Here is a 115,343-nt window from a genome sequence, read left to right as displayed (position 1 = left end):
GACCTCCGCAGCTGCCACAGCGGCTCCCGCATTCGCTCAGGAACGTCCGAGCGCCGCCCCCGCAGCCAGGTGGACGTGGACCGGAAACATCTATGGCGACAAAAGCGGATGCGTGGACGCCGGCCAGCAATACCAGCGCGAGGGATACCAGTACCAGTGCCGGTACGAGTATTTTTCGTACACCAAGCAGTGGCTGTGGTTCCTCTACATCTATAACTGACCCCGTGTGTCGGAAAAGCCGACCGGGTCAAGCGTGACCGTGGCTGCCCACCCAGCGAAGACACCTCCGCAGGGTGGGCAGCCCTCGCCATGACGCACGACCCCGTTCGATCGTCTGTGAGGCGAGCGGGGCAACCGCTCTTGCCCCGCTTCGTGTTCGATCGCGAACACCCCGAGATCAGGTGCGTGTCCGCGGGACCGACCGAACGCATGGCCAGCCGACTCGCCGAGTGCCGCGTGTGTCTGGCGAGAAATCATATGGCGGGCCCACCCGCGCTCTGACCAACCTTTCTCCATGAGTCTGTTACCACCGAACCGGGCGGCGTTCGGATTCCGCATGTCGGGAGCGGCAGCGGCCGTCGCGTTGCTGCTCGCGGGCTGCTCCGACGCAAAGGCCGAACGGCCGCCGAACGGATCCCCGCTGTACCCGTGCGACCTGCTGACCGACAAGGAACAAGCCGACCTGGAACTGCAGGTGCTCGATAGGGGCGCGGACGGTCCGAACGCACCCTGGTGCCTGTTCGGCACGAGGAACATCCTGGGTCCGACAGGAAGAACCATCGCACAGGTGCGCCTCGCGGTCTGGGACAGCACCGATCCGAACGACCCCGCAAACGCGAAGTCCCAAGCCGATGCAGCCCAACGGGACAAGAACGCGGACGTGACGGTGACGACGGTCAACAGCAGAGAGATCTACCAGGTCCGTACACCGCGGTCCGCCGACACCATCCTGTACTTCCCCGTGAACCCGACCTCGTCGGTATCGGCCGCGGTGTCGGCCCCGGAGGGGTATTCCCTCTCCCAACTGACACGGTGGATCGAAGCGAAGCTGCCCGCACCCGCACGCAGTACCGCCGCCGACAGGTAACCCCGTTATATTCTCCGCAGTCCTGTAAGAGGGCGGCATGACTGCGGTTCCGTGGCTCGGTCGGAAATGCCGGATGTATCGCGGGAATCCCTATGGGTTCTTTTGTGTCTGGGCGGAGGACCGGCCCGTGCGCCGCAGCGACGCGGCTCGGTGTTCCGGGGGCCTCGGCACCGGCCTGCCCGGCAGTGCGAGAGCCCCCGGTCCGAAGGCACCTCACGCCAGGGCCGATATTCGAAAGCCGGCGGACGCCGGCTTGAACGGCCGCCGGGCTGGCCCGGTGCCGCGTGAGCGAGCCCTGACCCGCCCGAGGTGTCGGCCGGTCACCGATCGACACCTCGAAACCCACATAAACCCCACTCCGGATCTCACACCCGCCTTCACGTCCAGCGCATCCCCAACGCGTCCAACTCCGTGATCCGCTCGGCCGACAGCTTCGCCCGCCTGCTCCTGGTCGTGGTCACCCACACCCCCAGCCGTACGTCCTCCGGCCACCGGTCGAACGCCACCACCGTCTCCACGTGGGCGCGGCACCTCCACATGCCCCACCCGGGCCCGGCGCCGCGGCCACCGCGATCGCCCACGCGTGCTCGCGCGTGCGCTTCGGCCGAGGCCCGTCCGGTACCGGCACCGCCGCCGCCCCGGCCTCGGCCGCCGCCGCGTCGACCGACGCGGGCGGGGGCAACCCGAGCGCCACCAGCTGCTCGCGCTGCGCCGCGTTCAGCCCGTCCCACCCGGACCCAGGAGGATGCCAGCGGCGGCCTGGCGCGCGTCCTCGCAGATCTGGGCGACGCGGCTGGTGTCGATCAGTCGGCACGTGTCGGCGGGCCAGGCGGCGCCGGACTCGACGAACAGCCATGCCTGGCCGCGTACTTCGGTGCGGCTCGTGACGATGTGGGTGGTGCCGTCCCTGCACAGGATGCGGTCGCCGACCAGTGCGGGCCGCGGCTGGTGCTGCGCCTCGGGCTTGGGGGTGTGCAGGGCGTCGAGGTGGACGCCGAGGGCTTCCGCCTGCTCCCGGGCGACCCGGACGCTGTCGGCGTATCGCCCGTTGTCGATCTCGTAGGCGTCCTCCGCCATGCATTGCGCCCGCCATGCCCACACGTCGAGGAATTGGCGGGCCGACGCCGATGATTCGGCCCATATCCGGAAGGAAGCCCCGGCTCGCAAGGCCAGAGCAGCCCGGCCGGCGGCATCGGTCCCATGTCGTTCGAGGGCGGCAATCAGGTCATCGCGATCCACGACGTGCAGTATGGCCTGCGCGGGTGCCGGCACCGACCTCGATGCGATGCGGTGATCACGTGCTGCGTGTCGCGATCGAGAATCCCACCTACACCACACGAACGAGGAAGAAGGCCCTGACCACAGGCACGAGAGCTCAGCAACCCTCGAAGGAACTCACGGGATATCCCACGGACGTCACCCCGGCCCGCCGCTGGCAGCGATCCCGCCCGACGGCAACGCGCCTTCGGTATCTCGCCGTTGCGGCGCCTGGAAACCGCCACCGCGCGCATCCGCCGCTCGGAGGCGGGGAACCGGGAACTCCGCATGGCGCCGGCTCCGGGCGAACGCGGGGCCGCCGAAGCGCCCGGACAGCCGCTGCCTCCTGGCATCATGCCCTCATGGACGTCTGGGCTCACGAGGGCCTCCTCTATGAGGTGGATTCGGGCTACAGCCTGCCGGACGACGCCTGGCGGTACGAGTTGGCAGGCATCTCCGGCGCGCCCGGGACAGGACCGTACCTCGTCGTGATCATTCCCGACGCCACGCCGGACGACGGTCCCTTCACCCCGAAGCAGGCCGAGCACGTCCGGACGGTGATCCACGATGGACGGACCCCATGGCCGGTCCTCCTCCGCTTCGTGGATCTGATCGAGGGCTCCGGCGACCTTGCCCACGGGCACGAGGCAACCTCGGACATCGGCACCCTGACCTCGTCCAACAACGAATGGCGGTTCGCCGACCGGCGATTCGAGGTGAACTCGTTCCACATCGGGGACCGGGACTCCTGGTGTTGCGAGCTGTATGAGTTCGCCCCCGAGACATCCGAGAACAACTGCATCAAGGTACAAATTCCCGGCACTCGGCCGGCGGAGAGCCCGTTCGTTGCCGCGGCGGCCGATCGGGCGACGTTCACGGCCCACGGTGCGTGGACGCTGCCATGGCCGGTCTTGCGACACTTCCTCGACGTCATCGAGACATCGGGCGACATTGTCGCAAACACAACGGCAGCCGCCCATCCCAAACCTTCGCCGACACCGTGATCGAAAAAGGTCGGGACGCGTCGTCGTCGACACGCCGAAGCGGAGCTCTGAGCACACCGCACGGTGACCCCTTGAAAGTGCCGGGCCGTCGAGCACGCCCTTGGTTCGGGGCACCGAGGAGCTGTTGATGCGCCACCCCGACGCCACGTACGCAGCGCGGCTTGCCGCCTACGGGACCGTGAGCACTCGGCTCTCGTTGCTGAGCGACCACCGGCTCGGGGAGGCCGTGGCAGTCGCCACCCCGCTCGGGTCGGGCATCGGCGGCAGGTCGGCGGAGCTGGACATCAATGGAACGCGCGTCTTCGTCAAGCGGATCCCTTTGACGGACATCGAATTGCGCCCGGAGAACGCGCGATCGACCGCGAACGTCTTCGACCTGCCGATGTTCTACCAGTACGGGGTGGGCTCGGCCGGGTTCGGTGCCTGGCGGGAGCTTGCCGTGCACACCATGACCACGAACTGGGTTCTGGGCGACGAGTACGCGGGATTCCCCCTGATGTACCACTGGCGGGTTCTGCCCGACTCCCCTCCCGAAGGATTCACCGACGACTTCGGGGGCCTGGAGGGGGCCGTCGCCCACTGGGAGGGATCACCCGCCGTTCGTCACCGGCTGGAGGCCATCGGCCGGTCCTCGTGCAGCCTGGTGGTCTTCCTGGAGCACGTGCCGCACACACTCGCCGAATGGCTGGCCGACCACCGCAAAGCCGCCGTGCCGGGAGACGGGGACGGGTCGCCCTTCCGCCGGGTGGAGGAAGCTCTGATGAGCGGAGCCGCCTTCATGAGTTCTCGCGGACTCGTCCACTTCGATGCTCACTTCGACAACATCCTGACGGACGGCCGCCGGCTCTACTTCGCCGACTTCGGACTTGCCCTGAGCTCCCGCTTCGACCTTTCGGCGGACGAGTCCAACTTCCTCTCGGACCACCTCGCGTACGACCGCTGCTACACCGCGAGCCACCTGCTCCAGTACCACTTGCTCGACGGCGTGCGCGGTGACACGGAACGGAAAGCCTTCCTGCACGACTGGATCTCGGGCCGGCGCCCTGGCGACGTCCCACCCGCGATCACGGCCATCATCGACCGGCACGCACGCCCTACCGTCATCGTGGACTCCTTCTTCCACCGTCTTTTCACCGAGAGCAAGCAGACGCCGTTCCCGACCGCGGAGATCGAGCGGCAACCGGGCGCCGGCATGACAACCCCGAGTTGAAACACGCCCCCGACACCGTCACCGGCGAGTCGGCCCTGCCCCACCCGCTCCAAGTGCTCGCCCTCCGCCTGATCTCAGCCCTCCGCATTGCCGAACCCCAGCCGAAACCGGCGCGCAAGCACTGCCGGCCAAGCCCATGATCACTCAGGCGCACCCCGCTCCCGCGCCGTGGTGGACGGGCCACATGTGTCGGCCTGCGCCACCCACCCGCCGGTGCCGTCTCCCCGCCGTCCCGGCAGGCGTCGTGGACACTCGTCCGCCGTACGCGGTGGAGGAGACCACCTCGACCCCGTCGGCGGGCCGGAACGCGTCCAGGGGCCGCCGTTGGCCCCGATGACAACCTCGCTGCGGCGACGCTCCGGCTTCCGGGAGTGATTCGGGCGGTCGGGTCAGAACGGAAAGGCGTACGGGGCGGTTCGGACGCGGTCGTGGACCTCGCGCAACCATGGCAGGCGGACGGCGGGCAGGCCGACGAGGGTGCGCAGAAACAGGGGGCCGGAGGGGCGGAATCGACTCCACGGGTGGCGCGGCAGCGGGTCGTCGCGGAGCACGCCCTCGGGCATGCCGCCGCTCGCCGGAATCGGCGGGCGGTCGCACTGGTGGCGGCGGTCGTGGCGGTCCTGGTGGAAGGCCAGGTACATCCACACCTCGGCGGCCAGGGGCACAGCGGCGACGGGGGCGGGCGACCGCCATGCCTCACCCGTCTGCGGGTGGATCGGGACCAGGAGGATGTCGGCATCGTCGTCGTGGTCGGGCAGGCCCGGGCCGGCCAGGACCAGGCGTTTCGCCGGCGGCCCCGGCGGCAGCAGGATGTCGAGCGAGCGGCCGAAGGTCTCGGTGAGCAGACCGTCGGGCACGGTCACGGGAGCGCCGGCCGATGCCGCCAGCGTGTGGGCCAGGGCCACTCCGACCGCCGCCTCCCATCGGGGGTTCCACCAACCCTGCGGCTCGATCGGCTCGGTGGCCGAGCGCTCGTTCGCCAACGTGGCCCAGTCGAGCGGCGGGGGTTCGCGGTCGTTGCCGGTGAGGAGGCGTACGGCCTGCGGGTCGAATCGCACCTCCTGCCAGGCCCCACAGTCGTCGATCCGGGTGGCCACCGGCCGGCCGCAGCCGGTGCAGGCCAGGTTCGGTCCGGCCCTGCCGTCCACTCCGTAGCAGGAGCCCTCGCATCGGTCCGGAATCAGGGCGGTGTTGCGGGCGTCACCGGGTCTGACGACCAGGGTTCCGGGCGTGCCGAAGCACACGGCATGCGTGGGCGCGAACAGGCCCCGGGTCGCCGCTTGTGTCGGCCCCACCTCGTCCCACGGTCGCCAAGGCGGCCCGAAGGGCGCGGGGTCGATGGCGTAGGTCCCGGATTCCATGAGCGGGGGGAGCAGTTCGTGGCCGACATCGTGGCCGGCGTGGACGGGAAGTGCCACCCGCGACACGGGGGCTGACAACATCGTGCCGCACTCGGCGCACGCGAACCGGGCCATGCATCCCCTTACTTCGGTCACGGGGATTGTCCCGGCTCGGTCGTCGACGGCCAACGGGTTTTTCGGTGACGGTCGCGTTGTTGGCAGTCAAAGCGTTCCCGGCGCATCCCGCGCCGTCGGCGGCGGCTTCACGGCCAGGGTGATCTGCGGCGGCCCCGGGAGGCGGCCCGCCGGGATGGTCACGAAGCTCCGGCGCGGAAGCGCCCGAGCGGGCGGGCGCGGGGAGAGGCCGTCGCGGGTCACGGGCGGTTGCCGCCTGCGCGGGTCGCGGGTGGTTGGGGGAGCATCGGGGTGTGCGGCGGGGTGGGCTTCGGCCTGGTGCGTTCGGTCCGGTAGTGGATCGTCACGGATGCGCGGACGACGAACGGGTGTTCGGTGTAGGCGTGTTGCCAACGCACGGGCCTGGCGTCCGGGCCGCTTCCGCTCCCTCCGAGTGGGCCGTATTGCTCGTCCGCCCCCGGCGGGGGCGTCGGGTCCGGTGGGCGCAGGTCCGGAACCGGTTGTGGCCGCGCCCAGGTCGCCGTGTCCGGCGTCAGCCCGAGCCTGCGTGCCTCGCGCTCGAACGCGGTCGTCGACGTCGTGGGATCGTCCGTACCGTAGAAGTACACGACCGTGGACGTGCATGTCACGCCCGTCATGCCCGCCTGCGGCTTCATCCGGGGCGTGGTGTCGCGCCAACACCGGTCGAAGACGAAACGCTCGAACTCCGCACCCGTAGGACGGCCGAAGACCCGGAAAGGCGCCTCCACCTCGACCCGGGCACGCCGCTCCTCCGCGCGATGCCTCTCGTGCTCCTTCCTCTCGTCCGCCGCGAACTGCCGCTGACACGCGTACAGCCCGCCGAGGACGGTCACGACGGCCAGGGTGATCACGGCCAGGACGAACCGGCCGAGCCGCAACAGGCAACCACCCATCGGCCGCGTATCGGGACGCGAAGACATGCCCCCATCGTGGCCCGCAACCGCGCCCGCATCGGCGGCCGTTGCGCACTCGCAACCCACCCCGCCGCGCACATCCCCTCGGTACGCCACGACGCGGCACGCCCCGCCCCGGCACGTGGTGCCCGGCCCCGCCCGGTGTCCACTGTCGAGGCCGTGACCGACGACAACTCCGCTGCAGACCACCGGCGTTGACACGGAGCCGATCGGGGCGATCCTCCGCCCCGGCGCGCTCGGTGTCGAGCCGGTGGGCACTGCGGTGCCCGTCGTTCGGGTCGAAGTCATCCGGATCGACAACGGTGCCCGGTTCCGGTCCGTCTTTTACCGGCCCCTTCGACACAGGCATCGTCCACACCCACGTCAATCCCCGCCCCCGCGCCTCGAGGGTAGGGGCGAGCGCTGCCACGGCATCGACGCCGAGGAGTTCCACCGCCTGCTCGATGGTGTCGTCATCGACGACGCCCGGGTGCTCGACGACGAGTTGCGCGAGTGGGAGGCCTACTGCGACCACCCTTGGCCTCACGGCGGCCGAACCCCCTATGAGCGCCTCGAGCGGAAGACCGCATCCCGGACGTGAGCGCTCATCGGCGGTTGCATGTGTCGTGTGGTGCGGTGGATCGGCTGTGCGGACGCGGGGTCGGTGCCGGATGTCATGCTCGCGCGGTGGTCTGTGACGTATGCGGGACGCCGATGGTGTCGGAGCGGGTGGGGTCCGGTCCCGGGGAGGAGGTGTGGTGTTGCCCGTGGTGTTTCGCGTTCACCTACGTGGGTGGTGAGTACTTCGCGGTGTGTCGGCCTCCGTACCTGCCGGTGCGCATGCGGTGGGAGCGGGCGGTTGCGGACGGTCTCGCCGACCGGCCCGTGCACGCCTACGGCGCGTTCCGGGCGACACTGTGCGGAATCACCCGGATGGATCTGTCGGCGTCCGCGTATCCGTGGCCCCATCGGTGGGAGTCGGCCTGCGTGACCTGTCGGGAAGCGGCCGAGGCCGTCGACGCCCGCTGGCCGGCGGGCATGCGTCACGGGGAGGCACGGGCAAGCGTCCGCAACAGCGCGTGACGATAGGTTCGCCGGGTGACGGTCGAACGCCTGCGCCTGTTGTCCGGCCCCGAATACTCCGATGTCTGGGACCGTTTCGATGCCCGCTTCGCTTTCAGACCCAGCGTGTGCGAGTTTCCCGGGATCACGGAGCCCTCGCCGTCGATCACGTGGAGCCTGGACGCCTTGCGCGACGACCCCGGCGACCGCAACCTCGACCGTCTGGTCGACCTCGTCCAGGACGGGCTCGCCGACCGCTGCGCGCCGGGGAGTCGCTGTGGCTCCTGGACTGGCAACACACCTGCCACCGGCTCCGCCCGGACGTCCCGGAGACCGACATGTTCCTGCCGCGCGTACTCGAAGGACGCTCGCGCGAGGGCCAGCCGTTCGGCCCATACCCGGCCGGGGACTACCACGTCTTCCTCGCGCAGGACCTGCGATTCGGCACCTTCGGGCACCCCTGGGAACACACCTTCCGCGTGTTCGGCGCGGAACTCCTGGACGAGATCGAACAGGACATGCACCACATCCTGGGACGACCTCTGCGCCGGGACGGGGTACCCGTCGATCGACCCGCCCCGCGGCGGTGACGAAGACCGCGACGGTCCCGGGGTAGGGCGGCAGGACGGCGAGCATCCGCCAATCGGCCGCGTCGAGTTCGGCGTATCGGGCGCTGCGGTCGTCGGCCGCGCCGAGCACGGCCGGGGCCACTGCGGCGCTCGTGGCGAGTACGAGCACACCTGGCAGCAGGCCGCGTCGGGCGGAGCGCAGGTCGGCGTCGCGTCGGCGGAAGCAGTGGTTGCGGCCGGGCCGCGTTTGTCTCCGGACGGCACACTGCCGGCGACCGGCGCCATCCACGACGGCGTGCGCCGCTCCGACGCCGCCCCGGGGGGATCACGGGGTGTCGGTGGGGGCCGGCTACGCTGCGCATGCGCCGGTGTCCGGCGCGGCGACGTGGCCGTCCCGGGGCGGGTGGGGTGCGCGCCGGCGCGTCGTGGGTGGACGTGTTGTCACCCGGTGTCGGGGACAGGGGAGGGGCGGGGATGGGCGAGGGCGGGGACGTCGAGGCGTCACACGGGACTTCGAGCGCGTCGTCGCGGGACGTGTGGAGCGCTGCGGAGCCGTCGGGGGAGGAGTACCGGTCGCAGCGTTGGGAGGGGACCGACGGGGACGTGTGGATGGTGGTGGCGGGGATGTCGTTCGACGTTCGGGAGGGTTTCCGCTATGAGCGGGTGCCGTTCGCCCGGTTCGCCGACGAGCCCGACGTACCGCGGGAGTTGGAGCGGATGCGCTCCGCCGATCCCGTCACGGCACGCGAGGCGAGGCAGGCGTTGGGGTGCGCCATGTACTGCGAGGGGTGTCGTTTCCCGGTGGGGGCGTTGGCGGTGCCGTTCCTGCTGCGCATCGCGGCCGACGCGTCCACACACGATCGATCCTCGGGGTTGAGGATGTGTGCGTTGGTGGCACGCCGGAACTTCTGGGACGACGGGTCCCGGGCCGGTCTGCTGCGGGTGGCGTACGCGGACGACGACGTGCGTTACGGCGTGGACGGCTCCGTGCAGAACTGGGTGATCCGCGCGGCGCGGGACGCGATCGCCGCGGACGCGCACATCCCGATCGCACTGCTGGACGACCCCGACCCGCAGGTGCGCGAGATGGCCGCGTACGTCCTGGCCGCCGCCTCCGACCGGGCCCGGGAGATCTCCACCGCCCTGCACACCCGCCTCGACGTCGAGCAGCACGCCCGCGTGGGCGCGGGCCTGGTCCTGGCGATCGCGCAACTGGCCCGGGAACACCGGCACGAGGACGCCGCCGCGTTCACCCGCGCCCTGTGGTCGGACGCGACCCGCACCCCGGAGGTGCGGGTGTGCGCCGCGCTGGGGTGGCTGTGCCTGGTCGACGACCCCGTCCCCGACACCCTGCGCACGATGATCGAGGAGACCGTCACCCCCGAACTCCACCGACTCCTGTCCCCGACGCCGTGGCTGACGCAGGTCGACTACATGGGCGCCGACGGCTTGTCGCACACCCTGTGGCAGATGCTCGACCCCGACACCTGGCCCGACCCCCCGACAGAACCCTGCTTCTGACATCACGTGCCCGCGCTTGCGGTGTCGAGGCCCGACGGGGTCGTGCCGCAGGCGCAGTTCGCGCGGCTTCGGTCGCCGCGCCGGCTCACGAGTCGCCCAGGCCCGGTAGGTGTCGGTGTCCGGCGGCAGGCAGGGCCTTCGCTCGGTGACATCCGTGGAACGAGGTCGAGATGTCCGGGGAACTCGTGCGCGACAAGGCCTACGACAGCGACCCCCATCGCCGAATGCTGCGCGGACGCGGGATCCTGCAGGTGTGTCCACCGGTCCGATGCGAAGTCGTCGATGGTGTCGGTTCGGTGTCGGGGGCGGGCGTTATGGTGCCCGGTCGTGGACGCCACCGATCTCGACTTCCGGGCCCGGACGCGATCCGGCTGTATTCCGCCGGAGCTGGTTTCGCGGCTGCTCGAACGCGGCCGTGCCGACGTGGTGGAGGCGCAGGCCGGGCGCGGCCAGTGGTTCTGCGCATTGGCGTGGGCGCGGGTGCTGGCCGATCGGGGCCGGGAGGCCGAGGCGTGGGAGGTCCTGGCCCCGTATGTGGCAACGGGCTGGTGGACGGCCGTCGTTGGCGCGGCCGGGGTGCTGGAGGGCTGGGGCCGCGTCGACGAGGCGATCGACATCACCCGAAGGCGCATGGAAGCCGGGCACCCCAAAGCCCTGGACACCTACACGAGGCTGCTCGCCCGGCACGGCCGCGCCGAGGAGGCGTTCGACCTGCTCGTGCCGCATGTCGACGACCGGGAGATCGCCACCGCCCTGGTCGACATCGCCCACGTCGCGGACCGCGACGAGGAGGCCGCCGCGCTGCTTGCCGGCCTGATACGGGCCGACCACCGCTGCGACAGCCCGTGGTGCTGCCGCGGCCTCGATTCGGACACGGCGCTGAGCCTGCTTGCGACGATCCGCGAACGCCGGGGCCACATCGACGAGGCCATCACCCTGCTCCGCTGGCGGTCGATCGTCTCGGTCAACGGCCGAGACCAACTCGCCGACCTGTTGGCCCGGCACGGCCGGGTCGAGGAACTACGCGCCTACGCCGCGTCGGACGGGCATCGGGAGGCCGTGGGGCGGTTGGCGGAGCTGCTGGAGGAGGGTGGCGACGTGGAGGGCGCGATCGCCGTGTACGGGCCGACCGACGGCCTCGCGGCCCGGGACCCGAACTCGGCCTACGATCTCGCGCGGCTCTTGACCCGGCACGGACGGGAAGAGGAGGCGATCGCCGTGATGCGCGCCCTGGCCGACGCCCGCCCGGGCGCCGACTGGATTCTCCACGCCTTGTCCGAGCTGTGCCTCGATCGGGGCCGCCCCGCCGACCGCTTGGCGCACCTCGACGCCCTCCACGCCCGACGCGGGGGCGAGGACGAGTGGGAGCTGTACCGGATCCGGTTGCCGCTGATCGCCGCCCGCGGCGGCATCGACGAGGCGGTCGCACACGCCCGCGCCCACCCCGAAGGCGACACCCGGTACGCGGCGGAGGACATCGCACACCTGCTCGCCAGCGCCGGGCGCACCGAGGAGGCCGTCACCGTCCTCCGGGAGCACGACCGCGGGAACAGCCACGACCTCGCCTGTCACCTCGTCGACCTCGGCCGCGCCGAGGAGGCCCTGGCCGTCGTGTTGCCCACGAGCCCCCCGACACCGCTCGTGCCGACGACGCACCTGTGGTCCGACGAGCCACCACGCTGAAGCCCCGACCGAGCGCCGGCGATGACCACGGCCGTACACGAAACCCCCTGCGCCGTGCCGCACTGCCGACACCCGCGGCTCGCGATCGGATCGCCCCGGTCGACCTCGTCCCGCCGGGTCCCGGTGGCGAGGCGAGGTGGTCCTGGTGTGCAAGGGATCCGGCGATCGATCCCCTCACGGGCCTGTGCCACGGGTCGGATGTCGAAGGGGCCCTGCCCGGTGTGTGGTGCGGCGTATGCCGGGGCCGTCGTCACGTTCCCGACGCCGCGTACGGACGCGTGGTTCGCGTGGCTTCAGATGCCTCTGATGGCACCGCTCGAATGTCCGCAGGGACATACGGTGCGCAGGCTGATGACCCGCTCGTCGTCGCGATAGATGCCCGCGTACCGGATCGGGCTTTCGCACACCCTGCAGGTCACCTCGGGCAGTTCCCCGCGGGTCATGCCGATCCCCGCCACGAGTGTCCCGTTCCTCGTGGGCGGGTGTCAGTTCCAGGGATCGGCTTGGGGATCTTCTCCGAACATTTCGGCTGCGGTGATGTACAGGTCCATGCCGTAGTGCTGGTTGCTGTCCCATGTGGAGCCCCACAGGTCGGTCGCGGCCCGGGCCACGGCGCGGAAGGTGTACTCCTCGTCGACGCGCCACACACGCACCTGAGCGGCCATCTCGTGCGTCAACGTCGTCGGTTGCCCGGGTTCGTGAGTCGTGCCGCCGACGATGGGCACGCCGTGCGGAAGGCGGCCATCGGGTTTCGTACCGACCTTCCCGAGTACCGCGGGTGGGGCTCGTGCCGATGTCGCTTTCGCAGTCCATGCGGTGGAGCGTCGGACGTGGGGTGTGGGGGGCGGACGGACCGGGAGCAACCCACGGATCGGGAGGCGTGATGACGCGGAACGGTGGGCCGGGGACGATCGCGAAGCCTCGTGAGCGGCCGGGCCCGCAAGAGCGTGCGGAGTTCGAGGAGCAGCTCGCGAACCCCGCGGTGGCGCAGGTTCCGAAAAGGCCGCGCTCTGCGGCGCACCCATGCGAACTCCACCCTTGGGGCCGTCGAGGACCGGGAGATCGGAATCAGGGGATCGGAGCGTGTGTCCCTGCACGGCGCTGCCTCGAGTTGTCGGTGGCCGAATCCCTCGCGGCCGTGGCCGACCGGCTCGGTGCCACCCCCGGCGGCCGACTCGACGTAAGGCGGCAACTCGCGATCAGGCCTGCGCCTGCGACGCGGTGCGTGCCGGTGCCGTGGCCGGAAGAAGGACCTCTCCACCTGGGCACCCTCGCCGGCGCCGAGGCTGCCGCGCCGATCCGCGACGACCTCCTGGAAGCCGCGACCGGTTCGACCGATCACACCGTCCCGGGCGTGCGGTGGGCCGTCGCCCGCCGCGAGGCCGGTGCCGCCGGTGGACCCACGTTCGGCGATGTGCCGCAGTGTGGCGCCAGCCCGAGTGACGCGTCAGCCGCCGCCGGTACCCTTCCCGGGCCAGTGTGTGCAACCGGCTCGACAGCCCCAGGTGTCATCGTGAAGAGTTCGCACACCCGCCGGCATTCCGAGAGAGTGAGGAATCGGTCGTGACCAACCGCGCGGCGGACCCGAACGAGCAAGCCCGCGAATCGTGGGAGCGCGGACTGCGGCTCCTCGACTCCTCCGAGGAGGAGGAGTGCTTCCAGGGCGTCATGAACATCGTCCACGCCAGGGAGATGGATCCCGCGTTTCGACCGGATGCCGATGAGGTGCTTCGCGACTTCGCCGCGGGCCGTCGGCGGCGCCGGTTGCCCGATCGGCTCGCCTCGCAGTACGTGGCAAGGACCCCTTGGACGCCGACCGCGGCAACCCGGCGGTCGGGTTTTGGCGGACGTGCACCCTGCAGGAGAAGGCGATGGCCGGGGCAATGGCGTTCCTGGGCCTGATGATGATCGTGATCGGCGTCCAAGCCCTCCTGTGAAGCCCGCCTGCGCGTCGGTGAGGGTCGGATCCCGCTTCGCATGTCCCTTGGGTCGGCCTGGACCGCCTGCGGCCGACTTCCGGTCCGTTCCGACCTCGTCTTCGTCCGGTCCGGGCAGCGCGCTCGCGCGCCGCCCGAACCGGTACGGAGATTCTGCACGCGTGCTGTGTCAGGGCAGGGCCCAGGAACCGGTGTCGGGGTTGTCGAGCCATGCGCGTTGTTGTTCGGGGCCGATGGTCAGTCCCATCCGTGCGGGCTCCGGCCGTTCGTTGTCGACCCACCATTCCCGTGCTCGTTCCACTTCGTCCCAGAGGGAGCGTGGGCCGGCCTGCACGATGTCCGGGGCGGTCTCCTCGCCGAACGACGCAACGGCGACGGACCGGTCACGGGTCGAGTAGAGCCAGATCGATACCGAACCGTCCTCGCCGGGGGCGGTGTTCTGGACACAGTCCGGTACTCGCAGGCTGACGGCGAATGCTCCGTCTCCTGTGATCACCTCCTTGGCCTGGGTCAGTTGCAAGTCGCTCTCGGTCTCGTGTGCTGCTTCGTCCCAACCCGGCGGGGCGTACGCGGCGTGGCCGGGGAAGTCGAGTCGCTGGGCGCGCATCTTCATGAACGACAACCCGACGCCGAACCGGCCGAGAGCCGTTCCGTCCTCGTTCACCTCGAGTGTCAGGAGTCGGTCGTGCGGTGTGTAGTCCGTTCCCCACGGCATGACGATGCGGCCCCCCGGAGTGGTCTGGCGGATCCACTCGTGGGAGATCTGGCGGATGCCGCACGTGACGTGGACACCGTTGTACGGGGCCTTGTCGGGCCAGCCCTCGAAGCCGTCCGCACGGATGACCTCGACGTTGCGAACACCCGCGTTTTCCAGGTTCTCCCGTGGGGTCTCCGCGAGTTGCTCGTCCACTTCGATCGTGATCACGAAGCCCGACGGTCCGACGGCTTCGGCGATGCGGGCGGCCGTGTAGCCGGTGCCGGTCCCGACGTCCAGGTAGGTGGAGCTCGCGCGGGTGTCCGGCAGAAGAGCCGTGAGCATCGTTGCCACGGGCTTGGGCATGGAAGCCGAGGACGACGCCACGGCACCCGGCTCCGGCCCCGTGTGGGCCCCGTTGTCCCATTGCGTGACCACTGGCACGTCCGCGGAAACGGCCGCCTTCCACCCGTCCGGGTCCGTGGTCCGGTCGACGGCCGAGCCGTAGGTCTCCCGCGCGAACGGCCAGATCACATCGGGGATGAAATCCCGCCGATCGACGCCGGTCACGGCTTCTTGTGCTTCGGGTCGTTCGCGGGCGGCTGCTGCTGGTCCGGGTTCGGCGCGGGGGTGGGCGGCGGGTCCGTCTTCGGCGTCTTGTCCTTGTGCTCCTGCTCGGCCACGTCGTCCTCCTCGTAGGTGTCGCACCGGATGTTCCGGACGAAAACCTTCGGGCTCGATCCGATATTTTCGGGCGCGCGCCGGGAAGCCCGGCCGGCCGCCGACCCCGGAATTCAGTGTTCCGGATTCGTCAAATACTTTGCGAGATGGTGTCGATGATCGTTCCGTAGGTGACCTCGGAAAGCCGCTGACCGGCTTTGGAGGTGTGGAGGGTGCTTTCCCAGTTGTCGCCGATATCTGTCCACGGATAGGCGTCGGGCGCGTAGACGATCAAGCGCTTGGCGTTCATGTCCATGCACTCCTGGCCCTCCCAGAGGTCCGTCAGCGCGTCGAAGTCGGCGGGCATGCCCGCCGGGTAGACCGCGGGCTTGGCGTCGGCGTTCTTCTCCAGCGAATGCGCGCCGGCGTCGGTCCACAGCGCGATGACGTGCCGTCGTTTGCTCCCCGCCATGGTCCAACTCGAACGCATCGCCAGAACCAGGGCCTCGAGGCCGTTCTCGGGCGCGTCCCCGCCGCCGGTGGCCCCGCAGCCCGCCGACCAAGTCGATGTAGGCGCTCTCCTCGGCGGGCAGCTCCAGGAGCACGGACGCCTCCAGCGAGTCGACCCCGTCGGCACAGTAGTCCCGGAACGCCAGCACCCGGACCCGCAGGGTGTCGATTTCCTTGTTCTTCTCCCGCGTCGCCGCCGCCAGGTCGTCGTGGAAGTGCAGCGCATTTCCCTTGACCTCGTCAATAATGCTCTTCGTGCTCCCGGTCACATCGATGACAAGGGCGATGTCGACGGCATACGTGAAACCCTGCAGGTGCCCCCTGGGTTCCGACCTTCGCGAACAAGGGTTCATGATAGGACGATTCGCTATCCCCGGGAGTCGTTCGACGAATATCCCGGATCGGGCCCGACCGACGCGACGAATACGTATAGTTTGGCTGCGGCCGGGGACCGTGATGAATCCGACCGGTCATTTTCGATCGGGGGACGAGGTGCAACGGGATCCAACCGATGGTTCGGCTCGCGGACACCCGGCGGACGCCGCGACCGAAACCACCGGCGCGCCCTCGACGTCCCCGGACGGGTCGTGCGTTCCCGACCCCTACGCGAAGCGACCGGACTCCCACGGCGCGCCCGACCACGAACCGCACGTACCCGCCTGGCTGCGCGAGACCGGCACCGCACTGCTGACCAATCCGCAACTCCTGCTCTACGGGAACATCCGAGACAGCTACCTCGTCCCCGCCGGTTCGACCTGGCGGACACCCGATATCCGGGAAGCGGTCTGGTGGTTGCTCCGCCCACTCGGCTACGACTGTCTGCTGATTGTGGACCCGATCGACGGCCTCACCGCGCTGCCGAACGAGGACACGCCGCGCGAGTCGGTCGCCCGCCTTGCCGGCGGCTCGCTCGGCACCGGGCGCCCGCTCGGCCTGGAGACCCTGCTGCGCGTCCTGCGCGCGGTGGCGGGCAGTACGGACGCCCGGGTCGCGGTGATGGTCGACTACGCCTCCCGTCTCATCCGCGACGTACACCAACTCGGCCCGGAAGAGCACTACTTCTTCGCCGCGTGCGAGAAGCTCTCGCACACCGCCCGGGTGCTGCGCCTGCCCGCCGGGAACGACGCGACGCCGTTGTACAATCCGGTGATCTGGGTGACCAACCACGACCGCGACCTGCCGTCCTGGTTCACCGCCGACACCGCGGCGATCCGCCGGATCGCCATCCCCCTCCCGGATCTCGGCGATCGCAAGGTGGCCGCCGAACTGCTCGCCTCCGGGCTGGTGGACCCGGCGTCCTCCGGCGCGCAACGCGAGGAGGCCGCCTACCGGTTCGCCGAACAGACCCAGACCCTCACGCTGCGCAGCATGATGGAGATCGTCCGGCTGGCCCGCACGCAGAGCACGATCGTGCAGAGCATCGAGGACGCCACGCGGTGCTATCGCGTCGGCATCCTGGACAACCCGTGGAGCAAGCCCTTCCTGCGGGACCGGCTCGCCACCGCGACCCGGCGCCTGGAGACCCGGGTACGCGGGCAGGAGGAGGCCATCGGCCGGTCCCTGGACATCATCGTGCGATCCGTGATGGGCCTGTCCGGCGCCCAGACCTCCTCGGTGGCCGCCCGCCCGCGCGGCACCCTGTTCTTCGCCGGTCCCACCGGGGTCGGCAAGACGGAGCTGGCCAAGGCCCTGACCGAACTCATCTTCGGCGACGAGAGCGCCTACATCCGGTTCGACATGAGCGAGTTCGCCGCGGAGCACGCGGCCGAGCGGCTGATCGGCGCACCTCCGGGATACGTCGGACACGACGCGGGCGGGGAACTCACCAACGCCGTCCGGGAACGACCGTTCAGCCTGATCCTGTTCGACGAGATCGAGAAGGCGCATCCCAGGATCCTGGACAAGTTCCTGCAAATCCTCGACGACGGCCGGCTCACCGACGGAACCGGCTCCACGGTGTACTTCTCCGAGGCTGTCCTCGTCTTCACCTCCAACCTGGGCATGACCCGGCAGGACGAGCGGGGCAGGAGCGTGATCGTCGCCACGCCCGAGACCAGCCGCGACGAACTGGTGAGCGTGGTCACCTCGGGCATCCGACAACACATCACCGAGGTGCTGAACCGGCCGGAACTGCTGAACCGACTGGGTGACAACATCGTCGTCTTCAACTTCGTCGGCCGGGCCGCGGCGGAGGAGATCTTCGACCTCCAGGTGCGCCGCATCACCGACCTGGTCGAAAAGGAACTGCACGTCAGGGTGGAGATCGCCGCGGACGTCCGCGAGGTGCTGCGGGCCGTGGCCACGGCCGATCTGTCCCTGGGCGGGCGGGGGATCGGGTCGCTGCTCGAGACGGCCCTGGTCAATCCGCTGGCCCGGACGCTGTTCACACAGGGGGCGAACCCGGCCCCTCGGCAGACCGTCGTCGCCATCGCGTGCGACGACTCGAGATGGCGGGTGACACTGCGATGACCTCCGCGGACGACGAGGCCGCCGGCGCCGGCCGGGGCCCCTTCCGGGCGCGGCCGACCCGTGACGCCGCCGGACCCGGGTCGGCGGAGACCCGACGGGAGGGTCCGGCGCGGACGCGACGCGAGGCGCCGCCCCCGCCGCCCGACGTCGACGAGGACGAGGTACTGACGGTTCTGCCCAGGGTGTTGGCCGACCGGTTCACCCTCGTACGCGAACTGCCCCAGTTCGGCGGCGAGGCGCACCTCCTGGTCGTCCGGGCCGGGAACGGCGCCGAGTTCGTGCTGAAGATCTACCGCCGCCACGGCGAACAGGCATCCCGGGCCGTGTGGCGGGCGCTCGAAACGATCGACGCGGCGCACGTCGTGCGGATCCTGGAAACCGGACAGGCCGGCCGGCGCGACTTCGAACTGATGGAGTACGTGCGCGGCGGGAACCTGGCCGAACTCGTTGGCCGAGACGGCACCGGCGCGGATCCGCGCCTGGTGACCGAGGTCGTCGCCCAGATCGCCTCGGTGCTGACCCGACTGCACGCGGCGGGCATCGTGCACCAGGACTTGAAACCGGAAAACGTCCTGGTGCGCTCGGAACACCCCCTGGACCTGGCGCTGACCGACTTCGGGATCAGCCGGCTGCTCGAACACACCAGGGCCGCCGCCACCGGTTCGGGCACCCTCGCCTACCTGGCCCCCGAACTGCTCCTGCGCACCGGCGGCCACACCTCGCCGGGCCGCGACTGGTGGGCCCTGGGCATGATCGCCCGCGAACTCCTGATCGGACAGCGGCCCTTCGAGGACATGTTGGAGCCGGCACTCGACGCGGCGATCATGTTGCGCGGCATCGACCTGTCCGCCATCGGCTCGAACCGGATGCGCCTGCTGTGCACCGGCCTGCTGACCCGTGACCCGGACTCCCGCTGGGGCGCGGACGAGGTCGGGCGCTGGCTGGCGGGCGAGAGCCCCGCCGCGACCGATGCCCCACTCCACTCGCCGGCGCGGGCCCCCGGCGGTGTCGACGAGCCCCGCCGATCCCTGCTCTTCCGCTCGCGCCGATACACCGAAAGGCAGCCCTTCGCCGCCGCCCTGGCCGAGCAGGACGCCTGGGCCGCCGCTGCGAAGCGCTTCTTCACCTCGATGGGCACCGGCGAACATCCCTCGGCCGGCTGGCACAAACTGCGCCAATGGTTGTCCGGCTTCGACGAGCCGGGCACCGACGACGCGGAGGCACTCGAAGACCTGATGGACCATCAACTGGTGGACCCGGCGGCGAGCCCCGACGCCAGGATGATCCGACTCCTCCGCTGGCTCGCCCCCGACGGGCCGCCGATGTGCCGGGGCGTCCTGCTGGACACCGCCCGCCTCCTGCCGGTCGCCGAGCGGGCCCGGGGAGCCACCGACGCATCCGACCCGGACCTGTCGCTCGTCGACGCCCTGTGGCGCGAGCGTCTGCTGCCCGAACTCGCCCTGCTGCCCGCCGGCCGGGGACTGGAACGAGTCGACGCGGCCTGGCGGGCCTGCTGGGCGAGATACCGCGCGGCGGGACAGCGGTTCCGGGCCACGATGCCGGCGTCCTCGTTCGCCGTGGTGGACGCGGACGACGGCCCGCCCCAGGTCCTCGCCTCGCTGCTGTGCCTGGTGCTCGACCCCGACCGGGAGGGCGACGCGCTGCGCACCCGACTGCGACTCACCGAGCAGCAGGTCCGGGGCGTCGAGTGGTTCGGCCGGGCGAGCGCGTCCGCGGGCGGCGATCCGGCCGCCGTGGCCGCGCTGCTGCGCCAGGCCCCGGCGGCCGTGGCGGAGTCGGAGCGCACGCGGCGCGACGTCGCCGCGGCCCGGCGAGTCCGGGAGGGGCGACAGGAACGCTGGGACGAGCTGGAACGACAACGCACCTCGCCCCCGGCGGTCAACCGCGCCATGGGCAGCGCGGTGTGGCCGTTCGCCGGCTATGCGGCCGTGATGGCCTTCACCGCCGTGCTGAGCTCCGACGTCTTCCCGGAGTACTCCGGTGCGGCCATCGGCTATTGCGCCCTGGGGCTGCTGCTGCTGGTGGCGCAGCTCGCCGTCGAGTTGGGCCTCGCCCGCGAGATCGGCGCCGAATACGCGCGCGGCTACGGCTTGTTCAGCCGGGCCGGGGTCGGCCTGGCGGACCGCGGCCGGTCCATGGGCCGACCGGGCTGTCTGGGCACCATCGCCGGCATCTTCGCCTTCCTGTTCCTGTTGGCGATCCCGATCATCGTCTACGTCGCGCTGGCCGTACGGCACTTCCGCTCGGTCGCGGAACGGCGCCGGGAGTGGCGCGGGGACCACGAGGCGGCCCGCGCCCGAACGTTGGGATCCCCGTGAGCGGCGGCGCGGTCGTCTTCCTGGCGGCCCCGCTCGCCGTCGGTGCCGTCCTGGGGTCGGCCGCCGGCGCCGCGGTGTCGCTGGCCCTCGGTGCCGGCATGCAGGCGGTGGGAGCGTCCCTGGCGGCCCGACACGAGCGTTGGCGTGCGGAGCAGTGCACCGAGGCGGTGTGGGAGGAGGCTGCCGTCCGGGTCATCGCCTGCAACGTGCGTATCGAGATGACCCGATCAGCCCTGGCGGCCGGTGGGTCGCACGCCGACCCGGACCGCGTCGAGGACGCGGCGACCGGACCCCGGCTGCCCGACCCGCTCACCCTCGGCCGTCAGCCGGTCGCCGAACTGCACGCGTGGTGCGCCCGATCCGAGACGGTGCTCCGGGCGGCTGACGCACACCTGTCGTACGCGGCCCTGCGCCGCGCGGCGACGCCGACGACCGGCGAGCGAGCGGCCCGCGACACCGGCGAGGCCGCCCGTGTCTGGGCGGCGCGCCTCGCGAGCGGTACGGACGCCCACGAACCGGCCCGGGAGGTTCCGGCAGCCGTGCCGGAACCGGACACGGCGCGCGAGATCGCCGCGGCGGAACGGGTGTTCGCGCGCCTGGAGGCGGCCACCAGGGCCCCTGAACGGGTCGACCTGGCCACCGCGGCGGCCCGCGTCGCCGCGGCCCGTTCCACCATCGAGGCCCGCAATCGACTCGCCGACCTTCGGGCACGCGCGGACCGGGTGCGAGCGCTGAACCGACGACGCCTGGACGAGGCGCGCGAGGCCGCCACGTACCTCCAGGTGTTCGCACATCTGGACGACGAGACGTCGGCCCCGACGCGTGCCGCGCTGCGGGCCGTGGTGTCCGGCTCGGGTCCGCTCGACGCCGAGCTTCGCGCCGAGGCGCTCCGCTGGTGCGGGATCGTCCGCGAGGCCGTGGAACAGCGCTACGTCCGCGAGGTGCTCGTGGGCTCGCTCCACGACCTCGGCTACCGGGTGAGCGACGACCTGTCGACGCGGACCTCGAACGGGGGCCTGCTGACCGTATCCCGCCCCGATTGGCGCGAGCACGAGGTGCGGCTGATGCTGGACGACGCGGGGGAGGAGATGCGCGCCGTCGTCGTGCGCACCTCCGGTGACCGGAGCATGCAGGCACGACGTCAGGACGTGGACCGGGAAGAGGAATGGTGCGCGTCGCTGCGTGGCCTGGAGGGCCGACTCGCCGACCGGGGCGTGACGGTGAGCGTGTCGTCGCTGACCGAACCCGGCGCCCGGCCGACCCCCGTGTCGTCCCTGCGCGAACCGGATCGGGAAGCGCCTCGGCACGGCGACCGCCGCAGGTCCTCGCCGTGAGCGGGCCCGTGGCGGAAGACGAATCGGTGGGCCGGTTGAAACTGAACCGGGTGCACCATCCCGTGACGGTGCTCGGCCACGGGACCCGCGCCGGGATCTGGGTCCAGGGATGCGCGCTGGCCTGCGCCGGGTGCATGTCCCGGGACACCTGGGACGAGCGCCCGGAGTCGAGCGTCGCCGTCGCCGACGTGCTCTCCTGGGTCCGCGGACTTCCCGAACCGCTGCACGGCGTGACCGTCTCCGGCGGTGAGCCTCTCCAACAGCCGTCCGCCCTGGCCGAGTTGCTGGAGGGACTGCGGGAGATGTCGGCGGCGCGACAGGAGGAGTTCGACCTCCTGGTCTATTCCGGCCACCCGTGGTCCAAGCTGGCCGCCCGCGCCGCGTACCGGGCGGCACTGGCCGCCGCCGACGCGGTGGTGGCCGGACCGTACGTCGACCGGCGCAACACGGGGGTCGCCCTGCGCGGATCCGACAACCAGCGGGTCGTGCCGCTGACCCCCCTGGGCCGACGCCGATACGGCACCGATGCGTTGGCCTCGCACACCGGCCCCCGACTGCAAACCGGTGTCGACGGCGACGGCTCCGTGTGGATCGTCGGCATCCCGCGGCGGGCGGATCTGCGTCGCTGGGAGCAGTCGTTGCGGCGCGCGGGCGTGCGCTGGAGGGGAGCCTCATGGAACGACTGATCTGTGCCGGCTGCGAGAGCTTCGTGGGCGTGGACGAGGTGACCTGCCCGAAGTGCTCGACCATCCTCTTCGGTTCGGGAGCCACCCGCACCGTCGAGTGGACCGCCGACGAAGCCGCGCAGACCCCGCCGCGGCCCGACATGGTCGACTCCTCGGTCCCCGCTCCCGACGCCGGCCCGGAGTGCTCGCGCTGCCCGGATTGTTCGGCCCCCGTCTCGGTCGGCGATCTCGTCTGCCTCGCGTGTGTCCGAGAACTCCCGCCTCTCGAGCCGAACCGACCCGCGCGAGTCGCCCCGACCCCGAAGGTCACCGTGCGGGAGTACACGTCGACGGAACTGCGGCTGAGCTTCGACACCGGAGACGTCCTCCTCGGGGACGGCGAAGAGGTCGTGCTGGGCCGCGACCCCGCGTCCTCTCCTGTAGCGGAGCGATTCACGGCCTACGACAACGTCTCCCGCAAACACGCCACCGTGGGTCTGCCCAGAGACGGTGCACCGTGGATTCGCGACGAGGGCTCCACGAATGGGACGTACGTCGACGAGTCACGGCTCGCGGTCGGTGAGAAGCGCAGGTTGCGCGACGGCTGCGCGGTGCGACTTGCCTCCGATGTGATCGCCCGGGTGCGTTACTTCGGGGGATCGGCCGAGCGTGTTGTCCTGTAGCACCGCGACGGGGGCGGAGAACGTCCTGCGGCCGCGCGGTGCCTGACCCATGTACGTGCTCGGATACCACAGTGAAGGCGCGGGCCCGAGCGCGAGCGTCAAGACTGTAGGGGATCCCGACGCGCGAAGTCCCCTCCCGTAGAAGGGAACTTCGCAGTGGGCGTGGCCGTTGGATACGGCGGCAGCGGGGCGTGTGGTCAGGCGTCCGGCCGTTGATCGGGCGGAAGCCCATCCGATACCGGCGGCGGCGAGCAGGGACCATGCCGGCGCGGAGTTCGGCATGCCATTTCAGGCTTCGGGGCCTTTCTGGAGGTGGTCAGCGATGGCGAGAGCGATCGAGTCGGTGATCGAGTCGGGTTGCCATGCCCACTGTCCGTTGGGGTTACACTCAAGGAAATACCAGTCACCAGCGCCTGTGACGGCGAAATCGAACGCACCGAAGGTGAGTCGGTAGGTAGCGAGATAGGCGGAGACTGAGCGCGCGATTCGGGCAGGGACGTCGATCGGGGTGCACTCCATGAGGGATTGGCGCCGGCGCCAGTCGAGGTCGGGGCTGTCGATTCGGACCGCGAACAGGCGGTTTCCAACTGCCGTGACCCGGACGTCGAATGCCTTCTCGACCTCGACTTGGAACAGGTGGGGGCAGGCGGCCACCGCAGAAGTGATCTCGTGCGCACGCACCTCTCGCACCCACACCTGTTGCGCTCGGCCGTCAACCTTGTACGGGGTGTTCCATAACGGCTTGTAGACCACTTTGCCGGTCTGATGGGCAACGAACTCCCGTGCGTTGTCCGGGTCATTGGTGATCAACGTATTGGGGACCGGGAAGCCGCTGCGCTGTGCGGTGGCGAGTTGGGCCGGCTTGTATTCCGCTGCCCGGTTGTTCCACGGGTGGTTCACGTAGTGGGCTCCCGGGAGCGATGCCAGGATGCCGCCGACGCCCCACAGGGCTTGTGATCCGGCGAACCGGCGGTCTTGTTCATTCAGTTCGCTTGGGCCCTGGAAGGGCGAGGGACGGCGGGTCCAGACGGAGCGCACTCCGGTGAGGTCGAGTTCTCGGCTCGGGGTGCGCAACGTGCCGCGCTGATCGCCTGTGCAATACGTGGCGGTCAGCGCGGCACCCGCATGCAGGTCGACGCCGGGGTCCAGACGGACCACCGGGACCCGGCGTTCCGCGAGGATGCGCAGGACCAGGTCGGCGGTCACGTCATGACGGCTGGTCAGTACCAGCGCCGACCCACTCGGGTCTGTCATCACCAGGCGCTGGGGTCCTGATCCGAGTCCGAGTCCGAGTCCGAGTTGTTGTCGGAATCGTAGCTGTCGGGACCACTGGTGCTCGTGGAGTTCTGAGTGCTGCTGTTGGTGCTCGTGGAGTTCGAGGGACTGCTGATGGTCAGGTGGTTGCCCAGCTCGACCGTACGGCCGTACTCGTCGATGATCACGGCGATCTGGGTCTCGGGGTCGACCACCGGGGTGAGCAGGGGAACCCGGTCGGTCTCGGCGTACGGCGCCATGCGGGTGGTGCCCCAGGGGGCGCCGTGGTCTCGCGTTTCCATCGTTCGACTCCTTTGTTTCTACTTCCGACCGTTCGTATAGGTGACACGTATTGCTACTTTTGGGTAGTTCCTAGCTCGCGCCGCTGCACTGGTAGACGATCCATCGGCCGCCGCCCGCACGGGAGATGGCGTTGTTCGTGGCTTCGATCGGTGTGTCGCCACGGCCGCCCCAGTACTTGTTGGTGACGGGGTTGTACGCGACGGCGCCGCAGGCGTTGACGAAGACGATGAGGACTTGGCAGTCGGAGCGGGGGCACGCGGACAACGCTGCCCGGGAGGCGGCGTTCGCCGAGGCGGAGTTCCAGGCTCTGCCGGTGCTGCCGTCTCGGCCCGTTGCCAGGGCTCCGTAGTACATCGGAGGCGGTGGCGGAGGCGGGGGTGGCGGAGGTGGGGGTGAGGGTGGTGGTGGCAGGAGCGGTTCCGGTTCGATGGTGGTCCGGACCGGTTCCGGTTCCGGTTCGATGACGGTCCGAGCCGGGGCGGGGTCGTCGTGGGATGGAGGGACGGCGGGTGCGACGGGTGCGGGGGCGGTGTAGGTGGGAGCGGCGGGTCGAGGGGTGAAGTAGGGGGAGGCGTACGAGTCGTTCGCGGGAGTGCTCTTCGTGTCGTCCGAGTGCTCGTTGGCGACGGCGACGGCGAGCCCGATGGCTGCCACGAGCACGACGACCCCGGCGAGAGTGCCACGGCCGCGGTGGTTGTGCGGGGGCTCGGGCCGGGGGTCCGGCCCGGGGGGCTCGGGACCGACGTTTCGGTTGATGGGGATTGGGTCAGGCATCCGAACGCTTCCGGGTCTCGGCGTAGCGGGCGGCAGGTGGCGCGGGCACGGCGCCCGCACTGTGGAGGGGCGAGAGGTCGGCCAGCGCGGTGACCCCGTCGACCCCGCATGTCGGGCAGGTCTCGGTGGGTTCGACGCCGACGGGGGCGAGGGACGGAGAGAGGAGGTCGTACAGGGTGATCGCGGGGACCGAGCCGCCGCTCGGAGCCGGGAGGGCACCGGAGAGCAGTTGCACCGCCTGTGCCACCAGCAGCGAGGCGACGACTCCGTTCAGGAATACAACCGAAGGCGCCGGATCCCGGGTGCCGTATCCGTGTGCGATCTCCCGGGACCGGACGTGTGGCGGCGCGAGATCGAAGGCCGCCCGGCGGGCGTCGATGAACCCCCGGCACTCCAGGCAGCCGATGCCGGGCAGGACCGCTTGCACCTGCCCCCCGACATGGGTGACCCGGTTTGTGTCGTCGATGCGGGCTCCGGTTCCGGCGTCCAGGTAGGGGATGACGTACTGCACGGCAAGCTGGTTCAGGACCAGTCGGGCGCCGTGGTTGTCGACGCAGCCCAGGAGGAGGTCGGCCGCGCGGACCCGATCCAGTGCCTGGCCGCCCAGGATCGGGCCGCGCACCGCGTCCACGGTGGTCGTCGGGGCGACGGCCCGTGCCAGATCGGCGTACACGTCGACCTTGGCTCGGCCCGTGTCCGCCTCGGTTGCCCCCAACAGCCGGTTGAGGTTGGACCGTTCGACGGTGTCCGGGTCGACCAGGACCAGTCCGCCGATCCCGAGGTGCGCGCACTCCAGGGCGGTGAACGAGCCCAGTCCGCCGAGTCCGACGATCGCGACGGTCGCCTCCGCCAGCGCCGCCTGGGTCTCCCGTCCGAGCAGCGGGAGTTGGCGGTCGTGGCGGTCGTCGGTGGCGGCGCCGGCGGTGTCGTCCGTGCGGCGTCGGGGCCGCGGGAACCTACGGACCGCGGTCCGCCCGACATCCGCCATGCCCGTCGGTTCGATCCGCGTCAGCCGCGGGGCGCCTCCTCGAACGCCGAGGATGGACACCCGGTGGACGGGCCGGATGCTCGCCGAGTCCCGGTCGTAGTAGTGGGCGTCCAGACTGGACCGGCCGAAGACCATCGTCGCGTGCAGGGCGTGCTCCGGCAACAACCGCGCCACGCGGGGCATCTTCGCCCGGTCGCAGGTCAGGTCGACGGCGCTGAAGGTGGTCCCGGGACCCCGGCTGAAGGGGTGGGAGTGCGCCTCGATCAGGCTCCATCCCTCCTGCCGGCAGCGGGTGAGAGCCGCCGCGACGAACTCCGCGTTCGGGGCGATCGCCGCCGGCGAACGGTGTTCCAGATCCTGCGGCCGGGCCGGGATCGTCTCGCGGACGGTCAACCGCACACCCTCGGGCGAACGGGCGGGCGCGGCCAGGACGAAGGCGAGTTGTTCGTCGGCGCCAAGGGCCCCCGGATTCGGCGGGGCCTCGAGCAGATGCCCGTGGAGCAGTTCCCACTGCGGGCTCGGGAAGACGATTTCCACGTTCACCGGTCACCTCCGGCAAGCCGCTCGCGGTCGCGGAAGACGGCCGTGATCAGGTCGAGGTAGGAAAGGAGGTTGTGGCCCTCGCGCAGACGCAGACCGCTCGAGGGATGCCACGACCTGGCGTGGATACAGAAGTGGCCCCACCCCTTGTCGAGATGACTGCGGTCGACCAGGCCGGAGGCGGCGCCCGAGGTGAAGAAGTGCCGTACCGATCGGCCGTCCGCCGTCCGGAGATCGCGATCGGTCCAGAACCACTGTGGGGCCACCGACGGATAGCCGGGGTTGCCGTGCGGGATGTCGATGAGGATCTCGACCCGCGGCCGGTTCCAGCCGGCCGGCACCGGGAAGTTGCCGATGTGCACCCAACTGGCGTCCTGGCGGTCGAAACCGACCTCCCGGTAGCGCTGGGCAAGCAGTTGTACCTCGGCCTGGAGCCGGCTCCGGCGCCGGCCGGCCGCACTCGGGTCAGCGGCCATACTCGTAGCGGGGCACGACGGTTACGTCGGTCACCCCGGTCGGCAAGGGCTCCCGGTCGGGCAGTCGCTTGACCCGGCCGTCCGGCATGGTCACCATCACCCAGTCGTCACCCGGGTTGCCGGTGGCCCGCTTGACGTCCGCCGCGACCGGACGTTCCTCGGCCAGATCGACCACCTCACCGTTGATCACGTACCTTCCCATCCCTGCCTCCTCGCTCTCGCTCGTCGAAAACCACCTCCTCCAGTGCAGCAGAGGGGCCGGGCGCGGACGGGGCGCGATCGGGGCGACTTCCGGGCGAGACCGGTTCGTTGCCCTGGGTCAGGGTCCGTACCAGCAGGCCGGCCGGTACCGGATGACGCACGATCAGATGCACCGCGAGATCGGTACCGCGGCACAATGCCGCGTCGACCGCCGCCCAGACCGCGTGGATGCTCTGCCGGTACGTCAGCCCGCCCCGGCCCGAGCCGAGGAGCGGCAGGCAGACCGAACGCAGCGGCGGATCGAAGGCGCCTCCCTCCTCGGCCAGCAGCGCCAGCGATCCGGCCACGGCCCGGGTGACGTCGGCCGGCAACACGTCGTAGTCGTTGGTCCCGGCCCGGGGGACGGCCACCGCGGCGTGGTAGAGCCGGCGTACGCCCTGCCCCGCCAGCGCGCCGGAGCCGGTGGCCGCCACTGTCCCCGGCAGCACGGGCCGGCCCGACGTGCGGTGCCGCACGGTCCAGTCGCACAGTTCCCGGTGGACCGGGTCGGCGAGCAATTCCCCGGTCAGGCTCCGGAACGCCGCCGCCCGCCGCAACGACGCGGAGACCGACGACTTGTACGCCTCAGGCAGCGCAAGGTGGGTATTGGACGGAACGACGATCACGTCCACATCGCGAAGCAGATCCGCGGGGTGGATGTGCAGGGTGACGGAGACGGTGCGGTCGCCCACCGGGACGGCGAGGACGCGGTGGGTCCGCGTCGAGCCCTCGATCGGCGGTGCCTCGCCCACCAGTCGGCCGATCTGCTCGGCGATCTGGCCCAGCACCACCACCTCCTGGTGCTTGCGGAACCGCTCCACGCTGACGCCGTACACGCCCGCGGCGCGCCCGCGGCGATCGGCGCCGGGCCAGTCCCGGGTGCCCTGGGTGAACCCCAACGTGTACTCGGCCGCCTCCCGCAGGCTGCCGGCGTCCAGTCGGGACACCGCCAGGCGCAGCAGTCGCTCGATCGCGAGGACCGGCGGCTCGTTCGTGGCCGATCCCTCGCCGACGACGGCCGCCGCCGCGGTGAGCGCGGGCAGGCGAAGTCCGCGCAGGCGCACCATCCCGGCCCGGCGCACCTCCCGCAGATCATGGATGACTGACGTGTGGTCGAACGCATCGGACGCCATGCTTCAAAGGGTGCATCGTCGAAGAGGCCGTCACAAGAACCTCGGAGTGCCCCGTCAGGCGTCATCCACCACTGCGGCCCGCAACGGGGCAAGCAATCGGTTGGCCTCGGCGATCCCGGCGGGGGACCCGAGGCCGCCGATCGTCTGCGCGGGATCCGGCTTCAGCGGTTCGTCGCCGCAGCGGTCGCCGAACAGAACCACCGCGTGTCGCGGTCGGTGCCGCCTGGACTGCCACAACAATCCCTGCGCCCCGGGTACTTGGCGACGCAGTTCGCTGGCCCAGCGTCGGGTCTGCGCGTACCCGGCGCCCTCCGCCTCGAGGAGCCAGGAGTCCTGGCAGGCCGCCGCCAAATCCTCCTCGGAGACCAGTCGGATGAGCGTCAACTCGACCCCGGTGCGCAGCCGGCTCAACGAACGGCCCGCCACCCAGGCACGCGGCACCAGTCGGCAGCCCGACCCGGTGTCGAAGTCCAGCGAGCGCAGCAGGACCTCGGCGAGCGCCGTGGCCGGTTCCGCGCCCGCGTACAGGAAGGGATAGGGGTCCTCGGGCGTGCCGTCGAAGCGGTTGCCGCCGAAGTGCGAGTCGGCGGCGACCGGGTTGAACTCCTCGGCCGGCCGGCTGCCCTTGTGGCATCGCCAGAGTTCGGAACCGACGGGCAGGATGCAGAGATTGGGTGCCATCCGGTACGCGGCCGGTGGGAAGCGGTCGGGCATCAGTCGCCCTCCAGCATCGCCGACGCGGCGCCGACCAGCAGATCGTCGGGCAGGTGTCCGAGCAGTGCCGCCGGCCGGCCGCCGAGCCAGAGGTTGCCGCTCAGCCACCAGTCGGCCGCGCCCCAGGGGTCCTCGTCCGCGAGCAGCAGGTGGTTGACCGTGCGCACCACCGGGATCGGCCCGCCGTGCTCGCCGGTGAACTGGAACGCGGGATAGCGGGGTCCGCGTACCGGATCGTCGAGGTGGATCAGCCCGTCGGCGTCGCCCACGCCGCGCTCCCGTACCTCCTCGGGCGAGAACGACGGTTCCGCCAACAGCCGTTCGCGTACCGCCGCGAGGATGTCCGCGGGCTCCGCAGTGTCTGCGGGCGGGTCGGGATCGGTGAGTCGGGCGTGGAGTCGCCGCGCCTGTTCGGTCAGGCCCGATGCCACCCACACGGGCCCGGCCAGGCGTGTTCCGTCCACCGCGGAACGCACGGGGTGGCCCGGCGGCAGGGCCAGCAGAGCAAGCCGCACACCCTGCACGGCCCGGCGGATCGCCCGGTCCTCCGCGGGGGTGGCGGCCAGCGCTTCGAGTCGGGCGAGGAGCAGTTCCCGCTCCTCGTCGTCGAGCATGGCACGGATGTCCGGCCAGTGTGATGCGATCAGGGTGAGGAGTTCCTCGGGATTCATCGGGTTGCGCCCTCCAGAGGTGTGTCGTCGGGTGCGGGGCCGGGATGTCCCTGGTGGATGAAGGCGGCCCAGAGTGCCGGGCGGTGCAGACCGGGCAGTTCGGCATCGCGTGCCAGTGCTCCGCGCACGCTGCTCGGTACTCGGCGTCCCGGGTCCAACATCCACAACTGCGCCGCACAGAGGGCGTGTGCTGGATCGAGGCCCTCGACGGCCACGAAGTGGTGGAAGACCGCCATCATCAACGCCGAGGCCCCGTCGGCCGTCGTCCGCCGCGAGCCCACCACGTTCCGCGCGCCCCGCGCCACGAAAGCCGTCGCCAACGTCAGCGCCTCGTCGTGATCGCGGGTGCTCAGGTCCGTTTCACACGCGCTCAGTACGACCAGCGGGCCGTTGTCGCACTGAGCGATGTCTTCGCCCGAGCGGTCGAGCAGGTGCATCACGGTCAGCATGCCCGCGCCCGGAAGAGCCCCGGGGCCACCCGACTCGGCGGGCCACGACTCGGAGTCGTCGGGGAAGGCCAGGCTGAGCGCCGAGGCGGTCGGACGCGGCCCCGCCGATCCGTGCGAGGCCACATGCAGCAGCGACAGCGGCCGATCGTTCGCGGTCGACAGGAGCGCCAGCAGATCGGCCGGCGTTCCGAGGGACTCGGGTGGTTCCGGCGGCTGGTAGAACTCGCCGAACATCCGCGCCTGCGGATAGAAACCGGCGCGCAGCGCACCGATCTCCCGTTCCGCATGGGTCAGTTCCATGCGCGGATCCGCCACCAGCACCGGCGCAGAGTCGACCGGGAGCGGGTCGCGCGCCACGGTCAGGAGCAGTTGACCGCCGGAGGCCGCGTAGCTCACCACCATGTCCCGGCAGACGTAGTGGTAGGCGTCGCCTTCGCGCACTCGCGCCGCGTGCCAGGGCACGACGCCAAGATTTCCGCAGGGCACCAGCACGACACGGGGCGGGTCGGCCGGGTGGTCGGTACGGGCGGCGCGGAGTTCCCCGACCAAGTCCCGAATGTGGACCATCACTCCCGACCCGGCCCAGTCGCAGAGGTCTTCGAGGGCTGATTCCCAGGTGCGTTCGGCTGTTTCACCTCCGTCCCGCGAACGAGTCGAGGCCGCGTTCAGGTACCGGGTCAGCGGTCCGCTCTCTTTCCCGGAGAATGCAGGCACCAGCAACGCCACTGGCTCGATCTCCGGTGCCAGCACCACGCCTGTCCCCGGATTGTCCGCATCTCCGGGCACCAGATAGACCAGCACGTCGATGTCGCCCTCCGCTGCCGCGTCGTACAGGTCGTCGATGGTGGGGATGTCGAACAACTCCTGTCGCTCGCCGTACCGCCGGTAGCCCAGCGCTTCGAGGGCATGACGGCGCAGACTGCTGGGGAGTTGCGGCTGTTCCCGTCCGACGTCGAGGGGGACGCCTCGAGCCAGGCGTCGGCGAGTTCCCGATGCCCCCGTGCCCTGAGCTGCTCCGCGACTCCCGCGGAGGTCGAGGCGGCCTGGAGTACCAGTGCCCGGCCCCACTCCAACGCCGCGACCGCCTCCACCGGCCGCCCATATGCGACGGCCAAGCGGGCCACCAGAATCCCGCATTCGTTTCCCTCGCGGGCCACCAGCAGACCGTGCTCGGCACCGGCCTGCAGCAGGACATCGGCGGCGATGGGGTGCAGGGACTCCAACGCGGCGGCGATCGCCGCGTCCAGGTCGTCCGGGTTCCGTGTGGTGTCCGACCGGCGGTCGTAGGCCTCGGCGAGGCGGAACAGCACGCGGTGGGCGAGATGTGTCTCCTTGCCCTGCCGGACACGTTCGCGCAGCCGCTCCAGCTTCGTGATGGCCTCGTCGAGTTCGGCCGGGTCCTTGGTGTGGTCGCACAGGGAGAGCAGACGTTCCGCGGTTCGGAACTCCCAATCGCTCTTCGAACCTACCCTCGGCGGCGGCGTGGAGAGGGCCTCCCGGATCAGCTCGGGATCGTTCCGCTCCTGCCCACGCAGGACGTGGATCGAGCCCTGGAGTTGCGCTGCGAGCTCCCTTGCCCAGGGTGACACCGGCCCCGTCCGCGCGGCCTCTTCGAGGCATTCCATCCCGCGCAGGCGATCCGAGGCGTCGCCACCCCAGGTGCTCCGCATTGCATACGCCTGGGCCAGCGTCACCAGGACGACCGCAGGAAACGACTCGACCATCGGTGTGCACTCCCGGAGGGTCAGCAGCTCGTCGATGATCGTGTCCAACTCGGTCGGGTCCTCGTTTCGTTCGGCCCGGTCGAGCCGGGCACTCACGGAAAGGAAGCGGACCGTGGTGGTGAGGAACGAGGGAAGCGGGGCTCCGGAGAACCGGCCACGCATCGCCTCCAGGAGTCGGTGAGCATGTTCGGCGTCGTTGAGGTTCCCGCCGAATCGCCGCGCGCTGTCCAGGCACACGGACCGAAGGATCTCCATCAGCAAGCCGAGCTCATCGGCCTCGGGGAGTCGGTCGAAGGCATCGGCCATCCGGTCGAGCGCCGCGTCGACCACATCCTGGTCCTCGTCACGGAGAGCTGCCAGCGTCTCGTGCTGGAGACGGGAGAAAGCATCCTTCGCCCGATCCTCCGGGCGGATCGGCGAGTGCACCGGGTCGCGGTCCAGTTCCTCTTTCAGTTCGCGGATCATGTCCGGGCCGATGAAGCCTGGTGACGTGGCGTCCAGAGCCAATGCCATCCGTGCCCTGTGCCGCGACTCCTCCTCCGCCCGGCCCGCGTCCGTCCGTTCGGCTCGAGGTCCCTCCTCGGTGGTGCGCGGCTGATTTTCGGTGGCCATCCGAAACAGGTGCAGCATGCGGGACCGGTCGATGGAAAAGTCGTCGGGGAGCACACTCTCCAATTGCTCGTCCGTGAGGGGCATACCGCCGGACTTCGACATCTCCTCCAGCAAGGCGAGCCCCGGCATCGCCTGGTCGAGGTACTGCCGCAATTCCGGCGGCAGCGGCAGGGCCCGGACGTTGGCGATGAGCCGGGGCAGCTCCGCCACGTCGACACCGCGACCGTCCTTAATGTACCAATCCATGAAGGCCGAGAGCTCGGGAGCCCGCCCGTCGAGTACCCCGAGCTCCGCGAGGGGGAACATCACCAGCAGCAGCCCGAACGCCGCGCACCGTCGCTCCCAGACGGGAGCCTCCGGCTCGGCCGCGCGGACCTGGCGTAGATACGACAGGGCCCGCTTGCGATCCTCGGTCGTAGCGCCGTCCGGGGCGACGCATCGCATCGCGAGCAGTGCGCCCAGGCGGGCGACCACCGCATGGCGTGCGGTCTCGGAAGGCGGCAACAACGCTTCCAATTGCGACAGTTCATCGATCGTCCGGTCCGGCAGACCCGGCTCCGAGAGGGCTCGGAACCGGGTCGTCCACGGGACCTCCGTGAAGGGAATCAGCAGATCGGCTCGGGCCGCCGCGTCCCGCGCCCACATGCGCAGCGCCCGTGTCCCGCCGCTGTCGTCACCCATCACTCCCCCGATCGGCGAGATGCCCGTCCCGGTTCTCACATCATGACCAGTCGAGCGGCGTCCGCGAGCGATTGCCGAGGAAAGGACGGAAATCGCCCCGGAATCGACCGCACACCGACCGGGGCCGGTCGCCCTGCTCCGGACATGGTCGATGGTGGGCCGAATCCTGGGCGATTCTCGGGTGGTGGTTCCTGCGATGCGGGGCTCACTGCTTCGCTGGCAGCGTGGCGAGATGGATGGAGGCCCCATGGATGTCGGTTGGGCGGCCGGCGCCCTGGCCGCGGTTGCCGGAGTCGTCGGGACGCTGCTTTCCGCGCTGTTGACCCAGCGCGCGGCGGACCGCAGGCGGCAGCGTGAGCAGGAGTGGGCCGAACGGGTGCTCGATCGGCGCAGCGAGGCCCGGGAGCTTCGGTCGTGCTACGTGGCGCTCAACACCGCGGTCCGGCACTATCTGGCCGCGCTCACCGACCAGTTGCACGCACTGGGCCATGAAGAGGATCTGCGGTCGGCGCGACTGCGGCTGACGGCGGCGCGGGACCGGCACCGGGACGTGTACGCGCAGGCGCAGATCTGGGCGCCGGAGCAGGTGCTCGACATCGCGAGCGACCTCGGCCGGGACTTGGGCACGGTGTACGGCATGGTCCGCCGCCTGGACGACGGGGTTCCGCGACCGGGGGACTCGCCGACGGCCGCGCGGGAGAGCATCGACGCGCTGTGGGACCGGCTGCGGGAGATGCGGCGGCGGATCCGGGCGGAACCTGGCATGTCCCGGGCGAATTCCGGGCGTTGAACGCCAGAAACACCGGAACGGTCCGCATGGGTCCGATGAATCGGCATAGTGGCGGCAATCGCAGGGGCCGTCGAACGACCCGGAAGGGCAGGACGCCGATGAGTGACGAGGAGAGTGGCGGCGTACGGGCGTTGCGCGCCTGGGTGGCGGACGCCGTGGAGCGGGTCAAGCGGTTGCTTCCCGCGATGGGCGCGGAGGATGTCCGGCCTCGGCAGTACGACCCGTGTATCACCGAACTCGACCGGTTGGCAGGGCTGCTCGACCACGACCCCGCACTGCGGAGCAGGGCGAAGGTATGGCTCGGTGGGGCACTGGCCATGCGGCTGTCCTTCGGGGGTGGCGAGCCGGCGGACGAGGAGCGCGCGGAGCGGCTGCTGCGGGAGGCGCGGGACGGCGGGACCGTGCCGGGAGCGGCGGTGACCGAGGAGGACCGGCGGTGGGCCGCGTTGTTCCTGATGGCGGTCATCACGCCGATTCGGTCGCAGCGGGGTGGCTACGGGGCGGTACCCGATCTCTCGGCGATGGTCGACTGGACCGGCCGGGTGGGACACGCGGGCATGATGGCCTTTGCCGCGGAGGCCGAGGCGCTGTCCGCGGAGGTGTTGGAGCTGCCCTTGCCGCCGGAGTTCCTGGAGGAGGCGCGGCGGAGGCACAAGATCTTCTCGACTACGCCGGGACGCGAGTACGTCGACCTGATGATGAGCATGATGCCCGCGGAGGATCACCACGCGGAGATGCTGCGGCAGATACTGAACGGGTTGTTCGGCGTGGCCGATGGCTCGACGGGCGGGCCGACCGGGACCTCCGGATCGGACGCCGCGGGACCTCGCAAGCGCCCGGATACCGGGTCGCCCCCGGATCCGGAAGCGGATCCCGTGCTCACCCCCGACGCCGCCCGTCGGCTCGCCGCCGGTTTGGACGCCATGAATGCCGCCACGCATGGGCTCAACGATGTGCTCACCAGCGGGGATCCGGAGGCGCTCAACGAAGTTCTTCGCCGCTTGAGCTCCGTCCAGAAGGAGCCGCCTCCCGGGCCGGACCCGACCGGCGCGCTGGAGGCGGTGAGGGCACTTCTGCTCACCGTGAGTCCCAGCGTCGGCGGCACGATCGAGGACGAGGCGGTGGGCCGCGCCAACATGGGGAAGATCGTCGAAAACTTCGAGACACTCCAACGCCAATGGTCGCTGCCTCCGGGAATGTCGGATCCCGCCGTCATGGGGCCAGCGATGGCCTTGTACGCCAGGGTTCTCGACGCGGGCGAGTCGGTGGATGTCCAAGTGTTCCGGGACCTGGTGAACGAGGCGGAAGCGCTGGAGAAGACCGTTCCCGAGGGCCATCAGTTCCGATGCTTCGTTCATTTGACGCTGGGTGCGGCCCGGGCCAGGCTCGGTATCGCCGCCGGGGACAACGAGTTGCTCCTGTGCGCCCTGTCGTATATGGAGAAGGGGATGTCCGGTGTAAAGGAGATCGCTCTCCCGTTTGCCGACGACATGTCACTTCCACACGTCCCGGACCTCGACCCGCTACGCGCCTACCTCACCGGCGGCCCCGCGCCGGCGCCCGACCACGCGCCCCTGCCGCCGGGGGCCTCGACCGAGGACGTCCACATCTCGACGGCCTCTCTTGCCATGCACTACTCCCTCACCCGTGACCGGTCCACCCTCGACACACTGATCGACGAACTGCAGCGCGTCCGTGCTGGCATCCGGGAGGGGAAGGCGCCACGGATCGCCGCCGAGGCGTTGTGGACTCTGGCGAAGGCATATCGCGAACGCGGAGTCCTCGACCAGGACGTACAGGACATCACCGCTTTGGAGGCTGCCGAGGAGGCGCTGACGGCGCTCGCCGCCGACGTCCTCCTCCAAGCCGGTGCGGAGCACGGACTGTCGGCCGCCCGTTCCGGGGCGAGCAGGGGTGTGCAGGCCGCTCTGTGGGCGGGCTCGCAGGCAAGGCTGCACGAGGCCGTGGCCGCTTTGGAGCTGGGCCGGGCCCTGGTACTGCACGCGGCGTCCACCTCCTCCGCCGTACCCGAACTCCTCGACGCGGGCAGGCACCACGATCTCGCCGAGGCATGGCGGGCGTCCGCCGCAGGCCGGGGCTCCGAGGCCGCGAAGGAGGGCGGCGTCCCCGACGAGTTGCCGAGTACGTTGCGCCGCCGGGCCCTCGAAGCCCTCGGTTTCCGGCGAGCGGGCGGTCTGCTCAGCATTCCCACGCTGAGCGAACTGGCCGATGGGGTCGCGGAGAGCGGCGCCGATGCCCTCGTCTACCTGGTCCCCGGCGAGGACGCGGACGCCGGGGTGGTGATCGTGGTGGGCCCGGGGGACGAGGCGGGGTTCGCCGCCCTGTCGTTGCTGTCCGACGCCGAGAGCGGCCCGCTGGAGAGCTACCTCGACGCCAGTACCGCACGCGATGCCGCAGTGCGTGACGGCGACCGGAACGACTCGTCCGCCGAACGGGACTGGGAGCAGGCCCTCGCAGCGCTCTGCGACTGGGCCTTCCAGGTACTCGGCCCCCTCCTCGTCGACGTCAAGGCGCGGGTCGTTGCCCACGGGGGGCGGGACGACCGGCCGCTGAGAGTTGTCCTGGTGCCCTGCGGGCGACTGGGCATCGTCCCCTGGCACGCCGCCCGCCTTCCGGGGGCCGCACCCCACGACTACCTCTGCCGAACAGTGGTGGTCAGCTATGCCGCGTCCGGTAGTCAGTTCCTGCGTACGGTGAAACGCGCGCCTCGGGATCCGGCGGCGGCGCCCGTCCTGCTGGCCGACCCGACGCTGGACCTGACCCATGCCGAGGTCGAGGTGATGGCCCTGAGGAACGCGTTCTATCCCCGGGCCCGGATGTGCGGGGGGATCTTCGAGTTACCCGAGGAGGACTTGATTCCCGGTACGCCCGACGACGTCCTCGCCTTCCTCGCCGACGGGGTTTCGCTGCTGCACGTGGCCTCGCACGGATCGGTGGGTACCCGTCCCACCGTCTCGGCCCTCCACCTCGCCGCCGCCGAGCGCGACGGGAGCATCCCCGCCGCGGCGGGCGGGTCGGAGACGGATCCGGGGTCGGCCCCGGGCCTGCTGACGGTGGCCCGGCTGCTCGGCCGCCTGGAGGCTCAACAGCCGGCCGAGGACGGGCCGTTGGTCGTACTGAGTGCCTGTCGGACCGATCTGAGCACCCGCGATCACGACGAGGCGCTGACTCTTACCACGGCATTCGTCGCGGGTGGGGCGCGGGACGTGGTCGGATCGCGTTGGACGACCGTCGACAGCGCGTCGGCGTTGCTGATGGCGGTGTTCCACCACCGACTGACCGTCGACGGGCTCAGTCCCGTCGACGCGCTCAGGGCCGCGCAATTGTGGATGCTCGACCCACACCGAGAGAACCCGGGCTCGCTTCGTGGCGAGTTGTCGCGGCAGATTCGGCGACCGGATCTGGACCGGATCTCGATCTGGGCCGCGTTCATTCACCAGGGGTATCCGGGGCCGAGGTGATGCACCGGACCACTCCTGCGCGGACGACGTCGGGTGCTTCCGCTTGGGGATCGCGATCCTTGGGGCGACGGGCCGGACGTGGGGTGCGCGGGGCGGGCAGAGTGGGAGGACCGACGGATGCGGGAGGCGTGGTGGCGGTGGAGGGCAGGCCGGGGACGATCGCGGAGATTCGTGAGCGGTTGGGGCCGGAGGAGCGCGTGGAGTTCGAGGAGCAGCTCGCGAACACTCCGTTCGATCAGCTCTACGCGAAGATCGTGTTGGAGTGGGCGTTGACTCCGGAGGAGCGCGCGGAGGATCGTGCCGTGTCAGAGCGGGTGCGTGCGCGGGACTTCTCCGGGTTGCGCAATCTCGACGGCACGCCGTTCGCGTCGTGAGTTACGTGGTGGCGTACGCGCCGGCTGCGGAGGTCGACAAGATCACCGCACTGGTCCTTTACGGGAGGCGTCGTCATTGCGCTCGCCTTGCCGACGGGCGGCGCTCAGGCAGCGCCTGGCGCCGTCAAGGCCGAATTTGGCGATTGGAGCGACGTCAATACTTACGGTGCCGGTGCCTGCTGGGGAGTCTCCTCGGGGAGCCGCGTGCAGGCCTCGGCACAGTGCCGCAACAACAAATGGGCGCATACGGCAAGATCGTTTCGGTCAAAAGTTGGTCCTACGCCTACTGCGCGGGAAAGGGCGGATACAAGCCCGGCAAAGGCGGATACATCGTCTTGTCCTGACGCGTGGCCGGGCGTCGAGTACGGGTCGAGAGTTCGTGAGTATGTGTCTGGATGGCGGTGTGTCAAGGGACAGTAGGAGTTCCCCGCTCGCGGACAGTTGATCTCCCCACTGGCGGACGTTGAAAGTCCCCGGCGAACAGTTGATCGCCCCGCTCGTTGGTTCAGCCGAGCGGGACGACGCCTCGTCCGGTGGTGGCCTCGGCAAGGCGGTGGCTGTCGCCCTGCGTGACGACGACGTGGGCGTGGTGCAGGAGGCGGTCGACGGTCGCGGTGGCGAGGGTCTTGGGCATGATCTCGTCGAATCCAGACGGATGAAGGTTGCTGCTCACGGCCAGACTTCGCCGTTCGTAAGCGGCATCGACCAGGCGGTAGAAGCCCTCGGCGGCGTCCGGTGAGACGGGCAGGAGCCCGATGTCGTCAACGACGATCAGATCGGTTCGGGTGATCCGCGTGATGGCCTTCGAGACGGAGTCGTCGACGCGGTGACGGCGGATCAGGGCCCCAAGGTCTTCGATGGTGAACCAGGCAACAGTCATCCCGGCGTCGACCGCCGACTGGCCGAGCGCCTCGCTGAAGTGCGACTTCCCGGTCCCCGAGGGGCCGACGACGCAGAGGTTCTCGCGCCGGCCGACCCATTCCAGGGTCCGCAGTGCGGACTGCGTCGGGATGGGGATCGAAGACGCTTCCTCGTTCCAGATGTGGAAGGTCTTGCCGGTCGGGAAGGCCGCGCGGGTGCGGCGGGTGCGGAGGTTGGCAGCGTCGCGGCCAGCCGCCTCTTCGGCCAGCAGAGCCCGGACGATCTCTGCCGGGTCCCAGCGCTGGGCCTTCGCGGTGGGGATGATCTCGGCCATCGCCCGGCGGATGTGCGGCAGCTTCAACCTGCGGGTCAGTGCGATCGCCTCGTCGAACGCGGCGCCGGACGTCGCGGCGACCGCCGAGGCCGGCGCTTGGATGCGGGGCCGCGTCGCAGCCGGTTGGGCGGAATTGTCGTTCATGAAACAGGTGCTCTTTCCAGGTCGGGGCCGACGCGGGATGCCCGTCGACCGAGGTGGTGGGGTTGCTGTCGTGGGGGCCGGATAGGTTGCCCGGATGACTGACACGGACCCGCTGGTGCCCGTCCTCGCCGGACTCGTCGTCGACGTCGTCTGGTTCCTCGACAGCTGCGAGGACGACGAGGTCGACCCCGACTCCGCGGTGAAGATGACGGAGAGCGTCGCCTGGGTACTGGGGCGACTGCCGCTGGACCAGCGCGACCGGTTCCTGAAGGTCCTCGCGGACCTGGCCGAGGCCGAGGAGAACCCGGGGCGGCGGGAGTTTCTGGAGTCCTTCCCGTTCTCCTGCGGCCTGGTCGAAGAGGGGCCCGAGGGCTCAGGTCGAGCCGAAGCCTGACCAGGCGGAGGTGCCCGGCTGCAGGCTGTGGGTCTCGCTTCGGCGGATCGGCTCCGTGCGGTCGTCTTCGCCTTGGTGGTCCAGGATCGACAGCAGGTCGCCCTCGGCGAAGCGTCCCACTGTCGCCGCAGTGCCGAGCGCGCGGTCGACGTCGGCGGTCCCGTAGAGCTTGGCGAGCGCGACTGCGTCGGCCATCTTCGCCCTGATCCGGCGAACGCCGGTCGCCGCAGCCTCAACCAGCCAGGCCGCCGCCCCCGGTCCGATCGCCAGGAACTGGGCCTCGGCCGGGTTCGTCGGCTTCGGGGTGCGCTCGCCGCGCGGGGCGTCGGGGTAGTGCTCGTCGGCGATCCGCGGACTGCCCGGCCTCGAGCGCGGGTGGCGGGCGACCTCGACCGCGCTGCCCGCGGCCATCGCGGTCACGATCAGCTCGTCGCCGTGGAAGCGGACCCAGACCCGCTCGTCGACGAGCTGGTGCGGGACCGAGTAGCGGACCGACTCGACCGAGATCGTGCAGTCCTTGCCGACCCGGCGGGTCTCGCCGAACGCGGCGGTGAACGGCTGCTCGGGCACCGGGTGCAGCCGCATCCTTTCCTCGGCCAGCAGCTCGGCCGGGACCTGTCGGGTCTCGCGGTGGATCCGGCCGTTCACCCCCGCCATGAAGTCCTCGCAGGCCTGCTGGAGTTCGGCGAAGTCGCCGTAGTCAGGTCGGAGGTTGACCGCGGTGGGGACCAGGTCCCGCTTCGCGATCCTCACCGTCGCTTCCGTCCCGCCCTTCGAGGCCGGGTCGGCCGGCATGCAGGACCTGACGACCGTGCCGTAGTAGCGGGCGATCGGCACCAGTTCGGGGTTGCGGACCGCGATCCGGGCCACGTGCTCGACCGTGACGGTCTTCTCGTTGTCGGTCAGGCAGTAGGTCGGGACCCCGCCCAGCGTGCGGAACGTCGTGTCCAGGCAGGCCGCGACCGTCGGGAGGGTCTTGTCGAGGACCGGGATGACTACCCGGAACCGGGACCAGGCCAGCCATGCGCACCACAAGCTGGTGCGTCTGCCGTCGATCCGCGGGCCTTCGCCCCAGTCCCACTGTAGCCACATCGCCGGCTCGGGTATCCACGGCCGGAAGACCCTGCGGTTCCCAGCCCGATAGGACTCCTTCGCCGCCGCGACGGCCCGGCGGGTCGTGCGGTCGGTGCCGGTGAAGCCCATCGCGGCGATCTTCTTGTGAACAGCGTCGGCTCCGACCCTGCCACGGGACCGTTCGACCAGTTCCTCGACCTTCGGCAGGAAGTCGTCGATCAGCTTCGACCTCACAGCCCGCTCGGTCGGATCGACCCCCTGCCCGCGCAACTGCACATACCGGCGCACGGTGTGGTGGTCGCAACCGGCCAGCTCGGCCGCCTTCCGGTAACTCCCGGTGAGGTCATAGGCCTCAAGAATCTCCATGATCTCCTCATCGCTCTTCACCCCGCCCACTGTGCGTGATGGGCTGGGTGGGTCCGCGGGGAGATCAGCTGTCCGTCACCGGGGAGATTTCATGTCCACCTGTCGGCGTACTCGTCGAAGTGCTCAGCCGGGTACGGATGAACGTGCTCGGCAGCGCAGGCGTGAACCGGCAGTGCATCAGCTCTTGTCGAACCCGAACCCGGTGAGCGCACACGGCAGAATGAGGGGGTGACTTTGCCTCCCGTCCGCTACCGGAACCTCGACCTCCTTGCCGATGCGGGGCGTTGGTCCGAGTTGCTGGTCCTCTGCCGGACTCCCGGTGCCGTCGGCGACAGTCAACGGCGCGAGATAGCCCACGTTATCGCATGCGAGGCTCCGGTCGAGATCGCCGCGGCGGCGGTCGACTTCCTCGCCGAAGAGCGACAGGCGTACATCGGGCCGCTGTGGGAGGTGATCGCCGACCGGCCGTGGGCACAGTTGTCCCCTCACCTTCGCGACCCACGCGCCCGGCACTTGGCCGCGCACTCACGGGTCCTGCATGGCGAAGACCTGTCCTGTGACGCGACCCTGGATCCCCGACTGCTCGGCGTGCCGTTCTCGCTGGAGCCGTGGGAATGCACGGACTGGAACGCCGAACTGGACGTGACCTCGTACGGTCGCAGGGGTTGCGGCGGCATGACGATGGCGGACTTCCCGCCGAGCCTCCGCCACCCCCGACCATTGCCTCCATCCCACGTACAGAAGGTGCAGCACGACGCGGTGGCGCTCTTGGACGCGATGTCCCCATGGATTACGGCGTGCGCGTTTCGCGGCACGGCCTGGGAGGCGGCGTCGGCCGTTGCATCCGACAGGGCAAGCCGCCAGGGTGAGGAGTTCACCCTCGAACAGGCCTATCGAGCTCTCGTCCATCTGGGGGCGGCGCATCGGCCTACGGGCAGACCGTCGGGCAGGCTCTGGGCAGGGTGTCCCTCTGGTACGCGCTGACGGCCATGGCGGGGCTGCCGCATGGAGCCCCGCCGCAGCACGTCACCGCGATGGTCGACCGCCTGCGCTGCGTCGGCTGGGGGGAACCCGACGACGAACTGTGGTTCGTGCACATCGCCATGGAGGACCCCGAGCAGGGCATCACCTGGGTGTTGAACGGCCAGGACTTCGACTGAAGCTCCCACCCCGGCGTCGTGCGCACTGGTCGTCGCGACTGGCCGGGTGATCGATGCACCGGGCATGTTCACGTGTACCCGGCTGGGCACTTCGACCTGTACGCGGACACCACCAGCGGGGAGGCCAACTGACCGCCAGCGGGGAGTCTTCCGTGTCCTCTGACAGCGGTGGCCGGCCGTCGGTCCGGTTCATGCGTGCTGTGGGTGTTCATGTGCCCGGTCGAGGGATGAATGACCGTGATCGTTACGACTGTCACAGGCGTGACCGTCGACTGGTGTCGGGTGCCTGACACAAGTGCGATGCTCTATCGTGGGTGTTGCCCGTTCCTGCGGTGCTTCAGGGATTGAAACGTCGGGCAACGCGGTCGGGATTCGCCTTAGCTTGAGATTTATCCCTTGTCTTCGACCCCATTGCTATCCGTTTTGCCTTCTTTCGGGCGTTCCGATCCGATGAGATGACGTGGAGCAGGGGTGTTTCTTCTGCCGGGCGGCCGGCCGGGACCGGGTCGCGTGAATTTCGGCCCACGGGCCGGGGTGCCCACCCGATCGCGCATGTGTCGAAATGCGCGACGCACCCGGACCGGCGTCAACACACGTCCGGGACGGGCCCGACGTTCCCAGGGTCGCCGCAGATCCTTCGGCAGGCCACGGACCAACCACAGTTGGACATACGCGGCGACCAACAGCCAGGTCCAGCGCACCGCCTGTTCCGGATGCCGCACCCGTGCCGCCGTCCAGCCCAGGTACGACTTCAGCAGCCGGAAGGTGTGTTCCATGTCGAATCGGCGCTGGTAGGCCCGCCAACACACGTCGAGATCGGGCTCCTCGGGCCCGGAGTGCCACAACCACATCGTGCGATGCGGCGCCCTCCCGTCGGGCAATCGCTCGACCCGGACCTCGATCACGGTTCCCTCGACGATCGGCAGCCTGCCGAACAATGGCGCCCCCAATCGGGCGAAGTAGCCCACACGATGCACCTTCCGGTGCATCCCGGACCAGGCACGGATCTCCACACGACCATGGCGGCGAGTGTCCGCCACGACGTGCAGACGGTCGGGACGACGCAGGTTCACCGCGGCGTCGAGCTCGAAGCGACGCCCGTGCACGCCGTTGCGGCCCGGTCCGGGCCAGCCGTCGTAGAACACGCCGTCACCACCGATCCGCACCAGCAGCTGGACGTCCAGATCGGCCAGGGCGTGAGAGAGACCGGCGCCGCAGTATCCCTGGTCCAGGACGAACAAGGGAGCCGGCCACCGGGAACCGTCGGGACGTTCGCGGGCGATGAGCCGCCCCACCAACTGGCGGATCTGACGGGCCGTTTCGGCCACCGGGCACGTGTTCTCCGGCAGACGACGGACGTCGACGGGCAGAGTCCACGACGACGTGCCCCACTCCAGACCCGTGATCCATTGGAACTGCCATCCCACGACGGTCTTACGAGCGCCGTCACAACGGCACGGCGCGTAGTGATGCCCCCGATCGGGCGAGCATTCGGCGTTCGGCCGAGGGAAGGCCGTGGCGTCGACTCCGAACATCAACGGCCCGTCGGTGGGCAACCGGTCGGCGAGCAGATCCCGCATCCGCTCCTCGTCGACGCGACCGTTCGCCAGAGCGTCGTAGAGAGCGCCGCGCCCGCGGCGGAACACCGACGCCAGGGACAGCTCGACCAGGGAGGTGACCGGCCGATCGGTGCAGATCACAGCATCGGCGAGCTCGAACAACGCGTCCGCACGAGTCTCCAGGCAGTCGTGGAACCGTGCACGGAAGCTGGATAGTTCGGACAGTTCCTCGCTGTCGGCGAGCAGACTCATCTCCACAACCTTCGGGCGATCGGGTGTCGACTCCGTCGAGACGACGATCCCGCGAAGACCGCCTGACTGTCCGAGGATGCCCCGAACCGATCCGAGTTGATCGGTCATGGGTTAAATCTCAAGCCAAGATGTGGCGGAGCGTTGTAGTGGGGGGTGTGGTTGATGGCTCGTCTGGGGTTTCGTGTGTTGATTGGGAATCCAGCGGGTTGTTTGGTGGTTTCGGGGTGTGGTGGTGAGGGTTTCTTGGGGCCGGCTCGGTGGTGGTTGCCTGGGGTTTCGTAGTTTCGTGAGAACGGTCCGGGTTTTCTCGGTGATGTATGGATGCGTCGTGAGGTAACCGCGGGCTTTTTCTCGGGTTTCCAGGTGTCGGTACGGGGTGGCCGCGGGCGTCCGCAGGCCTGATCGGCCTGGTTGGTCTGGTGTTTCGTGGGGTCGGTGATTGTCCCCGGGCAGCGGATCAGGGCGGGTTGTGGTGGTGGAGCCGCGCCCACAGGAGGTCGTCGGGTGGGACCAGCAGGCGGGGGAGTTCGAGGCGGTCGGCGATGTGTGCCAGGGCCCGTGCGTGTCGATACGCCGCCGGCCCGCGGGGGATCCGGGAGACGGCCCGGGGAAGTGTGACCAACGCTCTGGCGAGGGCGACGGTCTCGGGATAGGTGACCACGGTGCGTGCAAGGAGAGCGGCCGAGACGCCGCCGTCGGTCGCGGTCAGGGTGGGGTTGTCCGCGGTGAGCCGCACCAGTCGCTGTTGCCAGCGCCGCGCCATGTGGTGTCCGCGGTCGTACCAGCGGGTGGTGACCGCCCCGGCCCAGGTATGCGCGGTCGTGCCGTCGCGGTGTCGTGCGAGGCGTCGGTGGGTCCGGTAGGCGAGGTCGATCTCGGGTAGCGCACCCGTGTCGAGGGGGTTCGGCAGTCGGGGCTCGCTCGCCCAATACCGGTGGCGGGGACTCCACATGCGGTCCGCAGGCGGATACGTCCACGCCACTGCGTGGACTACGACACCTCCGAGGACGGCGTCCCCTACTACGCCTGGTGGATCCGCGTCCCCGCGGCCGAAAACACACGACGTGACACCGACGGCATCCCCCGCGCCCTCGCACCCCTGCGCCGCCACCTGGCGTCGGAACTTCCCGCCGGCCTGGAGTGGGAGATCGCCCCGGATCGGGAGCAGACCATCGATCACGCGGCGTCGAGCGACATGCGGGCCCTGTACGAGGATCTGATCGGTCCGTTCGAACGCGCGCTGATGCCGTTGCGCGTCGACGGGGCCGACGCCTTGGATCCGCAGGCGCAGGTGTGGAAGTGGGAGGAGCAGCCCCTGGTCGGCACGTTCCATCTGTGGTTGTGCGAGGACCGGGACTCCCCGCCACCTCACTCGTGGACGGTGGCCAGTGTGGGCCTTTGGACCGAACCGCAACTCTTCGACGAGGAACCCGCCGCCACGATCGGCCACTTCGGATTCACCCCGCACCACCCCCTGTTGTTCCTGCCGAGGCCGCCCGCCCCGTCGACGTTCACCGCCCGCGTCGAGACCGGCGCGTTCCCGATGAAGGGCAAGTTCCGCACGAGAGGCGCCGACGCGATCGGGACGGCGCACCAGTGGACCGCGAACGACCCCACCTTCCTGGCCGAACGCGTCGCACGAGACCTCAAGATCCTGATGCCGCACCTTCTCCGGGGGTAGCACCGACACCGCCCCGTTCGCTTCGAGAGGGGCCGGTGGCGGATCACCGGGTCCCATCGAGGGTCGATTCCACCGGTCGGGAGGTGGATGCTCCTGTATCGGATCGGTCGTGGTCTGTGGGTGTTTGTCGGCAAGCGACCGAATGCGTAGCCGAAGTGATCAAAAGCGTGAACACATAGAGCTATTTATTTCATACAAAGAGTGATGAGTCGACTGCACAATCAGCCGTTCGAGGCGATTGGCTGTTCTCCGGGAACACACGCGTTCCCGCCCGCGCCGGCGCCTGCGACACGGTGCCCGCGCGGAGTCCGAGGAGAAATGAGGAACCTGTGGCAACGATCGGTGTTGTCGTGGTCGTGCTCTGGGCACTGGCGATATGCGCTCCCGCCCTGAACACGCCTGTGCGGGCGCAGCGTTCGGGCAAGGCCGTCGGCCGTGTGGTCGGTGGTGGTCGCGGGATCAGGGCGGGGGACGTGGCGTTGCCGGGTGTGGGGGTGGGTGGACCGTGACCGGGGAGGAGACGACCGGCGCGAGGCCGGGTGTGGTCGGCGGGGCGTCGGTGGACGGGCTCGGGCGCCGATTGGCGTTGTCCTTCGAGGTGTTCCACGACGCGCGGAGCCGGCCGTGGCACGAGTACGCGCACCTGGAGCTGGGTGGACGCGCGGCGGCGGAGGAGGCGGTGCGGGCGGCGTTTCGCGAGTTGAGGGACGCCTGGCCGCGGGTGTTGGAGAGCCCGTCGGTGGAGGCCCATGCCTGGGCCCTGCTCAAGGAACACGTCGCCCGCCGCAGGGATCGCGGCCGAGGCCGCAGGACCGTGCTCGTGCAGACCGCGGCGTTCATGCTCGCGCAGGGCCGGCCCTGGCTCGAGGAGCTGGGCGCGCTCGAGCATTCGATCGGCCTGTACACGGCGATCGCGCGATTGCCCGAAAGGCAGTACGACGTGGTCATGTTGCGGTACGTCCTGGAGTATCCGGACGACAAGGTCGCGCACCTGACGGGAATGCCTCGGGCGACCGTGCGGTCCAACGTACGGTGGGCCAAACGGACACTCGCACGCGAACTGGGCATCGACTACTCGGAGCCCGAAGGAGGGTGACACACGTGCGCAGCAGGCAGGACCACGGCAGGACGGTCGAGGAAGTACTCCGAAGTGCGAGGGTCCTCGCCCACGAGTACGACGACTTGGACGTGGCCGCCTCCCGGGAGGACATCACCCGCTGGCGCATCGAGACCATCGCCGCGACGGAGACGGTCTCCCACGGTGTGGATGTGTCCAGGCTCGGGATGCTCGGCCGGGGCCTGGATCTGTCGCGGCACGAGCGCGCCGCCCGCGAACTCGGCTCCACCGACGCGATGGTCCTGAACTCCCCCTACGCGGCGCACCGCCTGTCCCGGTTGGTCAACGACCGCCGCATCGAACCGCGGGGAGCCCTGGTGTTCGCCTGCCTGCTGCACATCACCGGACGCGACGAGGCGGCCGGCTTCTGGTGGCGTTTCGCCGCCGGGGCCGGCAGCCACACCGCCGCCTACTGCCTCTACCTCGACCACCGCACCCGCGGCGAGATCGGTGACGCCCACTTCTGGCTCGACCAGGCCCACCAACTCGCCCGCACCCCACCCCTCGCCGACCGCCACGACAACCGTGACCGGCCCCTGTTACCCGACCACGCCCGCGCCGCGATCCTCGAACAATGCCGCCGCGGGGACCTGCCCCGCCTGCCCCACGCCCTCGAGGCCGTCGTCCACCGGCTGCGCGTCGAGGCCGACGACGAGGACTACGGCGAGATCCCCCAACCCGACGAAGACCTGCCCCACGCCCTCGTCATCGCGGGCACCGCCGGCACCTGACCCCCGCCGCCACGAGTTCGCGGTCAGCCGAAGGGAGCGACCAGACGCAGGACGGTGACGACCAGGACACCGGAGCTGACCTCGAAGCGCTCAGTTTGGTCAACTCCGCCTCGGCCGTGCTCGCATACTGCACGAGATACGCCATCTCAGTCCCCCAACTCGCGTGGCTTTCCCTCGCGGTCGAAGAACCCGAACCTCTCACCCGCCCGGGCCCGCGCCGCCGCCTCGTCGTCCTCGACGTCCGCCTCCGGCGGCAACGCCCACCCCAACAGGGCCCGCGCCTGGATCTGATCCAACGGCGTGGAGTACATCTCCTCGTCGAACGCGACACGCCGCTCCTCCGGCAACGCGGCCCTGATCTTGCCGAGCGTGTTCGGCAGTTCGACGCGTTCACCGCGGACCACGGTGGTGTACCCCTCGGCCATCGACATCCTCGTTCCTCGCCACGACCCGACGACTCCAGCGTGACATCCCGCCGACGTTGATCGGTACCCGCCGCAGGCATCGGGACGGAAGCGAGTCGGACTCGCCGAGGCGGGCCCGACGGCGAAACCGCCGCCGTGGGCGGCCGTCGACACTCGCGTGTTCCGGCCGCGCTCGCATCCGCGCTGCTGTCTGTCCCGCGTTACGTCAGGTCCGCCCACCCCCACGGGGCGGCAGGGCTTCCATCGGGTTCCCGGCCGTACCAGAACCGGTCCCGTTGGTTCCCGATCATGACGAACAGATGGAAGTGGCCTGCGGCGGGAAGCCGTGCGATGAGCGCGACGGCTTGCTCGTGGGCTCCGACTTCCTGCAGGGCCCTCAGCAGTTGGGCGACGGCGTCCGCGTTGTCGAGGGAGGCGTGCGTGGCGGGGTCGCGTGCGAGCAAGACGGCGACTTGCTTGTGCGCCCCGACCGCCTGCAGTGTCCTCAGCAGTTGGGCGACGGCGCCGGGGTTGTCGAGGGAGGCGCGCGTGGCGGGGTCGCGTGCGAGCAAGACGGCGACTTGGTCCTGCGCCCCGACTTCCCGCAGTGTCCTCAGCAGTTGGGCGACGGCGCCGGGGTTGTCGAGGGAGGCGCGCGCGGCGGGGTCGCGTGCGAGCAAGACGGCGACTTGGTCCTGCGCCTCGCCTCCCCGTAGTGCCCTCAGCAGTTGGGCGACGGCGCCGGGGTTGTCGAGGGAGGCGCGCGCGGCGGGGTCGCCTGCGAGCAAGACGGCGACTTGCTCGTGCGACCCGACTTCCTGCAGAACCCACAACAGATGGGTCACGGCGTCCGGGTTGTCGAGAGGGGCGTGGGTGGTGGGGTCGCGGGCGAGCAAGACGGCGACTTGGTCCTGCGACCCGACTTCCCGCAGAGCCCACAACAGACTGGTCACGGCGGCCGGGTTGTCGAGAGGGGCGCGCGTGGCGGGGTCGCGGGCGAGCAAGGCGGCGATCTGCTCCTTCGCCCCGACTTCCCCAAGGACCGACAGAAGCTGGGCCACGGCGTCCGGGTCGTCAAGAGGGACATGCGTGGCAGCGCGTGTGGCCAGGGCGGCGGCTTGTTCGTGGGCTCCGACTTCCCGCAGAACCGACAGAAGCTGGACCACGGCGTCCGGGTCGTCGAGGGAGGTGCGCGCGGCGGGGTCGCGTGTGAGCAAGACGGCGACTTGGTCCTGCGCCCCGATGTCCTGCAGAGCCCACAACAGGAAGGCCACGGCGTCCGGGTCGTCGAGGGAGGTGCGCGCGGCGGGGTCGCGTGCCAACAAGACGGCGACTTGGTCTTGCGCCCCGGCTTCCCGTAGTTCCTGCAACAGTCCGCCCACGGCACTCGGGTTATCGAGGGAGGCGTGTGCGGCGGCCCATTGGACGGGGCGGTGGTCGGTGGGGTGCAGGGTGTGGAGGAGGGCGACGAGGGCAATTGCGGCGTACCGGGAACCGCGGGTGGCGGCGTGTTTATGGAGTTGGGCGGCATCGCGGTACAGGCCGCGCGTCCGGGCAGCGTGGCCGAGTGCGGTCAGGTCGGCGGGGTGGGCGTGGGTGGCGGCCGCGGTCCAGAAGTCGACGGGCGGGATTTCCTCGGCGCGGTGGCGGCGGCCGTGCTGGTCGAGGTAGTCCGCCAGCCGATACGTCGCGCTCTGGCTGGCTCCGGTGCGGTGTTCGGTAGCGGGGCCGGTGCGCCGGTTGCGGGGGGTGCCGGTCTTGACGGGGGTGAGGATGCCGGGGATGCCTTTGCAGGGTTGCGTGACGTGGCGCAGGGCCTGTTCCAGCCAGTCGTCGCCGCTCGCGTCCCATTCGGTGTCGGTGAGGTAGCCGGGGGCGGCCTCGGCGAGCCAGGCCAGGGGGAGGTGGGTGCCGGCGCCGAGGCGGCGGGCGTCCATGGCCGCGTGCACGAGTGCCTTCGTGGCAGGCGGAGCGTCCTCGTAGCGTTCGGTCAGGACCGGTACTCCGGCCAGGTACTGGGTGATTCGGCCGTCCGTGGCGTGTTCGGCGGCCTCCGCGAGCCGGGGGTCGTCGCCGGCCGCGTGGGCCAGTGCGTCCAGGGCGGCGCCGGTGAAGGCGTCCGGCACGGTGATCCGGTGGCCGTCCAGCAGTGCCCGGGCCTGGGCGTGGCGGTCCGGGTCGGTGCGGGTGGTCAGGGTGTCCCAGTGGTTCGGCCACATGGTGGCCAGCACCAGGACCGGGGCCCGCCGCGGGTCGCGCAGCAGCGCGCGCAGGCCTGCGGCGAGTTCCTCGCCATGCGGGGCGGGGGTGAGGTATTCCTGCACCTCGTTCAGCCAGATCACGGTGTACGGGGCGACGTCGGCCAGTTCGGTCAACGCGGCCCCGGGGCGGGTCGGGTCGATGGGGTGCCACAGCCGCCAGCCCTCCTCCCGCTCGCGCAGGACGTGGAGGGCCTCCCAGCAGGCGCGGGTCTTGCCCGTCGACGAGCCGCCCACCAGGACCGCGACCCCGCCGGCCCCGGCAGCGGCCCGGTCCACCGCCTCGGCCAGCAGGCGGTCGTGCTCACGCGGCACGTACACCGGCAGGACCGGCAGCCCGGCCGTCCGGGAGTCGATCGCGTGGTGCACCTCCAGAGCGAACGGGTCGGCCACCTCCACCAGCGGCCGACCCGGCCGCATCCGCTCCACCGCCGCCCGGCCCTGCTCCGCCCGGACCGCGACCCGGGTGCCGTCCGCACGCCGGCCGGCCTCGCCCCGGTAGGCGTGCCGCCACACCCGCTCGTCCAACACCGCGACCGCCGCAGGGTCGCGGGCCAGCCCGGCACGCTCGGCCTGGGCTCGTATCGCCCGCACCACGGCCAGCAACTGCTCGGGCTGCTGCGGAAACCGGTCGCCGCGCAGCCACTCCCCGACCGTAGTCGGGCTCACCCCGACCACACCGGCCAACACGCGGTCCGACGGCTGCCGGTGCAGGCGCTGGGCGCGGAACGCGGCCAGCGCGGTGATCAGCTCGGCATAGCCCGGTTCCTGCGCCGCCGGTCCCGTCATCGCGAATGCACCCTCCCACGGCCGTGTGTCCAACTACCCCATGGACACCCTGGCCGACACACCTCCCGGCCGTGGCGTGAACTCTATTTCCCACCGGCCGACTTCGGCTCGCGGACTGTCCGATCCACCCGGACTCCTGTGGGACGGCCGCCTGGATGGTCAGCGTCGGTTCCGTCCGACACGCCCACCCCGGGCCCGCCACCACCAGGAGTTCACGCGATGAGCCCGCTGCAGATCCTGTTCCTGCTGCTCGCCCTGTCCACCGCCCTCAACCTCGCCGTCGCCGCCGGCCTGCTCACCCACCGATCCGGTGCCGGCATCCCCCAGGCGATCCTCACCGGCGCGGGCGCCGCAGCCACCACCCTGGGCATCTACCTCGCCGCCGTCGCCGCCTACGGATGACCCAACGCCCTCACCTTCCCCGATCCCGCTCCAGACCAACTCGACCAGCCGACAACGGTCTCGTGCGCACACGACCTCGATCATCAGTGCAGCCAACTGTGGCAGCCCCACGTCCGTCGGCGCGCCGAGCAACGCGCGGCCAACGCCGGTGGCGTGATCATCGAGACCAGGGCAAAGTTCGGCTTCTCCTCGGCAACCGGGTCGACCGACGACCCCCGCATGCGCCGCCTCACACAACCACTGTTACTCACCCACGCCCAGGAACTGTTCGACGCGCAACGCGCCGGAGCATCGGAACGCGACCTCGACCGCATCGTCGCCGCCGGCCTGCAGCAGTCCTACTTCCAGAAAGGCGGCATCCGCGCCCGAGACCTGGAGACCGTCGAACTCACCGACGTGGACTACATAGAGTTCGACATCCGCAGTTTCGAGTGACAGCGACTGTGACCGAGCGCTCGAATCGTTGTGCGCGAACGTTGGTGAGCAGGCGGAGGGCCCGAGTGCCTGGCACTTGAGCGGAACGACCGTCGGAAGGCCTCGCACGGAAATCCGCGCGGGGCCTTCCGCACGCCGGGACCCCCTCTGTCAGTGGGGTGGATTTACCTCGAGGTGCGCGAGGTCTGTTCGAGCGCGGGGAGCAGCAGGTGCCACGGGTACGCGTCGACGTGGTCGCCTCCGGCGCCGGGTTCGTGCAGTTCGTATACGTCGGGCCCGTACAGCACCCGCACGCCCCACTCCCGCAACTCCTCGATGCTCCGCCCGAATTTCGGGTGGGCGGCCTGGGCGCGGTTGGTGAACGGCATCGCGACGACCGGCAATTGCTTGCCGATGGCCTCGGTGAGCAGGCCCAGTGCCAGGGTGTCCGCGATCCCCAACGCCCATTTGATGACGGTGTTGACCGTCGCCGGAGCGACCGCGATCGCGGTCGGCGCGGGTAGCACGTCGGCGTCGCCGGGCCGTTTGTACTCGCTTCGGACCGGATGCCCGGTCAATTCCTCCAACGCCGGTGCGTCGACGAACGCGCGCGCGTTCGGCGTGGTGATCACGCACACCTCCCAGCCCCGTTCCTGGGCGAGGCGGACCAGGACGGCGACGTCGCGCGCGGGCGGGGCGGCGCAGGCGATCACGTACAGGACGCGGGGGGTGCCGGGTGTGGTCATGCGGGTAGTCCAGCGCGCTGTGCGAGTTGCCGCAACGGCCACGGTGGGCCGGTGCGCGAGCGGCGGACCAGGTCGGTGACCACTGCCCGGGCGAGGGGTCGGCACCGCACCTCGGCCGGCGCCAGGTTCTCCGCGTCGAGGATCGTGGTCAACGCCCGGTCGCCATCACCGGTTTGCAAGTGGGCGCGGGCGACGTCGACGAGGTGGTTCGCGCGCCGCTCCGGCCGCAGCGTCGCCAACCCGGCCGGGGTGATGCGGCTGGCGGCCGCGACCGCGGCGGCTCCGTCGCCCAGTTCCACGCACGCCGACACCCGGTGCACGCCCACGTTCGTGGGGCCGAACGCGGTCCAGTAGTCGTCGCGTCCGTCCCCGACGTGTCGGGCGGTGGTGTCGGCCTCGGCGAGCAGGTCGTGCACTTCGCGGTCGCGCCCGTCCCGGGCGGCGGCGATTCCCGCCTGCAGCAGCAGCGTGCCGAATACCGCCAGGCGCCCGGTCGACGGCGCCGCATCACCGGTGGACAGCCGGTCCGCGGCGAGTCGGTTCAGGTCGTACGCGGCCGACGCACGCCCCTTGGCCAGCAACGCGTTCGCCACCCGGTAGGCGCCGGTCCCGGTCAGTTGCAGATCTCCGGACCGTTCGCTCGCCGCGAGCGAGCGATCCGCGGCGAGCCACGCCAACTCGGCCTCCCCCAGTTTGCGCAGGGTGGACGCGGCGACCTGGTACGCCTGCGCGAGGAACCCGGCGGCGGCGAGGGCGTCGTCCCCGTCCATGGAGGCGGCGGCGGCCTGGGCCTGGTCGATCAGGCCGGGCAGGGTCCGGCCCAGGGTGCCGTAGTCGGTGCTGGCGAACGCGGCCCACGCTTAGTGCGTGCCGATCCGCAGCCGGCCCAGGTCCGCGGGCGCCGTCGGGGTGGGCGCGAGCAGGGTGTCGTACCGCTCCAGGGCCCGGCGGATCGCCGCGACCTCCACGCCGTCCAGACACGTGTCGCTGTCGCGGGCCGGCTCGCGCCCGAGCAGGATCTGCACGTCGATCCGCAGCGCTTCGGCGACCGCGTCCACCAGCGGTAACCGCTCCAACGCCCGCTCGCCGGACTCGATTTTCTCCATCCAGCTCAGCGACTTGCCCAGCCGGATCGCCAGTTCCCGCTGGGTCAGTCCCCGCCGTTCGCGCCAGTAGGAGACCCGCTGTCCGATCGTGCGCTGTGTCGCCATGGATCACGCCCCGAGCCCGGATACGCGACCCCCACATTTTGTGGGGGTCTGCCGCCGCATCCCCTCCTAGCCTGACCTACCCCGAACCGCCTCGGAGCCGATCACGGACACCGAGGACGGGGCGGAACCGCCGACCGGTTCCGCCCGGGACCGGTCGGGCGCACCCGTGGGCGCCCGACCGGACCCGACCCCCGCCCGGGACCGGCCCACACCGGCCCTCGGGCGGATCCCCGAATCCGAAAGGCCTACCGATGCCTCGTTCTCCTCACACCGTCCACGCGACGGCCGGGCCGCTTCCTCAGCGCCCGGTGCTCATGCGGTTCGACGCCGGCGCCCGCGACGGGATCGACCTGAACCTGACCGTCGAACAGGCCTGGGACGTCGTGGAGGACCTGGCCGCGATCCTCGCCCGCCACCCCGCGCCCACCGCGCGGCCGCCCCGCCCGGCGACGTCGTGACCCTGTCCCGTAGGCCCGTGCCCCCGCCGGGACACCGGATCGGATCCCCGACGGCGGAGGGGGCCGCCGGGGACCGGCCGGACCCGACCGGGTCGCCGATCGTGCTGCCACCCGCCTCCCCGTACGCGCACACCGGCCGCCTGGACCACGCCATGCGCATCGAGTCCCCACTGCCCGGGTCCGGCGTCGCCGTCGACACCTGGTGTGACCCCGCGTTCGAAGCCACCCGACTCGCCGTGCTGGTCGAGGCGTTCCGCGCCGTGGCCGCCGGCGCCGCCCGCCTCGACGACGTCCACCACACCCACCCCCGCCTCGTTCGCGGACTACTCGACACCACCGAGGCTCTGTGCCTGCCCGGCATCGCGCTCGGCCCCGACCTCGCGATCGAGTCGAGCCGGCTCCTGACCCACCGCGCGGGACAGGAAGCAGCCGTGCCCTGCCACCAGGACGGCATCGCCCCCGGCCTGCTGCTGGACGCCCGTCACGCCATGACCGCGGTCTACCTCCTCGCCCACGACGGCGCCCTGCCGTTCGCGCGCGTGGCCGTCGCCTCCCTCGCCGACGCCTACCTCCCCCACCGGCCCGTCGCCGCCGGGGCGTTCGGCACCTTGCTCCGAGCGGAGCGCGGCCGCCGCCGCTGGATGGGCACCGACATCGACCTACGTCCGGGGCAGGCCCTGTACCTCGACACCCGCACGCTGCGCTCGATCGGGACCGACGCGTCCTGGAGCGCATTGACCCTGCGGCTGGTTACACCCCTGGGCGTTGTCCGCCGCCCCGCCGACGCGCCGGTACTGCGCTCGTTGCGAGCCGGCAGCCGTGTCCGCTGGCACGACCCCGCCTCGCTGCAGCGGGCCCGCCGTCGCGCGTTCGGCCCCGGCCACGACACCGGAGCCGACGCGATTCTCGCAGCCGCCGCCCCGGTGGTCGCGATCGCCTCGATCGGGGAGGAACCCCACCCGTGATCCACCACCCGCGTCATGACCCGGTCGCGATGCTGCGACTCAGCCCAGGCGACACGGTGGCGCCCGGTGAGGTAGGCGCGAGAGGCGCAAGGGCGTCAACTACCCACTCACCCTCGCCGAGTTGCGCCGCAGCCAAGGCGGCTCCGCCGTCGACCCGGACACTCCTTACGTGCTCGGGCGTGAGCCGACCGAGAACCGGGAGCCGGCCGCGCCCCCTCGAGACTCGGCTGGTTCCCGTTCGGCCGGTCCGGGTGGACGATCCGCGTGAACTCGCACGCTTCCGCGACCTGGCGCGGGCCGCCACGCTCGTCCTGCCGGTTGTCGTTCTGGGACCCGCCCTCGTTGCCTGCCGCGCCGGCGGGAGAGGCGACCGTCGCCGTTGCGGGGGGCCATATGCGAGCCGTGGGAAGCCCGCCGACCTGGACCCTCGTATCCCCGGCGCGCCGGGACTCCGCGCCACCACACAACCTCTTGCCGCGCGGCTGGATTCCGCTTCGGCTTGGTGAAGCCGGGTGCGCAGTGATCGAGTGTGGTGGTCCTGCTCAGGGCAACCGCGCGTGACGCTACGTCGGCGGGTTCACCACACGTTCGATCGGCTTGCCGCCCCAGAGATGGGCGTAGGGATGGCACTTCGGACATTTGTAGAACCTGTTGTCGCCGGCGGTTCGCCAGCGGGCGCCGATGTAGCCCGGGACACTGTCGCCGTCGCACTCTCCGCACCACGGGGGGAGGTCGATCGGGGTCGGCTTCGGCTTCTCGAAGTGCAGGACGTGTCCGTAGTACGTGCCCGGGCCGGGGATCACCCCCATGGTGCAGTCCTCGACGACATAGTCGTCCATGACGCGGCTCGCGGCGGCGACGACCGCCAAGGCTGCGTGTTTGCCCCCGATCACGGGGAACAGGTCGTCGAACAGCGCAAGGAGTGCACGCCCTTCCGCGGCAAGAATTGCGTGTCCGGTCATTCCGCAGTCGCAGCCCTCCGGTTCGGCATGCATCTCGACATGGCATTCCAAGAGGTCGCGGAAATCCTGCCCGTCCCAGGCGTCGGGATTGGCGCTCAGCCAGGCGAATGCCCGATTTCCATCGAGTTCGCACTCCCCGTCGTCGTCGTGGTCTTCGTCGCCGTCGCGTTGTGTCGGGAGGACGACGGGCGGCGGTAGGGCGGCGACCAGGGCGGCCACGGAGGTGGTGTACGGGTCCTGGTCGAGGACGGTCAGGAACAGCGTGCGCGTGAGCGCGGCCAGTTCGAGTTTCCAAAAGGCGGGCTTGATGTGGTGCACCGGGTCTGCTGCGGCCTTCTGCATGTCGGATTCGAGCTGGTTGACCGCGTGGACGGTCATGTTCGCGATCGGCGCGCGTCGATGCGTCTGGGCCGCGACCGCTCCCTTCTGCACCGCCCGCCAGGCGAGCATCACCAGATCGGCCATCGGCCGCACTGCCGCCGCTCGACGGGCCGCGTCACGCAGCCGTGTCCGATGATTCTCCGGCACCGCAGGCAGGTTCCGAATGGGCAACTGTTGGTCGAAGTAGCGCAACACCTCGTCGGCGATCACCTCCACGAGGAGTGTGGTCAACTCCTCACGACGCGAGGCCGTCATGCCGGTCGGTTCGAGTCGTTTCGTCAGGTGCGCGTCCAGGGCGGCGGCGGCCGATTGTGGGTGGGACCCGTGTGGGCTGTGGTGCGTGGCCTGCGTTGGACGGTACAGCTCGGTGAGCTCGGCGGGGCTCACGTCCTCGTACACACCCTCGGCGGCACGCAACGCCTCTTCGAACGAGGCCGGTTCCCACACGAAGGCATCGACGCTCGAGTCGGCATGGATCGCCAAAAGGCCGGCGCGCACGGCCGAGGCGATCAGCTCCGGCTGCTCGTCCGTCGCAGCGGACAGGCGCATCGACCACTTCGACAGCGGGGCGACGACCCCCGCCTCGGGGGCGTACCGCAGCATCGCGAGCGCCACCGCCTCCTCCCGTACACCCGCCTCGGGAATCGCGTCGGGCATCTCGACGTCGGCATACTTCCGCACCACGCAGTCCCTGCGCGCCGCCTCCCACGCCCGCCGCGACGCCTCACACCGGTTCTGGGTGTCCGCCCGCACCCGCGCGACCTCCCGAGCCGCCTGCTCCTCCGCCCGTCGTGTGGGGTCGTTGAACCAGTCCAATTCGAACCGCAGGTCCGCGTCGCAGTCGACGCAACCCTCCTGCGTGGTGCGCCCGAGGCGGTACACCCGATCGAACGCCGCGCGCGATGACAACGTCAGCGGCCCGCCGCATCGTACGCATCCGAGCCCGGGCACGACGGCCGTCGCCGACGCCAGCGCGATCATCCGAGCATTCGGCCCGATCCCCGAGACCGTCTCGACCCAGCGCGTCGTCTCTCCGAGCCCGTACGAGCCCCATCGCCAATAGCGCGAAGCCACATCCACGTCGTCCGGCGACACGCCCGCCCGGGCGGTCAACACCGGTGGCGCCACCCTCCCCGAAACGCCGGAATTCTCGGTCACCACGGGCCTCCCCTTCCCCCGCGAGCTCCCGCCGGCGGGCATCGTGCCCGCACCGGCGGGCGTCCCGCGTCGCTCGACCCCACGCCGACGACAGGGGAGTACTCCCGAGCGGCACGCCTGACCGACGAGCCGCGGTCACGAGCGACACGCAAGCACCGTCGTGCCCTGTGGGAGCGACACCGAGCCGCATCGTAAAGGTGGGATCCCCGCCGAACGGAAAGCCGTTGATCCGAGTGAGTGAACAACCCGGACATCCATCGCGTCCACCGGCCCCCTCAACGGCTGCCGCAGCGCGGCATCGCGAGCGGGACTGGCAATCCCCGGAAGCGGGCGGCCATGACTCGCTACCACACGAACGGGCGCCCCGCTGAGGCTGATTCCTCTGCGGAGGGCTCGGTGGCCCTCCGCAGAGAATCAGTGACTACCCCCCTTGAACGACAGCGATGATGACCGTCGATACGACACTGAGGACGCCGACGACGACCCCCGCGATCACCCACTTCTGATCCCGGGCGTCAGGTTGCCCCTGCGCAGAGCTGTGGCTCTCGCCGTTCGTCGTGGAGGCATTGCGCCGGGGAGACCGTCGATTCCGTGCAGGGCCAACGATCAGGGAGAACGCGAGGAACGCGAGGAGAGCCAACGCGACCAGAACGACCAGCGCGAACGCGAGATTGGGCGAGAAGTCGTCTTGCCCCAGGACTACAGCGGCTTGCGCCGCGATCGACATGCTCATGGGCGAGAGCCTCACAAACCAAACTTGCCGGAATTATCCGGAGAATCCAATTCAACCCCTGCAACACTTAGGCGATGAGCCGAGGACATGGGGTCGTTCAGCGCCGAATCTTGGAAACCCTGCAAGGGATCGAGCGCGAGTTCAGTGGAGCTTGGGTCCTGCTGCCGGCCCTGGCCGAAGCCAAGAGGCCCAAGCGCGGGCCTGAGCGCTCCGAGATCGAATCGACGCGTCGCGCAGCCAAGAAGCTCGCCGACGAGGGTCTGGTCGAGATTCGCCACGAAGGGTTCGGCCTCAAGGGCACCCAAATGGTCGTGCGCCTGGCCAACCGGGACAGACCCCGGCCGAGCGACAGAGAGCAGAGCAAGAAGCTCATGCAGCTTCAACTCGCCGCCGACCTCGTCAACAAGGATCTCTTGGCAGAGGGGTCGGACTACTTGCTCAAAGCAGTCCGCGCCGAGGAGGTCGAATACATGACCGTGTTCGCCGATTTCGGCTCGGACAACAAGCGCAGCTATCCGGCGGTCTACCTCCGCTGAAGGAACCCAACGTCTGCTGCCAGCGTCAAGCGGCAGGTGGGTGCGTGCGCGCTGGACAGGCCCAGCGGAAGTGCCTCCTGGAGGTCAACCCCGGCCTGTACTTCGAGAACGAGATGCGCGAACGGGCTCGTAGATCAAGGAATTCCGGTCGGGCGGATCGGAGCCGGGAGGGCCTCGGGCGATGCCTGCGAATCCCGTTCGAGTGAATCTCGCCTACCCCCACCGCAGCCGTGGATACGATCCGCTCATGCCTGTCATCGGCCCCGGTCCCGGCGTTCCCGAGTACGACGACCACGACGACCACGACCCGAGCGCCCGGGACTCGCCGTTCCGGCGGTGGCTGGCCGGGGAGCTCGACGATCCCGAGGCGGAACACGACGACTACGACCCCGCTTGGCGCACCCAGGACACACCGTTTCGGCGGTGGTTGGTCGACAGGCTCGCCGCAGCCGGCTCCGACCTCTCCGACGAGTTCGCCTGCTGCTACGCCCCTGTCAACCGCTACCGGGGCCTCGACGACGGCGACGTACAGCTGCTCGCCATTCTCACCGACACCTGCGTCGACGAGGTGCGGGCCGCCCACAAGGCCGACCTCGAGAACTGGGCGCGGGAGCAGCAGTTGCGGGACCACCCCGACCTCGCCGTCCTCGACGCGGACCTGGACCGCATCCGTCCCCGCCCCTGACCTGTTGTCGCCGGCGGTTCGCCGGCGGGCGCCGATCTTCCGGTGATGCGAAACCCGCTCGGCCCGGAGCGAGCCGGGAACCGGTCCACGGGCGCGTGCGTGCGGGATGGAGGAGGGGCGGTTGGACCGACCGGGTGGGCAATTCGGGTGAACTCGTCCGAGCAACGCGCGAGTTCGTGCCTCCTGTCGCTGTCGGACCACTACCTGTGGGGGCATGACACGCTTCCGCGCGCCGGCGCTGGCCGCCGCTCTATCCCTGCCGATGGTCGTCCTGGCCCCGATCTCGTCGCCCGCCGCCGCTGGTGCGGGCCCCGGGACCGTCACCGCTCCGTTGTCGTCGCTGATCGCCGCGCTGCCGGTGCATGCCGAAGGCAGCCGTGACGGCTACGGCCGCGAACAGTTCAAGCACTGGATCGACGCCGACCGGGACGGATGCGACACCCGCGCCGAGGTCCTGCTCGCCGAGGCCACCGTCCAACCCGAGGTCACCCGCCGGTGCACCATCACGGCGAACACCGGCCAGTGGTGGTCCTGGTACGACGAGACCACCCAGACCGACAAGTTCGACGTCGACATCGACCACATGGTGCCCCTGGGCGAGGCCTGGGACTCCGGTGCCGCAGCCTGGACCGCGGCCGAACGCCAGGCGTACGCCAACGACCTGGACGACGAACGCTCCCTGGCCGCCGTCCACGACAGCACCAACCAGAGCAAGGCCGACCGCGACCCCGCCCAATGGATGCCGCCCGCCGCCTCGGCGACCTGCCGCTACCTCACCGACTGGGTCGTCGTGAAAACCCGATGGGGCCTGAGCGTCGACACCGCCGAACTCGCCGCCCTCAACCGCATCCAGGCCCGCTGCGACGATCCCGTCACCACCGTCACCCGCGCCCGGTAGACGCCGGTCCATCACGGGGACGAGGCCGACGATCGGCCTTCCGCGGCGACCACCACTCACGACGGAAACGGAATCGGAACAGTGCCATGAACCTGAAAATCACCCTCGCGACAGCTTCGCCCGCCTGCCTGGCACCTCTCACCGCCGCCGCGCGGTGACGGTTCTCGTGTCTCTGTCGTGGTTCGCCCGCTCGGGGTTGACTACATCTCCCAGCGTCGTTCGGGGTGCTCGGCCCAGGCCCATTGTCGATTGGGGTCGACGGTGATGCCGAAGTCGTAGCCGTGGACGCGGTGTTCGTCCTGCCATCGCAGGGCGGCGTCGACCTCGTCCCACAACCGTCTCGGCCCGCCCTGGACGGCCTTGCCGATCCCGGGCCGGTCGTCGACCAGCGCCCAGGAACGGCCACCGTCCCACAGCCGCCACACGGCCCCACCTCCGAGCGTCTCCAGCCGTACGTCGGGCAGGTGCAGCGCGACGGCGTGGGTGAAGTTCCCGTCCGCGTAGAGCGACTCCAACACCCACTCCACCGCCGCCTCGCCCGTGGCCGGCTCGGCCTCGCGCGCCGCCTCGAACCCTTCGCCGCCGTCGTCGCGTTGACCGCGCAGCTCCATGAACGCCACGCTGCGCACGAATTTCCCCGACGCCGTGCCGTCGTCGCCTGCGACCAAGCGCAGGAGGGCGCCGGCGCCGCAGCCGGGCGACCAGGGCGCGACGATCACCGCGTCCGCCCGGGCCTGTTCGATCCACGCGTACGGCACCTGGTGGGTGAACGCGGCGGTGGCGTGCACCCGGTCGAAGGGCGCGTGATCGGGGGCGCCGAGCGTGCCGTCGCCGGTGATCACCGTCGGCGCGAGGCTCAGCCGGGCGTGGGTGGCACGGGCGCCGGCCGCGAGGGCGGGGTCGATCTCGACCGAGACGACGTTCTCGTCGCCCAGGCGCCACGCGAGCAGGGCTGCGGTCCAGCCGGGTCCGGTGCCGATCTCCAGGACCCGTTGGCCGGGATGGACGTCGAGTTCGGTGAGGAAGGAGGCGACCGCGCGGTAGTCGCTGAGCGAACTGCTCGCCACATCCCCTACCGTGTCGGCCGTGCCGTCGTCGACCTGGGTGACCACCGGTTCCGGCCGCAGGACCACCTCGTCCCACGCGTCGGGGTCCGCGTGCCGGTCGACCGCGGTGTAGCGGCCGGTGGCGGGGTCGGCGCGCCAGACCGTGTCGGGCGCGAACGCCGCGCGCGGCACGGCGAGCATTGCCTCGCGCACCCACGGGTGAGGGAAGGCGCCCTCGGCGTCGAGGGTGCCCACGATCTCGGCGTCGCGCACTACGGCTTGTCCTTCTTGCGGCGTCCCGGGCCCGGGTCCCCGATGCCGGGAAGGGCGCCGTCCTGCTTCTGTTTGGGGTCGGGCTGCGGGGGATCGGGTTGGGGCGCAGGCGGCTTGCTGTGATCACCCACGACGGGTCCTCCACGTCCTCGGAAACGAGATGACGCTTCGAGCATGACGCGATACGACGAGCGACGGCAAGACCGCGACGGTCGGTGCTCGGCCGCACCCGCGCGGCGTCCGGGGCCGAGCACACCGAAGACCCGCCGACCGACATTGCTCACCCGCGGCGATCGGCGCGGCGGCGTCGCGCCGCCTCGCGTACTTGACGTGCGGCGTGGCGGTACGCGTTCGCGAACGGGCCGTCGGGCAGGTCCAGGACGCGGTCGCCGACGCGTCGTTCCGGGCGCGCGCGCCAGGTGTGGGGGAGTTCCGCCAGGACCGGGAGTCCGCTCGCCGCGATGTCACGGTAGACGGCGTCGTGGAAGTCGCGGTGCGTGTCGGGGTCGGCGTCGTCCTCGACGGTCGTCACCAGGCCGACGCAGGGTTGCATGACGATTCGGTTCGCGAACTCCCGCCGGAACAGCACGGAGCTCTGGGCGGGGGTCAGGTCCAGGCGGTGTCGGCGCGATGTGGGGTCCAGGCGGCCGAGTTCGTCGATGGGGATGTCCAGACGCCACCCGTGGGTGGCGATTTCCGCGCGGGGGATCGTCATGATCACCGTGTCGTGGGCCGCCGTCGGGACACAGCGGGCGTCGTCTCCGATGCGCACGACGTGGTCGTAGCCGCGCAGGGCGGCGTCGATCGTCCGGGCGAGGGCGGAACCGGGAGCGGAATCCGGGTCCGCCGTCGTGCGGAGCTCGGCCGGGGGAAGCGTCGCCACCAGGACGTCCAGGACGCCGGACCCGGGTACCGCGATCGTTCGCGTCCACCACGTGTCGGCGGGCGTGCACGCGTCCGCGCGCCGATCCGACCTCGAGGTCACCGCCAGTACCCGGTGCCCGTCCAACGCCCAGGCCGCCGCGAAACCCCACGCGATCGTGGGCGCCTCCTTGGGCAACAGTTCCCACGACTGCGTGGTACGGACCTCGTGGACGAACGCGTATACGGCGTCGCCGGATCGCCCGGCGCGCAGCCGCCGCAACGCTTCCTGGTAGCCGATGCCCTCCCGCGCGGCGAGGCGGCGGGTCTGATTCTTGCGGGCCTGGTTCGACGACACGATCGCTCTTTCCGGACGTGCGGTCCCGTGACTCGCACGCCCTGGGCCCGGAAGGCAGGAGACCGGAATCCGACGGGTGCGTGACGACGCGGTGCGTCTTCGGGTCCTTCGACACCCACCCGGCCACGGGACCGGGCGAGCTGGGACCGAGGCGTCGATCGTGCTGCCGAACCTCCCAACGACGCAACGACCTTCGGGACACGGCCTGCGGGGACTGCGATTCACCTTCACCACTCACACACCCGACACCGACGACTGGACTGCGCGTGTCGACGCGTTGACCTTCCTGGGGATGAACGACGTTGGGCGAGCCGTTCACCTTCGCCTGGCTTACCAGTGCCACCTCGTCCGGTACATAGCCCCCGTCCCGGGCCGCCGGACGCGGCCATGCCTACCTCTGCGAAGCGAGTGTCGTGATCAGAGGTTGGTATCGGGTGTTGCCGTTCGGTGCGATGGAGGCCGTCTGGCTGAACTCGCGCCAATTGCGCGGGTTGGTCGTCTTCCGCTGTCGTTCGCCGAGCAGGCCTTGGACAAGGGCGAGTTCGAGGTCGGTGAGCCGGTCGAGGAGCCATTCTCGATCGGCGAGGAGGGTGGTGACGGTGCCGGTGGGGCGGGTGTGGGTGAGGTACTGGACCCGCAACCGATCGTGAGTGTCGTACCAGTGGGGAGTGGCGGGTGACTGTGTCAGCCCGGCATCGCGCAGGAGTAGGTCGCAGGGCATGGCGACGGAGACGGCAGCGCCGAGGGAGCAGTCGTATGACTCGGCGCTGTGGCTGTAGTGCTGCGCGGCGGGAACCACCACGACGGGCTTTCCCCGATACATGGCTTGGGCCTGCGGCACGCCCTGGTGGATCGGCAGGGTGTCTTCGATGGCCGGCGCCCTGTCGTCGCTCACACGGCGGGCGAGTTTGCGCAGGTTCTCCTGCCGTACGAGTTCGCGGCGCCTGTACCAAGCAGTGACCATGTCCTCGTCCGACTCGTGCTTCGACGAGCCGTAGCGCAAGGCCGTGACGGTCTCGGCGAGTGCCTGAGCGCCGCTGATCACGCCGTTGTCCACGCTAGCACCTTCGCCGTCCTCTGCTCCGATGCCGGATCGATCTTGTTCGGGGTCGTGCTGCGGGGCGATGACGTGGTGGGAGTCGTCGTCGGGCTCGGTCCTCGGGGCAGGTCTGGGAAAGTCGGCCCAGTGGACGCCCCGACGTTCGGGGGCTTCGGGCATCCACCGTCCGATCAGGGAGCGGCCGGTCAGAAATGTGTCGAGTGCGGGGCGTTGCCGTGCGGGGACGAGCCAGCCGTGGATTTGGTGCCACTGCTCGGCCTCTCCCGCGATGTGCGTCCATCCGCCGCCGTCGTGATCGTCGGTGACGTACTCGTCGAGCACGATCCAGCGCCGGCCGTCGCTGTCGGTCCTGACGGCGAGTTGCTCCAGATTCGGCAGGTTCGTTTCCCCGCAGATCCAGGCCTCCTCGCCGCCCGGGGTTGGGAGGTTCGGAGGCGTCGGGGTCCAGAACCCGCCGTCCTGCTGATCGGGAAACGTCGCATACGCCTGATCGCGCTCACGGTCGGGGACGCTCCGGGGCCCGAACGGGTGGCGGGCGGGCGGCAGCGTCGGGTCGATGTCCACGAGCAACAGCTCGGCCGCGCCCGGGTACTTCGCGGCATCGTGGGGCCGTTGCCGGTAGGGGTGGTGGTGATTGGCGAGACGCTCGATCAACTCGTGGAAGGCGATCCACTGGTATTTCTTGCCGATGCGCTCGGGCTTGTGGCCTTCTCGCCCCCTGCCTCTGCCTTCCCGGAAACGGTCGAATTCTCCGAACCGTGCAGGCGACCAGCCCAAGTCGGCGACCCTGCCCAGGACCCATTGCCGCGCCCAGTCGCCGGAGACACGGGTGTCGGCGAGCTGCTCGTCCAAAGAGCCGGGCGCCCGGCATGCCTGCAGCAGGGCGTATTGCTCGTCGGTGAAGGCGCTGCGGGCGGCCCACGCGTCAGCCAGCAAGCGCTCGACGGCCCCCGGGCTCGACAGGGCTTCTCGGACATCCGCGGGGAGACTCTCGGCGAGCGCGGGTACCGCGTCCGGGACCACCACGGGCGTGTCGTTCGCGCGTTCCCAGGAAGGACGTGGATACGGCGTCCCCAACGGCAGCATGCAAAAGCTTTCCGCCGCGGGCTGGACCCGATGTCGACCGAAGTCTCCGAAGTCGCTCAGCGACGCCAGGACGGGGCCCCACGAGGTGGACGGGTCCTCGCCGGTGGGCAGGCGCAGGTCGAGGTCTTCCCGAGACCGAGCCGGTCCGACATCGGGGCAGGGATGGGGGTGACGCGCGGCGGACGCCTCCGCGGAGCCGATCAGCCCTGCCCGCGCTGCGAGTTCCACGACACGCGCGGCCGCATCGCACAACAAGACGCTGCGTGAGGCGTGTGCCGGGCTTGCCGCATCGCCGTACACATACCGCAGGATCCGGCGCGCCAGGCCCTGGAGCCGTTCGGGATACCGCGCGCCGGTGCGCGCGGCCACCCCGTAGGCCACGATCACCAGCCGCTCGAACAGGTACGGATCGTCCACCGCTTCGGCGTCTTCGTCGAGAAACCGATCCAACAGCCCGCTCAACACGTCGGGGTGGCCCAGGAGAAGCTGCACGAGCGCCTTCGTGGCCCGGTCGCGCAGGAATCGATTCGACGACGTCAGGGTCCACACCAGCGTGGTCGCACCCAGACGCACCACTTCCTCGTCGGATCCCCCCGTCGCGGGCTCGAAGGCGCGCCCGGAAGGGCGTGCCCGGACCTGTAGGGATTGACGGACGGGCCTTGACTCCGGCAGTAGATCCACGGGAAGGGGATAGGTCTCCGCCCATCGCAGAAGCCGATGCAACGCCGTGATGTCCCCCAACATGGAGTACGTCCCGATACCCCATGACCTGTCTCGCTCCAGGCGGCCGATTCGAGCGAGGTGCCGATGCAGCCGGTCGGCGTTGAGCGGATGAGGAGGGTCGGCGGTCACCGAGATGACGGAGTCCAGCAGACGATTCTCGAGCCCGTACTCGGCTGCCGCCGCGCGCAGAAGTCTCACCGTACGCTCGGTCACCCCGCCGGCGACGCGAAAAGGCAACGTCGACACCAGACTCCACGCCAGAGACCGCAGCTGCGGCGCCCGCACCGCCGGTCCCGCGCTGCCGCAGCCCGGCGGGAACCCCGGGCGGCCGCACAGGAGATCGACCAACTCCGTCGAGAACCATCCCGGCACGAGCATCGTGGCCGCCTCGATGTGATTGGGGGAGGCGCTCTCCAACCAGGCACGCAACAACGAGTCCGGCTTGAGCCCCTTCTCGGGATCGGCGTCGAGGACTTCGTCGCGGTGGCGCTCGAGCACATGCCGGACGATGAGATCGTCACCGAATGCCTGATACGGGAACCCGATCCCCGTCGACGGTTCACTACCGGGCAGAATCTCCGTCGACAGGACCTCGTGGGCGATGAGCTGGCCCAGCATGGTCTCCGGCCACTCGGTCGCATGCGGGGCGAACGCTTCCACGATCCCACGAGCGGCGGCGCGATCGAGAACCTGCCGTCCCTCCTCGGCCATCCGCGCCGCGACAGCCTCCACCGCAGCCCGCACCGGCCGCTCCACCGGATCCAGGCCCAGCCGAGTGCAGATCTCCTCCTCGCGGGTCCGGACGAACGCGTCGAATACGGCGCTGCGATCACGCGCATCCACGGAGACGCCCCACCCACGCGACGCCCCGCCCGACCTCTCCAGACCGACCGCGTACAGCTTCACGAACAACGGGTTCCTGAACGCGGGAACGAGCAAAGGCGCCTGCGGAGCCGCGGAAGGCAACTTCCGCAAATACGCCTCCAATGCCTCCGCCTCGAGCCCGGAGAATCCCGGATGCTCGGTCGTGGCCCCTGCGAAAACATCCGGCAACACCCGTTGCGCCAACGTCGACCGGCACGACACGACCAACGCGACGTGCTTGTACCTCTCCAGAGCGGCCAGCAACGCCGGCAACTCGGTCTTCCACGACTCGGGGGCGTTCGCGTCGTTCAACGCGTCGATGGCGAGGAAGAACCGGCAGCCACTCGCCGCCCCGGCGGCGTCCATCGCCTGCAGCAGACGCCGATGCGTGATCCCGCCCATGCCGGCGGCTGCCGCGATGCTCGCCAGCGGCTTCGTCGCGTCCAACTGCGAGCCGAAGAGGACCAGCCCCGGTCTCCCGCGCCCCACCGCACGCCGAACGGCGTCGACCAGCAGGTGCGTCTTGCCCTGTCCCGCCGGCCCGGTCAGCAGCCAGGCCTTGGTTTCCGCCGCCTGCCCCTGCTCCCCATCCAGCAGCTCCAGCAGTGCCTCGCACGCGTACTGCGCGTCGTCCCATACCCGGCCATTCACGGTCTCGCACTCCGGGTCCGGCGAGGACACAACACCATCGTCCGCCACGGCATCGGTGACATCGGCAGGCGCCGAGTTCCGTTGATACCGCAGCACGTCCAACCCTTTCAGCACCCGGGAGACCACCACGGAGGCGTCGCCGGCGGGGAAACCCACAGCAAGCGGCCGATCGGCCACCAACTCCCGGACCAAGAGCTCCATGTCTTGCCGACAGTCATCCGCCGCAGGTGTCATGCGATCCGAAACCGCCATCCGCACAAGCTTGTGCGCGGTGTGTACGGCTCGCTCGATCCGTGCCCGAAACTCCGGGACGAGCGCGCAAGCATCCGGGATCGCCTCCTGCGGCAGGGGCACATGATGCTCCGGCGTATACCGCGCTCCCGCGCGTCCTTGCGCTTGGCGGGCCATGTCCGAGCACCACTCGGGGCCGAACACCTCCTGATCGAAGAAGAACCACCAGCGGCCCTCGTGTTCCGGCCTGGCCGCGCGACTCAGCAACTCGCCGGAGCCGACGAACACGATCTCGACGCCGGACAGGCCTGGCAGCTCGCTCTTCCACCGCGCAACCGCGTCATCCCAACGGATTCTGGCTCCCCTGCGCTCCCGCCCGGTTGGGGACGTCGGCACGGGGTCGGAGAGATCGAACGGGGCGAGGAACGTCAACCTGGTGATATTGCGTGTTTCGCGGTTGGAACCGACCGTTTTCGCGCTCTCCCGCGCCACGGGTATCAGATCGTCGACGTTGTGGACGAACTTGACCTGGAAACCATGAGCGTCGGATCCGTTCGGCGCTTCGTCCCACCACTCGACCCCGCCGTCGGGCGCTGCCGGCTTGAACGTTCTCCAGCCGTGCGCAGCAGGCTCGCGTAGCTGATAGCACAGTTCCTCGAAGGCACGATGCTGAGAACCGTTCCATGACCGGATGCTCCGCCAGTCATGACCTGCGCCCAGGGACACGGGACCACGTTGCACGCTCTACTCCTGCACACCTCACGAGCACGCCGTTTGCACGGCACCCACCTGCGACTCTCCGAAATAGCGAGCCTACGCGGGAAATGATCGGCATCTCTCCCACTCGCCATCACAAGCGGCGGTGAGGACGTGGTCGCCAGCACGTTGACCACGGACGACGATGCCGAGTTTGGGTGCGCGCGGGTCCGCGCCCCCCGAGCACCGCCGCTCGTGGCCGCCGCGTCGCCGACCTCGAAGCCCGACTCCTCAACCCACCCGTCGGAAAGGTAGTCCGGCAACGCCACCCCGGCAGAGGAGCCTGACCACCCATCCGGCTGGCTCGAACAGGCTGCTCCCGGCGCGGGCGTGTGGTCCGTTCACGATGGCGTTGTCGTTCATGAAGTTGCGGGGCGCAACGTGTGGTAGCCGCCGAGGATCGATGTTCCCGAGGGGTGGCCGGGCGTGGCGCGTGTCGGTGGTATTGAGTTGTCGTTGGCGGATGTGGTCGGTGGTGCCTACGATCCGGTCGCGTTCGTGTTCGGTCTGCGGGTTCCCGGTGCGTGCCGGTGCACGGGGTAGACCGCGTCGAGCGGGCGGGTCCACCACTCGTTCATGCCCCCGAGCACCTGGTCGGTGATGGCAACGGCGCGACTTTCGGCCGCCGGTCCGGTGGCCGAGGGCGACGCGACACCGGCCGCGCCCACACGGTCGGCCGCCGTGCCCTGGACCCGCCGCCCGACCATCACACCGCGCCCGATGCGTCCGCGCCCGCGCCCGGACCGGTGGCGTCGGCCGAGCCGGCCGCGCGGGCGGCGGGTCGTCGTGCGCCCGCGCGGTCGGGCCGCGGGTTCGGCGGCTGGCACTCCTGCAGCTGGTACCACCGCCACTGATGCCGCCGAGGCGCGGTTCGAGGCGGGCCCGCTCGCCGTTCTCGATCGTGCGCTGCGGGGTTTCATGGCGTACCTGACGGGCGGACGAACCGTGCCCTGCCCGGCGAAGTCCCTGCCGGACGTGGTCGCGTGGGCGCTGGCCGCCGGCCTGGGCGCGCCGCGCCTGCATCGCGCCACGCGGACCCGCTGGTGGTGGTTACCGCGGCGGCGGACGAACGCCTGGGCCTGCCGGCCACCCTCAAGGACCGCCGGAACCTGCGCCTGCCCGACGACCACCGGGTCGTGGAGCAGGTCACCCGGGACTGGTGGCGTCCGACGCGGCGCGGTTTCGCCCCGTGGGCCAAGGTCTAACGTCCGCCCGCCGAGGGTGGCCGGTGCGAGTGTGTGCAGTTCGCGTTCCTCGGCTGGGATGCGCTCGACACCCACCCCTGGGTCGGCGCCGCCACCCTGCCCCCGGCCGAACTCGACGATCTGCTCGCCGCCTACGCCACTTGCGTGACCGCGCCGGACCGTGGAGCCGCGGTCGTCTGCCAGCGGCGATGATTCGGTAGGGCGTAGGACACCGGCGGCTGCGGCGGTGCAGGCGCACGGTCTTGACCATGGCGACGGCGGCCGCGGTGGACAGGACGGCGCGGATGCCGTTCCAGATGTTCCAGGTGGTCTCGAAGTCGGCGCGGGACTTGCCCGGGTCGGCGCTGCCGGCGTGGGCGAGTGCCTGGTTGAGCGGGACGTTGATGCCCGAGGTGGTCAGGACCGTGGTGGTGTGGAGCCCGAGGGCGACGAGGGCCCAGCGCATTGCCGTGCGGCTGTGCGCCCGGAGTTTCCAGGCGACGATTGCGGGGGCGGCCATCGCGGCGGTGAAGACGGTGAAGAACAGCGGGTTCTCGATGCCGCTGTTGATGTTTTGCATGGTGCTGACGAAGTCGGCGTCGCCCTTGGTGCCCAGCCACGGCATCACCGCGGCGGAGAAGGTGACGTAGGTACCGGCCATCAGGCCGTTCGCGGCCGCGCCTGCGGTAAGCCAGCGACCGGCAGTGCTGCGGCCTGCGGCGATCGGGCCGGCGGGGGCGAGGGTGTGGTCGGTCGTGGCCATGGCGAACTCCTGGGGAGGCGAGGATGGGCGAGGGAGGAGCGGTTCGCGGTTTCTCGCCTTGCCGCTCCGTTCCCGACACCTCAAGGTTCTCGTCCACGCAGGAGTCGATCAACGGTCGTCCTCGCAACCACGGTTGACCCCGAGGTTATCGATGCAACGGAGGACGTTCGGCCGGGTGGCCACGTCCCCTGGGGCGAGCGGCCGGAACGCTTAACGGGCCGGCGTTCCATACGTCGATGGCATCGATCGTTTGGAACGGCACTCGTTGCGGCTCATGCATCTCGCGCCCGGTCGAGGTTGCCTTGTACGGTCGCGATCATCGGATGGCCCGGGCTGAGTACCCGCTTGCAGTCTTCGAGGGTGCGTTCGTACAGTTCGGCGGCGCGGCCCACGTCGCCCGCGGACGCGTAGGCGTGGGCGAGGTTGTTGCGGGAGGCCAGGGTGTCGGGGTGGTCCTCGCCCAGCACCCGCTTGCAGTCTTCGAGGGTGCGTTCGTACAGTTCGGCGGCGCGGCCCACGTCGCCCGCGGACGCGTAGGTGTAGGCGAGGTTGTTGCGGGAGGCCAGGGTGTCGGGGTGGTCCTCGCCCAGCACCCGCTCCCGGTCGGCGAGGGTGCGTTCGAACAGTTCGACGGCTCGACCAGCGTCGCCTGCGGACTCGTAGACATACGCGAGGTTGTTGCGGCAGGCGAGGGTGTCGGGGTGGTCCTCGCCCAGTACCCGCACCGAGTCTTCGAGGGTGCGTCGGAACAGTTCGAGGGCTCGACCCACGTCGCCCGCGGACTCGTAGGCGCCCGCGAGATTGCTGCGGGAGGTCAGGGTGTTCGGGTGGTTCTGGCCCAGTACCCGCTCCCGGTCTTCGAGGGTGCGTTCGTACAGCTCGATGGCCCGGCCCACGTGACCGGCCTCCCGGTAGGCGTACGCGAGGTTGTTGCGGGAGTTCAGGGTGTCGGGGTGGTCCGCGCCCAGCACCCGCTCCCGGTTTTCGAGGGTGCGTTCGTACAGCTCGATCGCTCGGCGCACGTCACCGGCCTCCCGATAGGCGCCCGCGACGTGGCTGCGGGAGGCCAGGGTGTCGGGGTGGTCGCGGCCCAGCACCCGCTCCCGGTCTTCGAGCGTGCGTTCGTACAGCTCGATGGCCCGGCCCACGTGACCGGCCTCCCGATAGGCGTACGCGAGGTTGCTGCGGGAGATCAACGTGTGGGGGTGGTCCTGGCCCAGTACCCGCACCGAGTCCTCGAGGGTGCGTTCGTACAGCTCGATGGCCCGGTCCACATCGCCCGCCGCCCGGTAGGCGCCCGCGAGGTTGTTGCGGGAGTTCAGGGTGTCGGGGTGGTCCGCGCCCAGCACCCGCACCGCGGTGGTGAGTGCACGCCGGAATGCCTCGATGGCGGGCGCCAGCGCGCCTTGGTTCTCCCGGTAGGCGGCCGCGCGGTCGAGAATGTGAGCGGTGGCGGCGGTGTCCTGGTCGGGCTCGTGTCGGCCGGTGAGTGCGTCGACGTGGGGCAGGAGGTCCCGGCATCGGGACCAGTTGGTGGGCCGGTCGACCTCCCGGGGGAACGTGTCGGCTAGGCGGGCGGTGGCCTGCTCGCGACCACGCTCGACATCTGTGGGTCGGCGGTGGGGGTCGCTCTCGTCGGTGGTGCGGGCGAGGGTCTGGACGAGACGGTGGACGGTGAGGGTGCCGTCGTGGTTGTCGGTGATCATGTTGTAGGCGACGAGCCGGCCGATGGCGGTGGCGAGTTCGGGGGGTTCGGCGACGGTGTCGAGGAGATTGCGCGGGATACGGTCGGGGGCGTACCAGGCCAGGATCCGCAGGATGTCCCCGGCCGGCGGGGTGTGGGCGAGGTGGTCCAGGGTGACACGCCAGATCCGGGCGACGGTACGCGCGGAGTCGGCGCCGACGGTGGCAGCGGCGAACATCGTCGCGGGCCATCGCGCGAGCATGTCGAGATAGGCGATCGGAGTGGTGCCGGTCTCGGCGCAGTACGCGGCGGCCTGTTCCACCGCCAGAGCCAGGTGTCCCAGTTCCGCGCAGACCGCTTCGGCGCCGTCGCTCTCGCGGGGGCCGTGGTGGGTGAGGATGCGGGTGAACAGGTCGACGGCGTCGACGGGTTCGAGGACGTCCAGGCGCAGAGTGGTGGCGTGGTGGTGCCAACCGGAGGCGCGCCGGGTGGTGATCAGGACGCGGCCGCCGGGGGTCCGGTCGAGGAGGGGACGGATGCGGGTGGGATCCTCGACGTTGTCCAGGACCACGAGCCATCCGGCATGGGTGGCGAGCCAGGAGATGGCGCGTTCGGTCTGCAACTCGACCGGCAGGGCTGCGAGTCCGGGTTGCAGGACCCGTGCCAGCGCCGCGATGCCCGCGTCGATTGCGGCGGTGGTGTCGGCGGTGATCCACCAGCGCACCGCCTCGGGCCGTCGGGCGGTCCAGTGCGCGGCGAGTGCGGACTTGCCGACGCCGCCGAGGCCGTGCACCGCGTGCACCACCACCTCGCCGGTGTCGGCGAACGCCGCGTCCAGCCGTGCCAGGTCATCGCCGCGGCCGACGAACAGCGTCGTGGTCGGGATGTTCGACACCCCGGATGCCGCGGCGTCGTCAGGGATGGGCGCGTACGCCTCGGCCGGAAGAGCGACCTCGGCATGGATAGCCACCGGGTTGTACTGGTCGCGCCCGGCGGCGTTGGACCCGACGGTCGCCGAGACGCCCGGCTCCGCGCCTGCGGTTGCGGGGCCGGTTCCGGCGGGCCGCTTTCTGCGGCGCCAAGGAGTCATTGGCCCTGCGCGGTCGGGTCGTTCATGTCCCGACCGGCCGCGTTCGACCCTCCCGACGCCGAAACGCCCGGGCCCGGAGCCGTCGGCGGCCCGGAACCGGGACCGGTGGCCCGGGCCCGGGGATTATGCATATCCCGGCCCGCCGCGTTGGAGCCGCCCGACGCGAACACCGTTGTCGAGGCGGAGCCGAGCAGCGCCCACACCGACAGGCCCGCCGATGCGAGACCCGTCACCGCCCCCACCACGCCGCCCGCCGCGGCCGCCGTCTCGAGGTCGGCGATCATCACCAGCACGACCAACCCCACCGCCGCCGCCACACCCACGACCGCCACGGCCACCAGACACACCTTCCGCCAACCCGTCACGACCCCATCGTCCGACGACGAGCATGATCAAGTGCAGCCAATCCGCAAACGATTCGGCGTACGGTAAGGCCTGGATGAGATCGAAGCTCACCTGCCGACCTTGCAGGTCGTGAAGTACCACAACCGGGTCAGTGCGTGGTGTTCGAGACCTCGGTGCCCTTGGAGGTCAGGAGGAACACGACGGCCGCCACGGCGAGCATGAGGCCGCCGCCGATGAGTCCCGCGGTCTGGGTGAAGGCGTCGGTCGCGTGCGTGGCGAGGTCGGGCATGCGCGCCTTGTCGGCGATGGTGACGGCCGTGCCGAGGGACTCCTTCGCCTGGTCGGCGAGGTCGGGGTCCGCCTGGTGCAGGGCGTCGAACTGCGCGCCGTCGGTGAACTGCGAGCGGAAGATGAGGGCCGAGATGCTGCCGAGGACCGTGACGCCGAGGGTGCCGCCGAACTCGTAGGCGGTCTCCTCCAGCGCGCCGGCGTTGCCCGCCTTCTCCGTCGGGGCGCCGCCCATGATCATGACTGAGCCGATGGCGAGGGCTCCCGTGCCCGCGCCGACGAGACACAGGGCGACGTTCATGTGCGCGACGCTCGGATCGTCGCCCACGAGCCGCGGATAGAGCATGCCGACGCCAGCGAGCGCGAGTCCCCCGGCCGGGACCGCGCGGGAGCCGACCAGGCGGCTGAGATGTGGGGCGGCGAGCGCGGAGACGGAACCGGCGATCGCGATCGGCATCAGCCGGATTCCCGACTCGATCGGGCTGACGCCCTTCACGATCTGGAGCCACTGGGCGACCAGCAGCAGGGCGGCGACCATGGAGAACGTCGTGCGAGCACGGCGATGATGCCGGCGGAGAACTGCCGGTTCCCGAAGAGCCGCAGCTCCAGCAGCGGGTGGTCGCTGCGCAGGCAGCGCCGCGCGAACCAGGTACATCATGGGTTGGTGGGCGGCAACCGGTGACTGCGGGCCGACCGATCATCGTGACTTCTCCGAGGCGATCGGGCGGACCCCGACGTGGATTGCTGTCTGTCGTTGGTCCGGGCGTGTCGAGGCCGGTTTGTCACCTGCGGCGGGTCACTCGTCCTCGTCGCTTTCGCGGCGGGTGTGTCGGCGGTTGCGGAGGCGGCGGAGGGCCGAGGGGGCGAAGGCGGCGGCGAGTGCGGAGGGCAGGCCGGCCGCGAGGCCGACGGTGGCCTGTTCGAGGAGGAGTCGGATGAAGGTCATGGCGTCCCCCGGGGTGCGGATGGCGTTTCCGGTGGCGGGTGCCTCCGGTCTTTCCTTGATAGGCGGGCGCCGCCGCAGGTCCGTGCATCCTGCGCGAAGTCGCGCCACACCCGGGCAGGTTGGGGGATTCGCAGGTGGGGGCGCGGGTGCGGTTCTAGGCTCAGGAAGCGGGTTGGGGCGCAAGGTGCGGCGCAACATCGGGGGAGGGGCGCGCTGTGGAGGACCTGGAGGACGTGGGTACGCCGGAGGATTTCACCGCGGCGTTGGGGGCGCTGCTGGACCGGGCGGTGCGGCGGGCGGGGTCGGCGGCCGCGTTGGCGAGGGCCGCGGGCATCGCGGAGAACAGCATCGCGAACTGGCGGGCCGGCGCGATCCCCCAGGCCGGCCCGTTGGACGAACTGCTGTCCGCGTGCCGGGTCCCGCCGGAGCGGGCCCGGCTCTGGCAACAGGCACGCACCCGCGCCGCCCAGGCCCGCAACGCCCGCCGTGCCGACGAGCCGCGCCACGGCGGCCGGCTGGGAGGAAGCCACCTGCTCGCGGGCTTCGCCGGCCCCCCGGCGTGGATCGCGATCTTCGGGCGGGACCCCTTGCGTGTCTACGTCGGCACGGCGACGGGGGAGGAGGCCGTGGCGGACCTGGAGACCGGCGACCGACTCCCGGACACCTCCTGGACCGACCGGCGCGCAGCGGCGCAGCGCCAGGTCGGCGAGCGCGGGTACGTCCAGGTCGACCGTGACGGTTCCATCGCCGTGTGGGTGACGTTGCCCGACGGGAACGGGAAGGTGGAGATCCGCAGCCCCTGGGTCGACGAGCGGGACTACGAGACGATCACCTGCACCGCGATCGTGCAGCCCGGCGACACGCTCACCCCGATCGCGTACTCGTCGGACCGGACGTGTCGGGCGTTCGCGATCGGCAGCACCCTGTTCGTGTACCGCGGGCACGCCCTCGGGGACGCCCGGAGCCCGTACGCACACGGTGTGCCGAATCCACACAACAGCTATCCGTCGTCGCGGCCGGAGCAGATCTCACACGTGATCGTGGCGCCGGACGGCGACCTGATCGTGACCGTCTCGGAGGTCTCCGGCGTGGACCTGTGGGACCCGACCTCCCTGCGCGTGGTCGGCAAACCCTTCCGGGTCCCCGGCCGGGTCGAGGCGGTGGAACTGTCCCCGGACGCAACGACGCTCGCCGTGGCCTCGGGCGGCGCCGTGCACCTGTTCGACCCCTACAGCCTGCGCGACCGGCATGGCCGCCCGCTCGACGGCCACACCGGCGACGTCCGGCTCATGCGTTTCTCCCCCGACGGCACACTCCTGGCGACCAGCAGCGTCCACGGCGGCGTGCGCCTGTGGGACCCGACCACCGGCCGCCCGCTCGCCGACCGCCTGGCCCACGACCCGGACACCATCCTGCGCTTCGCCTTCGCCCCCGACGGCACCCGCTTCGCCGTCGCCGAGGCCGTCGGCATCCGCGTCCACACCCTGCACCCGAGGACATGACCGCTCCCCGCCGCCGATACCCGACTCGGTCCCACGCTGCCTCCACAGTGTTCGTCACCGAACGCGTCGCCCGACAAATGTTGACGCCTGACAAAAGGAACGTTTCCGGCGCAAACGCCGAGCAGCCGGGCCGGACCGGGACGCGACCCGGTAACGCGTCGGCCTGCGCGGGTAACGCGGGTGTTACCCGCCGGGTAACACCCGCCGGCCTTCGTGGGCGTTACGAACGGCTGCGGACCGTGGCCGACTCGACCCGCACGCGGCACCGCAAGGCTCCGGCGCGCCGCTGCTCCTGGTCCTCCGTGCCGCGCACGCGTCCGGCCGGGGCCGCCAGGATGGAGGATGGAGAAGGGAGGGGAGGGTGTCTCTCCCGGTGCGGGTAGACACCAGGGAGAGATATCGGCGTCTCGATTACCCCTTGACCAGGGTCCCTGACCAGGCACGATACGGCCAGCCTCGCTCGAGCACGTTTCACCCTCGAACGCACCGCCGACCGCACCCCATGCCCCACCCCTGCGGCTACCGGTCGGCGCCCCGGCGCAGGATGCCGGCGGAATTCGCCCAGATCGTCGCGTCGGGCCCGTGTTCGCGCAGCGCGCCGAGGCGGCAGATGTTGACGATCAACGCCCCGTCGCGCACTGCCAGCACCTTCAGCGCGGCCTTCATCACCCGGTCGCTGCGCCGGTCGAGTACGGGCCGACCGGCGCCGGCGAGGACGACCAGGACCGAGGGGCACCGCGGCCCCGGGTACGCGGCCTGCCACGCGGGCCGGGTCGATCCCTGGAGCCGGCGCGGTCCGACGTGCACGCGGTGGGTGGCGTACCGGCCGTACGCGGCGACCTTCCGTATCAGGCGCCACTCCGCCATCGACCTCCGATCGACCTCCACCCACAACCACCGGTGCTCCAGCGTCAACACCGCGTCGGTGGTGACCCGCCCGCCCTCGATCGGGTGCGCGACCTCCACCGCCCAGTCCGTGATCTCGCTCCACCCGTGCCGGGCGAACTCGATCGCGGTCGCCGTCACCGTGAGCGCGTGCGCGGCCAGTCCGCTGCGCAGCGCCGCCTCGCCGGTGGCGGCGCGCCGGCGTTCGGGTGCCCCGGCCTCGACCAGGGCGCGCCGGCCCGTCTGGGTCAGGTGCCACACCCAGGTCCGCCCGCGAGGCACCCGGCCCACCAGGCCGGCGTCGAGCAGCTGCATCACCACCCGCCGCACATACGCCGGCGACGTCAGATGCGGCGTCAGCGCGAGATGCAGCTGCGAGGTATCCGCGACCCGGACCGCGCCCGGCATCGCCGGCACCCGCGCCCGCAACGGATCGTCCTCGAACTCGAATTCCACGGTCGGCCTCCAGCCGCGCGGGCCCCTCCCGCGCACGCCGGCATCCTGCGCGCACCCCCCTTGTCCGGCGTCTGTTCGCCCAAATTTGCCCCGATCCCACGGACACAGGTCAAGACATCTCACGTGGCTAAGTCGTCAAGTGATGGGCGCCAGAGGCGGGGGGAAGGCGACTTGCTCGTTGAAACGGATGCGGTGTTGGAGGCAGTGGTGGAGTTGGCCGAGCATGCGGTTGAAGAGGTTCCGTACTGCGGAGGCATGCCAGTCGCCGTGCTCGCGTCGTCGGCGGTAGTGGGCATCTGCTCCGGGTGAGGCCCGGAGGGCGCAGAAGGCCCAGAGGAAGCCGACGTTGTTGAGTCGGCGGTTCATCACGCGTCGGCGGCCGACGTGGCGCTTCTTTCCGGACGCCCTGGTGATGGGTGCGGCGCCGGCGTAGGCCTTCAGGCCGCGGGCGTCGGTGAACCGGGTCCGGTCGTCGCCGAGTTCGCCGAGCACCCGGGCGCCGAGCTGGACGGCGATGCCGGGAAAGCTGAGGATGATCTCGGCGTCCGGGTGCCGGCGAAAGGACTCGGCGGCGGCTTCGGCGAGCTCGTCCGCCGCGATGCAGACGGCGTTCAGCTGCCGCAGCAGCGCGAGCATCTGCTTGCCCATGGCCTCCTCGACCAGCGGCGGTTGGTGGGCGTAGTCGCCCCGGAAGACGTTGCGCAGCCGCTCGGCTTCGCGTTCGATGCAGCGCTCGCGGCCTGCGCGTTTGAGTGCGGCCTGGACGCGGCCTGCGGGGAGCTTCGCGGCGGTCGTCGGCGTCGGAGCGATGGCGAGGACGGACCGCGCCTCGGGGTGGATGAGGCCCTCCTTGCGCTTGATGAAGGCGTCCAGCGCGGCCGGGTAGTACTCGCGCAGCAGCGAGCGCAGCTGATGGGCGATCTGAACGCGGTTCCAGACGGCGTCCTGCTGCGCTCGGGCGAGTACCGCGACAGCCTGGGCGAGTTCGCTGTCGGCGGGCAGCGGCCGGTGCATGGGCAGATCGGTGCGCAGAATGTGCGCGAGGACCATTGCGTCGCCGGGATCGGACTTCTTCTTCGAGACGCCGTGCCGATCCCGGTAGCGGGACGCAGCGAGCGGGTTGATGGCATAGACGTCGCGCCGGGTGGCCCGCAGGACGGCCACCAGGAGGCCGCGGCTGGTCTCGATTGCGACCGGGATGGGCGCCTCGGCGGTGTCGCCGTTTTCGGCGAGCAACTCGAGCAGCTGCCGGTAGCCGGCCACGTCATCGGTGATGCGGGCCTTGGCGAGCAGCTCGCCGGTGTCGTCGACGATCGCTATGTCATGGTGCTTTTCGGCCCAGTCGACGCCGCAGAACACGGTCATTTCGGCTCCCTAAGAATGTGAGGCGGTCCGGGAGGACCGGGTGTGGCTGATTGCGGCTTGCCGTTGATGGCTCCGAAGGAATGGCCGCCCGGTCCTCCGGGACGCTCCGACCACTGATTGAGAACTGCGGTCATCGTTGGTTAGGGACCCGTCGGCGGAGTGTTCCACGGGCCACGAAGTGCTGGTCACGGTGGAACGGAGCGACGGGCTTGAGCGCGTCTCACGAGCGGATTTGGGTTGGCATCGACGCCGGCAAGGGGCACCACTGGGCGGTGGCGATCGACCCTGACGGCGAGATCTTGTTCTCGACGAAGGTGATCAATGACGAGTCGCAGATCCTCACCCTGATCGAGACCGCCCGGGGGAAGGCCGGGGACATCCGATGGGCGGTGGACATCGCCGGCCGGGCCTCGACTCTGCTGCTGGCCCTGCTGATTGCGCACGGCCGGCACGTGGTCTACGTGCCCGGCCGGACGGTCAACCGCATGTCCGGCGCCTACCAGGGCGAGAGCAAGACCGAGGCCAAGGACGCCCGCGTCATCGCCGACCAGGCCCGCATGCGCCCCAAGGGCTTCGCCTCGCTGGACACGCCGCCGGATCTCGTCTCCACGCTGCGGGTCCTGACGAACCACCGGGCCGACCTGATCGCGGACCGAGTCCGGCTGATCAACCGGCTCCGCGACCTGCTGGTTGGCATCTGCCCTGCCCTGGAGCGGGCTTTCGATTATTCCGCGGCCAAGGGCCCGGTCGTCATGCTGACCGAGTACCGGACCCCCGCCGCCCTGCGGCGGATCGGAGTCAAGCGTCCGACGACCTGGCTGGAACGCCGCAAGGTCCGTGGCGCCACCGATGTCGCGGCCAAGGCCGTCGAGGCGGCCCGGGCCCAGCAGATCGCCCTGCCCGGTGAGAAGCGGGCGGCGAAGCTCGTCTGCGACCTCGCCCACCAACTGCTGGCGCTGGACGAGCGGATCAAGGACAACGACCGGGAGATCCGTGAGACCTTCCGCACCGACGAGCGGGCCGAGATCATCGAGTCCATGCCCGGTATGGGCCCCATCCTCGGCGCCGAGTTCATCGCCATCGTCGGGGACCTGTCCGGCTACCGCGACGCGGGCCGCCTCGCCTCCCACGCCGGCCTGGCACCGGTCGCCCGGGACTCCGGCCGCCGCACCGGCAACCACCACCGGCCCAAGCGCTACCACCGGCGCCTGCGGCACATTTTCTACATGGCCGCGCAGACCGCCATGATGCGGCCCGGCCCGTCCCGCGACTACTACCTCAAGAAGCGCGGTGAAGGGCTGCTGCACACCCAGGCGCTGCTGGCGCTCGCCCGCCGCCGGATCGACGTGCTCTGGGCGATGCTGCGAGACAAGAGGCTGTTCACCTCCGCCCCACCGGTCACGCAGACGGCTTGACGTCATCATTGAGATTCCTTCCGAGGGGTGTTCGCGCTGGTGGCGAGCACGTGTGGGCCGCGCGGCGACCTAATAGCAGGACTCTTCGGTCCGTCATCTCACCAGCCGTTCGCGGCGCCGGCGCGCCGCACGGGCCTCGGTCTCTCTCAGAGCTCGCGGGCTCGTGGGAGGAAGAAAAAGGTCGCCGTGTGGTGTGCTCGCGTCCCGACTGGCCAACGAAGAGGCGGGGCAAGAGATGCGCGGCCGCCTGCCGAACGCCGGGGGCCCGTTGCCTGGACCAGGACCTCGTGGGCCGTAGGGGTCTTGAGGGGTCCGATCCGACGACGGCGGGCGGCCTGACGGCACTGGCGTCCGGCGTGTGCGCAAGGGCTCGCGCTCTTGAACCCAGGCCTCTGGGGGCCGCAGGGGTCTTCGGGAGTCCTGCCGGCGCCCGCCGTTCACCGGTGCGGACCGCATGAGTGGCCTCGTGAAGTCCGACCCACCCCATCCAATGTTGGGCCCGCTAGCCACCTATTAGGGGTCGACCGGACACACCCCGTAGCGGACAAGGGGTCGCCACGTCACCCCTTGACCGGATGGACGGGACGCCGGCCCCTACCACCGGGCCGTGCCACCTCCATGCCACCCTTGTGCCGCTCGCGTGCCACCTTCGTGCACCCGGCCCCGAGCCCCGCTCCGACCCGCCCCTCTGCCCCGGCCGGGCCGCATCATTCGGGGGTGGATTTTTGAAAGCGGCCCCGTTGCGCGGGATCGTGAGCGCGCGAAGTGCCTGTTCCCGGCGCCGTCGATCCGGGCCGGACGGGACGCGGTGTTGCGCCGGCCGTGCCGCCGCCGTGAGGACCGGCACGCGCGACCGCGCCGCACTGGGCCGCCGGGACCTGGAATCGGTGCCGTTCGCTCCGCCGTCGGCCCCGCCGTTCGGGGCGCCGATTGAGATCGGCTTCCCCACGGCGTGCATCGCCGCAGGCCGGCGCCCCTGTATGCCACCCCGGATGGCGTCGTGACCGGGCCTAACCGTCGGTGGCGGACGTGTTGCGCGGCCGGTACCGGTGGCCCGTTTCTCAGGCGGGTGTTCCGAGGCTGCGGAGGTTGGTTTGGACCATGGCGTTGATTTCCGTGACTCGCGTGCTCAGATCCTCGGCGGGGACCGCGTGCTTCACGGTGTAATGGCGCGACATCAGGAACCGTCCGTCGCCCAGATCCACCACCAGTGTCGCCTGCCATTGGTCGCCGTAGCTCATCTGACGCACCGCCGCACGCCCGTCGAGCAGGAGGGGTTCGGGATGAGCCGGTAGAACTCCGGTGCCGTCGACATTCTTTACCAACGCCGCGCGATCACTGAAAAGGCTCACCACGTAACCGGAGTTCGACGCTCCCTCGAGCGTCGTCAGGTAGTAGCACGACACCTGACCGGTCGACTCGAAAGGCTCACGACGCATGACCCCCAGTCGCGTCTGCTGCTCAAAGGTGAGTGCCCTGCACACATCGGTTTTGGTCACCGGCCCGATGACCTGCGAGGACCTCGAGGCCGCAGGCGAGGCGGACGCTTTCGTCACCGACTCCAGGTCCCCGCTACTTGAGCAACCCGACGTGAATCCCGTGGATACCGCGATGCCCAGAGCGAGCGTGAGAGTGCTTCGTGCGAACACATCGTCTCCGTTGTCGGTGCCCCACGCGAACGACGCGTCCTCGGCCACCGGATTCAATCAAACTCCGTGCACGGCTTCGTAGTTGGGGTGTTCGATCGATCCGTGCGAGACGCGCCGGCATGGCTCGGCGGTCCCAACCAGTGTGCGCCGGACGGGCGCGGTGCTCTTCCATAGCACCCGTTCCCGTGATGGCTCAGTGCGCTGGAGGCGCTGTCCGGCGCACGGTCGATGACTCGCGTCGCGGAGCGTTTCCTGCTCGGCAACCTGCGGCAGGTGAACAGGTACCTCAACGAACCGGGGATGCGTGAACGAGTCCTGGCGAGTGTCGGCACCGCCGTGGGCCCGGACACGCGCGTGTCGGTGGGGCATTCGCTCGGATCGATCGTCGCGTACGAGGCGTTGTGCGCGCACCCGGAATGGCCGATCACGGCGTTCGTCACGCTCGGATCACCGCTGGGGATCCCCAACCTGGTCTTCGATCGCCTGCGGCCGCCCCCTGTGGGGAGACGGGGCACGTGGCGCGGGAGCGTGGCGACGTGGACGAACCTGAGCGACGCGCACGACGTCGTGGCCCTCGTCAAGGATCCGGGTCCGCTGCTCGATGTATCGGGCGGATGGCGACGGATCGAGGACCGAAGGCTGGACAACGGCTGGAAGGTTCACGACCTGATCCACCACCTCACCGATCCGGCCACGGGAACAGCCATCTGCGGCAGGACTCGGCGTCTGCCCGTGAACGCCCCCGAACCCGACCGCAAGGGCGGGAGGTACGTGGTGGCGTTCGGCACGGCCACCTACCAGGACCCCGCCCTGCCGGAACTCCCGGGCGTACGCACCGATGTCCCCACCGTGATGGGGTCGCACAAACGGCGACGTCTCGGGATTCCGTCCGTGGCCGACCGGGTTGTCCAAGCGTCCTTGAAGCTGGTGCTGGAGCCGATCTTCGAGGCGGACTTTGCACCGTGCTCGTACGGCTTCCGCCCCAATCGGCGTGTGCATGACGCGATGGCCGAGACGCGATTTCTGGCATCCAAGACGTACGAGTGGGTGTTGGAGGGCGACATCACGGCCTGCTTCGACGAGATCTCGCACTCGGCCCTGATGGACCGGGTGCGGGTTCGGATCGGAGACAAGCATGTGCTCGCGCTGGTGAAGGCGTTCTTGAAGGCGGGCATCCTCACCGAGTCTGGCACCTCCAAGGAGACTGTCACCGGCACCCCACAGGGCGGGATCCTTTCGCCATTGATGAGCAATGTGGCTCTCTCGGCCCTGGACGAGCACTTCGTCAAGGTTTCGGGCGGGCCGCAGTCCACGACGAAGCAACGGTGGACCCGGCGCCGGAAGGGGCTGCCCAACTACCGGTTGATCCGGTACGCGGACGACTTCGTCATTCTGGTGTCGGGCACCCGAGCACACATCGAGGCGCTGCTTCCGGAAGTGGCGGAGGTCCTCTCCACCGTCGGCCTGCGGCTGTCGGCGGAGAAGACGCTGATCACGCACATCGACGAGGGCCTCGACTTCCTCGGTTGGCACATCCAGCGTCACCGGAAGCGGGGAACCGACCGGCAGTACGTCTGCAACTACCCGGCCAAGAAGGCCATTCGGTCCGTCAAGGCCAAGACGAAGACGATCTGCCGGATGAACGTCAGCCTGCCGCTGGCAGTCCTGTTGCACAAGCTCAACCAGGTGCTGCGGGGCTGGACCGCCTACTTCCGCCCCGGGGTGTCCGCTCGGGCCTTCCAATACCTCCGCATGATCGTCTGGCGGCAGGTCTTCGGGTGGCTCAGGCGCAAACATCTCGGCACCGGGTGGAAGTAACTGCGTCGCCGTCACTGCGACGGCAAGTGGTGGCCGCACGACGGAGAAGTCGTTTTGTTCAGCCCCGGGTCGGTGGTCACCATACGTTACCGACCCCGTGGGACGACGATTCCATCGGGGCGTGGCCCGGCGCAAGCTGAGGAGAGCAACGGCCCAACGGGGCTTGTGGAGAGTCGGATGCGGGGCCAACTCGCACGTCCGGTTCGGGAGGGCGGCATGGAGAAACGGGCCGGGAGCAATCCCGGAACCGCGCTCCATGCCGACCCCACCACGATGTCGCCCTGATCGACGAGCTCGGCGACCTGGTCGCCAAGCAACGGATCACCGACGGCCTCGCCGGGCTGGAGACCCTGCAGCAACTTCTTGCCGTGGCCGGGGACGATCCCGCGGACCCGATCCCCGTTGCGATCGGGACTTCCCGGGGCCTCCTGGTGGCCTGCCTGCGAGCCGCAGGCCGTCCCGTCTACGCCATCAATCCCATGGTGGTCGCCCGCTATCGTGAGCGACGGTCGGTGACACGGGCCAAGTCGGACTACGCGGACGCCCTCGCTTTGGCGAACATCCTGCGCACGGACGCGGACCACCACCGTTCGCTGCCCGCCGATTCCGAACTCGTCCAGGCGATCGCCGTCCTGGCCCGGGCTCAACAGGACGCCGTCTGGAACCGCCAGCAGTTGGCCAACCAACTCCGGTCCCTGTTGCGCGAGTTCTTCCCGGCCGCCTTGGCCGCCTTCCAGGTCAAGAACGTGGGCCTGGCCCACCCGGCCGCCCGCGCCGTCCTGGCCGCAGCCCCCACCCCTGCCGCAGCTGCCGCCCTGAGCAAAGCGCGGCTCCGGTCCCTTCTGCGCAGGGCGAGCCGCCAGCGCCGCATCGACACTCGGGCCGAGTATCTCGCCGGGACCGATCGGATGTCTCGATGCCCGGAATCGGCGTCAGGACCGCAGCCACCCGCCTCGTGACCATCGGCGACGGATCGTCGTTCCCGACCGCCGCCTACCTTGCCTCCTACGCGGGTCTCGCCCCGGCCACGAAGTCCTCCGGAACCTCCATCCACGGCGAGCACGCCCCCAGGACGGGCAACCGGCTCCTGAAACGGGCGATGTTCCTCTCCGCGTTCGCGGCCCTGCACGACCCGGCCTCCCGCACCTACTACGACCGATGCAGAGCTCGCGGCAAGACCCACACCAGGCCCTCCTTCGCCTCGCCCGCCAACCGCCATGCTCAGAGACGGCACCTTCTACGAATCCCGACCGGCCGAACCGGTCGCAGCATGACCCGCCCACACTTGACGAAAGACGTAGAGGCACCCCCGCCAGCGCCCTTCGACCATCCCGGCGAGCAGCCTCCCTCCGCCGATGCCCAGGCCAGGCTTCTCATCCTCATCGACGCGTTCTTCGAGACGGCCGCCTCCCAGGACATCGAAGGCCGGATGAAACTCGCCAAACTCGACTTTCTCCTGCGCTACCCCAAGCACTTCGACCACTTGATGGCCGAGGGTTGCCCCGACGCCGACCCAGGCGATGACCCGTGGCTGACAGGAGCGATCGAACAGAGCATGATCCGCTATCGCTACGGCCCCTGGGACCCCGCCTGCTACGCCCTCTTGGGCGGCCTGACGGGCAAAGGCCTCATCGCACCCGGGCACGAGAACGCCGTCGTGACCTACCACACCACACCGATCGGAAGAACGGTCGTCCAGGCCCTCGCCGCATCCGAAATCTGGCACCCCGTACGTGACCGGGCCCGTCTCCTGTGCAGGCGGTCAAGTCGGACCGTTGCTGTGGATGCGCCACACCACGCCATCGACCGGTCCGACACCCGATCCACGTGGCCGCGCCCCGACGCAACGCAGAGGGGCGCGACCACGACCGGGTTCAACTCGGCCGGGTGTTCCGCCCGAGCAGGAGGCCGAGTGTTTGCTGGGCCGCTTTACGGCGGGTGGGCTGGCGGGACCAGACCGCCGGGCTCACCACGATCAACGCGATCAACAGCAGCACGCCGCAAGCGACGTACAAGGGCAGGTAGTTGCCCTGCGCGGCGGCGGCGACACCTCCGCCGGTGACCAGGACCCCCAACATCGCCGAGCCGACGCGCGCGACCCCGCCGGGGCCCCCCGGCGTTTCGTCCTGGGCGGAGCTGCCCATATTCTCGGTACTGATTGCCGTACTCCTCACTCAACAGGTGGACGGTGGTTCAACACAGACGGCTTCCTGTTCCCGCAGGGAGCCGTCGCCTTTGGCGCCGACTCAACTGCCGTCGACGAATACGCTATCCGAGAACCGCCACGTCAATTTGTGGCGGCGAATGCTCCCGCCACATCCCAGACGACTGACGCACGACCCCCGATCGAGGCCACGTCTCGGAGCCGGACCGTAACGCTGCGCCAGGCTCAACCAAAGCACCTCCGCACCCCTTCCCACCAGCCGAAACAGTGCTTTTGCCCGATGGGGCACATCTGTGTCGCAGTCGTGGCTATGCGAGGAAGAGTGTGTCATAGCCGGGTCTAAGGTAGATGATTAGTAGGTTAAGCGTGTCAAGGTGAGCCAAGATTGAGGGTGCGTGATGTCCAGAGTGCTTCGGATGCCGACCTCGGACGAGCTGCCGTCGGGACAGCGCCGAAACTTCGTGGAGGAGCTGCATCACTACTACCGCGCGGCTGGACGTCCGGTCCTGAGAGACCTCGAACAGCCCCTGAAGAAGAGCGCCGTGAGCCGGGAAACGGCACGGCGACTCCTGAGGGGCGAGACACTGAGCAGGTGGACCTCGGTCCAGGCCGTGTTCGAAGCCCTGTGCGCCATTTCGAAGATCGACCCGGACGCGACCCGGTGGGGCGGGGAGTGGAACAACGACGACGATCGCAGCTCCAGGCAGTATCTCCGGGACTTGTGGAATGAGGCGGTCGACGAGCCTCCTCGCACGGCACGCGTGCACCGCCTGGACGATCCGTGGGCGACTTCGACCTCCCGCCAAGCCCAAGGCGGCTACGGCATCCCATCTGACGAACCGCCGTTTTAGACGGTCGCGCCCCAACACCTGTCGTTCTTCGGCGAGCACACGGCGACCATGAAGCTGCTACTGTCCGCACGACCCTGGCGACCAACTGTCCTGATCGCCAGGGAGCGTCCCGGACCGCGCAGGCCATGCCGCATATCGCCAACGAGATCAAGTCGCGGATTCTGGCCCCCGAGCGGGACGAGGATCAGGACGCGGCCGCTGGGCGCCGGGTGGGTCGGTGTGGTGGGTCATCCTGCCGGTGGCGGCGATCGCGGAGAGCCTCCGGCCCCTCTGTTCGGCAAGTGGGGTGTACGGGTGAAGTGGATCGGACATCGTGGATAGGCTCCTGGTGCGGTCGAGCGGAACGATCTCAACGGTGAAGCAGCGGAAGGGTGTTGCGGAAGCCGGCACATGTTGCCTTTCGATCGGCAACACCTCCACGGGACACGGGGAAGGTCACCACGGGTGGATCGACACGACGAGCTGGTTTTGCCGAGCCGAGGGACCCCGACGTGGCTGAAGCCGCTCAAGGATGACCTGCCGGACGAGGTTCGGGACTGGGCAGAGGCTGTGCGGACCGTGTTCCAGGCGTTCGGAGGACTGTCCGTGCGGCGCTACAGTGCCCGTCGCCACATGGACCCCGCTACGCTGTCCCGCTTCCTGAACGGCACTCGCATCCCGCAGTGGGAATTCGTGACGACCCTCCTCGACGATGTGGCCGAACACCGGGGACAGTCCTATTCCCCGGATGTGTTCGAACACCTTCGGCGAATGCACCGGTCCGCCCTCCAAGCCACGGGAAGCCCCTTTCATCAACTGCAGATGCTCGAGGAACAGTTGCGGGAGGCGGACGAACTCGCGCGCCAAGCTGGCGCCCGCGAGGAGGAGCTCAACGAACTCCTCGCCGCTCGGCAGCGACGCATCACCGATTTGGAAAACCAGATGAAGCGGTTGAGGATCGGAGCGGATACGGAACGAGCCCGGATGCTGGCGGATCAAGAGCATCGGACCCGTTTGGACGGCGAACGACAAAGACTGCTGGCCGAGATATCCCAACTCCAGGAGGAGCTTTCAGGCGCCAAATCCAGGAGCGCTCACGCCGAAGCCCGGTGCGCAGCCCTAGAGCGACGCATCGCCGAAATCGAGGAAGTCGAGCAGGATCTCGACCGGCTGCACACCCGCCTGCGCCTTGAGGCGACTCACGACCAACTTACCGGTCTACCCAATCGGGCGTTGCTCGTCGAGCGGTTGACACAGGCCCACCAGGCCCCGACCCCCAGCACCCGCGTCGGCCTATGCAAGATCGACTTGGACGGCATCACGGCCGTCAACGACAGTCTTGGCCACGATGTGGGCGACCAACTGCTCATCGCGGCCGCGCGCCGGCTGAGTCGATATGCGGCCCAGGCCGGGCACTTGTTTGTACGCATGGGGGGCGACGAGTTCGCCGTCTTGGTCGAGGACACGACCGGCACGGACCAGGTCATTGCCGTGGCTGAGGGCGTGCTCGCGGCCCTGCGAGAACCTTTTCGCATCCGCGGCCACGATCTGACGGTCACCGCCAGCATAGGCGTCGTAGAACGCTCGATCACCGATGCCTTCCCCGAAGAAATCCTGCGCACTGCCGACATAACCCTGGACTGGGCGAAGTCGGATGGCCGTGGTCGCTGGACGGTGTTCGACGCCGACCGTAACGAACGCAAGGTGGCCAGGCACACGTTGTCCGCCGAGATGCCCGCAGCCCTGCACCACGGCGAATTCTACGTCGACTACCAACCGCTGTTCTCCCTCGCGGACGGCGCTGTGCTCGGCGCCGAGGCCTTGGTGCGCTGGCGCCACCCTCGCAACGGTTTGGTCGGTCCAGACCATTTCATCGGCCTGGCCGAGGAGACCGGCCTGATTGTTCCGCTGGGCATGCACGTCCTGAAGGAAGCTTGCCGCGAGGCCCGAAGGTGGCAGGACCTGGATCCGAAGAGCGCGCCATTCATCAGCGTGAACCTGTCCGAACGACAGTGCAGCGAAGGCAATCTGATCCACCAGGTGGAAATGGTGCTTGCGGAGACCGCGTTGCCCGCAGGTCGCCTCCAGTTCGAGCTCACCGAGTCCCAGATTATGTCCATGGACGGCGGCCCCCTGGAACGCCTGCGCGAATTGGCGGCAATGGGCATCCGCATTGCGATCGACAACTTCGGCACCGGCTACTCGAACCTTACCTATCTGCGTGCTCTCCCAGTATGCGAACTGAAGATCGCCGGTTCCTTCGTGGAAGTCCTGCGCCAACCCGATCCCCCAAACCGAGGCGACGGGCAACTCGTGGTCTCGTTGATCGAGTTGGCACATGCGATCGGGCTCACTGTGACGGCCGAGGGCATCGAAACGTCGGTCCAGGCGGACCGACTTCGGAGCATTGGATGTGACGCGGGGCAAGGTTGGTACTTCTCCCAGCCCGGCCCACCCGAACGAATCGCAACAATGATGGGATCGTTGACATGACGCCTCAATTATCACTTCTCATCCGGATCTCGAGTGCTGGGTGTGGTTTCGCAGTGGTGGTTGGTGGTTGGTGGTTGGTGTGTGGTGATGGTGTGGGCTGGGTGTTGCGGGTTGGGTGAGAACGTTTTGTGGCTGTCCGGGCGAGGGTTGTGAGGGCCTGACCTGGGATTATTGCGGTTGCGTTGAGAAAGCCCGGGTGTGTTGCATATTGCCTGTATGTCTAAAGTCCCGGTCCGTGTTTGTGCAGGTCACAGGGCTTTGCATGGTTCGCAGGGCCAGAGTGTGTCTACTGTCGGGATGCGGGGGGCCGGTGGTGCCGGGGTAGCGCCGGGCCTTGGCGAGGTGGTTGATGCTGATCCGGTCGAGGCTGGGTTTGGTGATGCGTTCGGTGCCGTCGAGGATCGCGGTGATCGCGGCTTGGCGGATGAGGCGGGCCAGGCTGCCGATCCGGCCTGCGGTGCGCTGATGGAGATAGAGGGTGCGAGGCGGGGGAGTGTCCCGACGCGGTGTGCGCTTCGGGTCGGGGGCGGCTCCCACGCCGGCGATCAACTCTTTGAACGGTTCGCGTGTGCCGAGCCGCGCGGGGACCGCCCCGCACTCGACCAAGGAGGCCCGTCCGGCGAGTTGCGCCCCCCGCACACCCCGTACAACGGAGTCGCCATCACGTCGATGCTCGCGAACACGAACGTCGTGCCGACGCGCTCCGTCGGGTCCTTCGACGAATCGACGCTTCCGCGCCCGTCGTTGAAGTCATGAGGGCTGGTCAGGCAGGTTGTTCTGGCAGACTCGACCGTATGACCGAGCAGCTTCCAGCCCGGGCCGAAGTCGCCGATCCCTTTCACGATTACGGGTCGCTCCCGGACGTGGCCCCGAACGATCCCGCGCATCCGTTGCGCGCGTACGTCGCGCTCTATCCCGAGGTGGTGGGGGCGGGATCGCTGCGGAATGCTCTCCAGACGGTGGTTGACCGCGTGGGCCTTGCGCTCACGATCGAACCGGCGTCCTCACCGGGCTGGCGCTACGTGGGCGCGGAAGTGGAAGCCGACGGCCGCTCGGTGAATGTCCTGATGGCGAGGAGCGTGCGCTGCTACTTGGTCGACTGTTGGGCCCGGGGTGTTCGCATGGCTTCGGGCAGTTCGCGGGACCTGTCCGAGGTTGCCGGCGCGATGCGTGCCTGGTCCCGGGGCTTGCGGTTGCGCGAGCTCGTCGCGCAGTGGCCTTTCCTGAGGACTTGGGAGTTGGCCGAGGCCCACGAGCGCGGCGAGGCCGTGCCGGCACGGTGGGAGATGATGCGCCGGAGTGCGGCAGCGAATGCCGAACGCCGGCAGGGCACCGAATGGCGGGATCTCGTCGAGGCCGCCTTCGACCAGCCGCGGCTGCGGGCACTGTCCCCTGGGCGGTCCATGTACTGGTTCACCCTCAGCCGCCGGGCCGCGCCACCCATCTGCGTGGACCTTCCCAGGACCAGACCGCTCGGCAACGGTCGCTTCGAGGTGAGGTTCTCCGACGGCCGGGTGCGGGAGATGGACGGCGCGGCGGCGACTGTGGCGGTGATCGTGGACAGCCTCCCCGACGACGCCGTCCCATGACGTTTGCACTCTGCCCTCGGCGAGGGAAGCATGGAACGTCCGGTCGAGGGGGCCTGGCGCGGTTGAGTCGAACCGGTGTCGCCGGCGCGGCGATTGCGGCTGTGCCTCTCGGTTTCCTGTCGAGTTCTCCTGCTCTGGAAGCGGGACGTCATCTCGAGGCGGGCCCGCGGGTAGGGCCGTGGCCGGAGGGGTGGAACACCACGGAGCCGGGCACGACGCGGGTGGCCAACGGAGGGAAGCGGCGTGGCCCGACACCCCGCCTCCCTCGCCGACACCGGCCGCCCCGCGCCCCCGGGGCCCGCGTCAACGACCGCGACCGCGGCGCCTGCTTCGCGCTCGATGCCGAGTTCGTCGAGCCGCTCGACGTCCGACAACGCCCGGTTCGGGCCTGTTGCCGCTGTCGCCGTTCCGGCATCGGCACCGGCATCGGCTCGACGGTCCGGAAGTCCTGCCGATTCAGGTCTCGTTCGGCCTCGATGGAGGCGTTTCAGGTCGTCAGGCCGACCACGCCCAGTACCACCGCGCCTGCGCCGGAGATGATCATGAGCCATCCCATGAGGCGAAAGAAGTGGTCCATGCCCTCGATGGTCGGACCGGTCCCGCGCAGGTCGAGCGTGATCGAGTCGGTCCGGTGCAGCCTCTCGACGGTTCGGGTCCGCCAACCCCGCAGGTCGAACGCGCCGTGCATGCCCCACACCGCACCCGCCACCCCGAGGATCAGTATCCCCACGGCCAGGCCAAGGTCGGGAACTCCGGACGCCGTCGCGGCGCTATTGATCATGTCCCGCATCATGCCACTTCGGCGCCATCGATATGACGCCTCGTCAAATACGTCGCACGCGAGCAGAGTTCGGGACACCGCCACCCGCGCACGGTGTGCCCGCCCCCAGGCGCGGCATGGCTCGAGAATGTTGTTTTGTCCCGGATTGTAGTGCGTGTTTGTTCGGCGAGGAGTGGGTCGACCTGTAGTGCCACGGGGTTCGAGAGGGCCAGGCGACGCCGTCGGCAATACGCCTCGGGCGAGAGCGGTGTGGGCCGGCGCGTCCTGCGTGCGGCCTGGTGCGGAGGCGTGGAGCGGCTCGGGCGGTCGGTGACTTCGCGCGCTCGGGGACTGGGTTCGTGCGGGTGTGTCGTGTGTGGTGGTGTGCGCGCCGGGCCCCTGTTCATTCGTTGGTGTCGCTGTCCGGTGGGTCGTGGCCGGTCCACCAGGTGCCGGGTGCGGCCGGCCCGGCCCGGGGTGTTTGGGCGTCGGGCGCAGGAGGACGGCGCCGCGGTGGGCGAAGTCGGGGTCGTGCGCGGCCCATCGGTACGAACACCGCATCGACAGCCCGGGTCACCCCACCCGCACCGCCACCCTCGCGCGATCGCCCGTCGAGAACTACCTCGACCTCCCCGGAACGCGCCGCTGCGAACTGCCCGGACCACGCGCCGCGTTCGCTGAACTCCTCGCCGGCTGCCCGGCCGACACCGTCCCCACCGGCCGCCGCGAGGACAGCGCCGTCCGCGGGATTCCTCGACGACGTCGACACCACGTTCGCCCCCGGACACTGCCCCGTTCGCGCCCAACTCCTACCGGATCCGGAATGGCACCGGTACTGCTCCTGCCGGCGTGGCACACGCGCCCCCACCCTGCGCGACCAGGGAGGGCTCCTCGAACCTCCCACGCTCGCTGCCGCCGTGCCGCAGCCGACCGCAGGCGCGGTGCGGGTGGTATGGGTGGGGCCCGGCACGCGGTCGCGTGCCGGGCCCCACCTCGTGGTCGGAGGTCGTTTACCAGATCCCGGCCTGTGCCTCCCAGCTCTTGGTGTAGGTGTTGAGTCCGCCGTCGGTTTTGGCGGTGAAGGTGTAAGCGGCCCAGCGGGTGGTGCCGTAGTCGTAGACGGCGGTGATGTCGGTGCGTCCGTCGCCGTCGGTGTCCCCGGCGAGAGGCGCCGCACGCGGCGCCTCCCAGTTCCCGGCCCCGCTGTCCCAACTCGCGAACGGCGCGTTCAGCGTCCCGTCGCTCTTCGCGAGCAGTGTCCGCAGCGTTGTCTGTGCGCCGCCCTGGTCGAACATCAGCACGATGTCGGCGTGTTTGTCGCCGTTGGTGTCGGCGGCGACGGCCTGGAGTTGTGCGATGTTCCACCCGGCCCCGGGCGCACTCCACGAGGCGACGGGCGCGGGGATGGTGCCGTCGGGTGCGGTGATGAATCCGAAGGCTTTGGCCTCTCCGGTGTCGTGGACGTACACCGCCCCCAGGTCGGCCCGCCCGTCCCCGTTCAGGTCCCCGAGGGTGTAGCGGGCGTTCTGGTACCGCCACCAGTCCGGGTTGGTCTCCACCCACCCGTTCACCAGCGTGGCGAACACCCCACCCGCGGCGGCGGGGAGGCTGTGTGTGGAGATCCGCCCGTCGGCGTACCCCTGCACGAGCACCAGGTCGGCGCGCTTGTCCCCGGTGGTGTCCCCGGCGAGCAGCGTGGTGCGGTCGAAGTCCCACCCGGCGGGGTGTTCCCATCCGGCGCCGCCGGGGTGGAATCCGCCGTCACCGCCGGCGTTCGCGAGGTAGGTGAACACGCGCACGTGCCCGTTCCCGTAGTGGTACAGCGCCGCGATGTCGGCGCGTCCGTCGCCGTCGAAGTCCCCGGCGGCGTACTTCGCGTCCCCCTGACAGAACGTCCCCGCCGGCTGCACATGACTTTGCCGCGGCTCGCCCAACGACCCGTCCGCGCGCCGCAGTTGTGTGAACCACCCGGTCGCACACCCCCCGAAGTCCACCACGGTCGCCACGTCGGAACGCCCGTCGCCGTCGAAGTCCCCGGAGAGCATGGTGCGCCCCATCGGCGTCTCGTCGACGCCGGGATACACGGTCGTCCCCCCGGTGTGCATGTTCCACCGGATGTGGCCGCCCTCGAAGTTGCTGCTCGCTCCCGCCATCACGCCGTATTCGGCACTGGTCGGGAACCCGAGCGGGCCGGTCTCCCAGCCCTGCGCGGCCCAGGTCCCGCGAATCGACCCCCACACCGGCCACGCCCCGGTGGCGTCGGACCGGTAGATGGACGCGGTGTCCCCGTTCGCGCCGGGGATGCTGAAGTGTGCGTAGCTACCCGGCTTTTGGGGTGCGGTGGGCAGGATGTCGGTGGTGGGGAATCCGAGGACGCCGCGGGGGCCGTTCATGGCCTGCCAGCGTTGGAAGATGTCGCCGTTGAGGGTGTGGGCGCCGCCGGTGGGGGTCCAGGTGACGACGCCGGGGCCGGTGGCGGGTGTTCCGGTGAAGCGGGACATGCTGCCGATGTGGGTGCCGGCTCCGTCCTTGACGATGTCCTCGTCGGAGACGGGGTAGCCGAGTGTTCCGCTCGTGCCGCCCTGGGCGAGCCAGGCGGCGCGGATGTCGCCCTGGACGGACCAGGCTCCGGCCAGTGGCGACCAGTGGATGGAGGCGCGGTCGGTGGTGTTGCCGCTGTCGCCCTGGAAGTTGACGTACTTCCCGCTGCCGTCCTGGGTGACCGGGCCGATCGGCAGGTGCAGACGGCCGGTTGGTCCGCCGAGTGCCTGGTATTTGGCGAGGATGGGTCCGCACAGTTCGATCTGGACGGCGGCGTTGCCGGCGGAGGGGAACTTGGCGCATTCCGCCCAGGGTTTGGTGTCGGCGATCAACGCGGCGGGTGCGAAGAGGCTGCCGGTGGCGTCGGGGGCCTGCCCGCGGAAGGTGTAGAGGGTGCCGTCGGCGGATTGGGCCCACAGGTCGGTTCTGCCGTCGCCGTCGAGGTCGCCGTCGGAGGAGACCTTGGGGTAGAGCGCGGGGTCGAATCCGATGCCGATGCGGGTGCGGGCGGCGGCGTCGCCGAGTGCGGCGAGGTCGATGGTGCCGTCGGGCTTCTTCCGGGAGGCGTACTGGTAGAGGAAGCCGGTGGTGCGGTCGCGGGCCCACAGGTCGGGGTGGTCGTCGCCGTTGACGTCGCCGGGGGCGATCAGGTCCAGGCCGGTCCAGTCGGCGTCGCCGAGCGGGCGGGCGTAGTCGAAGGAGCCGGGGGAGGTGTCGCCGTGGAAGAGCCACAGGCGGGGTTTGCCGGTGGTGTCGTTCTCCAGGGTGAGCAGGTCCAGGCGTGCCGTCTGGCGGTCGAGGTCGTTGTCGACGTTGCCGGGCGCGAGGATCTGGGTGACGCGGGTCCAGTCGTTGTCGTACCGGGCGCAGACGTTGTTCGCGCGGGTGGGGTCGAGGCAGAGGTCGGGTCGGATGACCGGGTCGGAGCGGTTGCTGACGAAGTACTGGTGGTTGGCGCCGGGCGCGCCGCTGCGGTAGATGTACAGTTCGCCGTCCGCGTGGGCGTAGAGGTCGTCGCGTCCGATGCCCTGACCGCCGCGGTGGGTGATGGACACGTTCGTCCATGTCGGGCGGCCGCTCGAGTCGGGCGGGCCTTGGACCTTCTCTGATACCAGCGTTCCGCCGGGGGTGGGTGCGGTGTTGGCGCCGTACATCCTCAGTGCGCCGGCGTTGTCGACGACGACGAGGTCGGGGCGTCGGTCGCCGTCGATGTCGCCGAGTTTGGTCTCGTGGTTGGGGTCGGCGGGGACGTAGAAGGTGTAGGCGGTCTGTTGGGAGGTGTTTCCGGCCTTGTCGACGGTCTGTGCGAACAGGCGTTGGCCGCCCCAGTCGAGGACGGGCAGGTCCTTGATCTTCCAGACCTTCTCGACCGGGTCGTACTGGGCCCGGTCCGCGCCGCCGACGGGGATGGTGCCGCCGAGGGAGTATTCGACGCGGTCGACGCCGGATCCGACGTCGGTGGCGGTGAAGGTGAAGGTGCCCTTCTCGCCGGCGTGCCTGCCGCCGCCGTTGACGGGGAAGTCGATGCTGGGGATGGCGACGGGCGCGGGCGGGGGTGTGTCGTCGACGGTGAAGGTGCAGCCGTTGATCCAGTTCGACTCGAGGTCGTCGTCGTCGGAGACGACGGCCCACTTGTAGGTGCGACCGCCCAGGAGTGTGCCGACGGGGATGTCGGCGCGGGCGACGTGTCCGCTGGGGCCTGCGGAGACCCAACTGCTGTCGTAGACGAGCGGGTCGCCGTTGCCGACCTCGTTGACCGCGAACCTGGCGACGACGTCGTGTCCGTCGGGGTCGGACAGGGTGGCGAACAGGCTGACGCCGCCGCGGACGGGGTTGACCGCGCCGACGTAGCCGCAGTTCCCGGACGCTTCCCCGTTGACCGGCTCGGGGGTCATGTGCAGGTCGGTGGGGGTGTTCGGCTTGGTGTTGTACTCGATGTAGATGAAGTTGTCCGCGGCGGTGCGGGAGAACCGTTTGAAACCGTTGTTGGTCGTGGTCTGGGGGTTTTCCTTGCCGTAGACGCCGAAGGTGATGAATTCCCAGTTCTGGTGGCCGGCGAGGTTGGCGGTGATGTCGAAGTCGACGGGGCGGTTGCCGCACTTGTCGTCGACGCTGGAACTCGCCACGTTCGCGGTGCCCCACAGACCCTGGTCGGTGGGTTGGTTGTTCCAGTTGGTGCCCTGGGTGAGAGTGTCGCTGGTCAGGTGCAGGTAGACGGGTTGGGTGACGGTGGGGCTGCAGTCGTGGACGGCGGAGTCGACCTGGGTGGTGTTGAAGGTGACGCGTTTGATCGCCTTGCCGTTCAGGCGTCCCTGCCAGTTGTAGTCGACCCGGTAGAAGGTGCGTTCCAGGCCGATCGGGGCGCGCCAGTGCTGGTAGCCGACGCCGGGTTGATAGTCGGTGCGCCCGTAACCGACGGTGGTGCGGGAGCCGTCCTGGACCCAGCCGTACAGGCTGACGTTGTCGCGCAGCGGTATCCAGGCCGGGTCGATGTAGAGCGGGAACACCGTGTCCGGTGCGTGCAACAGGCCCGTGTCCGGGGTGAGCGTGAGCGACCCGGCGGCGACCGCGGCATCCAGCGGCGCGGTCGTGGCGTGCACACCCGGGCGCCTGTCGGTGGAGACCAGCTCGCCCGCCGGTATCGGCGCGGAGGGATCCTCCGCCGTGTCCACGGCCGCCGCCGTCTTCGCGCTCCCGGCGGGGGCCTGCTTCGGGGTGGTGCGCGAGTCCCACATCGCCGGCGCGGGCGCGGTGAACACGGCCTTGCCGTCCGCCGTCCTGGCGGCGAGGGTGCCGTCGCCGTTCTCGCCGACGCTGAGGCCGTCGGCGCTCATCCCGAGCTTGAGCGTTGCCAGTTGCGGGTTCGTCGCGGCCGCCGCGGTCTTGACGATCAGGGTGTGCGAGAAGCCGCCCTGCTCGGTCGCGGACACCTTCAGGTCGACGTCGGGCAGCACCCCGGGGTAGAGCGCGCCGTCGCCGGCCAGGACGGGTGCGGGCAGCGCGGTGGGCCAGGTGAAGGTGAGCTTGCGCCCGCCGTTGGTCATCGACGCCAACAACCGACTGCCGCCGCCACCCAGGGCAAGGTCGGTGGTGGTGCTCGCGGGGCGCACCGTGCCGTCCCCGGCCCGGGTCAGCGTGGGGTCGAGATCGCGCCAGGTCCCGCTCTTCTTCGTCCGTGACGGCTCGACGGTGCGCTTGAGCGCGAGGGTGCCGTCGGGTTTGGCGGTGACGGTGTCGGTCTCGGTCGTCAACTCCGGTACGGGAGTGTCCTGTCCGGTGCTCCTGGCCTGCGCGGTCGCGGCCTTCTCGGCGGCGACCCGGGGATCGGCGGGCGGTGTCGTGGCGGTGGTGGGCGGGGCGCCCGCGCGCGGCGCGGCGTTGGCGGTGCCGGCAAAGGCCCCTGCGGCCAGGGAGAGCGCGACGAGCCCGCAGACCACCGCGGCCGGACGGGATCGTGGGCGGACGTGGGCGAGTGGTTGTCCCATGACGGGTACTCCTGCGGGAACGGGGATGCGGTGGCGCGAGTGCGCACAGGTGCGCGGAACCTACCGGTTGGCAGCACCCCGCGCGACGTGCCACAGATCACATCGACCAAGTGATCTTGTCGACATGCACCCGAATCCCCTCAATACGCGAGCGAATTGCCGAACTATCGATCCCAACGGGTGATTTGGCCTCGATCGGGACAATCGAACAGCCCCCGAAGTTGTAGTGACGAAGCACACATCAACCACCGGGAACCGCCTTTACCCACACGGCATTTACGCCCTACCGTGCGCTCCGTCTGTGATCTCTCGCCTGCTCGGGGGCGGGGTCCGTCCTGCCTGGTGGGGGTTGTTCGACATGCGTAACCGCTCGTGGGAAACAAAGAAGAAGCGATCCCGTCGCGAACACGGCACGGGCCCGGCACGAATACTCGTCGTCGGGACGCTGCTGCTGGCCCTGACCGCGAACGTCGCCCCGGCCCAGGCCCTGGACTGGCTCGCCGACCCCCCGGACCCCAACGCATGGTCACCCAGCCCCCTGCCCAAAACCCCCTCCGTCCCCGGACACAAGGCCACCACGCCCAAAACCACGCCCCTCACCGGCGACGGCCACCCCACCTGGAACCCCGCCAAACCCGAGTGGCCCAAGGCAGCCGAAGCCGAGACCACCCCCGCCCCCGCGTCCGGATTCGTCGCCCGGGGCGGATCGTCCCTGCTCGCCGCCCCCACCGGCGGCAACGCCCCCGGCACCCCGGTCTGGATCACCACCCCCGACACCACCACCCCCGGCCCCCTCCGCGCAGGCACCCCCACCGCCGCCGCGACGAACACCCCCACTGCCCGCGTGAAGGTCACCGTCGCCGACCACACCGCAGCGGAGAAGGCCGGCGTCGACGGCGCCCTGATCACCGTCCGCCGCACCGACACCACCCCCGCCCCCGGCAAGATCACCGTCGGCATCGACTACACCGGATTCCGCAACGCCTTCGGCGCCGACTGGTCCACCCGCCTGCGCCTGGTCGCCATGCCCGAATGCGCCCTCACCACCCCCGACATCGCCGCCTGCCGCGTCAAAACCCCCGTCACAGGCGCCCGCAACGACCGCACCAAGAACCGCGTCCTCGCCGACATCGACCTGGCCCCGGCCCCTGCGGCCGCGCCGAACGCGAAGAACTCGTCCGCACCGGTCGGCGGTGCGATGATCCTGGCCACCACGGCGGACGCCGCAGGCCCCTCGGGCGACTACAAGGCATCGTCCCTGTCCCCGTCCGGCTCCTGGTCGGCAGGCGGCAACTCCGGTTCGATGAACTGGTCCTACGGCATCGCCGTCCCGCCCGCGATCGGCGGCACCGCCCCCACCGTCAATCTGGCCTACAACTCGGGCAGCGTCGACGGCCGCACCACCTCCACCAACAACCAGGCCTCCTGGATCGGCGAGGGCTGGGAATACTCGCCCGGCTTCGTCGAGCGCTCCTACCAATCGTGCGCACGCGACGGACGGGACAAGTCCGGCGAGCAGTGCTGGTCCAAGCAGAACACCCAGACCCTCTCCCTCAACGGCAAGTCGTCCGCCCTGATCCAGGACGACACGGACAAGTCCAAGTGGCGTCTCGAGAACGACGACGATTCCCGGATCGAACTTCTCACCGGCGCGGACAACGGCGACAACGACGGCGAGCACTGGCGCCTGACCAGCGGCGACGGTGTCCAGTACTACTTCGGTGTCGGCCACAAGCCCGGCAGCACCACGGGCCCGGCCACCAACGCCGTCTGGTCCGCCCCCGTCTACGGCAACGACCCGGCCGAACCCTGTTACAAGGCGGCCGGGTTCGATTCCTCCTGGTGCCAGCAGGCGTGGCGGTGGAACCTCGACTACGTGATCGATCCGCGCGACGGCATGGTCACCTACACCTACAACACGGAGACCAACCGCTACACCCGCGGCGCGGTTCTTGTCGGTTCCGGCACCCTGACGGAATACACCCGCGGCGGCACCCTCGCCAAGATCACCTACGGCTCGAAGACGACCGACACCACCCAGCCCACCGCACAGGTGCTCTTCGACACCGCGGAGCGCTGCCTGAAGAAGGACGGGTTCGACTGCGACCCGGCCAAGATGACCAAGGCCAACGCGTCGAAGTGGCCGGACGTCCCCGTCGACAAGCAGTGCGCCACCTCGGGCAAGTGTGAGGAGTACGGCCAGACGTTCTTCTCGACCCGCCGCCTGACGAAGATCACCACCCAGTCCCTGGTCGGCTCGACCTACCAGACCGTCGACGAGTTCGCCCTCGACCAGGACTACCCCGACCCCCAGGACGGCTCCTCCGCCACCTTGTGGCTGAACTCGATCACCCGCACCGCCTGGGACGGCACGAAGAAGATCGACGTCCCCTCGGTCGACTTCGCCGGCACGTTCAAGCACAACCGCGTCGACGCCGGAGGCGACCTCGCCCCGCCGATGAACCGCCGCCGTCTGACGGGGATCACCAACGAGACCGGCGGCCAGACCACCGTCACCTACAACGACCCCGAGTGCACCCCGAGCACACTCCCCACCCCGGACGCCAACACCAAGGCGTGCTACCCGATGTGGTGGAACTACGACGAGGCCTCGGACCCGGTCCTGCACTGGTTCCACAAGTACACCGTCGCCGCCGTCACCGAACACGACATCCTCGCCTCGGTCCCCAACCGCTCCACCCGCTACGAATACCTCGGCGGCGCAGCCTGGCACCGCGACGACGCGGAACTGACCGAGGACAAGGAAGCGTCCAGGCCCAAGAGCAAGGACCGCCGCACCTGGAACCAATTCCGCGGCTACGGCCAGGTGATCACCCGCAGCGGCGCGGCCCCCGACGCCGTCACCCAATCCGCCACGTTCTACCTGCGCGGCATGGACGGCGACGTGAAGAAGGACGGCACCAAACGCGCCGTCACCCTCACCGACTCCACCGACACACCCATCGTCGACGCGAACGAACACGCCGGATTCGCCTACGAATCCCAGACGTTCACCGGCGACGGCGGCACCGTCGCCACCACCACCCTGAACACCCCGTTGTCTTCGGCCGTCACCGCCACCCACACCCGCGCGCGCGGCCTGCCCCCGCTCCAGGCCCGCCGCACCGCCACCGAGCAGACCCGCACCCGCAGCCTTCTCGCCGACAACACCACCTGGCGCCAAACCTCCAAGACCACCACGTTCGAGCCGAGTCACGGCCTCCCGGAGACGGTGTCCGACAAGGCCGACGGTCTGCCCGAGTATTGCGTCAAGACCACGTACGCCCACAACACCGGCGCCTGGATCATCGGTAAACCCGTCGAGACCCTCTCTTTGATCGGCGACTGCGACACCACCGCCACCAAGGACACCGTCTACGCCTGGGCCCGCACCCAGTACGACAACAAGCCCCAGGGCGAGATCGGCACGATCGGCGACGTCACATCCACCGACGCCGTCATCGACTACAAGGCGGACGGCACTCCGAACCGGGTCACCACCGCCAAGTCGGAGTTCGACCCCTACGGCCGCGTCACCAAGGCCACCGACGCCGAGAACAAGGTCACCACGACCACCTACACCCCCGCCACCGGAGCCATGCCCACCACGGTGAACGTCACCGGCCCCACCGGCTGGAGCTCCTCGACCACCTACGCCGGGGCCCGCAACCTCGCGGTGAAGGCAATCGACGTCGGCGGTCGCGTCGTCGAACAGGAATACGACGCCCTCGGCCGTGTGATCGCGGTGTGGAAGCCCGGGCACACCAAGGCCGACAACGCGGACCTGCAATTCGCGTACGCCCCCAGCAAGACCGGCCCCTCCGTCGTCACCACGCGCACCCTGCAGGTCAACAAGAAGTACGCGACCTCGAATGCGATCCTGAACAGCTTCCTCCAGGAACGCCAGACCCAGTCCAGTACGGCCAACAACGGTTTCGGTCGGGTCGTCAGCGACACCTTCCACGACAGCCTCGGCCGCCCGTGGAAGACCAATCAGCCCTACCTGAACGAGGACGACCTCCCGAGCACGACGATCTTCGTCGGTGAGGACGACAAGGTCCCCGGCCAGAGCTCCGTCGTCTACGACGGCATGGGCCGCACCACCGCCCAGGTCTTCTCCTCCAAGGCGATCGAACAGTGGCGCACCAGCACCACGTACGCCGGCGCGGACGAGACCCGCGTGACCCCGCCGACCGGCGGTACCGCCACGCTGTCGATCAGCGACGCCCGCGGCAAGCCGAAGGAACTGCGCGAGTTCGACGGCGGCACACCCGAGGGCACCTTCACGGCGATCACCTACACGTACACCCCGCGCGAGGAACTCAAGACCGTCACCGACGCGGGCGGCAACACCTGGACGTACACCTACGACTTCCTCGGCCGCAAGACCCACGTCGAGGACCCTGACAAGGGCCCGTCCGACACCCGCTACGACCTCGTCGGCCGCGTCATCGGCACCACCGACGCCCGCGGCCAAAAACTCGCCTACATCTACGACGCCCTCGGCCGAAAGACCGCCTCGTACAAGGACTCGATCGACGACGCGAACCTACTCGCCGAGTGGACATTCGACCGGTACGCGACCGGCCAGGCGGACGGATCCTCCCGCTACGTCGGCGGCAAGTCGGGTGCGAAGTACACCAGCGAGATCACCGGCTTCAAGCCCGGCACCTACCTGCCCACCGGCACCCGCACGACCATCCCCGCCGCAGAGGGCAAACTCGCCGGGATCTACACCACGAGCACGACCTACGAGCCCGTCAAGGGCCTGCCCTACACCACCGACCTTCCGGCCCAGGGCGGGCTGCCCGCCGAAACCCTCCGCAACAAGTACAACAACGCCGGCCTGCTCACCTCCATGGGCGGATTCAACGGCTACCTCAACTGGGCGGACTACGACGCCTTCGGCCGCAACATCCGCGCCACCCTGGGCAACACCCCCCTCCAAGCGGCGTTCACCAGCATCTACGACCCCGCGACCGGCCGCCTCCTCAACACCGAATGGTCCAAGGAGACCGGCACCACCGCAAACGTCGACGCCACCGCCTACACCTACAAGCCCAACGGTGACGTCACTTCCATCAAGACCATCCGCGACGGCACCACCACCGACACACAGTGCTTCCTCTACGACGGCCACCGCCGCCTCAAGGAAGCCTGGGCCGACACCGCCGGTACCGCTACCCTCCCGGCACCCAACGTTCCCGGCATCGGTGCCTGCACCACGCAGACCCCCACCCCGATCACGGTCGGCGGCCCGGACCCGTACTGGCAGTCCTTCACCTACGACGCCGTCGGCAACCGCACCAAACTTGTCGACCACGACGCGACGGACGACCCGACCAAGAACGTCACCACGGACTACGGCTATCGCGCCGGTGCCCAGCCCACCGACCGCACCCACCGCCTGGACTCGGTCACCGTCAAAACCGGCACCCGCGAGGCCGTCACCACGGGTCTCACCTACGACGAGTCCGGCAGCACGAAGACTCGCCCGGGGGCCGATGCCAACCTCCAGACCCTCACCTGGAACGAAGAGGACAGGCTCACCAAGGTCGCCTCCGCCACGAGCACGAGCGAGTACGTCTACGACGCCGACGGCAACCGCATCATCCGCCGCGAGGCCGGCAAGACCACCCTCTACCTCGGCAACGACGAACTCGCCACCAATACCGACCAATCCGGCCCCGTGCTCGGCACCCGCTATTACCCGACCGCTGGTGGCGCCACCGTCGTCCGCAACGGCAACGGCCCGCTCACCTACATGGCGGCAGACCACCACGGCACCCCGGTCAGCACCCTCGACGCTGGCATCCTTACCGCTACCCGCCGCCAGTCCAAGCCCTTCGGCGAGGCCCGCGGCACGCAGCCCACCCAGGTCAACGGCCAATGGCCTGATGACAAGGGCTTCCTCGGCAAACCGATGGACGCCACCGGGTTGACCCACATCGGCGCCCGCGAATACGACCCAGGCCTCGGCCGTTTCATCAGCGTCGACCCGATCATGGACCTGACCAACGCGGGGCAGATGCACGGCTACACCTACAGCAGCAACAACCCCACGACGGTCAGCGACCCCACCGGCCTCTACGAATGCGACTGTGGCGGCAACCCTGATGATCACACCTTCCCAAACAGGGGAGGCGGTGGTGGCGGACTGCCGAGCGGCGCACCCTCGAACCCGCCTCCGGCGCCGGTGAAACCCGTGACGGTCGTGTCGGACTATGTCGATCCACAGGGAAACGACATATCGTACCGCATCCCGAAGGGGAAGAAAGGCGATGATTTCAGGACCCATTACCTGAGGATCGTGAATTACAAGCGATTCGATCTGATCGCACAGAGCGACGTGAACCGATGGTTCGATCAGACGAACTACATGTTCCAGGCGTGCCTGGAAGTCGACTGCGATGACAACCTTGCGACCTTCCTGATGCACCAGAAATGGGACGCACAGATCGCCGCTGGGCAGGCATTCGACGGCATCGGTCCGGGGTTCGTGCCCGGCGGAGTGAACAGCGGCAAGGGCGCGAAGGGAAGGAAGGGAGGGAAGGGGTCAGGATGTGGAGGTAACAGTTTCCCGGCCGACACTGAGGTGTTGATGGCGGATGGCAGTACGAAGGCCATCCAAGACATCGAACCCGGAGACGACGTTCTCGCCACGGATCCGGAGACCGGGGAAAGCAAACCCCGTACGGTCCTTGCGGCTATCGCAACCGAGGACGATGAAGACTTCGCCGAGATCACCGTTGACACGGACGCGGGCGAGGCATCCATCATCGCCACTTCCCACCACCCGTTCTGGGTACCTGACCTCGGAGAGTGGGTCGACGCTCGCGACGTGAAAACCGGCGCACAGCTCCTGACATCCCAGGGTGCGTTGGTCGAGGTTCGAGCAACCCGCACTATCCAGAAGGTTCAGCGAGCTCACAACCTCACCGTCGATGACATTCACACGTACTACGTGCTCGCCGGAGAGACGTCCGTACTCGTTCACAACTGCGGAGGACTCAACGATGCAGATCACGCAAGACTGCAGGACACCTACGGGAATGATATTGCCGAGGGAGTCGACTATAATATCCAGCGTATGTGCCCGAAATGTAACTCGGCCGATCATGCGGCGGATCATAGCATCAAAGATATTGGTGATAACGTAGATGGTCTCGGAAATTACTTGAGCGGTCAGCGGAGTGCGGGCATGACGCATGTCCAGAACGGAAAGCCGGGAACGACGGCTAGGCGTGATTATACTAAGACGGATTCGAATGGTAGGGCTGTGACTATCGTTCAAAATTCTTACATGGTTCACGCCTATCATCAATCAGAAGAAGAATTCGCTCGTATTTTCAAAAAGATAGAATGAGGTTTCATGTATCAAAGAGTTGGTATCAGGCGGTCCGATGTCGACTGGATTCTCGCGTTTACCCCAACCCAGTTCGAGCTAGCGAGAAGAGTTCTTATCGATCTCTACAGTGGGAGCTACGCTCCTGAAGTCGTTGCTATCGTAGCTGGAGAAGCCTCACGGCGGCTGCTTGATTTGAGAGATCGAGAAGTCGACTTTCAATCGCGAAAATATATTGAGGTCCAACTGAGTCGTAACGACCTTCGGGCACTATGCGGGAGTCTGATGTTCGCATTCCTGAATCGCTCTTCCGAAGAGGCGTTTCACGACAGGTACGGATTTTACAGCGAGAATGTGCAAACTGTAGGGCGGGCGATCTACGCGGCAATTCGAGAGGCAGGGGATCCAGTTCACTGATGTGATTCTGGGGTTTGTGGATTGGGGTTTTGTAGGTTGGGTGAGAACGTTTCGTGGCTGTCCGGGCGAGGGTCGTGAGGGCCTGACCTGGGATTGTCGCGGTTTCGTTGAGAACATCCTGGTGTGTTGCACATAGCCTGTGCGTCTAAAGGCCCGGACCGCGTTCGCGCAGGTCGCAGGGTTTTGTATGGCTGCAGGGCCTCGGGGTGTCTACTGTCGGGGTGTGCGGGACCCGGTGGCGGTGCCGGGACGGTGGTGTGTTTCGGCGAGGTGGTCGGGGCGAGCCGTGTCGAGGCTGGTTTTGGTGATGCGTTCGGTGCCGTCGTCGATGGCGGTGATGGCGGCTTGGCGGAGCAGGCGGGTGAGGCTGCCGATGCGTCCGGCGGTGTGTTGGTGGAGGTAGAGCGCGAGGCGGGGGAGTGTCCGACCCGGTGTGCGTTTCGGGTTGAGGGCGGCTTCCACTCCGGTGATCAACTCCGTGAATGGTTCGCGTGTGCCGAGCCGCGCGGGGAACGCCCCGCACTCGACGAGGGAGGCCCGTCCGGCGAGCCCGGCCCCGCGTGCACTCCCGAACAACGCTGTGGCGGTCACGTCGATGCCCGTGTACACGAACGTCGCGCCGATGCGTTCCGTGAGGTCCTTCAACAGGTCGACGGTCTCCGCCCCCGTGGCCGTGCGTGGGTTGAGCCGGTGGATCTCGTCGATCGCCACAGCCTTACCTTCGCCTCGCGATAGGTGTGGCACACCGCGTCGACGATCCGCGCCTGGGTCATGCGGGCCGTGACGGGGACGCCGAGGTAGCGGGCGAACTCACCGGCAGGGGCCTTCGCGCGGGCTCTGGGCGGCACCAGGACGTACGCCACCGGCACCCGCCCCTGCGCCCTTGGCCGCGTCGGGCGGTCTCCGCGAGATGGCGTGTCCGGCCCACCTGCAACGGCGCGGTGGTCTTGCCGGTGGTCGGCGGCCCGGTGACGATCACACACGGCCGCGCGCCGGTGTCTTGGGGCGGCCGAGGATCGTCAGGGTGCGCACTGTCCGCGAGATCGCGTCGATCGTCGCGATGCGCACGACCGCGAACCGTGAGTGATAAGCCGGCCGTTCCTCCACCCCGCGCTCGCCCTCGCCCGCTTCGGGCGGTGTGGCGGGCGGCCGGTCGACGAAGTCCCGCAACCCGTCCCACGTCACCGGCGACGGCCTGCGCCCGTCCACAGGGTCCACGCCGGTCACCACGGCTCGGCCTCGGCGGGCGCGTCGTACAAACCGAACCCGCCGCCGCCCCGCCCCCGGACGGCCCACCCGACCCCGACTCGAACTCCGCCTCCCCACCGAGGAATTCGTTGCCGAGCCTGTCCGCGCTCTCCATACCGGTACCGTCGGGTGCCGCCGCGCCCGCCGGAAGGGCGAACCCGGGGAACGTATCCGAACTCGTGGCGTGCCGACCGCGCCCGGTGTTCGCCCGCCTTCCGATGCCGTGTGCGCCGGGGACCGACGGGACAGGACACGGGCTTTCGGTGCCGGCGGGCTGCGCTTGGTCCCACGCGTCCCGGGCCGTGATCGTCGGGCTCGGGTCCCGACCCTGCCGAGCACCGACCTCGGTTGCGTGTCAAGCCGTTCGTTTGACGGCGTTCGGCAGCGGGAGTTCGTTGATCAGCGCGAGCGCCGCCGGCGAGGGCGGTTTCGCCCAGATCACCCGCTGGGTGCGGCGGGGCCCGTCGTGGACCGCGATCGAGGGGAGACCGGCCCGGCGGGTGGCGGTGTCGAACGGCAGCATGCCGATGCCCAGTCCGGCACGGACGGCGTCGCGGAAGGCGTCGGTGGTGTCCGTCTCGACGCGGTCCGTCGGACCCGACCGTCAGGCGTACCAGATACCGCCGATCGGTCCTCGTTCGGTACCGGCCGCAACGCCCGCCGGCAAGGACGCCCGGCCGAGGTCGCCGCGGACGTGGAAGTAGAGATCGGGGGCGGACAGGCCCACGGTTTGGATCCATCCCTTGCCGCGCACGTGCCCCGCGGCGATCAACTCCCGGGCCTGGTCCGGTGGGGCGAACCGCTCGACGTAGGTCTGGCACAGGGTCTCGTCGAGGTCGGCGAGGGCGAACCTCGCCGCGTACGCGTATCGCTCGTGCAGCCACACATACAACACCACAGGGCGGTCCAGGACGTCCCGGATCCAGGCCGCCGATCGCCACGCCAGGTCGGCCACGGTGCCGCTTGCGGCCAAGGCCCGAGCGGAAGGGCTCTCCGGGAGTGCGAGTTCGTGGCCCAGGACGTCGCCGAGCACGCGGTCGGCCTGGAAATGCACCCCGTAGGCGGCCAAATGCACGCCCGCCTCGTGGTCGATCAGGTCCACGTACGCCACCAGGACGTCCCCGGGGTCGGTCCGACCGACGTCGCCATACACGTCGTCGGACGCGAAGGACGCCGTGTGCTCGCGCAACGACACGAGGAACGCGCGCTCTTCGGGGCCGACTTCGAATTCGCCGTCCGGCTCGGCGGGGCCATCGACTTCAAACCACGGGTGGTCGGGCATGCGTCGGATCGTAGTGCGAGGCCCTTTTCAACCGACCCCGGGGGATCCGGCTGCCGTCAGCGGCCGGGGGCAGGCAGCAAGGTCTGCGCGGGCAGGCAGTCGGGGATGACCCCCAGGGACACCGCGCTCTTCGAAAAGCTCATGAACAGTGCCAGGCCGGCGGTGGTGCGATGGTACCCGAGGCGCCGCCGAACGCGTCCGCCACCGCCACCACCTCCGGAAAGACGACCGTGTCCCGCGCGACCACCCGCCACCACGCGAAATCACCCCCGGCGTCCCCGCCCGCGACCGCGTGCAGCCGCCGCGGCCACACCTCCTCCCGCTCCCACGACAGCGCCGCCTCCCACCACCGACACACCACCGCCCACGCGACGCCGAACACTTCCCCGGGATCCGCCCCGCCCCACCCCACCCCGACCCCGCGGCCCGCCGCGCCGCACCGGCCCGCCGCCGCCGCGCCGCGACACTCCGGCACCTCGCGCAACTCCAGGTGTTCGGGCACCCCGTCGGCGTCCGCGTTCGATCCCCACCGTCCGCGTCCGAACTCCACGGGCCGTGCCACCCGCACACCCGCCCGCCCGCCACCGCCGCGTACCGAACCACCCGCACCGGCCCACCGATACACCGCGCCGCGCACAGTCGACATCCGAACGCCACCGGCCCGCCGCAACCGTTGCGACCCGCCCCGGCCGACCCCTGCCCGGCCATTCTCCTCATCCCGACCTTCCGGGACGGCCGCCCGCCCGCCCGAGCGTTCCCCCACGCGTGTCCGGGCCCGTGCCGACGCTCGATCGAGAACCCGCCGCGGGCGTGCCCCGGGGCCGGTGGGCACGCCGCTCCCGGGTGGCGCGCCGTCGGCCGCCGTGCCGTTGCCGGACCCGGTGCCGTCGCTGTCGAGGCTCCCGCGCGCGCCCGACGCGACCGGGACCGCTACGACCGTGCCCCGGCCGCGCTCGCGGACGTGCGGACGGTGGTGTTCGGCCGCCGGGTAGGCGGATCGACGGTGTCGGACCGCTGGAGCGTTGACGAAGGGCCGGACGACGGCGCCGCGGTGTGGGTGCGCCTGGTGTTCGATCCGGGGGACGGCGTACGGGGTGCGGCCGATGGAACCGCCGTCGACGTTCGCTCGCGTGTGGCAGGGCCGGGAGGTGCCGGTCGCGTTCCGTCGCGACGATCCCGAGAGCGCCGTGCCGTTCCCTTCGGTCCACGTCTGGCGCATGGTGGTGGCGTCCATGCCCCTCGGCTGGCTGTGCTCGGTGTTCGCCTTCAACCTCCTGCCGCCCCTGCCGCGGTGACAGCGGCGACCGGGCCCGCGAAAAGGCCCAGGCCCCGCACGAGACGAGCGGCCTCGCCGGGATGTGAACCGGGGCCGCTCGTTTCCGTTTCCGTGGTCCCCCTCGGGGCCGGCGCTCGGCGCCACCCGTGCCGGTCATCCCACCGCGAACCGGCCCCGCCTCCACCGGTCCCATGCCTCCGTCCCCGGCCCACCGCGTTGCCGGGGTCGGCCTCGGCCTTCCGGACGTACGACCAGAGCCCGCGTCGACCGGCTCGGCGTCGCGTCCGTCGATCGGTCACGACACGCCGGTCGGATGTTCTCCGCAACGAGTGCGCTTCCCGCCACGTGGCCGCCTCGTCACCGGCCGGCTGCGCCTGGAGCATCATCGTTGCCACCCACCCGGCACATAACTATCATTGATGTAAGTTTCGTCCATGAAACAAACATCGATGTGAGTGAAGGTCGGGATGACGGGGTTCATCGGGCGTCAGCCGCAACTGCGGCAGTTGGACAAGATGCTGCGCCGCGTGGAACGACAGGCCGGGCCGGGCGGGCGGCCGGGGACGGCGTTGTTGATGCGCGGGCGGCGTCGGGTGGGCAAGTCCCGTCTCGTGGAGGAGTTCGTCGATCGCGCCGGCGTGCCGAGTGTGTTCTTCACCGCCTCGACCCGGACCACCCGCGAGGAGATCGACCTGTTCGTCGCCGAGGCCGCAGCCTCCGACCTGCCCGGCGCCGCACTGTTCACCGGCGCGCACCCGGACGGCTGGGACGCCGCGCTGCGCCTGCTGGCCGCGGCGCTGCCCGCCGACGGCCCCAGCATCGTGGTGTTCGACGAGATGCCGTACCTGATCGAGAAGGACGCGGCGTTCGAGGGCACGCTGCAAAAGCTCTTCGACCGCGAGTTGTCCCGCAAGCCGGTGCTGCTGATCGGCATCGGCTCGGACCTGGCCATGATGGAGGCGATGGGCACCTACGGACGCCCGTTCTACCAGCGCGCCACCGAGATGGTCGTCCCCCAACTGAACCCGCGCGAGGTCGCCGTCATGCTCGATCTTCCCGCGGCAGAGGCCTTCGACGCGTACCTGGCCACGGGCGGTCTGCCGCTGCTGTGCGCGGAATGGGAACCGGGCACGGACACCGCCGGCTACCTCGCCACCTGCCTGGCCGACCCGCTCTCGGCCCTGGTGGTGTCGGGCGAACGCAGTCTGGCCGCCGAGTTCCCCACCGAGGCCCAGGCGCGCCGGGTCCTGGAGGCGATCGGCAGCGGGGAACGCACCTTCACCAACATCGCCCGCGCCGCCGGCGACATCGCCGGCGCCAGCCTCACCCGTGCCCTCACCCTCCTGACCCACAAACGCATCGTCGCCGCCGAGACGCCCCTGTCGACCAAACCCGCGAACAAGGACACCCGCTACCGCGTCACCGACCCCCACCTACGGCTGTGGCTGGCCTTCGTGGGCCCGCACCTCGCCGAGATCGAACGCGGCCGCGGCGACCGCGCCAACCGACGCCTGCGCACCTCGTGGAGCAGCTGGCGCGGCCGCGCCGTCGAACCCGTGATCCGCGAGGCCCTCGCCCTGCTCCCCCCCGAACGCCTCCCACCCGGATGCGAGGCCTTCGGCGGCTACTGGACCCGCACCAACGACCCCGAGATCGACATCGTCGCCGCCGACCGCGCACCCATCGCCAAACACGTCACCGCCGTCGGCTCCATCAAATGGCTCGAAGGCCCGTTCGACCACCGCGACCTCACCGCACTGACCGTCCACCGCGACCGCCTCCCCGGAGCCGGCCCCGACACCCCGCTCATCGCCGCCAGCCGCTCCGGCACCACCACCCAAGGCATCGACTACACCTACGGACCCCAAGACCTGCTCACCGCCTGGGAGTAGCGAGGACCCCGAGCACGCGTCCAGGCCCCACCGTGCCTGCCGCCCGCACACCCGCCCGCCGCCGCGCCGCGTACCGAACCACCCGCACCGCCGCACCCGTACGCCGCGCCGCACACAGCCGACACCCGAACGCCACCGGCTCCACCACCGCGCCACCGACCCACCACAACCCCTGCGCCACCCCGGCCGAACCCCCGCCCGGCAGCCTCGCCCTCCCCCCGACCCCACGACGGCGACGCCCACCCGAGTACCGCCTCTTCGACCCCGCACAGCCGCATCAGCGTCCGCCGCCCGGACGCGTCGAGAACCACCTCCGCGTCCGCCGGTCATGCCCCGCTCTCGTGCGGGGGCGATGGTCGACCCATCGTCAACGACCCGCCAGGACGTCGGCGCCGGCCCGTAGCACCCGGCGACCCGGCCCACGAACGACCACGTCGTCTCACCCCCGACCGGAGCGACCCGAAACACCCCCACCGACACCGAAACCACCCCTCGATCTCCCTGTGAATCTCATATTCACCGAACCCGAGCACCCCCGAACGACAACCCCGCCTCACCAGCGCATGCCGAGTTCGGTGAGCAGCCGCACCCGCTTCCCGAAGGCCGGGGGCCCCGTGGCGGGACCACCGGGAAGGCAATGGGGGGCGGGGGCGGTGCAGGGCGTCCGTCGCAGACGACGGTTCCCGGTGTCGAGGACTTGCACCGGGCGGGCGAAGCGTGGATGTCCGAGGTCGGCACGGTGCGTTCGGCGCGCAGTGCGGTGTTCTCCACGCGCAGGCGGGCGTTGCGCCACGGCCTGCGCGTCACCGTCCCGGCCGCCCCGTGCGACCCCCGCCGGCCGAGCCCTGCCGGCCCGGCGCCGACCCGGCCGCGCTACTTCGGGTACGACCCGGACCATCACCCCTCGGCCGCCCGACGGTCGCGGCACCCCGGACACCTCCGGCACCTCGGGCACCTCGGGCGCACCGGACACCTCGGGCATCCCGGACACCCGGCCGGCGAAGAACCGGCAAGGCGCCCGAAATCCCGCCCGGCGCGCGACCGTGCTCGACACCCGCACCGAAACTCGTTGCCTCACGACGACATAGATTCCGCCTCGACCGGGCGTCGAAGGGTCGAAGCATCATCGGTCGCGAAGGAGTGAGCGTCCTGAACAGTGACGAAGAGGCAGAATTTCGAACATTCGTACTGACCAGACGTGCCGCGTTGGTCCGCACCGCCGTCCTGCTCACCGCAGACGTCGGCGACGCGGAGGATTTGGCACAGACCGTACTCGCCAAGGCATACGCGTCGTGGCGCCGGGTGAACCGCGCCGACAACCCCGACGCGTATCTGCGCCGCATGCTGGTCAACACGTTCGTCTCGCGCAACCGGCGGCGGCGCGTGGCGCAATTCCTGTCCCCTCGCACGATCGAGGCCCCCGTCCCGGACCAGACCGAGCGGGCGGTCACCCGCAGCGTGCTGATCACCGCGTTGTCCCGGCTGCCCGCCGGGCGGCGCACGGCGGTCGTCCTGCGCTATTGGGAGGACCTGTCCGAATCGGAGGCCGCGGCGGCGATGGGCTGCTCGGTGGGGACGGTACGCAGCCAGGCACATCGCGGCCTGGCTCAACTGCGGGCCGATCCGGACGCGGCGGCGCTGGCATCGCCGGAACCACGGCACCACGAGAGGACGCGGTCATGACGGAGGCGAGTGTGCGACTCAGGGAAGAGCTGACCGCGGAACTCGACGCACTGGACGTGCGCGAGCCGGGTTGGGAGGCGATCGTCGCGGCCGGCCGGCGCACCCGGCGACGGCGTCGGGGGGCAATCGGCGCGGTCGTAGGCGCGGCCCTGCTGATCGGGCCGACGCTACAGGTGTCCGGGGCGCTCGACCCGGGATCAAACCGGGCGGTGCGGGTGTCGGCAGGTACGGCTCCCCCCGGCGCGCCCGCCGACCTGGTCGGTCAGGGCACGATCGACGGGCATTCCTGGGCGGTGCGGGCCCATCGACGCCCGGACGGCACGGAATGCGCGAACGGGGAACTCGACGGCCGCGCCGCCGGATTCACCTGCGGCTCCGCACCCCAGGTCCTCGTCGGCGATCCGAGAACGGGCATCGGCCATCTCAACTACGCCGACGGCCCGCTCGGGGACACGTTCGGCTCCATCGTCGGTGTCGCCTCCGACGAGGTGTCCGTGGTCGTGCTGCGCCTGGACGACGGCACCGAGTTCCGGGCCGTCCCCACCGATGTGGGCACCGCACACCGCTATTTCGCCTTCACCTTCTCGGGCCACCCGCACTACACCCTCGCCGCCTACGACCCCCTGGGCCGCAGACTCGCCCAGGGCATCGAAAAGTAGCGCCGCCCCTCGCCCCACAACCCCGAGCCCTCCCCGACAAACCAGGGCCGAACGCCCCTACCCACCACGCCACACCGGAATCAGAATCCGAAACACAACCCGACGCACCCACCCGAAAGGTCGAATCACCCACCCCCACGGGCCCTCGACCGGCCCGGCCGAGGCACCCATCGCCCGGGTCCCGGCCGGGCCGTGGCATGCCATGCGACCGCCTCGGATCCCATCGCCGGGTCGAACACTCCCCTGAGACGAAGGCCCGTCTCGCCACGGGCCGCCCACTCCGGTTACCCGGGAGCAGGCAACTCCAGGTCGGGCACGAGGAGAAGGCTGTCACCAGACTCTGCGCAAGGAACCCATGCTCTCTTCCAGGATTTTCATCTGGCAGCGCTTCACCCGCCTCACCCCCGACGAGGTCCAGGACGTCATCCCGCTCTACCACCCCACCCGGGCCCACACCGATCCGGACGACACCGCCTACGCGGACCAGCACGCGGCCCACGGCAACTTCCGCAACTGGGCCCGACTGACCGCCCATACCCACACCGCCCTCGAACGCACCGGCCGCACCCACGTCGACCAGGACGTGCTCCGCTGGGCCTTCAGCCGCCTCGGCTCCGGCAATTAGACCCAGCCACCTCTACTGACACCACCCCCTCGATCCGACTTCGAATCTCACATCCACCGAACACGAACCCCCCGGACCCGCCCCCGCCCCTTCACCAGCGCATGCCGAGTTCGGTGAGGAGCCGGACCCGTTCCTCGCCGAGCGAACTCCGCCGGGTGCGCTGGTTGTTGACCCATTTGCCGAGCCGCACGTCGACGGCCCCGCCGTCCTCGTCCGTGTCGTCCTCGCCGTCCGTGTCGTCCTCGCCGTCCGTGCCGTCCTCGTCTCCGTCGTCGGGTCCGGTCGCCGTCTCGGTCGTCACGGTCTCGACGTGCCCCCGCGGTACTTCGAGATCGCCTTCGCGTTGGCGGTAGGCGAGGGCCGCGGCGAACCCGGTCTCCCACGCGCGCCGTCCGCGCCTGGGCGCCGGGGCAGCCCCGGCGCCGCCAACAACCGCACCGCCCTCCTCCACGCTGTTCCCCCCGCCGCCGGTCCTCTCGCCGCCACCTTCCGCGCCACCAACACCCGCGGCCACCGCCGCACCGTCCTCGACGCCGTCCGCCGCGCCACGACCGCCCCGTGCCGTCCCGCCTTCGCCCGCCGCCGCGCCGTGCCCGTGTTCGGTTTCGGGTGTGATGCCGAGTTCGTGGAGTTGTTCGAGTTGCCCGGGACCCAGCCGTGCCCGCACGGCTGCTCGCCGGTGCCGCTGCGCCCATCGGCCGATGTCTTCGCCGCCGGCGATCCATCCGGGCGTCAGCTCCTCCGAAGACCCGCCCCGCCGCAGGTGCAGTCGTACTTCGTTGGCGGCTCTCTGCCAGGCGATGG

At 69.9% G+C, this 115,343-nt stretch carries 92 protein-coding genes and 5 pseudogenes (1 of these 97 running past the window's edge); 47 read left to right on the top strand and 50 right to left on the bottom strand.

Going from position 1 to position 115,343, the window contains the following annotated elements:
* Together ACFXKZ_RS48260 and ACFXKZ_RS48255 are read left to right on the top strand one after the other, a co-directional pair.
* On the top strand, positions 1-220 hold the 3' portion of the coding sequence (locus tag ACFXKZ_RS48260; RefSeq protein WP_380013381.1) for a hypothetical protein. 53 nt of this gene lie to the left of the window's left edge; the window shows 220 of its 273 coding nt (coding positions 54-273); its start codon lies off the left edge, out of view; the stop codon is at positions 218-220.
* A 294-nt stretch (positions 221-514) separates the two neighbouring features.
* Positions 515-1,087, top strand: coding sequence for a hypothetical protein (locus tag ACFXKZ_RS48255; protein ID WP_380013378.1), 573 nt, complete (start codon positions 515-517; stop codon positions 1,085-1,087).
* A 377-nt stretch (positions 1,088-1,464) separates the two neighbouring features.
* On the opposite strand, the gene ACFXKZ_RS48250 is transcribed toward ACFXKZ_RS48255, so the two are convergent.
* The gene (locus tag ACFXKZ_RS48250; protein ID WP_380013375.1) at positions 1,465-1,605 is read right to left on the bottom strand and encodes a helicase associated domain-containing protein; all 141 of its coding nucleotides are present in this window, start codon (positions 1,603-1,605) and stop codon (positions 1,465-1,467) included.
* A 199-nt stretch (positions 1,606-1,804) separates the two neighbouring features.
* Positions 1,805-2,164 (bottom strand): hypothetical protein, encoded by a 360-nt coding sequence (locus tag ACFXKZ_RS48245; protein WP_380013372.1) that lies wholly within the window; start codon positions 2,162-2,164, stop codon positions 1,805-1,807.
* A gap of 668 nt (positions 2,165-2,832) precedes the next feature.
* Between ACFXKZ_RS48245 and ACFXKZ_RS48240 the strand changes: the two genes are divergently transcribed.
* On the top strand, positions 2,833-3,348 hold the full coding sequence (locus ACFXKZ_RS48240; RefSeq protein ID WP_380013369.1) for a hypothetical protein: 516 nt from the start codon (positions 2,833-2,835) through the stop codon (positions 3,346-3,348).
* A gap of 127 nt (positions 3,349-3,475) precedes the next feature.
* On the top strand, positions 3,476-4,558 hold the full coding sequence (locus ACFXKZ_RS48235; protein ID WP_380013366.1) for a protein kinase family protein: 1,083 nt from the start codon (positions 3,476-3,478) through the stop codon (positions 4,556-4,558).
* 389 nt (positions 4,559-4,947) lie between these two features.
* Here the strand turns inward: ACFXKZ_RS48235 and ACFXKZ_RS48230 are convergent, their stop codons facing one another.
* The gene (locus ACFXKZ_RS48230) at positions 4,948-5,976 is read right to left on the bottom strand and encodes a hypothetical protein (protein WP_380013363.1); all 1,029 of its coding nucleotides are present in this window, start codon (positions 5,974-5,976) and stop codon (positions 4,948-4,950) included.
* A 296-nt stretch (positions 5,977-6,272) separates the two neighbouring features.
* Positions 6,273-6,974 carry a hypothetical protein gene (locus ACFXKZ_RS48225; RefSeq protein WP_380013360.1) on the bottom strand — a complete coding sequence of 234 codons (702 nt, stop codon included), beginning with the start codon at positions 6,972-6,974 and terminating at the stop codon, positions 6,273-6,275.
* Positions 6,975-7,218: 244 nt separating this feature from the next.
* Here ACFXKZ_RS48225 and ACFXKZ_RS48220 point away from each other — a divergent pair, with 244 nt between their 5' ends.
* The 5 genes and pseudogenes from ACFXKZ_RS48220 (at position 7,219) to ACFXKZ_RS48200 (ending at position 11,782) form a co-directional block, all read left to right on the top strand.
* Positions 7,219-7,548 carry a hypothetical protein gene (locus tag ACFXKZ_RS48220; RefSeq protein WP_380013357.1) on the top strand — a complete coding sequence of 110 codons (330 nt, stop codon included), beginning with the start codon at positions 7,219-7,221 and terminating at the stop codon, positions 7,546-7,548.
* Between the two features lie 86 nt (positions 7,549-7,634).
* Positions 7,635-8,030: a hypothetical protein gene (locus ACFXKZ_RS48215; protein WP_380013354.1), complete on the top strand. Its 396-nt coding sequence runs from the start codon at positions 7,635-7,637 to the stop codon at positions 8,028-8,030.
* Positions 8,031-8,045: 15 nt separating this feature from the next.
* Positions 8,046-8,599, top strand: a pseudogene (locus ACFXKZ_RS48210) (DUF2716 domain-containing protein).
* Between the two features lie 453 nt (positions 8,600-9,052).
* On the top strand, positions 9,053-10,099 hold the full coding sequence (locus ACFXKZ_RS48205; protein WP_380013351.1) for a hypothetical protein: 1,047 nt from the start codon (positions 9,053-9,055) through the stop codon (positions 10,097-10,099).
* 327 nt (positions 10,100-10,426) lie between these two features.
* Positions 10,427-11,782 carry a tetratricopeptide repeat protein gene (locus ACFXKZ_RS48200; protein ID WP_380013348.1) on the top strand — a complete coding sequence of 452 codons (1,356 nt, stop codon included), beginning with the start codon at positions 10,427-10,429 and terminating at the stop codon, positions 11,780-11,782.
* Positions 11,783-12,267: 485 nt separating this feature from the next.
* On the opposite strand, the gene ACFXKZ_RS48195 is transcribed toward ACFXKZ_RS48200, so the two are convergent.
* The gene (locus tag ACFXKZ_RS48195) at positions 12,268-12,447 is read right to left on the bottom strand and encodes a hypothetical protein (protein ID WP_380013345.1); all 180 of its coding nucleotides are present in this window, start codon (positions 12,445-12,447) and stop codon (positions 12,268-12,270) included.
* Between the two features lie 1,140 nt (positions 12,448-13,587).
* On the opposite strand from ACFXKZ_RS48195, the gene ACFXKZ_RS48190 reads away from it, so the two are divergent.
* Positions 13,588-13,719, top strand: a complete 132-nt coding sequence (locus ACFXKZ_RS48190; RefSeq protein WP_380013342.1) for a hypothetical protein — start codon at positions 13,588-13,590, stop codon at positions 13,717-13,719.
* Positions 13,720-13,888: 169 nt separating this feature from the next.
* Here the strand turns inward: ACFXKZ_RS48190 and ACFXKZ_RS48185 are convergent, their stop codons facing one another.
* Both ACFXKZ_RS48185 and ACFXKZ_RS48180 read right to left on the bottom strand, forming a co-directional pair.
* A complete protein-coding gene (locus tag ACFXKZ_RS48185) occupies positions 13,889-14,983 on the bottom strand; it encodes a methyltransferase domain-containing protein (protein WP_380013339.1) in 1,095 nt (364 codons plus the stop codon).
* Between the two features lie 241 nt (positions 14,984-15,224).
* Positions 15,225-15,563: a hypothetical protein gene (locus ACFXKZ_RS48180; protein WP_380013336.1), complete on the bottom strand. Its 339-nt coding sequence runs from the start codon at positions 15,561-15,563 to the stop codon at positions 15,225-15,227.
* A 512-nt stretch (positions 15,564-16,075) separates the two neighbouring features.
* Here ACFXKZ_RS48180 and ACFXKZ_RS48175 point away from each other — a divergent pair.
* From ACFXKZ_RS48175 to ACFXKZ_RS48155, 5 genes are read left to right on the top strand one after another with little or no spacing between them, the layout of a single operon-like run.
* Positions 16,076-18,052, top strand: a complete 1,977-nt coding sequence (locus ACFXKZ_RS48175) for an AAA family ATPase (protein WP_380013333.1) — start codon at positions 16,076-16,078, stop codon at positions 18,050-18,052.
* Entirely contained in the window at positions 18,049-20,391 is a 2,343-nt protein-coding gene (locus tag ACFXKZ_RS48170) for a serine/threonine-protein kinase (RefSeq protein WP_380013330.1), read from the top strand. Before ACFXKZ_RS48175 ends, ACFXKZ_RS48170 begins: the two co-directional genes overlap by 4 nt.
* Positions 20,388-21,725: a hypothetical protein gene (locus tag ACFXKZ_RS48165; protein ID WP_380013327.1), complete on the top strand. Its 1,338-nt coding sequence runs from the start codon at positions 20,388-20,390 to the stop codon at positions 21,723-21,725. Before ACFXKZ_RS48170 ends, ACFXKZ_RS48165 begins: the two co-directional genes overlap by 4 nt.
* Positions 21,722-22,411 (top strand): 4Fe-4S cluster-binding domain-containing protein, encoded by a 690-nt coding sequence (locus tag ACFXKZ_RS48160; protein WP_380013324.1) that lies wholly within the window; start codon positions 21,722-21,724, stop codon positions 22,409-22,411. The genes ACFXKZ_RS48165 and ACFXKZ_RS48160 overlap by 4 nt, the downstream gene beginning before the upstream one ends.
* Complete coding sequence (locus ACFXKZ_RS48155) at positions 22,399-23,073, top strand: FHA domain-containing protein (protein ID WP_380013321.1); 675 nt, start codon at positions 22,399-22,401, stop codon at positions 23,071-23,073. Before ACFXKZ_RS48160 ends, ACFXKZ_RS48155 begins: the two co-directional genes overlap by 13 nt.
* A 288-nt stretch (positions 23,074-23,361) precedes the next feature.
* Here ACFXKZ_RS48155 and tgmB read toward each other — a convergent pair whose 3' ends face one another.
* The 11 genes from tgmB to ACFXKZ_RS48100 form a co-directional block, all read right to left on the bottom strand.
* The gene (gene tgmB / locus ACFXKZ_RS48150; protein WP_380013396.1) at positions 23,362-24,327 is read right to left on the bottom strand and encodes an ATP-grasp ribosomal peptide maturase; all 966 of its coding nucleotides are present in this window, start codon (positions 24,325-24,327) and stop codon (positions 23,362-23,364) included.
* Positions 24,327-24,629, bottom strand: coding sequence for a putative ATP-grasp-modified RiPP (gene tgmA, locus ACFXKZ_RS48145; protein WP_380013318.1), 303 nt, complete (start codon positions 24,627-24,629; stop codon positions 24,327-24,329). The genes tgmB and tgmA overlap by 1 nt, the downstream gene beginning before the upstream one ends.
* Before the next feature lie 70 nt (positions 24,630-24,699).
* Complete coding sequence (locus tag ACFXKZ_RS48140; RefSeq protein WP_380013315.1) at positions 24,700-25,290, bottom strand: DUF4189 domain-containing protein; 591 nt, start codon at positions 25,288-25,290, stop codon at positions 24,700-24,702.
* Between the two features lie 106 nt (positions 25,291-25,396).
* Entirely contained in the window at positions 25,397-26,935 is a 1,539-nt protein-coding gene (locus ACFXKZ_RS48135; protein WP_380013312.1) for a HesA/MoeB/ThiF family protein, read from the bottom strand.
* Positions 26,932-27,408 carry an E2/UBC family protein gene (locus ACFXKZ_RS48130; RefSeq protein ID WP_380013310.1) on the bottom strand — a complete coding sequence of 159 codons (477 nt, stop codon included), beginning with the start codon at positions 27,406-27,408 and terminating at the stop codon, positions 26,932-26,934. Before ACFXKZ_RS48130 ends, ACFXKZ_RS48135 begins: the two co-directional genes overlap by 4 nt.
* Positions 27,398-27,610, bottom strand: a complete 213-nt coding sequence (locus ACFXKZ_RS48125; RefSeq protein WP_380013307.1) for a hypothetical protein — start codon at positions 27,608-27,610, stop codon at positions 27,398-27,400. Before ACFXKZ_RS48125 ends, ACFXKZ_RS48130 begins: the two co-directional genes overlap by 11 nt.
* Positions 27,585-28,781: a hypothetical protein gene (locus ACFXKZ_RS48120; protein ID WP_380013304.1), complete on the bottom strand. Its 1,197-nt coding sequence runs from the start codon at positions 28,779-28,781 to the stop codon at positions 27,585-27,587. The genes ACFXKZ_RS48125 and ACFXKZ_RS48120 overlap by 26 nt, the downstream gene beginning before the upstream one ends.
* A 54-nt stretch (positions 28,782-28,835) precedes the next feature.
* Positions 28,836-29,495: an RES family NAD+ phosphorylase gene (locus ACFXKZ_RS48115; protein WP_380013301.1), complete on the bottom strand. Its 660-nt coding sequence runs from the start codon at positions 29,493-29,495 to the stop codon at positions 28,836-28,838.
* Complete coding sequence (locus tag ACFXKZ_RS48110) at positions 29,495-30,166, bottom strand: hypothetical protein (protein ID WP_380013298.1); 672 nt, start codon at positions 30,164-30,166, stop codon at positions 29,495-29,497. The genes ACFXKZ_RS48115 and ACFXKZ_RS48110 overlap by 1 nt, the downstream gene beginning before the upstream one ends.
* Positions 30,163-31,164: a CHAT domain-containing protein gene (locus ACFXKZ_RS48105; protein ID WP_380013295.1), complete on the bottom strand. Its 1,002-nt coding sequence runs from the start codon at positions 31,162-31,164 to the stop codon at positions 30,163-30,165. Before ACFXKZ_RS48105 ends, ACFXKZ_RS48110 begins: the two co-directional genes overlap by 4 nt.
* A 128-nt stretch (positions 31,165-31,292) precedes the next feature.
* Positions 31,293-33,632 (bottom strand): hypothetical protein, encoded by a 2,340-nt coding sequence (locus ACFXKZ_RS48100; RefSeq protein WP_380013292.1) that lies wholly within the window; start codon positions 33,630-33,632, stop codon positions 31,293-31,295.
* A gap of 247 nt (positions 33,633-33,879) precedes the next feature.
* On the opposite strand from ACFXKZ_RS48100, the gene ACFXKZ_RS48095 reads away from it, so the two are divergent.
* The 3 genes from ACFXKZ_RS48095 (at position 33,880) to ACFXKZ_RS48085 (ending at position 38,278) form a co-directional block, all read left to right on the top strand.
* The gene (locus ACFXKZ_RS48095) at positions 33,880-34,422 is read left to right on the top strand and encodes a hypothetical protein (protein ID WP_380013289.1); all 543 of its coding nucleotides are present in this window, start codon (positions 33,880-33,882) and stop codon (positions 34,420-34,422) included.
* Positions 34,423-34,520: 98 nt separating this feature from the next.
* A complete protein-coding gene (locus ACFXKZ_RS48090) occupies positions 34,521-37,904 on the top strand; it encodes a CHAT domain-containing protein (RefSeq protein WP_380013286.1) in 3,384 nt (1,127 codons plus the stop codon).
* 128 nt (positions 37,905-38,032) lie between these two features.
* On the top strand, positions 38,033-38,278 hold the full coding sequence (locus tag ACFXKZ_RS48085; RefSeq protein ID WP_380013283.1) for a hypothetical protein: 246 nt from the start codon (positions 38,033-38,035) through the stop codon (positions 38,276-38,278).
* A 505-nt stretch (positions 38,279-38,783) separates the two neighbouring features.
* Here the strand turns inward: ACFXKZ_RS48085 and istB are convergent.
* Complete coding sequence (gene istB / locus ACFXKZ_RS48080; protein ID WP_380013280.1) at positions 38,784-39,617, bottom strand: IS21-like element helper ATPase IstB; 834 nt, start codon at positions 39,615-39,617, stop codon at positions 38,784-38,786.
* A 94-nt stretch (positions 39,618-39,711) separates the two neighbouring features.
* On the opposite strand from istB, the gene ACFXKZ_RS48075 reads away from it, so the two are divergent.
* Positions 39,712-40,011: a hypothetical protein gene (locus ACFXKZ_RS48075; protein WP_380013277.1), complete on the top strand. Its 300-nt coding sequence runs from the start codon at positions 39,712-39,714 to the stop codon at positions 40,009-40,011.
* Here the strand turns inward: ACFXKZ_RS48075 and istA are convergent.
* Complete coding sequence (gene istA / locus ACFXKZ_RS48070) at positions 39,991-41,472, bottom strand: IS21 family transposase (protein WP_380013274.1); 1,482 nt, start codon at positions 41,470-41,472, stop codon at positions 39,991-39,993. The genes ACFXKZ_RS48075 and istA overlap by 21 nt on opposite strands.
* 207 nt (positions 41,473-41,679) lie before the next feature.
* Here istA and ACFXKZ_RS48065 point away from each other — a divergent pair, with 207 nt between their 5' ends.
* Together ACFXKZ_RS48065 and ACFXKZ_RS48060 are read left to right on the top strand one after the other, a co-directional pair.
* Entirely contained in the window at positions 41,680-42,435 is a 756-nt protein-coding gene (locus ACFXKZ_RS48065) for a hypothetical protein (RefSeq protein WP_380013271.1), read from the top strand.
* Positions 42,414-42,611 carry a hypothetical protein gene (locus ACFXKZ_RS48060; RefSeq protein WP_380013268.1) on the top strand — a complete coding sequence of 66 codons (198 nt, stop codon included), beginning with the start codon at positions 42,414-42,416 and terminating at the stop codon, positions 42,609-42,611. The genes ACFXKZ_RS48065 and ACFXKZ_RS48060 overlap by 22 nt, the downstream gene beginning before the upstream one ends.
* Positions 42,612-43,000: 389 nt before the next feature.
* Here ACFXKZ_RS48060 and ACFXKZ_RS48055 read toward each other — a convergent pair whose 3' ends face one another.
* A complete protein-coding gene (locus ACFXKZ_RS48055) occupies positions 43,001-44,422 on the bottom strand; it encodes an NF041680 family putative transposase (RefSeq protein ID WP_380013265.1) in 1,422 nt (473 codons plus the stop codon).
* A 457-nt stretch (positions 44,423-44,879) separates the two neighbouring features.
* A complete protein-coding gene (locus ACFXKZ_RS48050; RefSeq protein ID WP_380013262.1) occupies positions 44,880-45,374 on the bottom strand; it encodes a hypothetical protein in 495 nt (164 codons plus the stop codon).
* Positions 45,375-45,407: 33 nt separating this feature from the next.
* Here ACFXKZ_RS48050 and ACFXKZ_RS48045 point away from each other — a divergent pair, with 33 nt between their 5' ends.
* The 3 genes from ACFXKZ_RS48045 to ACFXKZ_RS48035 all read left to right on the top strand — a co-directional run bounded on the left by ACFXKZ_RS48045 (position 45,408) and on the right by ACFXKZ_RS48035 (position 47,951).
* Complete coding sequence (locus ACFXKZ_RS48045) at positions 45,408-46,103, top strand: hypothetical protein (RefSeq protein WP_380013259.1); 696 nt, start codon at positions 45,408-45,410, stop codon at positions 46,101-46,103.
* 505 nt (positions 46,104-46,608) lie between these two features.
* Complete coding sequence (locus ACFXKZ_RS48040; RefSeq protein ID WP_380013256.1) at positions 46,609-47,199, top strand: RNA polymerase sigma factor; 591 nt, start codon at positions 46,609-46,611, stop codon at positions 47,197-47,199.
* 5 nt (positions 47,200-47,204) lie between these two features.
* Positions 47,205-47,951 carry a hypothetical protein gene (locus tag ACFXKZ_RS48035; protein WP_380013253.1) on the top strand — a complete coding sequence of 249 codons (747 nt, stop codon included), beginning with the start codon at positions 47,205-47,207 and terminating at the stop codon, positions 47,949-47,951.
* A 146-nt stretch (positions 47,952-48,097) separates the two neighbouring features.
* Here ACFXKZ_RS48035 and ACFXKZ_RS48030 read toward each other — a convergent pair whose 3' ends face one another.
* Positions 48,098-48,382, bottom strand: a complete 285-nt coding sequence (locus ACFXKZ_RS48030) for a hypothetical protein (RefSeq protein WP_380013250.1) — start codon at positions 48,380-48,382, stop codon at positions 48,098-48,100.
* Between the two features lie 194 nt (positions 48,383-48,576).
* On the bottom strand, positions 48,577-51,402 hold the full coding sequence (locus ACFXKZ_RS48025) for a hypothetical protein (RefSeq protein ID WP_380013247.1): 2,826 nt from the start codon (positions 51,400-51,402) through the stop codon (positions 48,577-48,579).
* A 219-nt stretch (positions 51,403-51,621) separates the two neighbouring features.
* Between ACFXKZ_RS48025 and ACFXKZ_RS48020 the strand changes: the two genes are divergently transcribed.
* Positions 51,622-51,804: a hypothetical protein gene (locus ACFXKZ_RS48020; protein ID WP_380013244.1), complete on the top strand. Its 183-nt coding sequence runs from the start codon at positions 51,622-51,624 to the stop codon at positions 51,802-51,804.
* Positions 51,805-51,873: 69 nt separating this feature from the next.
* Positions 51,874-52,239: pseudogene (gene tpg, locus ACFXKZ_RS48015) on the top strand (telomere-protecting terminal protein Tpg); the annotation flags it as partial.
* A gap of 164 nt (positions 52,240-52,403) precedes the next feature.
* On the opposite strand, the gene ACFXKZ_RS48010 reads toward tpg, so the two are convergent.
* From ACFXKZ_RS48010 to ACFXKZ_RS48000, 3 genes are all read right to left on the bottom strand, one after another.
* Positions 52,404-52,964, bottom strand: a complete 561-nt coding sequence (locus tag ACFXKZ_RS48010; protein WP_380013241.1) for a flavoprotein — start codon at positions 52,962-52,964, stop codon at positions 52,404-52,406.
* Positions 52,961-53,734 (bottom strand): hypothetical protein, encoded by a 774-nt coding sequence (locus ACFXKZ_RS48005; RefSeq protein ID WP_380013238.1) that lies wholly within the window; start codon positions 53,732-53,734, stop codon positions 52,961-52,963. The genes ACFXKZ_RS48010 and ACFXKZ_RS48005 overlap by 4 nt, the downstream gene beginning before the upstream one ends.
* Positions 53,735-53,824: 90 nt before the next feature.
* The gene (locus ACFXKZ_RS48000) at positions 53,825-54,175 is read right to left on the bottom strand and encodes a helix-turn-helix domain-containing protein (protein WP_380013235.1); all 351 of its coding nucleotides are present in this window, start codon (positions 54,173-54,175) and stop codon (positions 53,825-53,827) included.
* A gap of 251 nt (positions 54,176-54,426) precedes the next feature.
* Here ACFXKZ_RS48000 and ACFXKZ_RS47995 point away from each other — a divergent pair, with 251 nt between their 5' ends.
* Together ACFXKZ_RS47995 and ACFXKZ_RS47990 are read left to right on the top strand one after the other, a co-directional pair.
* The gene (locus ACFXKZ_RS47995; RefSeq protein ID WP_380013232.1) at positions 54,427-54,633 is read left to right on the top strand and encodes a hypothetical protein; all 207 of its coding nucleotides are present in this window, start codon (positions 54,427-54,429) and stop codon (positions 54,631-54,633) included.
* A gap of 17 nt (positions 54,634-54,650) precedes the next feature.
* A complete protein-coding gene (locus ACFXKZ_RS47990; RefSeq protein WP_380013229.1) occupies positions 54,651-55,598 on the top strand; it encodes a hypothetical protein in 948 nt (315 codons plus the stop codon).
* A gap of 563 nt (positions 55,599-56,161) precedes the next feature.
* Here the strand turns inward: ACFXKZ_RS47990 and ACFXKZ_RS47985 are convergent.
* Both ACFXKZ_RS47985 and ACFXKZ_RS47980 read right to left on the bottom strand, forming a co-directional pair.
* Entirely contained in the window at positions 56,162-58,099 is a 1,938-nt protein-coding gene (locus tag ACFXKZ_RS47985) for a hypothetical protein (RefSeq protein ID WP_380013226.1), read from the bottom strand.
* 421 nt (positions 58,100-58,520) lie between these two features.
* The gene (locus ACFXKZ_RS47980) at positions 58,521-58,832 is read right to left on the bottom strand and encodes a hypothetical protein (protein WP_380013223.1); all 312 of its coding nucleotides are present in this window, start codon (positions 58,830-58,832) and stop codon (positions 58,521-58,523) included.
* A 110-nt stretch (positions 58,833-58,942) separates the two neighbouring features.
* Between ACFXKZ_RS47980 and ACFXKZ_RS47975 the strand changes: the two genes are divergently transcribed.
* The 3 genes from ACFXKZ_RS47975 to ACFXKZ_RS47965 all read left to right on the top strand — a co-directional run bounded on the left by ACFXKZ_RS47975 (position 58,943) and on the right by ACFXKZ_RS47965 (position 60,951).
* Positions 58,943-59,368, top strand: coding sequence for a hypothetical protein (locus ACFXKZ_RS47975; protein ID WP_380013221.1), 426 nt, complete (start codon positions 58,943-58,945; stop codon positions 59,366-59,368).
* Positions 59,369-59,615: 247 nt separating this feature from the next.
* Positions 59,616-60,053: a hypothetical protein gene (locus tag ACFXKZ_RS47970; protein ID WP_380013218.1), complete on the top strand. Its 438-nt coding sequence runs from the start codon at positions 59,616-59,618 to the stop codon at positions 60,051-60,053.
* A gap of 214 nt (positions 60,054-60,267) precedes the next feature.
* A complete protein-coding gene (locus ACFXKZ_RS47965; RefSeq protein ID WP_380013215.1) occupies positions 60,268-60,951 on the top strand; it encodes an HNH endonuclease family protein in 684 nt (227 codons plus the stop codon).
* Positions 60,952-61,151: 200 nt separating this feature from the next.
* Here ACFXKZ_RS47965 and ACFXKZ_RS47960 read toward each other — a convergent pair whose 3' ends face one another.
* The 4 genes from ACFXKZ_RS47960 to ACFXKZ_RS47945 all read right to left on the bottom strand — a co-directional run bounded on the left by ACFXKZ_RS47960 (position 61,152) and on the right by ACFXKZ_RS47945 (position 68,830).
* Complete coding sequence (locus tag ACFXKZ_RS47960; RefSeq protein ID WP_380013212.1) at positions 61,152-62,270, bottom strand: methyltransferase domain-containing protein; 1,119 nt, start codon at positions 62,268-62,270, stop codon at positions 61,152-61,154.
* Positions 62,270-62,401 carry a hypothetical protein gene (locus ACFXKZ_RS47955; protein ID WP_380013209.1) on the bottom strand — a complete coding sequence of 44 codons (132 nt, stop codon included), beginning with the start codon at positions 62,399-62,401 and terminating at the stop codon, positions 62,270-62,272. The genes ACFXKZ_RS47960 and ACFXKZ_RS47955 overlap by 1 nt, the downstream gene beginning before the upstream one ends.
* A gap of 149 nt (positions 62,402-62,550) precedes the next feature.
* The gene (locus ACFXKZ_RS47950; protein ID WP_380013206.1) at positions 62,551-63,489 is read right to left on the bottom strand and encodes a hypothetical protein; all 939 of its coding nucleotides are present in this window, start codon (positions 63,487-63,489) and stop codon (positions 62,551-62,553) included.
* Positions 63,490-63,880: 391 nt separating this feature from the next.
* Positions 63,881-68,830: a hypothetical protein gene (locus ACFXKZ_RS47945; protein WP_380013203.1), complete on the bottom strand. Its 4,950-nt coding sequence runs from the start codon at positions 68,828-68,830 to the stop codon at positions 63,881-63,883.
* A gap of 1,073 nt (positions 68,831-69,903) precedes the next feature.
* Here ACFXKZ_RS47945 and ACFXKZ_RS47940 point away from each other — a divergent pair.
* Both ACFXKZ_RS47940 and ACFXKZ_RS47935 read left to right on the top strand, forming a co-directional pair.
* Positions 69,904-70,065, top strand: a complete 162-nt coding sequence (locus ACFXKZ_RS47940) for a hypothetical protein (protein ID WP_380013402.1) — start codon at positions 69,904-69,906, stop codon at positions 70,063-70,065.
* A gap of 33 nt (positions 70,066-70,098) precedes the next feature.
* A complete protein-coding gene (locus ACFXKZ_RS47935; RefSeq protein ID WP_380013399.1) occupies positions 70,099-70,257 on the top strand; it encodes a hypothetical protein in 159 nt (52 codons plus the stop codon).
* Between the two features lie 121 nt (positions 70,258-70,378).
* On the opposite strand, the pseudogene ACFXKZ_RS47930 reads toward ACFXKZ_RS47935, so the two are convergent.
* The 5 genes and pseudogenes from ACFXKZ_RS47930 to ACFXKZ_RS47910 form a co-directional block, all read right to left on the bottom strand.
* A pseudogene (locus tag ACFXKZ_RS47930) lies at positions 70,379-70,564 on the bottom strand (anthrone oxygenase family protein); the annotation flags it as partial.
* Positions 70,565-71,079: 515 nt separating this feature from the next.
* Complete coding sequence (locus ACFXKZ_RS47925; protein ID WP_380013200.1) at positions 71,080-73,461, bottom strand: tetratricopeptide repeat protein; 2,382 nt, start codon at positions 73,459-73,461, stop codon at positions 71,080-71,082.
* Positions 73,462-73,577: 116 nt separating this feature from the next.
* A complete protein-coding gene (locus ACFXKZ_RS47920) occupies positions 73,578-73,946 on the bottom strand; it encodes a hypothetical protein (RefSeq protein ID WP_380013197.1) in 369 nt (122 codons plus the stop codon).
* Between the two features lie 128 nt (positions 73,947-74,074).
* Entirely contained in the window at positions 74,075-74,752 is a 678-nt protein-coding gene (locus ACFXKZ_RS47915; RefSeq protein ID WP_380013194.1) for a hypothetical protein, read from the bottom strand.
* Positions 74,753-75,010: 258 nt separating this feature from the next.
* Positions 75,011-75,160 carry a hypothetical protein gene (locus ACFXKZ_RS47910; RefSeq protein ID WP_380013191.1) on the bottom strand — a complete coding sequence of 50 codons (150 nt, stop codon included), beginning with the start codon at positions 75,158-75,160 and terminating at the stop codon, positions 75,011-75,013.
* 215 nt (positions 75,161-75,375) lie between these two features.
* Here ACFXKZ_RS47910 and ACFXKZ_RS47905 point away from each other — a divergent pair, with 215 nt between their 5' ends.
* On the top strand, positions 75,376-76,662 hold the full coding sequence (locus ACFXKZ_RS47905; RefSeq protein WP_380013188.1) for a WD40 repeat domain-containing protein: 1,287 nt from the start codon (positions 75,376-75,378) through the stop codon (positions 76,660-76,662).
* A 519-nt stretch (positions 76,663-77,181) separates the two neighbouring features.
* Here the strand turns inward: ACFXKZ_RS47905 and ACFXKZ_RS47900 are convergent.
* Positions 77,182-78,003 carry a replication-relaxation family protein gene (locus tag ACFXKZ_RS47900; RefSeq protein ID WP_380013185.1) on the bottom strand — a complete coding sequence of 274 codons (822 nt, stop codon included), beginning with the start codon at positions 78,001-78,003 and terminating at the stop codon, positions 77,182-77,184.
* Between the two features lie 135 nt (positions 78,004-78,138).
* A complete protein-coding gene (locus ACFXKZ_RS47895; protein WP_380013182.1) occupies positions 78,139-79,368 on the bottom strand; it encodes an IS110 family transposase in 1,230 nt (409 codons plus the stop codon).
* A gap of 209 nt (positions 79,369-79,577) precedes the next feature.
* On the opposite strand from ACFXKZ_RS47895, the gene ACFXKZ_RS47890 reads away from it, so the two are divergent.
* Positions 79,578-80,783 (top strand): IS110 family transposase, encoded by a 1,206-nt coding sequence (locus ACFXKZ_RS47890; protein WP_380013179.1) that lies wholly within the window; start codon positions 79,578-79,580, stop codon positions 80,781-80,783.
* A gap of 1,061 nt (positions 80,784-81,844) precedes the next feature.
* Here ACFXKZ_RS47890 and ACFXKZ_RS47885 read toward each other — a convergent pair.
* Complete coding sequence (locus ACFXKZ_RS47885; RefSeq protein WP_380013176.1) at positions 81,845-82,480, bottom strand: hypothetical protein; 636 nt, start codon at positions 82,478-82,480, stop codon at positions 81,845-81,847.
* 180 nt (positions 82,481-82,660) lie between these two features.
* Between ACFXKZ_RS47885 and ltrA the strand changes: the two genes are divergently transcribed.
* The 3 genes and pseudogenes from ltrA to ACFXKZ_RS47870 all read left to right on the top strand — a co-directional run.
* Positions 82,661-84,250 carry a group II intron reverse transcriptase/maturase gene (gene ltrA / locus ACFXKZ_RS47880; protein ID WP_380013173.1) on the top strand — a complete coding sequence of 530 codons (1,590 nt, stop codon included), beginning with the start codon at positions 82,661-82,663 and terminating at the stop codon, positions 84,248-84,250.
* Positions 84,251-84,528: 278 nt separating this feature from the next.
* A pseudogene (locus tag ACFXKZ_RS47875) lies at positions 84,529-85,209 on the top strand (transposase); the annotation flags it as partial.
* Positions 85,164-85,433 (top strand): annotated as a pseudogene (locus ACFXKZ_RS47870) (transposase); the annotation flags it as partial. The pseudogenes ACFXKZ_RS47875 and ACFXKZ_RS47870, both read left to right, overlap by 46 nt.
* Before the next feature lie 691 nt (positions 85,434-86,124).
* On the opposite strand, the gene ACFXKZ_RS47865 reads toward ACFXKZ_RS47870, so the two are convergent.
* Positions 86,125-86,394 (bottom strand): hypothetical protein, encoded by a 270-nt coding sequence (locus ACFXKZ_RS47865; protein ID WP_380013170.1) that lies wholly within the window; start codon positions 86,392-86,394, stop codon positions 86,125-86,127.
* 436 nt (positions 86,395-86,830) lie between these two features.
* On the opposite strand from ACFXKZ_RS47865, the gene ACFXKZ_RS47860 reads away from it, so the two are divergent.
* The 3 genes from ACFXKZ_RS47860 (at position 86,831) to ACFXKZ_RS47850 (ending at position 91,326) form a co-directional block, all read left to right on the top strand.
* Positions 86,831-87,265, top strand: a complete 435-nt coding sequence (locus ACFXKZ_RS47860; protein WP_380013167.1) for a hypothetical protein — start codon at positions 86,831-86,833, stop codon at positions 87,263-87,265.
* Positions 87,266-87,709: 444 nt separating this feature from the next.
* Positions 87,710-89,737: a putative bifunctional diguanylate cyclase/phosphodiesterase gene (locus ACFXKZ_RS47855; RefSeq protein ID WP_380013164.1), complete on the top strand. Its 2,028-nt coding sequence runs from the start codon at positions 87,710-87,712 to the stop codon at positions 89,735-89,737.
* Between the two features lie 794 nt (positions 89,738-90,531).
* Complete coding sequence (locus tag ACFXKZ_RS47850; protein ID WP_380013162.1) at positions 90,532-91,326, top strand: DUF6193 family natural product biosynthesis protein; 795 nt, start codon at positions 90,532-90,534, stop codon at positions 91,324-91,326.
* Positions 91,327-91,813: 487 nt separating this feature from the next.
* Here the strand turns inward: ACFXKZ_RS47850 and ACFXKZ_RS47845 are convergent, their stop codons facing one another.
* Together ACFXKZ_RS47845 and ACFXKZ_RS47840 are read right to left on the bottom strand one after the other, a co-directional pair.
* Positions 91,814-92,107, bottom strand: coding sequence for a hypothetical protein (locus tag ACFXKZ_RS47845; protein WP_380013159.1), 294 nt, complete (start codon positions 92,105-92,107; stop codon positions 91,814-91,816).
* Positions 92,108-93,096: 989 nt separating this feature from the next.
* Positions 93,097-98,112, bottom strand: coding sequence for an LGFP repeat-containing protein (locus tag ACFXKZ_RS47840; protein WP_380013156.1), 5,016 nt, complete (start codon positions 98,110-98,112; stop codon positions 93,097-93,099).
* Between the two features lie 358 nt (positions 98,113-98,470).
* On the opposite strand from ACFXKZ_RS47840, the gene ACFXKZ_RS47835 reads away from it, so the two are divergent.
* Positions 98,471-105,478 carry a polymorphic toxin-type HINT domain-containing protein gene (locus ACFXKZ_RS47835; RefSeq protein ID WP_380013153.1) on the top strand — a complete coding sequence of 2,336 codons (7,008 nt, stop codon included), beginning with the start codon at positions 98,471-98,473 and terminating at the stop codon, positions 105,476-105,478.
* Positions 105,479-106,084: 606 nt separating this feature from the next.
* Here the strand turns inward: ACFXKZ_RS47835 and ACFXKZ_RS47830 are convergent.
* The 5 genes from ACFXKZ_RS47830 to ACFXKZ_RS47810 form a co-directional block, all read right to left on the bottom strand.
* On the bottom strand, positions 106,085-106,585 hold the full coding sequence (locus ACFXKZ_RS47830) for an ATP/GTP-binding protein (RefSeq protein ID WP_380013150.1): 501 nt from the start codon (positions 106,583-106,585) through the stop codon (positions 106,085-106,087).
* Between the two features lie 264 nt (positions 106,586-106,849).
* Positions 106,850-107,101, bottom strand: a complete 252-nt coding sequence (locus ACFXKZ_RS47825; RefSeq protein ID WP_380013147.1) for a hypothetical protein — start codon at positions 107,099-107,101, stop codon at positions 106,850-106,852.
* 376 nt (positions 107,102-107,477) lie between these two features.
* Complete coding sequence (locus tag ACFXKZ_RS47820; RefSeq protein ID WP_380013144.1) at positions 107,478-107,645, bottom strand: hypothetical protein; 168 nt, start codon at positions 107,643-107,645, stop codon at positions 107,478-107,480.
* An 81-nt stretch (positions 107,646-107,726) separates the two neighbouring features.
* Positions 107,727-108,404, bottom strand: a complete 678-nt coding sequence (locus ACFXKZ_RS47815) for a hypothetical protein (RefSeq protein WP_380013141.1) — start codon at positions 108,402-108,404, stop codon at positions 107,727-107,729.
* Between the two features lie 139 nt (positions 108,405-108,543).
* The gene (locus tag ACFXKZ_RS47810) at positions 108,544-109,050 is read right to left on the bottom strand and encodes a hypothetical protein (RefSeq protein ID WP_380013138.1); all 507 of its coding nucleotides are present in this window, start codon (positions 109,048-109,050) and stop codon (positions 108,544-108,546) included.
* Between the two features lie 457 nt (positions 109,051-109,507).
* Between ACFXKZ_RS47810 and ACFXKZ_RS47805 the strand changes: the two genes are divergently transcribed.
* The 5 genes from ACFXKZ_RS47805 (at position 109,508) to ACFXKZ_RS47785 (ending at position 114,539) form a co-directional block, all read left to right on the top strand.
* Entirely contained in the window at positions 109,508-109,699 is a 192-nt protein-coding gene (locus ACFXKZ_RS47805) for a hypothetical protein (protein ID WP_380013135.1), read from the top strand.
* 448 nt (positions 109,700-110,147) lie between these two features.
* Positions 110,148-111,572: an ATP-binding protein gene (locus ACFXKZ_RS47800; protein ID WP_380013132.1), complete on the top strand. Its 1,425-nt coding sequence runs from the start codon at positions 110,148-110,150 to the stop codon at positions 111,570-111,572.
* 1,140 nt (positions 111,573-112,712) lie between these two features.
* A complete protein-coding gene (locus ACFXKZ_RS47795; RefSeq protein WP_380013129.1) occupies positions 112,713-113,255 on the top strand; it encodes a SigE family RNA polymerase sigma factor in 543 nt (180 codons plus the stop codon).
* On the top strand, positions 113,252-113,914 hold the full coding sequence (locus tag ACFXKZ_RS47790; protein ID WP_380013126.1) for a hypothetical protein: 663 nt from the start codon (positions 113,252-113,254) through the stop codon (positions 113,912-113,914). The genes ACFXKZ_RS47795 and ACFXKZ_RS47790 overlap by 4 nt, the downstream gene beginning before the upstream one ends.
* Before the next feature lie 355 nt (positions 113,915-114,269).
* Positions 114,270-114,539, top strand: coding sequence for a hypothetical protein (locus ACFXKZ_RS47785; protein ID WP_380013123.1), 270 nt, complete (start codon positions 114,270-114,272; stop codon positions 114,537-114,539).
* Between the two features lie 91 nt (positions 114,540-114,630).
* Here the strand turns inward: ACFXKZ_RS47785 and ACFXKZ_RS47780 are convergent.
* On the bottom strand, positions 114,631-115,343 hold a 713-nt coding region (locus tag ACFXKZ_RS47780), incomplete at its 5' end, for a helicase associated domain-containing protein (protein ID WP_380013120.1).

It is taken from the genome of Embleya sp. NPDC059237 (assembly GCF_042754105.1).
Lineage (GTDB): Bacteria > Actinomycetota > Actinomycetes > Streptomycetales > Streptomycetaceae > Embleya.
Note: the sequence above shows the minus strand (reverse complement) of the source record. Positions and strands in the feature narration are given on the sequence as shown.

Coding starts and splice junctions, on each gene's coding strand:
- ACFXKZ_RS48255 (WP_380013378.1), top strand. CDS start 515: ATGAGTCTGTTACCACCGAACCGGGCGGCGTTCGGATTCCGCATGTCG.
- ACFXKZ_RS48245 (WP_380013372.1), bottom strand. CDS start 2,164: ATGGCGGAGGACGCCTACGAGATCGACAACGGGCGATACGCCGACAGC.
- ACFXKZ_RS48235 (WP_380013366.1), top strand. CDS start 3,476: ATGCGCCACCCCGACGCCACGTACGCAGCGCGGCTTGCCGCCTACGGG.
- ACFXKZ_RS48225 (WP_380013360.1), bottom strand. CDS start 6,974: ATGTCTTCGCGTCCCGATACGCGGCCGATGGGTGGTTGCCTGTTGCGG.
- ACFXKZ_RS48205 (WP_380013351.1), top strand. CDS start 9,053: ATGGGCGAGGGCGGGGACGTCGAGGCGTCACACGGGACTTCGAGCGCG.
- ACFXKZ_RS48195 (WP_380013345.1), bottom strand. CDS start 12,447: ATGGCCGCTCAGGTGCGTGTGTGGCGCGTCGACGAGGAGTACACCTTC.
- ACFXKZ_RS48180 (WP_380013336.1), bottom strand. CDS start 15,563: ATGCGTTCGAGTTGGACCATGGCGGGGAGCAAACGACGGCACGTCATC.
- ACFXKZ_RS48170 (WP_380013330.1), top strand. CDS start 18,049: ATGACCTCCGCGGACGACGAGGCCGCCGGCGCCGGCCGGGGCCCCTTC.
- ACFXKZ_RS48155 (WP_380013321.1), top strand. CDS start 22,399: ATGGAACGACTGATCTGTGCCGGCTGCGAGAGCTTCGTGGGCGTGGAC.
- tgmB (WP_380013396.1), bottom strand. CDS start 24,327: ATGACAGACCCGAGTGGGTCGGCGCTGGTACTGACCAGCCGTCATGAC.
- tgmA (WP_380013318.1), bottom strand. CDS start 24,629: ATGGAAACGCGAGACCACGGCGCCCCCTGGGGCACCACCCGCATGGCG.
- ACFXKZ_RS48130 (WP_380013310.1), bottom strand. CDS start 27,408: ATGGCCGCTGACCCGAGTGCGGCCGGCCGGCGCCGGAGCCGGCTCCAG.
- ACFXKZ_RS48125 (WP_380013307.1), bottom strand. CDS start 27,610: ATGGGAAGGTACGTGATCAACGGTGAGGTGGTCGATCTGGCCGAGGAA.
- ACFXKZ_RS48120 (WP_380013304.1), bottom strand. CDS start 28,781: ATGGCGTCCGATGCGTTCGACCACACGTCAGTCATCCATGATCTGCGG.
- ACFXKZ_RS48115 (WP_380013301.1), bottom strand. CDS start 29,495: ATGCCCGACCGCTTCCCACCGGCCGCGTACCGGATGGCACCCAATCTC.
- ACFXKZ_RS48110 (WP_380013298.1), bottom strand. CDS start 30,166: ATGAATCCCGAGGAACTCCTCACCCTGATCGCATCACACTGGCCGGAC.
- ACFXKZ_RS48100 (WP_380013292.1), bottom strand. CDS start 33,632: ATGGGTGACGACAGCGGCGGGACACGGGCGCTGCGCATGTGGGCGCGG.
- ACFXKZ_RS48095 (WP_380013289.1), top strand. CDS start 33,880: ATGGATGTCGGTTGGGCGGCCGGCGCCCTGGCCGCGGTTGCCGGAGTC.
- ACFXKZ_RS48090 (WP_380013286.1), top strand. CDS start 34,521: ATGAGTGACGAGGAGAGTGGCGGCGTACGGGCGTTGCGCGCCTGGGTG.
- istB (WP_380013280.1), bottom strand. CDS start 39,617: ATGAACGACAATTCCGCCCAACCGGCTGCGACGCGGCCCCGCATCCAA.
- ACFXKZ_RS48075 (WP_380013277.1), top strand. CDS start 39,712: ATGACTGACACGGACCCGCTGGTGCCCGTCCTCGCCGGACTCGTCGTC.
- ACFXKZ_RS48055 (WP_380013265.1), bottom strand. CDS start 44,422: ATGAGTCTGCTCGCCGACAGCGAGGAACTGTCCGAACTATCCAGCTTC.
- ACFXKZ_RS48050 (WP_380013262.1), bottom strand. CDS start 45,374: ATGTGGAGTCCCCGCCACCGGTATTGGGCGAGCGAGCCCCGACTGCCG.
- ACFXKZ_RS48030 (WP_380013250.1), bottom strand. CDS start 48,382: ATGTCGATGGCCGAGGGGTACACCACCGTGGTCCGCGGTGAACGCGTC.
- ACFXKZ_RS48025 (WP_380013247.1), bottom strand. CDS start 51,402: ATGACGGGACCGGCGGCGCAGGAACCGGGCTATGCCGAGCTGATCACC.
- ACFXKZ_RS48020 (WP_380013244.1), top strand. CDS start 51,622: ATGAGCCCGCTGCAGATCCTGTTCCTGCTGCTCGCCCTGTCCACCGCC.
- ACFXKZ_RS48010 (WP_380013241.1), bottom strand. CDS start 52,964: ATGACCACACCCGGCACCCCCCGCGTCCTGTACGTGATCGCCTGCGCC.
- ACFXKZ_RS48005 (WP_380013238.1), bottom strand. CDS start 53,734: ATGGACGGGGACGACGCCCTCGCCGCCGCCGGGTTCCTCGCGCAGGCG.
- ACFXKZ_RS48000 (WP_380013235.1), bottom strand. CDS start 54,175: ATGGCGACACAGCGCACGATCGGACAGCGGGTCTCCTACTGGCGCGAA.
- ACFXKZ_RS47995 (WP_380013232.1), top strand. CDS start 54,427: ATGCCTCGTTCTCCTCACACCGTCCACGCGACGGCCGGGCCGCTTCCT.
- ACFXKZ_RS47980 (WP_380013223.1), bottom strand. CDS start 58,832: ATGAGCATGTCGATCGCGGCGCAAGCCGCTGTAGTCCTGGGGCAAGAC.
- ACFXKZ_RS47970 (WP_380013218.1), top strand. CDS start 59,616: ATGCCTGTCATCGGCCCCGGTCCCGGCGTTCCCGAGTACGACGACCAC.
- ACFXKZ_RS47965 (WP_380013215.1), top strand. CDS start 60,268: ATGACACGCTTCCGCGCGCCGGCGCTGGCCGCCGCTCTATCCCTGCCG.
- ACFXKZ_RS47915 (WP_380013194.1), bottom strand. CDS start 74,752: ATGGTCGCCGCCCTGCTGCTGGTCGCCCAGTGGCTCCAGATCGTGAAG.
- ACFXKZ_RS47910 (WP_380013191.1), bottom strand. CDS start 75,160: ATGACCTTCATCCGACTCCTCCTCGAACAGGCCACCGTCGGCCTCGCG.
- ACFXKZ_RS47895 (WP_380013182.1), bottom strand. CDS start 79,368: ATGACCGTGTTCTGCGGCGTCGACTGGGCCGAAAAGCACCATGACATA.
- ltrA (WP_380013173.1), top strand. CDS start 82,661: ATGACTCGCGTCGCGGAGCGTTTCCTGCTCGGCAACCTGCGGCAGGTG.
- ACFXKZ_RS47865 (WP_380013170.1), bottom strand. CDS start 86,394: ATGGGCAGCTCCGCCCAGGACGAAACGCCGGGGGGCCCCGGCGGGGTC.
- ACFXKZ_RS47860 (WP_380013167.1), top strand. CDS start 86,831: ATGCCGACCTCGGACGAGCTGCCGTCGGGACAGCGCCGAAACTTCGTG.
- ACFXKZ_RS47850 (WP_380013162.1), top strand. CDS start 90,532: ATGACCGAGCAGCTTCCAGCCCGGGCCGAAGTCGCCGATCCCTTTCAC.
- ACFXKZ_RS47845 (WP_380013159.1), bottom strand. CDS start 92,107: ATGATCAATAGCGCCGCGACGGCGTCCGGAGTTCCCGACCTTGGCCTG.
- ACFXKZ_RS47840 (WP_380013156.1), bottom strand. CDS start 98,112: ATGGGACAACCACTCGCCCACGTCCGCCCACGATCCCGTCCGGCCGCG.
- ACFXKZ_RS47835 (WP_380013153.1), top strand. CDS start 98,471: ATGCGTAACCGCTCGTGGGAAACAAAGAAGAAGCGATCCCGTCGCGAA.
- ACFXKZ_RS47820 (WP_380013144.1), bottom strand. CDS start 107,645: ATGCTGCCGTTCGACACCGCCACCCGCCGGGCCGGTCTCCCCTCGATC.
- ACFXKZ_RS47815 (WP_380013141.1), bottom strand. CDS start 108,404: ATGCCCGACCACCCGTGGTTTGAAGTCGATGGCCCCGCCGAGCCGGAC.
- ACFXKZ_RS47810 (WP_380013138.1), bottom strand. CDS start 109,050: ATGTCGACTGTGCGCGGCGCGGTGTATCGGTGGGCCGGTGCGGGTGGT.
- ACFXKZ_RS47805 (WP_380013135.1), top strand. CDS start 109,508: ATGGAACCGCCGTCGACGTTCGCTCGCGTGTGGCAGGGCCGGGAGGTG.
- ACFXKZ_RS47800 (WP_380013132.1), top strand. CDS start 110,148: ATGACGGGGTTCATCGGGCGTCAGCCGCAACTGCGGCAGTTGGACAAG.
- ACFXKZ_RS47790 (WP_380013126.1), top strand. CDS start 113,252: ATGACGGAGGCGAGTGTGCGACTCAGGGAAGAGCTGACCGCGGAACTC.
- ACFXKZ_RS47785 (WP_380013123.1), top strand. CDS start 114,270: ATGCTCTCTTCCAGGATTTTCATCTGGCAGCGCTTCACCCGCCTCACC.